Source organism: Paraburkholderia sp. RL17-373-BIF-A, from assembly GCF_046030175.1.
In the GTDB taxonomy this organism is placed as follows: domain Bacteria; phylum Pseudomonadota; class Gammaproteobacteria; order Burkholderiales; family Burkholderiaceae; genus Paraburkholderia.
This window is the reverse complement of sequence record NZ_JARESO010000032.1, coordinates 1-102,118: the sequence shown is the minus strand read 5'-3', so window position 1 is coordinate 102,118 and position 102,118 is coordinate 1. Positions and strand designations below refer to the sequence as shown.

The window sequence follows — 102,118 nt, the reverse complement described above, 5'->3', positions numbered from 1 at the left end:
AACGCTAATGGACCACTATGAATTCAAGGAAAGGCCAACACCCCAAAGACCATGGGCAAAAAAAACAGCCAATAAGCAGGCAAAAAAATCACTTGCTCAACTTGGAATGCCGCCGAGAATAGCCGAAATAGATAACCATCCCAATGAGCAACCAAACCACAAACGCCACCCAGGTAATCCCCTGAAGGTTAACCATTAAAAACAGACAGGAAGCGACCGCCAAAACCGGCACAACTGGTACCCCAGGACACCGAAACGCCCTCGGCAAATCCGGATGCGTTTTCCGCAAAACCAGCACCGCAATCGACACCATCGAAAACGCGGCCAACGTACCGATATTGATCAACTCAGCCAACACATTCAACGGCACGAGCGCCCCGATCAACCCAAAGAAAATCCCAACGAGCCAGGTCGTAAAAAACGGCGTAGCAAACCGCGGATGCACCTTCGAAAGCCGAGCAGGCAACAACCCATCCCGCGACATCGCAAAAATCACCCGCGTCTGCCCATAAGCCATCACCAGAATCACCGTCAGCATGCCCAGCACGGCGCCGAGGTCGATAAAACCCGCCACCCACTTTTGCCCCGCCACCTGCAACGCATAGGACACCGGGTGCGAAATATTCGCGAACTGCGCCGACGGCACGATGCCGGTGACCACGGCAGCCACTGCCACGTACAACACCGCGCAAACGCCCAGCGACGCAATGATCCCGATCGGCAGATCGCGCTTCGGATCCTTCACCTCTTCCGCCGCGGACGACACCGAATCGAAGCCGATGAACGCGAAGAACATCACCGCCGCCGCACCGAACACGCCGTTCCAGCCGTTCGGCATGAACGGATGCCAGTTGGCCGGCGTCACGTGAAACACGCCCACGCCGATCACCAGCAACACCACGACGACCTTGATCGCGACCATGATGTTGTTGATCCGCGCCGACTCGCGCACGCCGACCGACAACAGCGCGGTGATCGCCATCATCACGAGGAAGGCGGGCAGGTTAAAGAGCGTGTCATGGCCTGGCAACGCGCCCGGCGCGGCCGTCAGCGCGACCGGCAAGGACACGCCGAAGCCCGACAGCAAGGATTGCAGATAACCCGACCAGCCCACCGACACCGCCGAGGTGGCCAGCCCATACTCGAGCATCAAGTCCCAACCGATAATCCACGCGGCCAGTTCGCCAAGCGTCGCATACGAGTAGGTGTAGATCGACCCGGCCACCGGAATCGTCGAGGCGAATTCGGCGTAGGCGAGCGCAGCGAAGCCGCAGGCGACAGCGGCGATCAGGAACGAGATCATCAGCGCCGGGCCGGCCTGCACGGCGCCCGTACCGGTCAGCACAAAAATGCCGGTGCCGATAATGGCGCCTACACCTAGGAAGGTCAGATCGAGCGCACCGAGCGCTTTCTTCAAGCCGGCGTTCTGAGCACTCGCGGCGATCATGTGCTCGACGCTCTTTTTGCGAAACAGGGACATTGGCGGGGTCTCCAGTAGTGCACGCGTGTTGCGCGCCGAATGTCGGGAAACCCGCGATTTTAGCGGATGCATGACCTTGCACCATTTTGGGACGTGCTTTTCAGGGCCGATGCGCCGGGCTGAAAATCCCCGGCAGAGACGATTCCAGCGGCACCTTTGTCCGCCGGACAGGCAATGGCCGCAAGGCTTTAGCTTGATGCGTGGCCAACCGGACGGGAATCGCTCTCTTGCAAATGAGTCGCGGCAAGGCCGAGCTATGCAGCGACACAGAGTCGCGCTGGCGTCGAAGGGACGTCAGCCCGCCATCGCCGGATTCAGATCGATGAGCCGGTTGCTCATCACATAGAACGTCAGCTCGGCGTTATTGCGCAGCTTCATTTTCTCGAGCAGCCGAGTGCGGTAGACGCTGACCGTCTTCACCGACAGCGAGAGCGCCACGGCGATATCCGTCAGCCGCTTGCCCGAGGCGAGCATGCACAACGTCTGATATTCGCGGTCGGAAAGTTTTTCGTGCGGCAACTGTTCGCCGTCGAAGGAAACGTAGTCGGCGAGCGCTTCGGCCATCGCCGGGCTCACGTATTTGCGGCCCGCCGCGACCTGCTTGATCGCGCCGATCATCTGCGCAGCGTCGACGGTTTTCGACAGGTAGCCGGCGGCGCCGGCCTTCAATGCGCGCACGGCGTACTGGTCCTCGCGGTACATCGAGAACATCAGCACGGCCACGCGCGGCGCCTTGCGCTTCAGACGTTTGAGCACTTCGACGCCGTTCATGTCGGGCAGCGAAATGTCCAGCAGCACCACGTCGTAGCTGTGGCGGCCGGCGGCGTCGAGCGCCTCGGCGCCGCTTTGCGCTTCGGTGACTTCGCGCGCCACGCCGCGGTCGAGCAGCAATTGGCGGACGCCCTGGCGAACCACCGCGTGGTCGTCGGCGAGCAGAATGCGCAGACTCATGATGGCGTACTCACGATTGCAGCGCGTGCCGAGCAGCGCGCGGCGCGTGCGCTAGCATCGCGTCCCAGGCAAAGCGCGCGCGCACGAGGGTTCCGCGCGACGCGTTGCCGCTCTCGCCGCGCTCCTGACCGGCGCGCCGTGCGCTCACGCGCAGCGTGCCGTCGAACGCCGCGCAGCGCGCCTGCATGCCACTCAGGCCGAAATGGCCAAGGCGGCTGCGGGCGTTGCGCGTGACGCCGACACCGTCGTCGCTGATGATCAGCGTGAGGTGCCGGCGGCTGGTTTCGATGCGCACGTCCGCCGATTCGGCGCGCGCGTGCTTGGCAATATTGTTCAGCGCTTCCTGCGCGACGCGGAATACGGCCAGCGCGGCGTCGGCGGGCAGGCGCGTCAGACGCACGTCGGCGGCGCACACGAAGCTCGTGCGCAGTTGCGTGCGCGCGGCGAAGTCGCCGGTCCAGTGGGCCAGCGCGCCGACAATGCCGGCCTCGAGCGACGGCGCATGCAGTTCCGCGACAGCCTGACGGCTGGCTTCGCAGACGGCGTCGAGCGACCGGTTCGCCACGGCGAGCGCGGCGGCGCACTGCGGCGGCGCGTCGGCGGGCAGCCAGGTTTCGACGCCGGCGAGCGCGAAACGCGTCGCCGTCAGTTCGGCACCCACGCCATCGTGCAGCTCACGCGCCACATGGCGGCACGCGGCTTCCTGCGCCTGAACCAGCTCGGCCGAGAGTTCGCGCATCCGGGCGCGCAGCCGCGCGAGTTCCCGTTCGGCCGACGAAGCGAGCGCAACGGGCTCGGCCGAGACGGATGCGTCGAATCCGTCACGTGCCGGTGACGATGGAAGCGGGGCGGTGAACGGGACGACAGTCGACGTATCCATGACTTTCCCTCTCAGGAAGCGCTGTGGACAGCGAAGCGGATGCGCATCGGCGGCGCGAAGACGAAAGAACGCATGTGGGTCTCTGGCCTCCAGGTGCAGGCCGTCGCGCTTAGGACGCAACGGCCGAATCGCTACGGTGTGAAGTAACGAAATTTACATTCAGTAACATGGCGGGTGTGCCACGACAGGCGTGTCAATTCGACTGATGATGCGCCGCGATGATATCTCATAAAAAGAAAAAATGCAGTTCCACCAAGGGTTAGCGCCTACATTTCACGCAATGGTTGATGATTTGCAACGCCCGCTTTGTAGGAAGAATACCGACGCACAATGTCAGTCCGGGGACGCCAAATTGTAACTGCGAAAAAAAAGGAGCCCGAAGGCTCCTTTTGCTGATTTCGCGGCGCGGGCCGCGAATTTCGGACCGTGACTTAGCCGACGAAGGCCTTTTCGACCACGTAGTGGCCAGGCGCGTTGTTGCTGCCTTCCTGGAAGCCCGCTTCGTCGAGCAGCTTGCGCGTGTCGCGCAGCATGTGCGGGCTGCCGCAGAGCATGACGCGGTCGTTTTCGAGCGAGAAACCTGGCACGCCGAGGTCGGCGAACAGCTTTTCGGTTTCGATCAGCTCGGTGATACGACCGCGGTTCTGGAACGCTTCGCGCGTGACCGTCGGGTAGTACAGCAGCTTTTCCTGAACCAGCTCGCCCAGATGTTCGTGCGCCGGCAGGTGATCCGTGATGTATTCCTTGTAGGCCAGTTCGTCGACGAAACGACAGGTGTGCGTGAGCACGACGCGCTCGTAGCGGTCGTAGATATCCGGATCTTTGATGATCGACATGAACGGCGCGAGCCCCGTGCCGGTGGACAACAGCCACAGGGTCTTGCCCGGCAGCAGGTTGTCGGCCATCAGCGTGCCGACCGGCTTTTTGCCGATCAGGACTTCGTCGCCGACCTTCAGATGCTGCAAACGCGACGTGAGCGGGCCGTCCTGCACCTTGATGCTCAGGAATTCGAGATGCTCTTCGTAGTTCGCACTCGCGAGGCTGTAGGCGCGGATCAGCGGCTTGCCGTCGACTTCGAGGCCCACCATCGTGAATTGGCCGTTTTCGAAACGGAACGACGGATCGCGCGTGCAGGTGAAGCTGAAAAGCGTATCGGTCCAGTGATGGACGCTCAGGACGGTTTGTGAATTCAGGTTGCTCATGGCTTCTTGGATAGTGCGAAAACAAAGGCGGCCAGTCGTTTTGAGCCGGCCGGCACGGCAAGGGCGATGCTGCGCTAACCCATACGGGAATCACGCGCAATCCGCTATTTTACCGCGCCCGCTGCCTGAGGGCTGCGACGCCGCGGTTGAGCGTGGTGAAGCGGGTTACCGGACCTGGAAGCGTCGGCGCCGGCTGTCTTTGCGATCGGCGCCGCGGAATACGTTGGCGTGGTGCGGCTACGCGCTTCAGCAGGGGTGCGGCGATGGGCGAATGTCGCGCAGGGCGGCTGCCATCGGTTGTCCGGGATGCGCCGGGTAGGCGCGCCGCGCGGGCAACATTTTCAGGATGATACCGAAACCCGCCATGCGCTGCAGCATTGACCCTGCTGATAAAACTGGCAAAAGCGTAATGAACGGTGAGGAAACGGAACGCGGCGAGCTGCGCGGCGTGCGCGCGACGGCGTTTCTATCGGGCCCGTTCTGACCGTGATAGGTTGGTACACAAAGGCATTCGGATGATTGATAAAAACGTCGGAATCCCAGTTTTAGTAAGGATTCTGGCGTTTTCCGCTTTGATTACCTCGATGCTCATGAAAGTGAGCACAAGACCGCCGCGAGCTCTCGCCGCATCGATCGACCGTTCAGCGTGAATCAGCCAGTCACGCCGCAGCCACGACCCGCTTTTTCCCGCGCTGCTTCAGCACGCGAGCCTGCAACACGATCACCAGCAGGAGGAACACGCCTCGAATCACCGACTGCCAATACGCCGACAAGCTGATAAACCCCAGCCCGTTCTCGAAGTTCAGCAGATTGAACACCAGCCCGAGCAACAACACGCCGGCAATCGTCATCGCGATCGAGCCTTCACCGCCCGTAAGCAGCGTGCCGCCAAGCACCACCGCCGAGATCGCGAACAGCTCCCAGCCGACGCCTTCGTTCGGTTGTCCCGCGCCGAACTGCGCGGCGAGGATCACGCCCGCCATGCCGGCGAGCAGGCCGCTCACCGCATAGGCCATCACGAGCGTGCGGTCGACGTTCAGGCCCATCAGCCGCGCGGCTTCCTCGCTGCCGCCGATCGCCAGCGAATGCCGGCCGAAGCGCGTACTGCGCAGCGCGAGCCAGCCGGCTAACGCCGCCACGACAGCGACGAGGCCCGGAATCGGCAGTCCGAACAGATCGCCTTGACCGAAGTTGCCGAAGTTCGAATCGGCGGCAATCGACACCGCATCGTTCTTGCCGAGCAGCAGCGCGACGCCGTGCGCGCAGAGGCTCGTCGCGAGCGTGACGATGAACGGCAGGATTTTCAGGCGCGTGATGATCAATCCGTTCAGCACGCCGACCGCGAGTCCCGCGGCGCATCCTGCCAGCACGGCGACCCAGCCGCCATAGACGCTGGTGAGCGCGGCGACGACACTGGCCAGCGCGGCCACCGTGCCCACCGACAGATCGATGCCGCCCGTGATGATCACGAACGCCATGCCGACCGAGATCAGCGCGAACATCGAGTTGTAGCGCCAGAACGAGGTGATGTTGTACGCCGAGCCGAAATGCTCGTAGCGCACGAGGCCGAATACGACGAGCGCGGCCAGTGCGAGCAGGATAGGAAGATTCTTTTTCATCGCTTCGAGTCCGGAATTTTCTCTGAGGCGCGTGATTTAGCGAGACTTAGCGCGAGCGCCGCTGCACATAAACCGCCGCGACGATGATGCCGGCCTTCACCACCAGCGCCGCCGCGTCGGGAATGCCGTGCGCGAGCAGCGTGTAGCGCAGCAACTGGATGATCAGCGCGCCGATCAGCGTGCCGCCGATATACGCCTTGCCGCCGGTGAGCGCCGTGCCGCCGACGGCGACTGCCGCGATCGCATCGAGCTCGACGCCGAGCCCGACCACGTTCGCATCCGAGGACGAATTCACGGAGATCGAGATCAGCCCCGCCAGCCCCGCGAGCGCAGCGCACAGCGTGTAGGCGATCAGCTTCACCGTGGCCGTCGGCACCCCGCATAGATAGGCGGCCTTTTCGTTGCCGCCGGTGATCAGCAGATACTGGCCGAACAGGGTCTTGCGCACGACCCACACGAATACGGCGACCAGCGCCAGCATCAGCAGCACCTGGAAGGGCACGCCTGCAACCTTGCCCAGCGCGATCCACTGGAACGCGGGCGTGTTGAACGCCTGCAGGCTGCCGTCGGTGACCACTTGCGCGATGCCGCGTCCGGCGATGAACAGCACCAGCGTCGCGACAATCGGCTGCACGGATAACCTCGTCACCAGCAAGCCGTTGAAGACGCCACACAGCGCGGCGGCGAGCACCGGCAGCACGAACGCGAGCGCAATGCCGCCGGGTCCGGCAATGTTCAGGAACAGCATCGGCGCGAGCGCACCGGAGATCGCCATCGACGCGCCCACCGACAGATCGATGCCGCCGGTCGCCACCACCAGCGTCATGCCGATGCCGACGATCACGATCGTCACCACCTGCGTCATGTTGACGTTGAAGGTTTGCAGCGACCAGAAGTGCGGCGTGAAGATCAGATTGAAGAGCACCATCGCGAGCAGGACGATGACTTCCCGCTGCATCGCGAGATGGCGCCATTTACGCACCGTCGTTGCTGGGGCGGCGGGCGGCGCGGCCGTCATCTGCTGGGCGGTTTCGCCGAGCCGCGGCTCGGTATGCAACGATTCCGTGTGCAACTTAAGCGCCATGACGGTCGCCCTCCAACGCGTCTTCGATGTGTGCGGCGTTTGCCGTTTGCGCGGCTTCGGCCAGTTGCGAATGGCCGTCGCTGCCGTAGGCGATGGCGTCCATGATCGCGCTCTCGCTCATGTCGGCGCCGTTCAGTTCGGCGACCGTGCGGCCGTCGCGGATCACCACCGCGCGATCGGCCACGGCGGTCAGCTCCTCCAGTTCGGAGGCGGACAGCAGCACGGCGAGGCCCGCGTCGCGCAACTCGCGCACGATCTTCGCCACATCCGCTTTGGCGCCGACGTCGATGCCGCGCGTCGGTTCGTCGAGCAGCAAGAGCGAAGGCTCGGCTGCGAGCCAACGCGCCAGCAGAACCTTCTGCTGATTGCCGCCCGATAGTTCGCGGATCGGCTGATCGGCGGAACGCAGCTTGATGCCGAGCGACGCAATGAAACGATCGACGATCGCCTGCTGCTTCTTCACGTCGACCACGCCGTTCTTCGCCAGCGTGCGCAGACAGACGAGCGTGAGGTTGTCGCGCACCGAGAGTTCGGGGACGATGCCCTCGGCCTTGCGGTCTTCGGTGAGGTACGCGAGGCCGCGCGCAATTGCGTCCTGTGGCGACTTCAGCGCCACCGTTTCGCCGCCGATCGAGAGCGAGCCTTGCTCCAGCGGATCGGCGCCGAACATCAGCCGCATGGTTTCCGTGCGGCCCGAGCCGAGCAGGCCCGCGAGACCGACTGCTTCGCCCGCATGCACTTCGAGCGAGACGTCGCTCACCTTTGGATGCGCGCTCAGTTGTGTCGCCGCAATCATCTGCTTGCCGCGCCGCGCGAGGTTCGCTTCGCGCGCGTCGGCGTCGTCCTGCACGACGGCGGCGAGCGTGCGGCCGAGCATCGTCGTGACGAGCTGCAGTTTGTCCATGTCTGCCATCGTGCTTTGCGCGACGGTCTGGCCGTCGCGCATCACGGTGACGCGGTCGCACAGCGCATAGAGCTCGTCGAGCCGATGCGACACGAAGATCACCGCGCGGCCGTCGTCGCGCAGCTTGCGCACCACGGTGAAAAGCAACTCCACCTCGCGTTCGTCGAGCGATGAAGTGGACTCGTCCATGATGACCATCTTCGCATCCGACGACACCGCGCGCGCAAGCGCCACCATCTGCTGGATGGCGGTCGAATACCGGCCGACCGGTTTCTTCACATCGATCTGCAAACCGAATGATTCGAGCAGTGCGGCGGCGCGTTGCTGCACCGCGCGCCAGTCGATCAAGCCGAACCGGCGCGGCTCGCGGCCGAGGAAAATGTTCTCCGCCACCGAGCGGAACGGGACCAGATTGATCTCCTGATAGATCGTGCTGATGCCGGCTTCGCGCGCTTGCTTGGGCGTGCGGAAATCGACCTCGCGGCCTTCGAAGCGCACGCTTCCCGAGCCGCGCCGATACGCGCCGGTCAGGATCTTGATCATGGTCGATTTGCCCGCGCCGTTCTGGCCGATCAGCGCATGCACTTCGCCGGCGGCGACGCTCAGATTGGCGGCGCGCAACGCGGGTACGCCGCCGAAGCTGATGCCAATGTCCTGCATCTCGAGCAGCGGCGAACGGGTAAGGGGAGAGTGTGGCGTCTCTTTGCCGGATTCCGTCACGGGTGTCCTCCTGATGCGTGTGCTGCCTGATTTGCCGCGTGCGCGCCATGCATTGCACGTGCGAGCCGGTGCGGCCTTTCGTTCGGGCTCAGATGCGGGCGGTGTCGCCGGACCATGTTACGCCGCATAAAAGCGAAGCGACGGCTCGTGCTGCCACGAACGCGTCGCTCCGAACCCTTCCCGCCGCCCGCCCCCCGAGGAGACAGATTCGGGGCGGGGACGTCCTGCAAAGCAATCCCCGGACCCCCGATGTTTCAAACAGAACTTACTTCGGGCGGGGCGACTTCCTTCTTCGGGGCGCCGCCGGAGCGCGTGGACGCTCTGCTACAGCGCAGCGCTCAAACTTCAAGACCGCGCATACAGCGGCGCTTAGCCATCAATAGCCGTACTGCATGTTCTGCTGCACGTTGCTCTTGTCGTAGAACTTGTCGGACACCTTGACCCACGTCGGGATCTTTTCGCCCTTCGCGTAACGCTGTGCGACGTCGCAGGCGAGCGGGCCGAAGAACGGGCTCGACTGCACGCTCGCGCCGAGTTCGCCGGCCGCGATCGCGTCCATGCCGCCCTTGGTGCCGTCGATCGTGACGATCTGGATGTCCTTGCCCGGCTGCTTGCCGGCAGCCTTGATCGCGGCGATCGCGCCGAGCGCCATTTCGTCGTTGTGCGCGTAGACGGCGGTCACGTCCGGATGCGCCTGCAGCAGCGTTTCCATGACCTGGCGGCCCTTGTCGCGCGCGAAGTCGCCGCTTTGCGACGCGATGATCGTCATGCCCGGATTCTTCGCGATGATCTCGTCGAAGCCCTTCTTGCGATCGTTCGCGGCGGACGCGCCGGTGGTGCCTTCGAGTTCGATGATCTTCGCCTTGCCCCCAGTCGCCTTGACGAGCCAGTCAGCGGCGCGATGGCCCTGATCGATGAAGTCCGAACCGATGAAGGTGATGTAGTCGCGGCCCGCCTTGGCGACCGATTGATCGACGTCGCGGTCGACCAGGATGACCGGAATGCCGGCCTTTTTGGCTTGCAGCACGACCGGTGCAAGCGGCTTTTCTTCGCGCGGCGGGAACACCAGCAGATCGACGTGCTGCGCGATCATGTTCTGGATGTCCGATACCTGCTTGGAGTTCGAGCTGTTGGCGTCGGTCATGACCAACTGCCAGCCGCACTTCGCGGCGATGTCCTTGAAGCTCTTGGTTTCCGCCAGACGCCACGGATTGTTGCTTTCGGTCTGCGCGAAGCCGACCTTCAGCGGAGTCTTGCTGGATAACTTCGGCAGCGCGTCGTCGGCGTGCGCGGCGGCGACACCGAAACCGATTGCCAGAGCCAGCAGCGAACCCGCCAGCGGACGAATCTGCTGCTTGCGCACGTGACTGCGCGACTGCGTGTTGAGCGACGCCATGTCTTCCTCCAGTACCTGGTGAGGTAGGTGTATTTGCTTTTAATTTCTCCTGCCGGCCGGCGTTGATCTGCCCCACCGGACGTGCCGATTATTCCATCCTGAATTATTATCGGTCAATCACTAATAATATTAATTATTGGCTTTTTTGCCTCGGTAATTACCCTGACCGAACCGCGTTCGACGAGCGGACCGTCGAGTTTGACCATGCGATGCCGAACCGGCGCGCCGGCGGCACGGTTGTGTTCTTCCTGCAGCAAGGTCTCAACGGCCCAGCGCCCCAATTCGTAGTTCGGCAGCACGACCGTCGAGAGTGGCGGATGCGTGTGGCGGGCAATTTCCTGGTCGTCGTAGCCGAGCACCGAGACGTCTTCGGGCACGCGCAGGCCGAGTTGCTTCAGCGCTTCGATCGCGCCGATGGCGGTGAGGTCGTTCGCGCAGAAAATCGCGGTCGGCGGATTGGGTTCGCGCATCAGCGAGAGCGTCAGTTCGAAGCCGAGACCCGAGCTCCAGTCGCCGTCGCGCACCATTTCCGGCGCGTAGGGCAGGTCGGCGGTCGCGAGCGCGGTGCGGTAGCCTTTGAGGCGATCCTTCGAGGCATCCTGCCAGGGCTCGCCGTTGATATAGCCGATCCGCCGATGTCCGGCTTGCAGCAGATAGTCGGTCGCCAGATGGCCGCCGGCCACTTCGGCGGGCACCACCGAAGAAAACCCGCCTTCGCCCGTATAGCAGTTCAGCAGCACGGTCGGCACCTGTGACAGCGCCGTCGGCGGCGTCACCTTGCGCGTATAGACGGTCGCGTAAATCACGCCGAACACATGCGGATTCGACAGCGTGGTGTCCAGCACCTGCTTCTCGATGTCGGCGTTGCCGTGCGTCGAATAGACCGCCAGCATCTTGCCGCTTGCGTAGGCCGCATCGCGTGCGCCGTCGATGTTTACGACCGGATGCGGACTGGTGGAAATTTCGTCGGCGAGATAGACGATCAGATTGCGTTCATCGGCCGAGGCCGACACCGGCTCGCGCAGCGACAGCCGGTAGCCGAGGTCGTGCGCGGCCTTCAGCACCTTGTTGCGGGTAGTCTCCGAGAACTTCGCGCCGGTCGCGTTGTTCAGCACCAGCGAGACAGTCGATTGCGACACGCCAGTGAGCTTGGCGATGTCGGTCATGGTCGGACGGCGTTGAGTCGATTTTTTCATTGTGCGGGCCGCTGCAGCGGCGCTAAAGCTGGGGCATGCCGTGGGCATCTCGGTGCTTGACGGTACCACTAATAATATGCGCGCGGCAACGCGCGCTAACCCGTCATTTGGGAGAGCTTCATCGCCGTTTGCACGACCTCAGGCCTGCAATTTATTACTAATAATATTGACGACTGCGCTTTGGCGTGCGATTCTCGGTCGCGCGGATTCTGACAGTCCGCCGGCCACGCGTTGTGCGCGGCACGTCATAGGAGACACCGATGCGCGTTCATGCCGCCATCCGCCTGAGGCCCCGACTTTTCTGACCATGCGCGACGTTTCCTTGAATTCGATCCGCCCGCTCGCGACCGGGCTCATGTGGCTCGATGATCCCGCGGTCGTGGCCACGGTCGTCACGCTCTCGGCCGGCGCGCTGCGTGCCGTGATTGCGCCCGAAGTGGGCGGCGCGCTGGCGGCGTTCTACGAGACGACGCCCAACGGCCCGCTGCATTGGCTGCGGCCGGCCGTGCCGGCGGCCTTCGCTGAACGCGATCCGCTGCGCATGGCGAGCTTTCCGCTCTTTCCCTACTGCAACCGGATTCGCGACGCGCGTTTCGACTTCGACGGCCGCACGATCGATCTCGCCGGCAGCGACACGCGTTTCGGCCATGCGCTGCATGGGAATGCGTGGCGGCATCCCTGGCAAGTCGGGGCACGCACGGAAAGCTCGGTCGAACTGCACTTCGAACATGAACCGGATTCGCGCGTACCCGGCGACTGGCCGTTTCGCTATTGCGCGCGGCAGCGTATCGAGTTGAGCGGCGGCGCATTGCACATTACGCTGTCGGCGCAAAACCTGGCCGGGCAGCCGATGCCGTTCGGCATGGGGCATCACCCGTACTATCCGCGCACTGCGCAGACTCGCGTGTACGCCGACGTGGCAGCCATGTGGCACGCCGACGCCGAGGTATTGCCGACGCATCTCGGCCCGCATCCCGCTGTGACCGCGTTGCGCGAAGGCATGTCGCCGGACGCTTTCGATCTCGATAACAACTTTGCGAACTGGTCGCGCGAGGCGACCATTGCGTGGCCCGACGAACACCGTCGACTGACGATGACCGCCGATGCGCCGTTCGATCACATGGTGATATTCGCGCCGGCCAACGATGCGCAACTGTGCGTGGAACCGGTGACGAACACCACCGATTGTTTCAACGCGGTCGGCATGCGTGAGCACGTGGGCGGCTGCGTGTTGCAGCCGGGCGAGGAGATCGCCGCGACGCTGAAATGGACGCCGCACAAGGACTAATATGCGGCGCCTGTGGTTTGCTCTGCGTCTATTCGACCCGCAAGCGAGCCATGTACGGTAGGTGATCCGAGAGCCACGCGGTTTCTTGCGTCGGCTGGATCCATTCGATCGGCTTCATGCCGCGCACGAACATCTTGTCGAGCGCGAGTGCGGGTGAGAAAGCCGGAAAGGTGCGGCCGGACTCGCCGAGCAGCGTGGCCACTTCTTGCAAACCATGCTCGCCGAACAGCGGCACGGAATCGTTGCGCCAGTCGTTGAAGTCGCCGGCCAGCACCAGCGGACCTTCAGGCGCTTCCTTTGCGATCCAGTGCGCGATCCAGTTCATCTGACGCAAGCGGGCCGAACGCGTGAGCGCAAGATGCGCGCACAGCAGCGTGACCGAGTGACCGCCGAAGGTGGCTCGCGCCACCAGCAAACCGCGCTTTTCGAAGCGATGCGCGGAGATGTCCCAGCGTCCGCCGAGATCGAGCGGATGCGGCGACAGGATCGCATTGCCATGCCGCCACGACGGTTTGAAAACATTCGGTCCGAGCGCGATTTCGAGTTCGAGCGCGCGCGCGATTTCGGTGGCCTGACAATGCCAGACGTCGCTCAACGGATCGGAGAGCGGCGCGCCGAAACTGCTTGCCAGCACCGGCGACGGCATGCGCCGCGCCATCGCTTCCTGTAAAAAATAGGCGTCCGCGTGGGTCGATTGCACCCAGCGTTGCATGGCTTGCCAGGCCTGAAAGCCGAGCGGTGTACGGCCTTTATGCAGGTTCCAGCTCACCGCAACGAAATCCTTGGGCGCTACGCTCTCGCGGATCAATTCTTCGGGGTTTCGCATGCCGCGTTGTCCACGTGTTCTGGTTGGGGGCGTCGGTTAGTCGCGTGCTGTTTGCGCATTCTCTTGCGTGTTCTTTGCATCGGTTCGATCAGTTTGCTGTGTTTGCGCTGTCCGCGAGACTCGCACGCACGCGGTAGACCAGGTTTGGGTCCTTGTCGACGATGGTCCAACTGGCCCATTGCCCCGTCGCCACCTTCAGACCCGGATGGCTCGCGCTCACCTGGCGCGGTTGCGGCGGCAGTTTGCAGCCGGTGTCGGTTTGCCGCGCGGCGTTTTCCTCGAACGTTTCCTGCGCTTCGATCGACAGTGTGACGCCGCTTGCATCCGCCTGCAGCGGCGAGACGGTCAGCGTGCGCGCCAGATCGATACTGCCGGCGGGCTGATCCTTGCAGCCGACGTTATGTTGCACGATCTTGTGATGCGTGTCCGTGCGCGCCTGGCCGACGGTAGTGGTACCGTCGAACGCGTCGATTTGCTGGCCGTCGCGCATGACTTGCAACTGCCATTGCACGACCTGCTGCGCCGGCCGTTGTTGCGCGCTTTGTTGTGCGCTTTGTTGTGCATTCGCAAGCAACGACGTGCCGAGCAATACGGCCGCGATACTGGTTTTCCACATAGAAGAAGTCTCCGGTCACGAGATCCGGCAGCGTAGCCAGAGGGCCATCTTACCCCTGATGGGCGCAACGCCTTTCTGACACTTCAAACGGGGCCGGGTTCAGCAACAATCCATTTCAGATAAGGCTGGGAATCCCCAAAAACAACCCGCTGTTAGCAGCAGAGCGGCACGACTGCTGGCTTGCACGCCAATATGGCCTCGTTACACTGGACCTGAAACGGTGCCCACCAGGCGCCGCAACAGCAAGACCAGCCAGACGGGGTGAGCGATGACAACAGCAATGGTCAAACAGGAAATCGCCGTGGCGTCTTTCAGCAGGGTGTACGACCTCGATCAGGTCGAGACCGCGCTGAACGATCTCGGTGAAGGCGCGAACGAGGCACTGCGCGCGACATACGAAAAGATGCTGAAAACCGGCAATATGCGCTTTTGCGTGAAGCCAAACCGCATGCCGTCGATCGACGATCTGATCGACGCGCTGCCCAACTTTTCCGCGCCGCTCGACGACATCCGCAAGCAGGTCGCCTTGTGTCTGGAAACAGAAGACAGGCTCGAACTGATGCCGATCCTCCTGCTCGGCGACCCCGGTATCGGCAAGACTCACTTCGCCAAGCAGTTGGCGCGCCTGCTCGGCACCGCGTATCAATACGTGGCGATGAGTTCGTTGACGGCGGGCTGGATTCTCTCGGGCGCCTCGTCGCAGTGGAAGAACGCAAAACCGGGCAAGGTGTTCGATGCGCTCGTGAACGGCAGCTACGCGAACCCGGTGATCGCGGTCGACGAAATCGACAAGGCCACTGGCGATTCGCAATACGATCCGCTCGGCGCGCTGTATGCGCTGCTCGAGCACGACACGGCGCAGACCTTCATCGACGAGTTCGCCGAGATTCCGATCAATGCCGGCCACGTGATCTGGATCGCGACCGCGAACGACGAACGCTCGATTCCCGAGCCGATCCTGAACCGGATGAACGTGTATGAGATCCCGCCGCCGGATCACGACGGCGCGCGCCGTATCGCGCAGGCGATCTACGACGAGATCCGCTGCGCGCACAACTGGGGACTGCGCTTTCCCGACGTGCTCGGCGACGCCGCACTCGATGCGCTAATGCGGGCATCGCCGCGGGAAATGCGCCGCGCGATTCTCAACGGCTTCGGCGCGGCGCGAATCGATGGGCGGGATCATGTCGAAGCCGGCGACATTCGCCTCGACCACGGAAACCGGCGAAAACCTATTGGTTTTTGAGCATTTTTGCCACTTTTTCGTAGAAAAGCCGCCGCTGGGCGGCTTTTTTATGGCCGAAGCCGGGAATCCGTGCCCGAAACGCGGTGAATGCCGTGGCAATTGTTGCTATTAATGCGATGCTAAGTTGTAGTCAATCGATCTAGCTTTTCGATAGTCAGGGAATAAACTGAGCCCCCAACGAGATGACATCCGCGCGACACGCCAGACGTTACTCAGCAACGTACAGAACCCCAATTCAACGACTATTGGAAACCACCATGATGCGAACGGCTTCCCTCGCTTTGCTTTTCTCCTCCACTATCGCCGCACCGGCCTTCGCGAGCGGCTACGGACCGGCGGCGTCGTATCGTCCCGAAGTCGCCACGTACACGCAACCGAGCGGCGTGACCCGCGCGCAAGTGCAAGCCGAGGTCGCGCAAGCTCGCGCAGCCGGCGAGTTGAACCAGAATCCGTACGCGCCGATTTCAGCCGATAGCGTGAGCGCGACGCCCGACAACGGTCCGAAGACCCGTGCCCAGGTGAAGGCTGAGTTGGCCGAAGCTCGCGCCAACGGTCAATTGAGCCTGAATCCGAACGCGCCGGCTTATCAGCAGGAACTCGCGGTCGGCGGCTACACCGTGCCGCGCGCGCAAAAGACCCATGTGGCGGAAGCTGCGCATCGAGGCGTCAGCACGCAGGACTAAGCGCCGGCCGTCCCGCAAGCACCGCGGCCCGACCGGGCCGCGTGTCAATTCACCGGCCACGCGAAGAAGCGAGCGCGGCGACCCTCGACGGCGTACACTAATTAGTCCGGCCGCTACGTTTGAGACCCGCTCAAGACCGCATGCCCGCAGTCATTGCCGACTGCGGGCATTTGTGTCTGTACGGCGTCGTACAATTTTACGTAGCGGTTGCGAATGGACAGGAGCGTTCGGCAGCGAGCGGTGGACGGCACGCGACAGCCGCACCCTGTCTTCATCTTGATCGGGTGAACGAGGTAGCGCGCGGCGAGGTTGGCCGCGTCAAGGGACATGGACCAAATCGAATGTGTAGTGATCGGCGCCGGCGTGATCGGTCTCGCGGTGGCGCGCGCACTGGCGGCGCGAGGCCGCGACGTCATCGTGCTGGAGGCGGCCGAAGCAATCGGCGTGGGCACCAGCTCGCGCAACAGCGAGGTGATTCACGCGGGCATCTACTATCCGCGTGGCTCGCTCAAAGCCGGGCTTTGCGTGCGCGGCCGCGAGATGCTCTACGACTACTGTGTCGAGCGTAACGTGCCGCATTCACGCTGCGGCAAATTGCTGGTGGCCACTTCGCGCAACCAGATTCCTCAGCTCGAAAGCATCATGGCCAAAGGCCGCGACAACGGTGTGCTCGACCTGATGCGAATCACCGGCGACCAGGCGCAAGCACTCGAACCCGCGCTCGAATGTGTCGAAGCGGTGTTCTCGCCGCAGACGGGCATCGTCGATAGTCATCAGTTCATGCTGGCGCTGCAGGGCGACGCCGAACGCGACGGCGCGGTGTGCGCGTTTCACTCGCCGGTCCAGGCGATCGAAGCGAGCAATGGCCGCTTCATCATCAAGGTGGGCGGCGATGCGCCGACCACGATCAGCGCAGCGTGCGTGATCAACAGCGCCGGTTTGCAGGCGAACGCACTGGCGCGCAAGATCCGCGGACTCGACGCGCGGCATGTGCCGCCGCTCTATCTCGCGCGCGGCAACTACTTCAGCATCTCGGGGCGCGCGCCATTCAGCCGCCTGATTTATCCGATGCCGAACGAGGCGGGCCTCGGCGTGCATCTAACCATCGACCTCGGCGGCCAGGCGCGTTTCGGTCCTGATGTCGAATGGGTCGATGCGATCAATTACGACGTCGATCCGCGTCGCGCGGAATCGTTTTACGCGGCGATTCGCGCCTATTGGCCGGCGCTTCCGGACGATGCATTGCAGCCCGCGTATGCAGGGATTCGTCCGAAGCTTTCCGGCCCCGGCGAACCCGCTGCCGACTTCGTGATTCAAGGTCCGGCCGCGCATGGTGTGCGTGGACTCGTCAATCTGTTCGGTATCGAGTCGCCGGGATTGACGGCGTCGCTTGCGATCGCGCAGCGAGTGTGCGAGTTGAGCGGACGCGCGTGATTCACGCGGTTCGCGCCAACGGTTTCGCTGCGAGCGCCTCGACTCGCGCGCGGTTTGCGCATCGCGTGTTTCATCGCAAAGTGCTCACCTCGCATGCGATCGATTCGCATTCCGCGCGACATTCAGCCGCGCGGCCGTACCAATTCGGTTATCTCTATCATTTGGACCGTCACGCGCGACGGCTTCATTGCTATCCTTGAGAACCGCTGTCACTAGAACGGCGATCAGTTCAATAGAAATGGAGTGAGTCCCCATGAAACCTTCCCGTCGTACGTTTTTGATCACCAGCATTGGTGTGGCGTCCACCTTTGCGTTGTCGCGCCAGGCATTTGCCGACGCACCGAAAGTCGCCGAATCCGATCCGACCGCGCAAGCACTCGGCTACAAGGAAGACGCCACGAAAGTCGACAAGGCGAAATTCGCCAAGTACGCACCGGGCCAGGACTGCGGCAACTGCAGCTTCTACCAGGCCAAGCCGACCGACCCCTACGGCGGCTGTCCGATGTTCGCCGGCAAGCAGGTTGCGAGCAAGGGTTGGTGCAGCGCATATAACAAGAAGGCCTGATTAGCCATCAGCCGCACACGCACTCAGTGTTGCGCGAAATGCGCCGCAACATGGCGGTGCGCATTCGAGGCCCAGTCATTCAGGCGTCTGCCACCCCGCGCGGCAGACGCCTTTTTGCTGCTTGAAAACCGCTTGTGCGCTCTTTACACTCCAAGGCGACCTCTACGGCTCGCGCTCTTTTTTCTCGCTCGCGCTAATACGGCATTGCACTAAAACGACGCACCACAGGATACTTTTGGCAGGCTGGAGAGTCGAATGAAACCAGCGTCAAGGAGCCTTCATACGCGAGCCGTCGTCGCGGCTGTGATCGGCAATGCACTCGAGTGGTACGACTTCACCGTGTTCGGTTTTCTGACGGTGGTGATCGCGCAGTTGTTCTTCCCGGCCGGCAACGACTATGCGTCGCTGCTCCTCGCCACCGCGACGTTCGGCGTCGCTTTCGTCATGCGGCCGATCGGCGGCATCGTACTCGGACTCTACGCGGATCGCGCGGGACGCAAAGCGGCGTTGTCGCTCGTCATCGCGCTGATGACGCTCGGCATCCTGCTGCTGGCGATCGCACCGCCGTACTCGGCGATCGGCATCGGCGCGCCGTTGATGATCGTAGTCGGACGCTCGCTGCAAGGCTTTTCCGCCGGCGGTGAATTTGGCAGTTCGACGGCGTTGCTGATCGAAGCGGCGCCGTTTTCGAAGCGCGGCGTCTACGGCAGTTGGCAGATGGCGAGCCAGGCGGCGGCGCTGCTGCTCGGCGCACTGGTGGGCGCATTGATCACGCGCGGACTGTCGCCCGAGGCGCTGAAATCCTGGGGCTGGCGCGTGCCCTTCATTCTGGGTTTGATCATCGGGCCGATCGGCTTTTATATCCGCCGGCATCTCGCGGATTCGGAAGCGTTTCTACTCGCGCAAAAAACCGCGCGGCGCGCGACGCTCGGCGAAGTTTTCAGAACTCACACCCGTGACGTGCTCTGCGGCCTCGGCTCGGTGATCGCGCTCACGGTGACGATCTACGTCCTGATCAGCTATCTGCCGACCTTCGCGGTCAATCAACTCAAGCTGCCTTACGCGCAATCGTTTTACGCGGTGATCGTCGGCAATCTGCTGTTGACGGTGCTGTCACCATTGACCGGCGCATGGTCGGACAGGATCGGGCGCAAGGGGCTGTCGTTGTGGTCGCTGGTGATTACGCTCGTGATCATCTATCCGCTGTTCGCGTGGCTCGCGGCGGAGCCGAGCGTGTCGAAACTGATTCTCGTGCAGGCGTTGCTGTCGATCACGCTCTCCGGTTATTACGGACCGTTCGGCGCGCTGATCGCAGAGTTGTTTCCGGCGAACGTGCGCTCGACCGGCTTATCGCTCGCCTACAACATCGCGGTGATGGTGTTCGGCGGCTTCGGGCCATTCGTCGTGACATGGCTCATCAACACCACCGGCTCGCCGCTCGCGCCGATTTACTACGTGATGGGCGGACTGGCGCTGTCGATCGTCGCGGTGGCCTGTATTCCAGGCAAGCGCCACGCGGATCTCGACGCGCATCGCAAGCCCGCTTGAACGGCGCCTGAGTTTCAATCAGGTTTTGCTGCCGGCAGCAGACCATTTCCGCTACTTCGCTGCGACACCCTCTCCTAAACCGCTCGTCTAGTTGCGTGCCTGTATCAAAGGCGGCCGCTTGTCGAACCACGGCCGTGCCGTTTCGAGCTGCGCGGCCAGACGCAGAAGCGTCGCCTCGCCGCCGTCGCGCGCGGCAAATTGCACGCCGATCGGCAGCCCGCGCGCATTCCAGTAGAGCGGCACCGACATCGCCGGCTGGCCGCTCAGGTTGAACAGTTCCGTGCAACCGGCCCACGTGAACGCCTTGTTCGACGCTTCCATCAGCACCTTCTTCATCAGCGCTTCGAGAGGCATGGTGGTGACGGCGCGCATCTGCATGCGTTCCGCCGACGTGGGCTGCATCTCGCCGATCTTGATCGGCGGCGCGGCGAGCGTGGCGCACAGAATCACGTCGTAGCGATTCAGCAGATCGGTGAGCAGCCCGGTGATGCGGCGTTGTTCTTCGAGCGCGGCGGGCAGGCCGCGCTCGCCGAGTTTGCGGCCCACATGCGCCATCGCCCACGTCGAAATTTCGAATTCGGCGCGCAGCGGTTTGCGGCCGCTGATGCGCTCGGCATTCAGCACCAGATCTTCCGCCGTCACGGACCAGAGCGTGAGGAATGCGTGGCGAACCGCCGCGAAGTCTATGCCGAGCGACACCGGTTCGATGTTGTGGCCGAGCGAGCTGGCGAGTTGCGCGGCGTCTTCGAGCGCGGCGCGCGCGTCGGCGGAAAGCGACGGTGCGAGCATCGGCTCGGTGACGTACGCGATATTCAGCGGTTTGCACGGCTCGCGGCTCGCGCTCAGAAACGTGCCCGGCGCGCCGAGCGGCCGGTCGGCATTGCCGCCAAGCAGATCGAGCAGCAGCGCACTGTCGCGCACACTGCGCGACACCGCATGATCGACGCCGAGTTCACCGGCCTCAGCCTCCGCGGTCGCACGCGGCACACGTCCGCGTGAAGGTTTGAGGCCGAAGAGTCCACAGCATGACGCCGGAATGCGGATCGAGCCGCCGCCGTCCGATGCATGCGCGAGCGGCACGATGCCGGCGGCAACCGCCGCCGCCGCGCCGCCGCTCGAACCCCCCGGCGTATGGTCGAGATTCCACGGATTGCGGCACGCGCCGAACAGTTCGGGCTCCGTATAAGGCATCTGGCCGAGTTCGGACGTGCTGGTCTTGGCGAAGATGTTGAGGCGGGCCGCTTTCGCCAGCGCGACCACCGGGGCGTCTTCGGTGGGAATGAAGTGGCGGTAGTGGCGGCTGCCCATGGCCATGCGCAGTCCGGCGACCGGCGCGCCGAGGTCCTTGATCAGATAGGGCACGCCGGCCAGCGCTGTTTGCGCGCTGACGCCATCGGCGTTGTTTGCGCCGTTCGCACGGCTCGCGTCGTCGCGTGAAGCGCGTTGACGGGCTGCGTCGTAGTCCTTCAGGACAATCGCATTGATCGCGGGATTGACGGCTTCGGTGCGTGAAATCGCAATGTCGAGCAACTCGCGCGCACTTGCTTCGCGCTTGCGTATCAATTCGGCGAGGCCGGTGGCGTCATGAGCGAGATAGTCTGAATGCACGACGGATGAGCCCTCGCTATCGAGTGTTGAACCGGCCGGCGGTCCATGCGCGCGCTGAACCGCGCCGCGAGGTTTCGTCGCCCGGATTGATTGCCGCACATGGAAAAGACGGCGTGCCACAGACACGCCGTCTTTGAGAGAGTAACTGAGTTATGCGCGCGAGTTACTGACGCACATGAAAAGCGCCAACAAAAAAGCGCAATTGACGCGCGCTGATAAGCGTCGCGAACAGCGGCAGCAATCAGCGCGCCAACTAAAACCGCGCGTTACAGACGTTCGCCGAGGAAGGTCAGCGTGCGGCCATGTGCCAACGCGGCGGCGCGCTGGTTGTACGACGCGCGGTCCGAACAGTTGAAACCGTGATCGGCATTCGGATAGATGTGGAATTCGGCGTCGGTGCGCCCAGCGAAGCGTTCCTGAATCTGACCGACGGCCGACAGCGGGATATGCGCGTCGAGTTCGCCGTAGTGAAATTGCATCGGCACTTTGACCTTTGCGGCTTCGTCGAGCTGGTTCTGGATGCCGCCGCCGTAGTAGGCGACCGCGCCGTCGAGCGTGCCTTGCGCCGCGGCCAGATACGCGAGCCGGCCGCCGAAGCAAAAGCCGATTGCCGCCACCTTGCCGGTCACTTCCGGCATGGCGCGCAGTGCGGCTGCGGCTGCGCCGATATCGGCCACGGCTTCATCGACCTTGAGTTTCTGCATCAGTTCGATGCCCTTCTCGCGATCGGCGCCGTCGTACGTCAATTCCACGCGCGGTTGCACGCGCCAGAACACGTCCGGTGCGAGCGCGACGTAGCCGTCTTGCGCGTACTGATCCGCGACCGAACGGATATGGCTGTTCACGCCGAAGATTTCCTGAATGATGATGACCGCCGGTCCCTTGCCGCCTTTGGGCAACGCCAGGTAGCCGCCGAAACTGTCGTTACCGGCGGGAATGTCGATCCATCGGGAAGTGGTGCTCATGTTGCTCTCCATTGACTCGCGCGCGGCTGCGCGAGGTCGGTCTGAATGAATACCAGAGGCTTCAATACCTGAAGCGGGGCGGTCAGTTTGCCATCAAAAGAAACGCCCTGCAGCGTGGCCCCGCGAAGCGGAAATCTCGTAAGGCGATTGAAACGTTCTCGATAATTCATTTTTCCCGTGCGGGCCGCCTCGGTACATTGAAGCGTATCGGCTCGCTAATGTCGCGAGCGCATTGACGGGAAAGGAAATCATCATGAGTGAAGGCAGTTTTGTGACGCCGTTTGCGGAGCGTTTCGGGTTGCGCGTGCCGGTCGTGCAGGCGCCGATGGCGGGCGGCGCAACGACGCCGGCGATGGTCGCCGCGGTATCGAACGCGGGCGGTCTCGGTTTTCTGGCGGGCGCGGCGCTCTCGCCCGAGAAGATCGCAAGCGAAGTCGCGGCGATTCGCGCGCTGACGGATCGTCCGTTCGGCGTGAATCTGTTCGTGCTCGAGCCGGCCACGCCGGACGATGCGACGGTGCGTAGCGCGCTCGAAACCATCGATCCGTTGCGCCACGACCTCGGTTTGCCGCCGGGCGCACCGCTCGCACGCTACGCGCCGGACTTCCGCGCGCAACTGGACATGTTGATCGAATTGCGCGTGCCGCTGGCGAGCTTCACATTCGGATTGCTGCCAGCCGGCGACGTCGCCCGGCTGCACGCCAACGGTCTATATGTAATAGGCACGGCGACGCATGCCGCCGAAGGTGTGGCCTGGCGCGACGCGGGCGCCGATGCGATTGCCGCGCAAGGCGCGGAGGCCGGCGCGCATCGCGGCACATTCATCGGTGCATTCGAAGACGCGCAGGTCGGCACGATGGCGCTCGTGCCGCAGCTCGTCGACGCAACCGGGCTGCCGGTGCTCGCCGCCGGCGGCATCATGGACGGACGCGGCATCGTCGCCGCGCTCGCGCTCGGCGCGCAAGCCGCGGTGATGGGCACCGCGTTTCTCACCTGTCACGAGAGCGCGATCCCGCAGGCATGGAAAACCCGAGTGCGCTCCACGTCCGACACGTCGACTTCGGTCACGCGCGCGATTACCGGCCGCCATGCGCGCGGCATACGCAATCCGCTGATGCAGCGGTTGAGCGAAGCGGCGCAGAAGATCGCGCCGTATCCAGTGCAAAACGCGTTGACGCAGGAGCTGCGGCAAACCGCGAGCCGTGCGGAAAACGGCGACTATCTCTCGCTCTGGTCAGGCCAGGGCGCGCCTATGGGCCGCGCCCGCCGCGAAGGTCTCGGCGCCGCCGAACTGATGGGCCAACTCGAACACGAATGGCGCGAGGCGACGGCGCGCATCGCCGCGTTCAAACGCTGATTCAGCACGATCCGGACGGGGTCCGGACGTGCCTCCTTTTCAAGCACGAAGCCTATTCGGATGATTAACGGTTTAACACGCTAAAAGCTTTAGGCCGTGCTGTTAGACGAAAGCCTCACATAGCGGAAACCCGCATGGGCTGGTGCTTTCCAGTCTCTCTTTCCAGCCGGAATCAGCGCCTGTTGGATAAACGCTATTAGTGTTCATCCCACTTCCTCAAAAAAGCCCCACAAATTAATTTGATGGCCTACACTTGCGCGCAAGTACGGTTTGCCGCCTGCCACAAACAGTCCGGCGAGCGTGCTGGCCAAGTGCATGAACGATGCAACCGGCGTGGTCGTCCACGGGACTGAGCGACACGTGTTGGGGAAGCGGGGGCACAGGGCGATTACGTTGTTTTTGGGACCGAAACTGGAGACTTACATGAACATCAAGATTCAAAAGCTGTTGCCGATCAGCGCTGCGGCGATGCTGTTCGCGACGTTGGCAACTTCGGCTGCAGCCGACACGGTCGTCAAGATCGGTCACGTTGCACCGCTGACCGGCGGTATCGCTCACCTGGGTAAAGACAACGAAAACGGCGCGCGCCTGGCAGTTGAAGAAATCAACGCCAAGGGCCTGACGATCGGTGGCCAGAAAATCACGCTGCAACTCGATCCGCAAGACGACGCAGCCGACCCGCGTACGGCAACTCAAGTCGCACAGAAACTGGTCGACGATAAGGTCGTCGCGGTGGTTGGCCACTTGAATTCGGGCACGTCGATCCCGGCTTCGAAGATCTATAGCGATGCTGGCATCGTGCAGATCTCGCCGTCGGCAACGAACCCGGCCTACACGCAACAAGGTTTCAAGACGACGTACCGCGTCGTCGCGACCGACGCGCAACAAGGTCCGGCACTGGCTAACTACGCAGCGAAGGGTCTGAAAGTGAAGAGCGTCGCGATCGTCGACGACTCGACCGCTTACGGCCAGGGTCTCGCAAACGAATTCGAAAAGACCGCCAAGTCGCTGGGCCTGAACGTGATGTCGCACGACGCGACGAACGACAAGGCTGTCGACTTCCGCGCGATTCTGACGAAGATCAAGGGCGAAAACCCGGACGCGATCATGTACGGCGGCATGGACGCCACCGGCGGCCCGTTCGCCAAGCAAGCCAAGCAGCTCGGCTTGCGCGCGAAGGTGCTGGCAGGCGACGGCGTGTGTACCGACAAGCTGTCGGACCTGGCTGGCGACGCAACCGACAACATCGTCTGTTCGGAAGCCGGTATGGCGCTCGAAAAGATGGCTGGCGGCTCGGCGTTCCTCGCCAAGTATCAGAAGCGTTTCGGTCAGCCGATCCAGATCTACGCTCCGTTCACGTATGACGCTGTGTACATCATCGTCGACGCTATGAAGCGTTCTAACTCGACCGATCCGGCGAAGATCCTGGCAGCGATGCCGAGCACGGATTACAAGGGTGTGATCGGTGAAACCACGTTCGACTCGAAGGGCGACCTTCAGCACGGCGTGATCTCGCTGTACAACTACAAGGCAGGCAAGAAGACGCTGCTCGACGTAGTGAAGATGTAAAAATCGCGTGACCGAAGGCAGCGTGTTGTCTGTCTTCGGTTGCATGAGAAAAGAGGCACGCGCGCCGCGAGGTTCGCGTGCCTTTTGTTTTGCGGATTCTTTTTGCCGATCCGCATTGCTCGGAGAGACTGCCGTGACCACCGTGACCCGTTCGTTCGACGATGCGTGGCGCCGCTGGATCGCCGAGAATCTGCTGCTCGACGCACCATCGTCCGCGTTGCATGGCGCGCTGGTCGGCCATGGTTTCGACGCGGCGGATGCCACGCGAGAAATCGATGCAGCGCTCGCGAGTCCTTATTTTCACGGTGCAACACGTCTGCGCAATCGTTTGCGTAAGCGCGAATGGATATTGTCGGTGTATGGCGAGCTCAATCGCATGCGCGCGGCGAGCGGTGTAATCGAACGGCGCGAACGTTTATCGCGCGACGCGTTCTTCGAGCAGTACTACTTTCAGAACCGGCCGGTGATCATCACCGGCGCATTCGATTTCTGGCCTGCGCGTTCGCGATGGAACTGGGATTACCTTCGCGAACGGTGCGGCGATTGTGAAGTGGAAGTGCAGTTCGGCCGCGAAACGGACGCGAATTACGAAATCAATCAGCTCAGGCTCAGACGCATGATGCGCTTTGCCGATTATGTCGATCTCGTCGAGCGGAGCGGGCGGACTAACGATTTCTACATGACCGCCAATAACACCTCGCACAATCGCGCGGCACTCGCGGCGTTATGGTCCGATGTACCGCCAATCGACGAATATCTCAACGCCGCGTCTCCCGACACCGGTTTCTTCTGGATGGGACCGGCCGGAACAAAGACGCCGTTTCACCACGACCTGACCAATAACTTCATGGCGCAGGTGATCGGCCGCAAACAGATCAAACTCGTGCCGCTGTCTGACACGCCATATATGGCAAACCATCTGCATTGCTATTCGCAAGTGGACGGTGGCGCGATCGACTACGACAGTTTCCCGTCCATGCGGCAAGCGCAGTTGATCGAATGCACTCTCGCGCCCGGTGAATTGCTGTTTCTGCCGATTGGCTGGTGGCATTACGTGGAAGGACTGGATGCGTCGGTGACGATGACGTTCACCAATTTTCTCCGCAGTAACGACTTCTCGCGTCACTACGATACGTATCACGAACTGTGACACGCGGATAAAAGGGCGCTGCTTTCACGCGGCGCCGGCGGAATGTGATGCTGGCGGCGATTGCGCGGATAAAAAACAGCGAGCCGGTTGCCGGGCTCACCGCCCCTTCGAGGCTTGTTTTTCCGCGCCGTTACGGTCAGCGGTGCGCCGAGACCGGTTGTGTCGCCCACGGTTTGGGTCGTCTGCGCGAGCGTGCTGGTGATCGGCGTGATCGCGGTGTCGACGTAACGTAAAGCGAGCGCGTTTCGCTTGGCGCCGCACGCACCGAAGCAGCAGCGGCGCGCTTTCGCATCATCAGATCTTCAAACGCCGCAGCACCTTCGGACCGACGAGCGCGATCAACGCGGAACAGATGGCCACCACCGACAACCCGATCGGCAAACTGGTCACCTGCGTCACCGCGCCGATGATCACCGGCCCGAGCAGCAGCCCGAAGTACGCCAACCCGGCAACATGTGCGAGTCCTTCCGCCGCATGAATGCCTTTGACGTTCGCCGCCGCCGCGAACAGCACAGGCATCATGTTCGCCAGACCGAGGCCCATCAGCGTAAAGCCGATCAGCGCGACAACCGCATTCGGCAGCAACAGCGCGCCGACCATCCCGACGCAGGCGAGCGTCGCGCTTGCCATCACCAGTTGCGGCGCGCCGAAGCGGGCGCGCACCGCGTCGCCGGCAAAGCGCGCGGCCGCCATGCCGCCCGAGAATGCCGCGTAGGCCGCGCTCGCGAGCGCGGGCGTGGCCAGCACGACGTCGCGCATATAGACGGTGGCCCAGTCGTACATCGCGCCTTCCGCGATCAGTGCGACCAGCGCCATCGCGCCGAGCGCCCACAACGCCGGCGAGCGCCAGCGATTGGCGCGCGGCGTGGCGGAGTCGGGGTGATCGGCGTGCGGCACGTGCGGCAGCACGGAAGGGCAGGCGGCGATCAGCACGAGCGCACTGACCGCGGCAGCCAGCACGAGATGCACCGCCGGCGCCATGCCGCGCGACAGCAGCGCGCCGCCGACCGCCGCACCGAACATTCCGCCGACGCTGAACATGCCGTGCAACGACGACATGATCGGCTTGCCGAGCGCTTTCTCGACGGCGCTGGCCTCGGCGTTCATTGCGACATCGAGCGTGGCCATGCCCGCGCCGAAGGTGGCCAGCACGACCAGCAGCAGCCAGTAAGTGGGCACGACCAGAATCAGCGCCGCGCATACCGCCATCACCAGCCCGCCGGTGAGGCAGGCGCGGCGCGTGCCGACCCGCGCGATCCACGAGGCATTGGCCGCCATCGCGCCGATCGAGCCGCCCGCCACGGCCAGCAGCGCAACGGAGAGCAGCGCCGCGTTCAGGTGGAAACGGTCGCGCACCGTCGGTACGTGCACCCCCCACGACGCGTACATCATGCCGGCGATGAAGAACACCGCCATCGTGGCGATACGGGCTCGCTGCCGGGCGGTATCGGACAGGTCGCGGTGAGCGGCGGGAAGGGTGGCGAGTTCGGAGGAGCGGTCTGACACGGAAATCTCGAGGAGCGCTGACGCGGGGAAAGCGCGTTGAAAGCGAATTTCCGATTCTAACGAAGCGTGCTGTCTTATGCTTGGAAGGCGGAATCCGCATTTTTGCGATTGTTTGGCCCGGACGTGACAGGCGTTGGGCGTGTGTTGGGCATTGTGGTCCGCTGGCCGGTCTTTTTGTGATTCGCCGCACATCTATCGAGGAACGCGCACTTGAATATTCCCGCTCACGCTCCGCTGCATCTGCTGCACACGGCCGCTGTCGGCACGCTCGCCACTCACGCGCGCCAGCCGGAAGGTTTTCCCTATCCGTCCGTGCTGCCGTTCGCACCGGACCCGCAACATCGTCCGACGATCCTCGTGAGTCGGCTGGCCGAGCACACTCATAACCTGCACGCCGACCCGCGCGCCGGTTTTCTGGCCGTCGACGCTCCCGACGGCGACGTGCTGAGCGGCCAGCGTGTCACCTTGCTAGGCACCTTCGAGCCGGTCGACTCGACGCCCGAGGTGGTGCAGCGCTATCTGCGCTATCACCCGGACGCGGAGCGCTACCTCGTGCTTGGCGATTTCACGTTCTGGGCGATGAGGCTCGAGCGGCTGCGTTATATCGGTGGCTTCGGCGCGATGGGATGGCTCGCCGGGGCCGAACTCGATCCATTGCCGCCACTCGGTTTCGATGAAGAGAACGCGCTGATCGCGCAATTCGCTAGCCATTCCGGCAGCAAGGGCGAATTTCAACTGCTCGGTGTCGATCGATATGGCGCCGATGTGAAACTGAACGGTGCGCGCAGCCGTTTTGTCTTTGACGACGCGAAACTCGAAACCGAAACCTTGCACGCGGCGCTCGAAGATTGCATGCAGCGCTAACATGAATTAGATTTTTTTACCGCCGTTTGGGGAAAACACTCATGCGTAATAACAGCGCAGAACGGCTGTCGCAATATGTTACGAAGTTTCATGTTAAAGCTCTCATGGCGTGAAATGTTGGTGCCAAATCACTATCTTAATTTTCATCTTTTGATAGTTAATCCCATAATTACTCATGCCAACTGCGTTTTTCAGCAAAATGCGAAATCAGCTATTTGAAAGGGAGTGGTGTAACGCGGTGGCGGACGGAAATTTTTTGAAACGAATTGGGATTAATTTAACGCGCGCGCTTTTGTAATCTTTCTATTTTGTGTTAATCTCGCCGTCAAATTCCGAGGCATGATCCACCTTCAAAGGGCAAGCTGGCTTAAGACTGGCAGTCATTTATCCAAACCACAAAGGGAACCTATGTCTTCCTACAAGGAACTACTCGCTCAGCGCGAGAAGCTCGAAAAGCAGATCGAAGAAGCGAAGTCGCGCGAATACGCGGAAGTGTTGAATGAGATCAAGCAGAAAATGACCGACTACGGCATTTCTCTGACAGAACTCGGTGGTGGTCGTGCCGCCAAGGGGGCTAAAGCCGCGCGTCCGCGCGCAGGTGTCGCACCGAAGTATCGCGACCCGGATAGCGGCAGCACGTGGTCTGGCCGTGGCAAGCCGCCCCGCTGGATCGCAGGTCTGGATCGCGAGAAGTTTCTGATCCAGAAGTAATGCTTCTGGCAAGCCGCTTTTGCCGGCCCCTTTGCCAGCAACTAATGCCTCTGGCCGTTAAGTAATACGAATAGCTTCAATCAGATGCACCTATCGCGTCTGCCGTTGCAAGAGAGAACCGCGTACCGTCGAGGGCGCGGTTTTTTATTGCCGCGTCCAATGCCGTGGGTTTTTATCGCGTGAACTTCATCCAACTTGAACGCGAATGCTTTTCGTTTAGATAAGCGGCTGATTTAAAAGGAATTTTTTAGGTATCTCCAGCGCGTTTCGAGATGCGCCGAGTAGAATGTAGGGATTGAACTTTTCATTCCGCTTCAGAGATGCCTGCCGCCGCCGCTGCCCAATCCGCCGAAAAACATCGCGTTGCGCGCAAAAGTACCTTTGTCAGTATTGCGCTCAATACAGTGTTGATGACGCTGCAAATCGTCATCGGCGTGTTTGCTCACTCGCAGGCATTGGTCGCCGACGGTGTCCATTCGCTCGCCGATCTGATTTCCGATTTTGTCGTGCTGTTTGCCAATCGGCACAGTGGCGCAAAGCCCGACGCGGATCACAATTACGGGCATAGCCGGTACGAAACCGTGGCGTCGTTATTTCTGGGCGCGCTTCTGATCGCGGTAGGTGTCGGCATGTTATGGCGGGCCGGAACGCGTCTCGCCGATTTGCAAAGCATCCCCGCCGTCCATATGAGCGCGCTCGCGGTCGCGGTGCTAGTTCTGTTTTCCAAAGAGGGTCTGTTTCGCTACATGCTGCGCGAAGCGCAACGCGTGCGATCCGCCATGTTGATCGCCAATGCGTGGCACGCGCGCTCGGATGCGGCGTCGTCGCTGGTGGTCGCGATCGGTATTGTCGGCAGCCTTGCCGGCGTGCGGCTGCTCGATCCGATTGCCGCGGCGATCGTCGGCTTCATGGTGGCGCGCATGGGCTGGATGTTCGGCTGGGACGCGCTGCAGGATCTCTCCGACCGCGCGCTCGACAACGCCGCCTCCGCCGACATGCGCGCGCTGCTGCTCTCGACGCCCGGCGTACGCGACGTGCACGAAATGCGCACGCGCAAGATGGGCGACTTCGCGCTCGTCGACGCGCATATTCTGGTCGATCCGCTGATCTCGGTATCGGAGGGGCATTACATTGCCGAGTCGGCGCGTTTGCGCGTGCTGACGGACAACCGCGTGCTCGACGCTTTGATTCATGTCGATCCCGAGAACGATGCGCTTGCGCGTCCGCCCTTCGATCTGCCTACGCGCGAGCGGGTCATCGCGGAAGTGAACGCCGCCTTGGCGCCTCACGGCGTAAAAGCGGCGGCGGTGAATATCCACTACCTGAGCACGGGACTGGATGTCGAAGTGGCGCTGCCGGCCGCGTTGTCGTCGCGCGCGCTGGACAGCGAAACGCAACGCGCTGGGCGAGTGGATCTGGCGGCGCTGAAGGCACGCCTGGGCGCGCGCAAAGTGGACCTGCTACTGGAATTGGACGCGCTGTCCGCGGACGCCGATCCGGCGACGCTCGACCCAAAGGCCGGCGGGGCTCTTGAGGAGCGCGCGAAGGCGACCGAACCGCACAGCGCCACCTGACGCCCGCGGCGCCACTCGAGCATGCTGCGGCGTGGTGCCGTTAAGCCATCAACGGATCACAGCGGCAATTGCGTGTCGAACTTGATTTCGCGCAGCACGACGCTCGTACGAACCTGGGCGACGGCGGGAATCTTGAAGATGCGTTCGTGCAGGAAGCTGTCGTATGCCTTGATATCCGGGGCGACGATCTTGAGAATGTAGTCGGATTCGCCGGTCGTGCTATAGCACTCGGTGACTTCCGGGCAGGTGGCGATTTCCCGCTCGAACTGTTCCACGCCGCCTTCGGTGTGCCGCGTGAGGTGAATATGCGCGAGGGCGCACACGTGCAGCCCGAGCTTTTCCCGATCCAGCAGCGCCGTGTAGCGCTGGATGACCCCCGACTGTTCCATGTCCTTAATGCGCCGCCAGCATGGCGTGCTCGACAGGCCGACCTGGTCGGAAATTTCTTGCACCGAGCGGCGTGCGTCGAGCTGCAATAGGCGCAGGATTTTTTGAGAGAACGTATCGAGTGTCAACTGCGCCTCCGTTTGCGTCGCCGTATCAACGCATGGTAGAGGGCGCGAAAACGAAACGCAATGTAAAACGGGTTCGACGAGGGAGATTACCTAATTTGCCGGTTCCTCAGCGGCGTTTTGTCCTGTGCCGTCCCCATCTCTACCCGCTGCGAGCGTGATCGCCTGACTTGCGCGCAGATCCTTCAACATGTTGCAGAAAAGCGCGCCTTGTTCGATCGCGTCGTCCAGCGCGACATGCGTGTGCGGATGTTCGTCGAACCAGTGCTTGGGAAAGCGCGGCTTGATGTTCTTGCGGTACGGCAGCCCGGTCATGGCGAAGGCCAGTGTCTTGATGTCGAGCGCCGACCACGAAAACGGACAGCGGCCGACAAACCGCATCATGTACCAGAACATATAAGTGAAGTCGAAGCCGGCCGGCATTGCCACGAACACCGGTTTGCCCGGTAAGGCTTCGACCCAGTCGACATACGCCGTCAATGCGGCCAACGGTGTCTGCAACTCCTTGCGGCAGGCTTCCCACGCTTCGGGCTGCGTCTTCCACCACGCTTCCTGCACGGGATGCGCCTTGGCTCCCTCGAGCAACTCGAGATTCGCCGAGAAGGTGGCGATCAGTTGCTTGTCTTCGGTATAAGCAGCGGAGGCGAAACTGAGCATGGAATGCGGACCGGGAATCGGGCCGTCCGCTTCGACATCGGTGCTCACGTAGATTTCGCTGCTCATGCCTCGACTCCGTCGGCGACGTACGGATTGGTGCGGCGCTCAGCGCCGAACGTCGAAGTGGGACCGTGGCCCGGAACGAAGGTGATGTCGTCGCCGAGCGGCCAAAGCTTTTCGCGGATCGAGCGCACCAGATCCGCATGATTGCCACGCGGAAAATCCGTGCGCCCGATCGAGCCGGCGAACAGCACGTCGCCCACCAGCGCGAGCCGATGCGGGCGGCTGACGAACACCACGTGGCCCGGCGTATGGCCCGGGCAGTGATACACATCCAGCGTTTCGTCGCCGAACTGCACGGTCTCGCCGTTCTGCAACCAGCGATCCGGTTCAAACGCTTCGGCGGCCGGAAAGCCGAAGCGCGTGCTTTGATCCGGCAGTTTGTCGAGCCAGAAGCGTTCGTCGGGATGCGGGCCTTCGATCGGCACGCCGTAGTGCGTGGCCAGCGTCTTCGCGCCCGCGCAGTGATCGATGTGGCCGTGCGTCAGGAAAACTTTTTCGACCGTCACGTTCTGCCGCGCGATTTCGCCCTGGATGATGTCGAGGTCGCCGCCCGGATCGACGACGGCCGCGCGTCCGGTTGCCTCGCAAACGAGCAGCGAACTGTTTTGCTGGAACGGCGTGACGGGGATCAAGGTGACTTTCATGGATGACGGCGCCGCTGGAAAAACGTTGATTGTACCGGCCTCTCGCCCACGTTCGCCGAGGCCGCCGAAGCCCCGGCGCAGCGGGCTTTGCGCTGCTCATTTTTGCAGCAAGAGTGAAAATTCATCAAGGTTTTCAGTCGCTTGTCATCCCGAAATTCTGTTTTAGGTATAATGCACTCCATGCACAGGGAATTGTGCTGCCACAGGGCGATGCGTCCCCATCAAAAATGGGCACGCGGATTGCCACTCAAGTATGGGCTGTCGCACTTTTGGACGGCCATCAAGTATCGATGCATTCGATGCACACGTCTTGCCCAGCCAGGCGCCGCGCGCCTGCTACGGACTTAACTGCCGTGACGCTGGGTGGGGCCTACGCCGCCGTTCCTGCACGCTGAGTTTCGCGCGCAAGAACGTGTTTGCCACGTTCGATGGCGGCATGTGGGGTCTGGTCAGGCTGCCGGGGACAGGTTGCGCCAGACGTGAAAATTAACCGTGCGGTAGCGGCTGAGTGAGCCGCATCCGGGCTTTGACGTTCTGCGCTCGTCTGCGCGGCGCGTTGTCGTCCATTGCCGCCGGAGTCGCAGGCAACACGCTCAACTTTGCGTGATGCGGCTCGACAATGTGATTGCACGTCTTATGAAAACTCGGTTATCCCGTGGTCTGGGGACTCTTTTTGCCTTTTTTGTGCTGGCGGGTTGCGCCACGCCTCCGGGCGCTAGCAACACGTCGGAAAGCGGCGCGCCGCAGAGCACGAAATTGACGCAAGCGGGCTCCTTCGGACCGCAAGCTTACGGTAGCGCGCCGGCCTCCGACGCGACCGCCAAGGGCTCCTCGCTGGCCGACGCAAAGCCTCTTACGGATGATGGTTCCGGCATTTCGGACTTTCATCAGACCGGCCGCGCTTCGTGGTACGGCCGCGGCTTCCATGGCCGCCGTACCGCCAACGGCGAACGCTACGACATGCACGCGCTGACCGCGGCTCATCGTACGTTGCCGCTCGGCTCCTATGTGCGCGTGACCAATCCGGCCACGTCGCGCTCGGTCGTCGTGCGTATCAACGACCGTGGTCCGTATGCGCGTGGCCGCGTGATCGATCTGTCCATGGCCGCTGCCTCCGTGCTCGACATGCGCCACGCCGGCACGGCGCGGGTGCAGATCGAAGGGCTCACGCAGCAGGAAGCACGCGACGCGCGTAATGAAATGCTGGCATCGAACTCGGATTCGAGCGCCCAGAAGTGATGTAACGGCGGCGAGCGCGGTCAGGCGCGCTCCTCGTAGCGCCGCGCAGCACGGCGGCCGCTTGGGGTTGTGTCCGCAGAAAAACGAAGGGCCGCATTGCGCGGCCCTTTTCATTTGTCTGTCAGGCTTTACTCTTCGTCTTTCTTCAACGCCAAGGCGCGCGTGTACAGCGCGTTGCGCGACGCTCCGGTGATGGCTGCCGCTACTTTGGCCGCGCTGCTCACCGTCAACTCCTCCAGCAGAATGCCCAGCAGCGCGTCGTGATCGTGTTCGCCGGCGGCTTCCGGCTGCGCGCCTTCCACCACCAGCACGAATTCGCCGCGTTGCCGGTTCGGATCGGCGGCGAGCCACGTTGGCCCTTCGGCCAGGGTGCCGCGGTGCAGCGCTTCATGTAACTTCGTCAATTCCCGTGCGATGAGCAGCTTGCGCTCGCCGCCGAATGCGTCGGCCAGTGCCTGCACCGTTTCGACGATCCGATGCGGTGCTTCGTAGAACACCATCGCGTGAGGATGGGTCGCGAGCGGCTGTAGCGTCGCGGCGCGGGCCTTTGCTTTCGGCGGCAGGAAGCCGAGGAACGAGAACGTTGCGACCCAGTCGCCGGCCGCGCTCAACGCGGTCGCGAGCGCGCTTGCGCCGGGTAGGGGAATAACTGGAAATCCGGCTTCACGGACCGCGTCGACGAGTTTCGCGCCGGGGTCCGAGATGCCCGGCGTACCCGCGTCGGACACATAGGCCACGCGTTCGCCTGCTTGTAGATGCTCGATCAGGCGCAGCGCCGCGGCCCGTTCATTGTGCTGATGCACGGCGACGAGCGGCTTCGAGATGCCGTAGCGCGCGAGCAACTGACCGGTGTTGCGGGTGTCTTCGGCGGCGATACGGTCCACCAGTCCGAGCACGTGCAACGCGCGCAGCGTGACGTCGGCGATGTTGCCGATCGGCGTGGCCACCACATACAGCGCGGAGGTGGGGTACTGCTGCCCTTGCGCGAGTTCGGAGAGAGGAGTCATGAGGCAGAAGACGCAAACAGACGGAACGAGGCCGCCATTGTGCCACGCAGTGTCACGCGGCCTGCGAGGCCCGCGCGGCGGACCGGCCATGAGCGCGACGGCGCCGATCGGTGCCTTCGCCACGTCGCACAACTTTTCGGGACGCGCCGGGTCCAAACTCGTCGGTGCGGCTTTCGAGGCGCGTGCGCAGGAATTTTTGCAGCGCCAGCGTTTGCGGTTCGTCGCGCGCAATGTGTCGTGCCGCGGCGGCGAGATCGATCTGGTGATGCGCGAGCGTGACGGCGCGCTCGTGTTCGTCGAAGTCCGCGCGCGTGCGCAACGCCGATATGGTGGCGCTGCGGCGAGTATCGGGTGGCAGAAGAAGCAGCGCATCGTACGCGCCGCGCAGCATTTTCTGGTGACCCGTGTCTCGCACTTGCGGGATCAACCCGCGTGCCGGTTCGACGTGATTGCGTTCGAAGCCGGCCGGCTCGTGTGGTTGCGCGATGCGTTCCGTGCCGACGAAGTCTGACGCCATGCGCGGAGAACGCGCGTGAGTGCGATAAACTTGCGCTCGCGTGCAGGCCACGGGGCAGCGTCGACAACGCAGGAAGCAGCGCAATAAGCGATGGTTTGCGCGCTTGCATCGCGTTGCTGGCCAGGTTCATCGGAGCGGCACGACTTCACATACGACTTCACAACACGACCGCGCAGTGCGGTCCATTCGCGGTAGAAGATAGAGACTCGATGTCAGTCGAACGCATTCAACAACACTTCCGCGACAGCGCGGCAGTCAAACTCGAAGCCCTCGAAACCCTGTCGATGCCGATCGCCGCCGCGATCGACACGATGTTCGCCGCGCTGGCCAACGGCAATCGCATTCTCTCGTGTGGCAACGGCGGCTCGGCGGCCGACGCGCAACACTTCGCCGCCGAGCTAATCGGCCGCTTCGAACGTGAGCGGCCGGGCTTGCCCGCGATCGCGCTGACCACCGACACGTCGGTGTTGACCGCCATCGCCAACGACTATTCGTTCGAGCAGATTTTCTCGAAGCAGGTCTGGGCACTCGGCCAGCCGGGCGACGTACTGCTGGCGATCACCACGTCCGGCAATTCCGCCAACGTGCTCGCCGCGATCGAGGCCGCGCACGAGCGCGAAATGATCGTGGTCGCGCTGACCGGCAAGGGCGGCGGACGCATGCAGGAAGTATTGAGCGATACCGATATCCATGTGTGCGTGCCGTCGGATCGCACCGCGCGTATTCAGGAAGTGCATTTGCTGACCATCCATTGTCTGTGCGACGGCATCGATGCCATGTTGCTGGGCGAAGACTGAGACTGATTCCGAAGGAGAGCTAGTTGATGAGCGTATTCCGCGTCAAGAAGACACTGGTGAGAACCGTGCTGGTGGTTGGGTTCGCGGCGGGGCTGTCCGCAACGTTGCAGGGTTGCTTTCTCGCCGTTGCCGGCGCGGCGGGCGGCAGCGCGCTGGTGGCGACAGACCGGCGCACGCTCGGCGCGCAGACCGAGGATCGCGAGTTGCAGGTGAAGGCGCTCTCGCAGATCAGCCAGAACTTGCCCGACAACGCGCACGTCAACGTGGCCGTGTTCAACCGCCGCGTGCTGCTGACGGGAGAAGTGGCGGGGGACGTGTCGAAGCAACGCGCGGAGACCATCGTGCGTGGCTTGAACAACGTCAGCACGATCGTCAACGAACTGACGATCATGCCGGCCAGCTCGTTCTCGTCGCGCACGAATGACACATACCTCGAGACGCGTGTGAAGACCGCGCTGATCGCCGAGAAGAACATTTCGGCGAACAACTTCAAGGTGGTGGCCGAGCGTGGCTCGGTGTATCTGATGGGCCTCGTCACCATGGACGAAGGCAATCGCGGCGCCGACGTCGCGAGCCGTGTGCCGGGCGTGGTGCAGGTCGTGAAGGTGTTCCAGTATATCCAGCCGGCGGAAGCCGCGGCGGCAGCCGCCGCCGCGGGGACGGCGCCTGTGGCGGCTTCGCAACCGGACGCGAACGCGGCGACCGTCGGCGCGATTCCTGATTCGTCGGTGAGTTCGCGGCCGCTCGAACAGCAGGCGCCCGCGCCGGTCACTAATTCGAACGCCGTGCATCCAGGTAATCCGAAGGCGACGACGCCATGATGCGCGGTGTTGCCGTTGCAGTCAGTGCGCTGATGCTTGGCGCGCTGGCGGGAGTTGTCGCGCCGGCTGCGCGTGCCGCCGATGCGTCGAGTGGTCAACGGGTCGCCAACGCGAATGCCTGCATGGGATGTCACGCGGTGGATCGCAAACTCGTCGGGCCGTCGTTTCAGCAGATCGCCTCGAAGTACAAGGGCGATGCGCAAGCGCCGGCGAAATTGTCACGCAAGGTGAAGGACGGCGGCTCCGGCGTGTGGGGCATGATTCCGATGCCCGCGCATCAATCGATGAGCGATGCGGATATTCGTGCGGTGGTGGATTGGGTGCTTGCGGGTGCGCCTTCCAAATGATGGTTTTTCGTCGGGTTGCCAGGGGTTGGAGGCTTGGCAAAACGGAAAATGCTTGTGCTAGAATTGTTTGCACGTCGGGGGGGTAGCTCAGCTGGGAGAGCGTCGCGTTCGCAATGCGAAGGTCGGGAGTTCGATCCTCCTCCTCTCCACCAAGTTTTTCTTTATAAACAACGCACTACGTCTTGCGATGTAGTGCGTTGTTCTGCTTTCCGACGCACGTTTTTGCAATGTGGGTGTGGCGCATTTGTGGCAAATGCCTTGGGCGCACGCTATTCGAACTGAGCTCCCAACGCGTGACATTGCGCAGCATTGCAGTTAGACTATTTCTCGTCAGATGGATCCGGGTTCGCGGATTCTCTCGATTCTTTTCCCCCAAAGGCCGGGCATTCGCCAAGGTCAATACCGACAGGATGCCGTTGGCAACCTGCTCGACGCGCTCGCGGTTCGCATTTCTGCGACCACCGCATCCAGACATCGTGATTTCACAAGCAAATGGCCGGGCATCGGTGTCGCCAAGGTCAAATACCAGTAGACATCCGGCGCATCTACTTGATGACCCTAGCCGCTTTACCGGGTTGTCGCATGAAAAGTTCAACTATCCAAAACCTGCTTGTCCCTCATCATCGTACGGGTTCGGTCCTAGCGCTTACCTCGCCCCTTCGCAGTCTCGCACTTGACGCAGCGGCCACCGGCATCTTGAGCGGCCACGTGATCAAGCTCAAGGAGGCGAACTGGTGAAAAACCTCCTCACGGTCGATCAACTCGCTGAGTGTCTTCACAAATCGGTCGCTAGCGTACGTAGCGACGCGACTCGCAACCCTCGATCGCTCCCACCGATATGCCGCTTGCCTGGCACGAAGCGCTTACTGTGGCGTACTGAAGATGTCGAGCGATGGCTGGCAGAGCATGTTCACGGGCTGACAATCGTCGCTGCATCCACCATGAACGAGTGCAATCAAGCTCGACGCGGCCGACCAAGTAAAGCCGAATCGATTGCACGGCAGCGGCAGCTCGCTAGAACCGCGGAGACGGCTTGATGGGACGACAAAGAACTATCGACGACGCGGCATTCTGGCGGTCGCCGAAAATGGCTGGCAGAACGCATGAAGATCGGGCCATGCTTGCGTATCTTCTTACGTGCCCATTTAGCAACATCATCGGTGTCTATGAATTTGTGCCGAGAATCGCAGCCTCGGAAATGGGTTGGGATTCAGACTCACAGCTCATGCCTGTGCTCCGAAGGCTCACCGAATGTCGCTTCGTAAAACTGGACGAAGATCTGAGTTACCTATGGGTGCGAATTTGGTGGGAACACAATTCACCAACAATGGCCGTCGGAGGTACTTTGCGTCAGCGCACGCTTGATCAGATCGCAGCCGTCCCACCGCAATGGCGTGATGAATTTATTGATGACTTCATCGCAAGACTTCCAAGCGAAAGCAAGAAAGTCGGGAATTTGCAAGTTGTGGTTGAAGCAGCGCTTCGGCCACTGCGTGTCGCGGATAGGGTATCGATACCCTATACATACGCCATAGATACCCGGCGGGGTAACACTAACGATAACTCTATTATTAACACTACTACTACCCCACTGAGGTACCCAGAGATGTTGACGCACGAGCAGCGGCGCACTGCTGAAAAAGCCGTTTTGCCATTTGGTCTGGTCTGCGCGCAACAACTACTTGATGAACTTTCTCTGCGGTTGGACAACGGCGATGTTAAACATGGGCCGTTGCCGTACCTTGCCGGACTAATCCGAGCGGCTGAGAGTGGCGAGTTCACTGCTACCGCATCTCCGCCGTCTACTTTTCGACCGGCTTCAACCAGCTCCTCGCTTCCGTCGTCGAAAGCCCGAGCGATGGCCGAACTCGCGCGAATCAATGGTGTGCTTACTGCCGAGCGTTTAAAAAAGGAGAAGGTCAATGGAAGAAACTAGCCTCTCGCAAAGAATCGCTGCCCGAGTCTTGGCAGAGCCGGCTAACTCGCCTGGGCTAGCAAACCGCGCCACGTTTCTTGGAATTCGAAGTGAGGTTCAACGGGCAATCGAAGAGGGCTGGTCACTGCTTGCGATTCATAGTGCCCTTCACGAGGAGGGCGTCATCACTTTCGGCTATCAGGCGTTTCGTCGCTATGTGAATACATTGATTCCGGATAAGAAGTGGCCCGTTTCAAGATTAGCTCAGGATAAATCCGGTCAATAGCTGATCATACTTGAAGTGATCAAGACGAAAGCGATCGAAAACCGGATAGTTCGAGTTTGATGCAGATTGTTCGGCTTTCTAAGCCAACTTCTTGATGGCTCTCTTTGAAACGTAGCGGGGGAAAGCCGGGCAAGACAGGTGATGTAGGCCTACGCGCAAGCGCGCAGTCCTTCATCACTTTCCCCTTACTCGCACTTCGCGCTCCACGGCGGATCTTGCTCTGCGAGGCCCGTCTGCTACCGCCGACAACGAACCAAAATGAACTGCAAGATGGACGAAAAAATACCGCGTAGACAGCACCAGCCGATTCGAGTCTGGTGTCTGCCGGAAGAAAAGGCACAGATTGAAGCGAACGCTCGCGATGCGGGGTTGAGCACATCGAGATATCTGCGGAACGTCGGTATGGGCTACAAGATCAAGGGCGTGATTGACGCTACTCTCGTTCGAGACCTTGCGAAAATCAACGGGGATCAGGGGCGCCTGGGGGGCTTGCTAAAGCTGTGGTTGACTAACAGCGAGAAGCTCGGAAATGAGGACCCTGATCACATGCGCCGTGTCATTCGCGGCGTCCTCGACCGGATCAATACAACGCAGAGCGCGATGCTCGAGCTTGCGCGCAAAGCTTGAAGAAGAATTTAGCCGCTAAAGTTTTTTTTGAAAACGGGGGGTGCGTCGGTCACAAAGGAGAAAGCAAAGCAGACGAGGCTTCTTGTAGAGCATGTCGCGAGTTCGAGGGAAACCGTTGCATTCAAGACAAACGCAGGATGGGCGCGAGCAAGAACCGCTGAATTTCCGTGCTATCAGGGTGAAAACGGCGTTTCTGCGATCAATTCGATCATCTCGCATCGTTAGACACAGGTGTCTTTGCTTTTTCGTGGGGGCGAGATTAAATTTTTCTCGGGAACAAGCCGGGCAAGATAGGTGATGCAGGCCTACGCGCATGCGCGCAGTCCTGCATCACTTCCCTTCGTTCGCGCTTCGCGCTCAGCTACGGGTCTTGCTCTGCGAGGCCAGTCGGCTACCGCCGATAACAATCAAAAATGGACGTCCACGATGGAGGGCGTACTGCGTCGAAACCACCAACCGATTTGCCGCTGGTTCCTGCTGGAGGAGAAGTCGGGGATTGCGGCGACCGCTCGCGATGCTGGCTAGAGCGTGTCTCGGCTTCTGCGTAACGTCGGTATGGGCTACAAGATCGATGCCATGCCGGAACTCGGAAGGAAGTGAAGATCAGGAATTTAGCCGCTAAACGCTAGCGAGCGACGGTGAAATTTAGCCGCTAAATTTTTTCAAGCGCGCAAGGTGTTCAGCACCAACGAGGAAGCAATGGAGAAGCAGCTTTTTGAGGAGCTGGTAGCAAGTTTGCGGCAAGCGGTCGGCGTCGCCCGCGCAAGCAATCGCAACCGGCGAACTCGTCGACGATTAGCCGAGCGTATCCGTGAAGAACGACAGGCGCTGCAGATGATCGGTCCTCGGGCCTTCTTAAAGAAACGGCCGCGGTCGAAGCACGTTAGTGTTCGTGTCCCGCCAAAGCGGGTTGTCATTCGAAGAAAGGTCTTGAAGAGGTAGCGCTTTGTGACGGACGCGCGAACCGGGTGCGGAACGCCCGCAGGCGACCGTCTACGCCAAGGTCCAGTGTCGCGCAGCCGCGGCCGGCATCGTGACGAAGCTCGTCAACCACACGTTCCGCACGACCGACATCACCGCGTACCCGGCGAAGGTCAACCACGCGTCGACGCGCACCACTCAACTTTCGACCGGCATCACGAGGGCATCAGCCTTGACGAGGTGGAGCGGATTTCATGCGTAGCAGTGATGGTGTCCTGTGAAACGATAAATTGGTTCATGATGGCTTTTGCGAGATACGCCAATCGCGTCTGGAGCTGAGGTCCTGGGTATCATTTGGTGGACGGCAGACTTCGGATGCGAGAAAGCGTTGTTCGCAACTCTTAAATCAGGACGCGATTTCCCATCGCGAGCCGCGCGCAAAAGACCCATGATGAATCCCGAACTGGCCGCCGAGTTGGCTGACGAGGCACAGTTGAAGACCGCTATACGCGAGTTGCGCAGGCTCCGAAAAGAAAGCGAGCCCCTTAATCGTGCATGGTCCGATACGCGGGTCGCCAGACAGAGGTACGAGCGGGAATACGCGTTCGCGGTCAAGCAACTACTGGAACGGGAGGGCCAAATCATGGATGAGCTATGGCCCTATCTCGCTAAGATCGGGGAGCTAGAGAAGCAGGTGAGGCAGCTGGACCGCAAGATACGGAAAGCGCGTTCCAGCTTGAAGGCTCATCCGGCCAAACGGCGGCGAACATGATGGTCCTCGCTTTCCTGTCGCATGTCCCAGACAAGCCGATCGGGGGCAACCCTTGGCGGAGTGCAAAAGAAGATCATCGACCAACTGCGATTTGCTTGTCACCTCAATTCGCTCCCGCCGGACGATCCGACGGGTAGCAAACTACGTGAGGCAACAGGTCAGCACGAGTTGCAATTCTGATGAGTCAATACGGCCGGCCATTAGACGCGAACCCAGCCGTCCGGCGTCGCGCGTCCGTCGTCCAGAAAGACCTTCATAATTCAGTCGGTCAGGCGCAAACGACGCCTTGCAGCCGGCGCGCAACTTTTTACTGCGCACTGATCCGGTCGAGGATCTTCTGCCCGTCAGGCGCGCCCGACATCGTTCTCAGAAAAACGACGTTGCGGCCCAGAATCTTCCGGATCTCCGCAGCCGGCAGGGGTGACTCGAGCCGCACAAAGTCTGAGAGCTTCTGGTAATGGCACTCATCGACGTCGCCCTGATGATCGGTCTTGAGCGTCTTTCCCGTTCCCTTGCCGAACGCCACGATGCCCTTGCCATTCTCGTAAAGGAACACGACGTCGTTCTTCTGGATGCGGTCGATATTGAACTTCCACGGGTCATAGAATGCTGCGGCGACGCCTTCGCTGAGCATGCGCTCATGATCCTCGATGTGATGACGCTTGTTGGTATTGAGGATGTGGAAGTGGCTCACAGCCTCTGCGTCCGGCTCAACCGTGTCGAGCTTCATCAGTCTTGTCGCCTCACTGATGCCAGCCTTGATCAGCTGTTGCATCAGGTCCTGCCGGGTGACAGCAAGCTGCTCGGCCAGTTCTTCAATAAACGAATGTTCCTCGGGGGCCAGACGCACCGTGCTGGCGATCATTTCTTTTTTGGCGGTCTGTGCCCGCTGGATCATGCCTGCGAGTTCGCTCATGGGTTTTCCTCCTGTCGTTGATGTGAACGCATTTTGCATTAGAATCAGATTGGATGCAAACGAAATTCACAAACGATTCCGCAAAGAAGTTATTTGGCATCTCCACTTGGTTCGCGGGTTGGCAGATCCATGTGCTGTTTTATATATAGGATAATGTCCTTTATCACACATAAAAGGAGACCTCATGGCCGCTCGCCGTACCGCTACCGAACAACTCACTGCCCCCAAGCTGCAGCTATCACCCGCTGCGATTCAACGCGGCATCGAGCGTCTTGGCCAGCGTATCGATGAACTGCGCACATTTGATGTTGCTACCGTACCAAGGGGTGATTCACCGGAACTGACGGCGCTCTCCGCAGCCATCAAGGACACCATTGAGCGGTGTTTCGGCGAGAACAGCTCGGCTTTCAGGCGATTTGAAGATGCAGCATCGTTGTCGTGGTATCCGATGGTTATGTCTCTGGATTACGACACCCCGGCGCATGAGTATCGGGCTGGGGTCACGAGAAGAATTGAGCGCTCTATAGCCCTTCTGCAGGAAGCGCAACGCGCGCTGAATGAGGATCTTGCGGATGCGCAGCACGAAGTCACGGCCTTGCCAGTCCCCACTATTCCGAAAGCGACGTCTCTGTCCCAACGCGTGTTCATCGTCCATGGCCACGACGGAGAAGCGCGCGAGCTGGTCGCCGGCTTCCTTCGGAAATTAGGTTTTGATCCGGTTATCCTGCACGAGCAGGCAAACCGGGGTGGAACCGTCATCGAGAAGATCGAGGTGAACCGCGATGTTGGGTTTGCTGTGGTATTGCTCACACCCGACGATGAGGGCCGCAGTGTCAAAGAGGCAGAGCTCAAACCGCGGGCGCGACAGAACGTGCTGCTCGAATTGGGCTACTTCATATGCCATTTGGGACGTGACAAGGTGTGTGCGCTCAAGCGCGGCAACGTTGATATCCCAAGCGATTTTGCTGGGGTAGTCTGGGAAAACATGGATGATGGGGGCGGGTGGAGGCTGGCTTTGGCTCGCGAACTCAAGGCTGCAGGCCACGAAGTCGATTTGAATCTAGCTTTCTAGCCCTGAGAGCACATACGAGAAGAGCTCTGTGATGAACGATCACTCTGCCCCGTCATTGCTGCTACCCGCTCGGATCGAGCAACGCATCCGAGAGCTTGACGGACACCTTAATGAGCTGCGGGAAATCGACGTCGGAACATATTCGGACAACGACAAGCAAATCCTAGTCGCTCTGCAGGCGAGGATTCGTGACACACTCGAACGATCTTTTGGTTACAACACCCCGCGCTACAACCGCTTTGATGGCGCGGGACGTCTCTATGAACCAATGCGGCCCGTGGGTATTTTCCGCCGCCGGAGCGCACTAGAAGCCCTGCTGCGAGAGGAAGTCAGAGAAAACATTGTGCGAGCCCTTGGACTTCTTCAATCAGCACAGGCTTCGTTGCGAGCCGATTTGGCTGATGCCATGCATCAGCGTCCGTTACCTAGCAGCGGGAAACCTCTCTCACGTCGCGTATTTGTTGCCCATGGTCGTGACGGCGATGCGCGTGAGAGGGTTGCGAGTTTTTTGAGAAAACTCAGCTTCGAGCCCATTATCTTGCATGAACAGGCCGATCTCGGCCGAACCGTCATCGAAAAAGTGGAGGCTTATGGAGACGTGGATTTTGCCGTCGTATTGCTAACTCCTGATGATCAAGGCTGCACTAAAGGCGAAAAGCTTGAGCCACGGGCGCGGCAGAACGTGCTGCTCGAGCTCGGATATTTTCTTGGTCATCTTGGCAGGCATAGAGTGTGCGCGTTAAAGCGTGGCGAGCTCCAGATCCCGAGTGATTTCGCCGGCGTGGTCTGGAAAAACATGGATGATGGAAATGGTTGGCATCTGGAGTTAGCCCGTGAACTTAAAGCGGCTGGTCACGAAGTCGATGTGAACAAGGCTCTCTAGCGACTAATCATGCCCCACCTCGTCAAACTCGATGGCATTACGACGCCCCCCCTTGTGATCGCGGCTGGCGAACGAGCCGGCATCCGCTTTCTCGAATTCTTCGCGTCGGCCATCCGGAATCCACATACACGTCGTGCTTACTTGCGTGCGGCTGATGACTTCCTGCATTGGTGTGTCGGTGCTGGTGTGTCCTCCATCACTGCAGTCCAGCCCCTGCACGTTGCAGCCTGGATCGAGCTGCAGATGCGTACCTTGTCGGCACCGACGTGCAAACAACGCCTCGCCGCCATCCGGCACCTCTTCGATTGGCTTGTCACCGGGCAGATCGTGCCATACAACCCGGCTGCGTCGGTGCGAGGGCCCGCGTATAGCGCTCGCAAGGGCCGCACACCAGCGCTCGATGCAACCGAAGCACGGCACCTGCTTGACAGCATTGATGTCGCAATACCCATTGGTCTTCGGGACCGCGCATTGATTGCGCTGATGGTATTTTCGTTCGCACGAATCGGCGCGGCGGTTGCGATGCGAGTCGACGACGTCTACGTGCAGAACAGGCGATTATGGGTGCGACTGCGCGAAAAGGGCGGCAAGCTTCACGCGATGCCGTGCCACCACACTCTTGAGGCGTATTTGCACGCGTACGTCGACGGCACTGGAATCGAAGGCGATCCGAAAGGTCCACTTTTTCGTACGATCCGGCGCGGTACCGGGCAGCTAAGCGAAACGCCGCTACCGCAGGCGAACGCTTACGCGATGGTACGTCGGCGCGCACTCGCGGCCGGCATTTTTACAGCGGTCGGCAACCATACTTTCCGTGCGACCGGGATCACGGCCTATCTGAAGAACGGTGGCACGCTCGAGAATGCCGCATCGATGGCCAACCATGCCTCGATCCGCACCACGCAACTATATGACCGGCGTCGCGATGACATAAACCTAGACGAGGTTGAGCGCATTCGCGTCTAAGAGTATTCGCCGCTTTCGGGTAACAGACATACTGCAACGACATAAGGACGGTACGGTAACGGCGACAGTCTGGGAGAATCGTGATGGCCCTTGGGCATTACTCACGGCGATTGCGCCAGAGGTAACCGCAGAAGGTCAGAACCCGGATGAACGGTATCCCCTTAGACGACGCACTCGCCTACAGCAAACGGACAAAAAACGTGAGATTCACGCTTCGCACCACTTCAGTAAATAGCCAGCATAGCAGCCGTTCGGGACCTGGTTGCCGCGCGTTTGAAGTTGCAGGCCCAACTACTGAATTGGTGCGCACGCTGCGTGTTGCAACTCAGCTGGAAGCCTATTCGTCCTTAAGTAAGAGGCCATAGTTGTAGACATCTGGACGCAGCTTTTCACCTAGTGCGGCGTATGCCTGCTGAAACCCGACGAGGTTGACCGGTGGGTAGTCGCCACTTTCATTGCGAAGCTTTAGGACATTGCGTACTTGATACCAACCGACATCTGGACGGTCGAGGCGCCATTCGGCTCGCACCTTATGATTGTCGGTGTGTTCGAAGTACTTTGACCACAGCTTGCGTCCTTCTTCCAGCGTGGCCAGTGCCTCTATCGACAACGTCTTGGTGGCAAGGTGTTGCACCATAAAATCGCTGTCAAAACGGTCGGGGCTTCCGACATCATCCTCAGTAAAAGGGATGAAGTGGTTCACCAAATCCCACTTTCGGCCGTTCCACTGTAGATCTGCGGCGCTAGCCGTGTAGTTGCGGATGTTGAACAGAGTCCAAATTAGACAGTCCGTAACGAACTCTTCCGGCAGCGGTCCGGTCGGCGCTAAGAACTGGTCCCGGTCATTAATCCAAGTATGCTTGGTGGCTCGCCGGGCAGCAAATACGACGGCTACTTGGTCGATGTTCTGCCGGGTAATGTAGAACCCTCCGGCACTGCAGTACGGTGATGACAGTAAGGCAGTCGAATCAGATGCGTTCTGCATGTCGGAGCCCTTGCAGATCATGCCGCCGATCGCGTCATCCGCCCATTTTGTGCCTCGGACATCCTTCGTGCTTTTAGTCGGCCAGAAAGCGTGTGCCAGAGGTAACGCATCCTCATTGTTAGGCTTGGGGCGTTGAATCCACTCACCAAGCAGGTGTGCCGAGGCCAGTGCGTGGAAGGTTTTCGTGCCGATAGGCTGCGCGTTGCGGTCAAGCACGTTGGTCGAAATCTGCTCGAGCTTGATGCCTTTTTTGGCCTTTTGCTCCAGCTTCCAGACCAGAAATCCTATGGGAAAATCCCCTTTCAAACCTTCGAATGCACGGCTATGCACGATGAAGCCGCCCATATACCGCGCTGGCCAGAGTTGGCGAAATTTCTGAAAGTTTGGAGCGTTGACATGTTTCAGTTTTGAGAAACAAGCGACTGTTGCGTTAGGGATCTCCCGGGCAATGCGGACAAGGAACTGGATGTAGAGCTCGCGAGCCGCATAGCCGTAGTCGCCCATGCTTCGGCCCATCATCGTGCTGGCCACGGCCGCCTTGGAGTCGCCTCCGCCCTCGCCAAGCGTGTTATCGGCATTAGTGGACTCAGCGTACGGCGGATTGATGAGCGCAAGAATTTTCTTGCCGTTCGCGATGGCGTCGCGCAATGCCTTTGGCAGCTTGTTGGTGCGGGTGTAGTCGATTGAGCCGTCTTCGGCCAAGTCGTCAGTTAGATAGTCGTACTGAAACCGGGTTGCCGCAGCGCAGGTTTTCGTCGATTGCATCATTTTCAGGTCCGCGTCATCAAGCGTACTCATGAAAATGTTGCGTGGATTTGCGTGCTTCACTTCAAGATTACCGACGCCGCAACACATGTCCCAGACGATGTAATCCTTCTGCCAATTCGGCCCGAGCAGTTCGTTGAGCTGATCGTAGGCGCGGTCTACCACTGCCAAAGGCGTGTAGTAGGCGCCCTTGTACATACGCTCGTCCAAAGGGATGAGGCTATCACGCCGCTCTAGCAGGTAGTCACGGTATTCCGCTTTAGGTGGGCGGTGATATATGGCCCAGAATTGACGGTAGCCCTCCCGGTTGCCAAGCTCGTAGAGCTGGCCGTGGAGGATAAACGCGGGCGCATTATTAACCTGAGCGAGCCGCGCTGGCAGGTTCTGGTAGCTTTCCACTTGCCCATCGTGCATGACGTCTGCGTAAAACAGCAGCGTGTAGTCGTCCTCTTTGGCCCCCTTTATCTCGCGTCCGATCATCGACACCCATTTGTCGTAAACCTGCTTGAGGTTAGCGGGGGTGATCTGCGTTCGAATAATATCGCCAGATTTAATGGCAGTTTTAAGAGTTTGGATAAACTCCGATTCGTTGGTCGCCAGACGGAATGAGACAAAGTGCGTTCCGATGTGGGCTGAAATACCCTCAAGCGCCTCCTGAGTGTACTTGGACGCGCTTTTTCCCCATTTAATCGTTTTCTTTGCCAAAAATGGAATAACGTCAGCGGACCGCATGATGGCGGCTTTCTCTGTGTCAATGACCGCGAGAAATGGCGGAATATATTCGCCGGCATCAAGAGCAACTTGGACGTAATGGAGTAGCTGGGTGAACTGAGCATATGTGCTGTGCTTTCCCGTATCCTTGGCTTCAAACCAAACCTCCTTCGTCTGTATATCGATAAGTCCCTTGGTGAAGCTTTTTAGACCCAACGCCTTGATATAAACGTCTTTGACGTCTTCTTCGCTATTCACACTCTTTAGGGATTCATACAGACTGGTCACAAGTACTTTCTCCATTTCTTTATGGATGTTACGGGCTGTTTTTGTCGGCAGAACCCGATTCTCTCTGTTTTTGCGCTGCGAAGTCTTGCCGCCTTAGTTATAAGCGACAGAATCAGCTTTCAACAAGCGGCGGCTCTGCGATTTCAGCGAGTGAGGAGCTTGCCCTGTGCCTTCGCTGTCGCAATGACGTTCTGATTCGCGGTAAAAAGACGAATGTCGGGTACGGTCGCGAAGTCCCCATCATCTGTAATTACTTGGACAATGCCGTGAGCTTTCATGGATTCAAGAATGAAAAGGTCATATCCATCAACAGCATTCTTTGAAAAACGGTCGAGGATTGAATTTGAAAGTGTTTCGTCAATTGTAATTTCAAGCGGGTCGGCGAGAGCGGTAACCTGAATGCACGCGGCCTCTACCTCTGAGCATACATTGGCGCGCTCAATGGGAAAATTATGCCGAAATTCCTTTGGGGTGACGCTTGGGTTAGAAACCGCAAAAATATCGCGCTCGGCCTTCTCGATTAGATGCGAGAGTTCTGCAAGACTCAGACCCGATTGATAGATCGTAGACCGAGCATTTAGCGCATTGTTTGTGTATGCGGGATAGCTGTTAATTTGATATGCCCGTGCTCCTGATGTGCTTGCCTTCGTGTACGTCATCCAATACCAGACATTTGTGTCAACAAAGAAAACATCTTCTGCCGTCGGAACGTCGTTCGAAATATCGACCACTTCGGCTGCGCTAATCAAATTAGCGGGCATCCGCGTCTCCCTTCGCTTGTCGTTCTAGTATATCGTCGACTATTTTTTTGTAGTCTTCATTCCCTTGATACTTTGATGCATTTGCAATAACCCTCTCGACGACCAACCGCCCTACGTCGTTCAGATTTTCGAGGTGCAAAAGATTGCGCAAAGTCTCTTCTGAGACGTCACTTAGCAGTTGGCCAACGGAAAAATTGAAAAATGGCGATGCAAACTGTCGCACATTTTCGAAATCAAGGAATACGTTTTCGCCGTCCTTCAAGGCGCCGATGATTAAATCGTGAATCCTTTGGCCATCCTCGGCTACGATGCAGCGGGAGCCGACTTCCGCTTGAATATTTAGTTTCATCGCACACTCCAGCATTATGAGTTCGTTTCGCTTTTGAATCGATAGAAACGCTCATCGCATTTCAGTTTGATCTGAACCATTGTTCCACTGAAACCTATAGGCAGATCGGCAAAATATGCGCCCGATCTATTAATCAGCGCGTGACCATTCTCGCTGTATACTTCGAGAGATCCGTCGTTCAGGCACACGAATTCCCGCAGTAGGTCCAAGCCAAGGCCACGCGCAACCGCTCGCGCAGCGGTGCTGTTCCCTCGTTGAAATGCCCAATTCAAGCACGCACCAGGCCGAAGGCTTTTAGAACGGGGGTCCTCGCGCAAAAATTGGCGGACCTTGGTTGGGATACCTGCGCCAAAGTCCGCGACGGAAAGGATCAATTCATTGCCGTTTTTAAAATGCTGCCCACACGAGAAAACTCCCACGGGAGACTGGCCATGCTCAAACGAATTTGCATACACTTCCCAGACCGTACCAACGATCGCATCTCGCAACATCTCGCTTATGTTTAGCCAGCCACGACCTAACCATTGATCGGTAAGATAGTCAAGAATAGGGTCGGAAGCTGACGTTCTGTCTTCGCGATAGGGAATTGAGTGCCCGCCCCAGCCCGGCACCAGATGACCGAACGCTTTCGCGAAACCGCTTTGGCATAAGTTGACTAGAACGGGAGGAGCGACGCTATCCCACTGAAAGTTAGCCGGCCTTCCCGACTGCTGCGACACTCGCGCAATTCCTCCTAGAAACGCGACAGCGTTGGGACGAAGGAAGGTACAGTTCGAGAAATCGAAAATCGCGCCCGTGCGGCTATATTGGACCTGTTGCCATAAACGGAACAAATTCTGAAAGTCCGACGGACTGTCGTTGATTGTCGGAACGTAAATCCTTACTTGATCCGACGCCGCCTCGTTTAACGTCGGAACATAGATCGTTTGCAAAGCGTCCTCCGTTCGCCAAGTGTCAGTAACCGGTCGCCGGTGACCACTGCGAGTCGCATTGTAACAGTGAGCACCGATGTAAGGCGTCGTTAGAACATGGTCTGCCTGGATCCAAATGGACTCCGGCGCTCATTGGAAATGTCTAGGTTGGCGGCATATCAAGTTGGACGTTTAGCCTAACCAGTGTTCCTTTATGGCTACTGGTTTCGGCCGAAGTGCCCGACTGGACCGTCGGCCACTACTCGACGTAGGCCGAACGATCGTCGACACAGAACTATGCTAGACGCTTCGCCAAATCCTCAGCTCGCGGGTGGTAATACCGCATGAGCATGCGGGGGTCTCTATGTCCAGTGATCTTCGTCAGTTCGTGCATCGGAAAAATCGATGCCAGGCGCGAGGTTGCCTCGTGCCGTAGGTCGTGAAAGCGAAGATCAATGAGAAATTTTCCATCGGGCCGTTGCGATGCGGCTTCGCACTCGTTGATGTAGACCTTGCGAGCTCGCGCTACGGCGCGCTCAAAGGCACGCGTTACGGCGTCACCGCGGATCTCAAATACACGCCCAACTTCGGTTACTACGACTTCCTCGGATCCGTCCTCGACGTGACGGATGCCTTCTTTCAGCGATTGAAGCACCGCCACGGCGCGCGACGACAGTGGTATGTCGCGGGCACTGCCGTTTTTTGTGGCAGGGAGATGTGCTACCCGGCGCTTGAGATCAACATGCTCCCATCGCATGAGTACGATCTCGCCTCGACGCATCGCTGTCTCGACTGCTAGCCAGATAATGGCCGGCAGCAACTCAGAAGCGCTAGCTGCGACAACCCGTTCAAGCTCGCCATCCTGCATGGCACGATCGGTCGTCTGTGCGCCGTCTGCTGCCGACGCGTCGTAGCAGGAATCGCTCGCTGCAATGCGCCGCGTTCTCGCATTGTTTGGTTGCGGTTTGCGCACCAGTTCCACGGGATTTGATAGGCTTTCCATGCCCCATTCTTTACGGGCTATGCTGAATACATGGGACAAAACAGCCAAGCGACGAAGAACGGTCGCTGGCTTGTAAATTTTGAGCCATTTATCTCGCAATCGCGCAATGTCTGCGCTGCGGATCGCCGCCAGCGAACGTTTGGCAAGGTCCTCCGATTTGCAGGAGCGTAGGACGGACGCTTCTTGGGCAGCTCCTTTCTTGGCAGGCACTACGTCAGCTTCGTACCGAACCAAAGCTTCGTAAAGCGTTGTCGCCTCGGCCTCGCCACGACTCACCCACACGCCCCGCGACATTTCGGATTCAATCATATTGGCCCACGCTTCGGCCTGGGCCTTGGTCTCAAAAGTTTTGCTTTGCGCCGGATAGCCGCGTCGGCGTATCTGCGCTTCCCATTGATAGGGACCCCGCTTCCGAAAAGTTGCCATATTGAGCTCGTTGTAGAGGTAGTGTGGCAATATTGTGGCAAATAAGCTTCGGCCAAGCTAGATGCGCTGAATTCATTGGGGTGGTTTTTACGTTCGCAATGCGAAGGTCGGGAGTTCGATCCTCCTCCTCCCACCAAGTTTTTCTTTAGAAACAACGCACCTGCTACACGCCGGTTTTCGCGCTTCTGGCCCAGGCTTTTCACTTAAGCCGCTTGGCTCCCCGAGCCAAGCCATGTCCTGCGAGAGCGCCACCCGCAAACAACCACGGCGCTCAAGCAGAAATACACGTTCAAAACTTATCCCACCCATCATCCGCACCGACCGCCGCCGTCGCCAACACGGCAACCGGCGTCGCAACCGGCGCAGCTGTCGCACGCACAACCCGCCGCACAGGCGCACCAGCCACCTCCCGCCGCACCGTCCCCTCACGCAAAGGCGCAGCAGAAACAAAACCGGCCCCGCCACCACCCAAAATCTGAAAAAACGCCACAGCCTCATTCAACTGCTGCCCCTGATCTTCCATCGACCGCGAAGCCGCCGCCGCTTCTTCCACCAAAGCGGCATTCTGTTGTGTGACGTTATCCATCTGCGTGATCGCAAGATTGACCTGCTCGATGCCACGGCTTTGTTCACTCGATGCCGCCGCGATCTCCGACATGATGTCCGTCACCCGCGCCACCGCCTGGGTGACTTCGGCCATCGTCTTGCCCGCTTCGCCGGCGAGCGCCGAGCCGTCGCGGATCTTGTCCACGGAGGTGGCAATCAGATCCTTGATCTCCTTCGCCGCGCTCGATGAGCGCTGCGCCAGGCTTCTGACTTCGCTCGCCACCACCGCGAAACCGCGGCCCTGTTCACCGGCGCGCGCGGCTTCGACGGCCGCGTTGAGCGCGAGAATGTTCGTCTGAAACGCAATGCCTTCGATGATGCCCGTGATATCCGCGATCTTGGTCGAGCTCTCGCTGATATCGTGCATCGTGTTCACCACTTGGCCGACTACCTCGCTGCCTTTCTGCGCAACCGACGAAGCATTCGCGGCCAGCATGCTGCCTTGCTGCGCGTTGTCGGCGTTCTGCTTCACCGTCGAAGTGAGTTCCTCCATGCTCGACGCCGTTTCCTGCAGGGAGGCTGCCTGCTGTTCGGTGCGCTGGCTCAGATCCATATTGCCCGCAGCAATCTCGCGCGCTGCGCCGGCGATGCTCGTGCTGCTGTCGCGCACGCGTCCGACGATGGTCGTCAGCCGCTCGTTCATTTCGCGCAATGCGCCCAGCAGCTTGCTGGTCTCATCGTTACCGTCGACGGTGATGCGCGTGCGCAGATCGCCTTCCGATACGGTGCGCGCGACGTCGATCGCCTGGCGCAGCGGTCCGGTCACCGCGCGCGTGATCAGCACGCATGCGCCGATCGCTAGCGCCACCGCGATCAGGCTGATCGCGATCAGCAGATTGCGCTGGTTCTCGTAATGCGCCGCGTACTCGTTGATCATCTGTTCCTGGCGCGTATGCGTGTAGTCGGCATACGCGTTGGTCGCGCGAATTAGCGCGGCGAGCAACGGCCGGCATTGATCGTCCATCTTGACGATCGCTTCGTCGCGTTTATTGGTCAGCGCGAGATTGACGATGTCGGTGGCGACCGGTCCATACGACGCCTCGACCCGGTTGATCTCGGCGACGAGACTGCGCGCTTTTTCCGACGTGTCGGTAGCGGTCGCGATCATGGCATTGAGCTTCTTCAGATCGGTCTGCACATCTTCGTGCGCGCGCAGCACATCGGCTTTCTCTATGTCGAGATCCTGAGGTTTGGTCACGAGCACGAGGTTACGCGCGGCGATTGCCCGGCGATCGACCGCGGTTCGCACCTGCACCGCCATGTCCGCGCGTGCGTTGATGCCGTGCACGAAGCTGGAAAATCCATCGATCGAGTCGCTGAGCGCTTTCAGGGAGAGCCCGGAAACCGCAACGACGATAAGAGACAGCATGCCAAAACCGGCAATGAGTTTTGCTTTGATGGTGAGGTGCTTCAGTGTCACGATTTTTTTCTCCAATAACGAAACGTGGATGCGTTCGCAATGGACTCTCAGGTCCGGGTATGGGAGCGTCTAGATCGCCGCCGCGTACCGCGGCGGGTTTGCGCGGTCTATCCCTACGGTGTCTCACGTCGATACATCAGTGAAAGCGCATCGCCGTGAGACAGAAAATGGGTATCCCATCTACCGGATATCGGTTCGCATACTCGAGTACTGAAGGCAGATCGGGTATATCTCTAAAAGGCTTGCACACGATGACCGAGGAAAATGGATTTCGTGCCAAATGAATATATTTAGGCGTGTGATGAAAGCATCCCGTTGAGCAAGATGTCGAAAACCGCTTGAACGATTTGCCGTTCGTGTATATGATTGAGCAATCACTCATTTATTGATTGCAGCAAAACCGAATCCGCATGGCCCGTCCCAAGAGCGAAGACAAACGTAACGCCATCCTTGCTGCTGCAGCCGAGGTCATCGCCGAGCAAGGGCTTGGCGCGCCCACGTCGCGCATCGCCAAAGTGGCGGGTGTGGCGGAAGGCACGCTGTTCACGTACTTCGACAACAAAGACGACCTGCTGAACGTCCTGTATCTCGACATCAAGGCCGAACTGCGCGAAGTGATGGTGTCCGGTTATCCGAAGCACGCCACCGTGCGCGAGCGGGCGCAACACGTGTGGAACAAGTTCGTCGACTGGGGTGTCGCGCAACCAAACAAGCGCCGCGCCGTGGCGCAACTGGCCGTGTCGGAGCGCTTGACCGACCACACGCGGGCGAAGGGCATGCAGTCGTTCGCCGACATCAACGACATGATTCAGGCAAGCGTGGCGAGTGGCGCGTTGCGGGATCATCCGCCGGCTTTTCTGTCGGCGATCATGGGCGCTTTGGCGGAAACGACTATGGACTTCATCGCTCGGGAACCGGCTGAGGCCGAGCGTTATCGCCGCGCTGGCTTCGACGCGTTCTGGAACGCGATCGCCCGTCACTAAGTTTTTTTGTCTTATTAATGAGTGATTACTTGCTCAATTAACTTCAAGGAGTGCAATATGGCTAAGGTCTGGTTGGTTACCGGTAGCGCCCGTGGACTTGGGCGCGAGATTGTCGAGGCAGCTTTGCAGGCAGGCGAACAGGTTGTCGCGACCGCGCGTGACCCGCGTCAGTTGGCTGATCTGTCGGCGCGTTATGGCGAACGGGTCCGCGCGGTCGCGCTCGACGTCACGGATCCGCAGGCGGCGCGCCAAGCCGTGCAAGCCGCCGTCGACGCGTTCGGCCGGCTGGACGTGGTGGTCAACAATGCGGGCTTCGGTCACCTGGTTCCGTTCGAGCAAAGCTCCGAGGACGACTTCCGCGCGCAGATCGACACCAACTTCTATGGCGTCGTCAACGTGACGCGCGCGGCCTTGCCGGTGCTGCGACAGCAGCGCGCCGGGCACATCATCCAGATTTCGTCGGTGGGCGGGCGCGTGGGGATTGCCGGCTTGAGCGCCTATCAGGCTGCCAAGTGGGCCGTGGGCGGCTTCACTGAAGTGATTCGCCAGGAACTCGCGCCGTTCGGCGTTCACGTCACCGCGCTCGAACCGGGCGGCATGAAAACGGAATGGGGCAACGAGGCGGCTGGCGCCACGCCGGAATTGTGGCCGGATTACGTGCCGTCGGTGGGTGCCGTCATCGATATGCTGTCTCAGTACATCGGCCACGAAGCCAGCGATCCGGCGAAGGTCGCGCAAGTGGTGCTCAAGCTGGCTTATCACGATGCTTTGCCGGCGCATCTTTTGCTGGGCACCGACGCATTGCACTACTGTGGAGAAGGCGAGAAGGCACGCGCGGCCGACGCGCAAGCGTGGCGTGCCGTCAGTGAGTCGACGGATTTCTCCGCGCCGTCGCCGCTGCCGGCATTCCCGGCCGCATCGCCGAAAGCTTGAGCGCTGAGCCGAGCCTGGCAAGCAGGTCAAGGGCCGAAACCGACCGAAGGCAACCATGAGAACCATGAACATGGCGAACTGGACCTCCGCGGACATTCCGCCTCGGAGCGGCCGCCCCGCGGTGATCACCGGCGCGACCGGAGGGCTGGGTTTCGAGACGGCGCTTGTGCTGGCCGGCGCGGGCGCGGACGTCGTGCTCACCGGACGCAAGGAGCAGAAAGCGCAAACCGCGGTCGCCGCCCGTTTGTGGGCGATTTCCGAAGCACTGACTAACGCGCGCTGGCCCAGCGCGACCATGGAGCATGCATCATGAAGGTTCTCATTTTTGGCGCGACCGGCATGGTCGGGCAGGGCGTGTTGCGCGAGTGTTTGCGCGCGCCGGACGTCGAAGTGGTCCAGACAGTCGGCCGCACTCGCACCGGCCAGCTCGATCCACGGCTCATCGAAGTGGTTCAGCCGGACCTGATGGACTATCGCGCGGCGGAAGCATCGCTCAAGGGTTTCGACGCATGTTTCTTCTGCCTTGGCGTGTCGTCGGTGGGAATGCAGGAGGCGGAGTATGCGCGCCTCACCTATGACCTCACGTTGGCGGCGGCGCAGACGCTCGCCCGTCTCAATCCGCAGATGACCTTCGTCTACGTGTCCGGTGCAAGCACCGACGGCACGGAGCAAGGCCGCAGCATGTGGGCGCGCGTCAAGGGCAAGACCGAGAACGCGTTGCAGCGGCTGCCGTTCAAGGGCGTCTACCTGTTCCGTCCGGGCGTGATTCAACCGCTGAACGGCGCGCGCTCCAAGACCCGCTCGTACCAGTTGTTCTACACGCTGGCCCGGCCTTTCCTGTCGACGCTGCGCGCGCTTTTCCCCAACCAGATTCTGAGCACCGAAGACATCGGTCTCGCCATGCTGGCGGTTGCCCGTCACGGCGCCGACAAGGCGGTGCTCGAGACCGCCGACATCCGCGCGTTGAGCCGGTCGGCATCCGGGCCCATGCTCGATCTGCATACCGGCTGAGCACGGGCGAGCAACGTCAAGCTCGCCCGACCCGGCGAAAACCGCTCTTTTCCATGATTCGGCACGGCACATCGTCTGGTACGCTACCGGTTCACGGTACGCGCCGGTCCGGACGCGGCCCTCTTCTTCACGCGCGTAGGTCAGCGCATGTTCGAAAGAAACGCCCATGGTGACGCGCCGACCGAACATCGTGATTGCGATCAGTATCGTGCTGGCCAGTGCGATTCTTGCGATCGCCGTGTGGGTGCTGGCGCAGATGCGCGACGACGCTTTGCGGCGCGCCCAGGACTCGGTCTTCAACGTGTCGTTGCTGGTCGAGCGCGACGTGTCGCGCAATCTGGAGATTTACGATCTCTCGCTGCGCGCGGTGATCGACGGCCTGAAACAGCCCGGCGTGCTGGACCTGAAGCCGGCCATCCGCCAGATGGTGTTGTTCGACGGCTCGGCGAGCGCCAAAGACATGGGCTCGATCCTCGTGACCGACGAGACCGGCAACGTCAAGTTCGACTCGCAAGCCTCTCCGCCGCGCCACGTCAATCTCGCCGACCGCGACTACTTCAAGGTGCAGCGAGACTCGCCCAATGTCGGCCTGTACATCAGCCATCCGTTCATGCCGAAGATCAGCGGCAAGGAAGTCAGCATCGCGCTGAGCCGGCGCATTACGCGACCGGACGGCAGTTTCGGCGGTGTGGTGGCCGGCACCATGCGCCTCACCTATTTCCGCAGCCTGTTCGCCGGCATGAATCTCGGCGCCGGCGGCTCGATGGCGCTGATGCTGAGCGACGGCACGATGCTGATGCGGCGTCCTTACGACCCGAAAATCATCGGTATCAATCTGACCGGCACCGCCAATTACTCGCGTTTCACCCAGCAGCCGAGCGGGGACTTCTTCGGTACGGCGGCGATCGACGGCGTCGAGCGCTGGTATGCGTTCCGCCATATCGACATGTATCCGCTGATCCTCGACGTCGCGCTATCCACGCACGATATCTACGTGGAGTGGCGGCGGCGCGCGTGGATCATCGGTTCGCTGATCGCCGCGCTCGACGTCACGATCATCGCGCTGGCTGTTCTGTTCTCGCATCAGTTGCGGCATCGCCGCGCGGCCGAAGAAGAGTTGCGCGTGCTGGCGCGCACCGACGGGCTGACCGGCCTGAACAATCGCCGCACTTTCGAGGAACACGCGGAAGAAGAATGGCGCCGCGCGCAGCGCAACGCGTGGCCGCTGTCGATGCTGTTGATCGACGTCGACAGTTTCAAGGGCTTCAACGACCTGTACGGCCATTCCGCGGGCGACGACGCGCTCACCGGCGTGGCACGCTGCATCGCGCAGAGCGTGCGGCGTCCGGGCGACACGGCGGCGCGCTACGGCGGCGAAGAGTTCGCTGTGCTGCTGCCGGACACCGACGAAACCGGCGCCACCTTCATCGCCGAGAAGATTCGCACCGCGGTTCAGGCGCTCCAGCTTCGCCACGTGGCGAGTTCGCATCATGTGCTGACGGTCAGCATCGGCATCGCCACCACGCGAGGCCAGGCATTCGCAACGAGCCGCGCCCTCCTGAATGCCGCCGACGACGCCCTATACGAAGCCAAGGATGCGGGCCGCAATCGCGTGCTGTGCTATCGCACCGTGACGCACGCGTCGCACGGCGGCGCCGCCACGATGGCGCCCGGAACCGAAGCGCGGAACTCTGTCTGAGAGATGTCGCATAAATCTACCCGGGTAATATGTTGCATTTGAATTTAACCCGGATATAATTCGGCAAATTCTTTTCTTGGAGTTTGTCATGACCGCCCGTTCCCAAACCTGCACCGCGTTCGAAGGTCATCGCCGCATCGCGTCAGGCGCTTTGCCCGACGTAGCGCTCGCGGTAAGAGCAGTGCTCGCGCGCGGCGAACAGGCGCCGGTGCTGGTCTTCGACGACATCACCGGCCGGCCGGTCGAATTCGATCTGCGCGGCACGCCCGAGCAGATCGTCGCGCGACTCGCAAGCCAGAATGACGAAGCCGAAACCGCTCACGCCGCCGTCGACGCAGCGGAGGACGCTCCGCGTGGTCGTGGCCGGCCCAAGCTCGGCGTGGTGGCGAGAGAAGTCACGTTGTTGCCGCGTCATTGGGATTGGCTGAACGGGCAGTCGGGCGGCGCTTCGGTCGCGCTACGCAAACTGGTCGATGCGGCGCGCGCTGCCGGCGAGGACAAGGACCGCCGGCGCGCGGCGCAGGAAGCCGTGTATCGCTTCATGACCGCGCTGGCGGGCAATCTGCCGCGCTATGAAGATGCCTCCCGCGCGCTGTACGCGGACGATCGCCCGCGTTTCGAAGAGATCGTCGCGACATGGCCGGACGACGTGCGCGACTACACCTTGCAACTCGCAGACGCCGCTTTCGCAACGCACGCGTAAAGCAGGCGCATCGCAGCATCTTCGCGAGCGCAAACAACGGATCGCACAGACGAAAAAAAACCGCTCACACCGGGGAAGCGTGAGCGGGAAAGTCGGAGAGTTACAACAACATTGCGTGCGTTTACTCATGGGGTCAACGCAGCAGAAACAAGTCTAAGAGCCTGCCCCGCCCCTATACATCAGACGAATCCCAAACATATCGCCAATACGCCGCCCGCAATGGCTTCTCGCGATCCGGCCTCGTGCGCTAAGCATTGCTTACAACATCCTGTCCCGGTTATTCCTGACATTTCCCTTATCAACTCTCGGTGATGGCCGCCGTAAATGAGGTGGGAGCGCCGCTACGTATCCGATAGATCGCGAAGGTTTCGCGACGGCGTGGCGGCGCCGACGTCCCGTCGTGACTCATGAAGGATGGTGAAATGAAGTGGTTCGACCGCATGCCCGTGTTCAGGAAACTGCTGCTGGCGTTTGCCGTGGTGGTTGGTTTTTGCGTCGTGATCGGCGCGACGTCGCTGAGTACGCTGTCGGCGATGCACGGCATTACCGACGCGATCGGCGATAAACACATGGACGGCTTGTACTGGATGGAAGAGGCGAACCGGCACAAGATCGATTCGGATCTGGCCGCCGCGAATCTCGGCTATGCCGCCGACGACGCCGGCCGTCAAAAGTTGAAGAACAACATAGTCGGCTCACTCAAGGAGATGCACGCCGCCTACGATCAGTATCGCGCGACGATCGAGACGAGCCAAGGCCAGGAAATGTTCGATGACGTGCTGCGCAAGTCTGCGGTGTGGGAAGGCATCGTGCATCAGCAGATCGGTCTCGAACCGATTCCGGCGGGCGTCGACAACAACGAACTCGTGCGCCGCGCGATTGCGTCGAGCGAGGCGCTGCGCGATCGCATCACGGCGCTGATCGACTATCGCCGCCAACAAGCCAACGACGCGCAACTGGAAGCGTCCACCGGCTATCAGCACATGCGCATCGTCATGAGCGCGCTGGTGCTGGGCGCGATCGTCGCGGGCATGCTGCTCGCCACCGTGATCGCGCGTCGTCTGTCGGGGCAGCTCGGCGGCGAACCGGATTACGCGATGCAGATCGCCAACCGCATCGCTGGCGGCGACCTCAGCGTGCGCGTCGAAACCCGCGCGGGTGACTCTCACAGCTTGCTGTTCGCGCTGCGCAACATGCGCGAGCGGCTGGCGGGCATCGTGTCGGGCATCAGCGAATCGAGCGAATCGATCCTGATGGCGTCGGGCGAAATCGCGCAAGGCAATACCGATCTGTCGCAACGCACGGAAGAGCAAGCCGCCGCGTTGCAGGAAACCGCGTCGAGCATGCAGGAACTGACGTCGACGGTGAAGATGAACGCCGAGAACGCGCAGCAGGCGGGCGGCGTGGCGCACGGCGCGTCGGAAGTCGCGGCGCGCGGCAGCCATCTCGTCGGCGATGTGGTCGAAACGATGCGTGAGCTGGCGGCGGGCTCGAAGCGCATGACGGACATCATCGCGGTGATCGAAGGGATCGCGTTCCAGACCAACATCCTCGCGCTGAACGCGGCGGTCGAAGCGGCGCGCGCCGGCGAACAAGGTCGCGGCTTCGCGGTGGTGGCAGGCGAAGTGCGCTCGCTCGCGCAGCGCAGCGCAGTGTCGGCGAAGGAGATCAAGGAGCTGATCGAAAGCTCGACGGCACGCGTAGGCAGCGGCGCTGAACTCGCCGAGCGGGCCGGGCAGACGATGGCCGAAGTCACCCACGCGGTGAAACGCGTGACCGACATCATGGGCGAGATTTCGTCGGCGTCGCAGGAACAAAGCACCGGCATCGAAGAAGTCAATCGCGCGGTCGCGCAGATGGACGACGTGACCCAGCAGAACGCGGCGTTGGTCGAGCAGGCGGCTGCCGCGGCGGCGTCGATGGCGGATCAGGCGAGGCAGTTGCAGGCGGCTGTGACGGTGTTTTCGCTGGAAGCGCAGCACGGCTGAGCGCCGCGCATTTCCCCGAGCTTGCCAGGCCCAATGGCACTCCGTACACTCGCGCCTAATTCCTGGGCGGCGCCTTTGTGCTGGCGCCGCGCCACCATAAATAGCGCCGAACAGAGGAGAACCCCCGCCATGGCCGATTCCTACTTCCCCCGCTGGCGCGCCCAGTCCGCGGCTGCCGAGGGCCGCATCGTCGGCACCGACGAGCGGCTCGCGTGGCCGCAGATGTTCGCGATGGGCGTGCAACACGTGGTCGCGATGTTCGGCTCGACGGTGCTCGCGCCGTTGCTGATGGGCTTCGATCCGAACCTGTGCATCTTCATGTCGGGCATCGGCACGTTGTTGTTCTTCGTGCTGGTGGGCGGCCGCGTGCCGAGCTATCTCGGCTCGAGCTTCGCGTTCATCGGGCTCGTGATCGCGGTCACGGGGTACGGCGGCCACGGCCCGAACATGAACATTCCGGTCGCGCTGGGCGGGATCATCGCGTGCGGGGTGGTGTACGCGCTCATCGGCCTGATCGTGTCGGCGGTCGGCACCACATGGATCGAGACGTTGATGCCGCCGGTGGTGACGGGCGCGATTGTCTGCGTGATCGGTTTGAATCTGGCGCCGATCGCGGTGCGTGGCGTGAGCGGCAGCAACTTCGATTCGTGGATGGCGCTCGTCACCGTGTTGTGTGTGGGCGCGGTCGCGGTGTTCGCGCGCGGCATGCTGCAGCGTCTGCTGATTCTGGTTGGCCTGCTGATGGCGTACGTGATTTACGCGATCGTCACCAACGGTCTCGGCATGGGCAAGCCGATCGATTTCGCCATCGTCGCGAATGCCGCGTGGTTCGGCATGCCGCATTTCACGGCGCCGGTGTTCAACATGCAGGCGATGACCTTGCTCGCGCCGATCGCGGTGATTCTGGTGGCGGAGAACCTCGGGCATATCAAGGCGGTGAGCGCGATGACGGGCCAGAATCTGGACCGCTACGTCGGCCGTGCATTTCTCGGTGACGGACTCGCGACGATCGTGTCGGGCTTCGCCGGCGGCACCGGTGTCACGACGTATGCCGAGAACATCGGCGTGATGGCCGTCACCAAGATCTATTCGACGCTGGTGTTCGTGATCGCCGCGTTGATCGCGCTGGTGCTGGGTTTTTCGCCGAAGTTCGGCGCGGTGATCCGGACCATTCCGGGTCCGGTGCTGGGCGGCGTGTCGATCGTCGTGTTCGGCCTGATCGCCGTGACCGGCGCGCGGATCTGGGTCGTCAACAAGGTGGACTTCTCCGACAACCGCAATCTCATCGTGGCCGCGGTCACGCTCGTACTCGGCGCCGGCGATTTCTCGCTGAAGCTCGGCGGCTTCGGTCTGGGCGGTATCGGCACCGCGACCTTCGGCGCGATCATTCTCTACGCTCTCCTGAGAAGGAAACCGGCGCAAGGTCCGGTGGCGTGATTTTTCTCGCGCACTGAACCACTCGTTTCCACAGGTTCGTCGGCGGCGCAGGCTTTTCTCTTACGCACGTTGTTTCGATCGAAGAAAAAGCCCTCGCCGCTGGAATCGCAACTACTCAGTGCGAGCGCCCGTTACTTCCTTCGCGCCGTCAGCGCAGTCTCCGACAAATCCACTTCGCGCATCAGCTTGTTCAACGTCTCGTCGTTGATCTCCTGACTGCTGCGCAGTTCAAGCAGCGTCTTGCGCTCGGCTCTCATGGCCGCGAGTTTCATTCTGAACTCCAGCGCATCGGCGCGGCGCGCCAGTTCGCGCGGTTCGCGTTCTTCATCGAGCGTGGCGAGGCGGCGCTGATAGAGGTCCATCACTCGTGCGGTGACATCCGCCGCATACGCCGAAGCCGACTCATCGAGATTCGCGCACTCCCTGTCGTGCACCTCGTCAACAGCGCGAATCGCGGCTTGCGCGGCCATGGTCCGTGCGAGCGCCTCCTCGGCCGCATGCGGATCCTTGCCGCGGCGCCAGCCGCTCAGCAACAGTGGCAACGCCACCACCGCCACGATCAGCGAGACCAGGATCACGCCGGATGCGATGAAGATCGCGAGATCGCGGCCCGGCAACGCGGCGCCACCCGGCAACACCTCTGGCAACGACAGCACGCCCGCGAGCGTCACGGCCCCGCGCACACCGGCCACCGTCGTCACTGCGGCGGTGCGCAAGCCCGGAACGGCATTCGCCACGCCTTGCTTCGCGGCGCTGCGGCTCGCGAAATAGCGCAGCAGCCACACCCACACGAAGCGCATTGCGTACAGGGCGCCCGCCACTGCGGCGACGTAGCCGACCAGCCGCCAGACCTGCGCGTTACTGGTCTCGTGCGCGTCGAGCAGTGCCCGGCCGAGAATGTGCGGAAACTGCAGCCCCAGCAGAATGAACACCATGCCGTTGAAGACGAACTCGATCATCGTCCACGTGCTGCTGGCGCGCACTCGCGATGACGCCGGCCCGGCGGTCACAATGGTCGTGTAGTTCATCATCATGCCGGCGGCGACCGCGGCCAGAATACCCGACAACTCGAAACGCTCGGCGACCAGGTAAGCGGCGAATGGAATCAGCAGAGTCATCACGACGCCGGGTGCCGGGTCGCCTTCTTCGGTGAGATTCAGAAAGTGGGCCGACACAAAGCCGAACAGCCAGCTCACTGCCGCGCCCGTCGCGAGGCCGCCCGCGGCGATGATCACGAAACTGATCGACGCGTCGCGCAACGAAAACACGCCGGTCAGCGCCGCGGCAATCGCGAACTTCAACGCGACCAGTCCCGACGCGTCGTTCATCAACGCCTCGCCTTCGAGGATATGCATGAGCCGCCCCGGAATCTTGTCCTTGCCGGCGATGCCGGACAGCGCCACCGCATCCGTCGGCGACAACACTGCAGCGAGCGCGAATGCAACTGGCAGCGAGATCGACGGCACCAGCGCATGCACGAAATAACCGACCACCAGCACCGTCATGAAGACGAGGCCGAGCGCGAGCATCAGGATCGAGCGTCGCGCCATGAAGAACTCGCGCTTGGGAATGCGCCATCCGTCCGCGAACAGCAGCGGCGGAATGAACAGCATCATGAAAATGTCCGGATCGAACGTGACGTGCAGCCCGAGCCTGGGCCATGCGAGCAACGCGCCGATCACGATCTGCACGAGCGGCAGCGGCAAGGCGATCGGCAGGATGCGGATGACGACGCCCGACGCGGCGACGGCGAGCAAAAGAATCAATACGGTAAAGACAATGTCCATCGGTCTATTTCTGGGGATATAACGGTGTTACTTCGGTGATCTTCGACGATGCGGCCACGCGATGCTGACGAAGCGTAAGGCCGAAGTTTAGCCCGACGACGTGTTGCGCCACGCCCAGGCCGACATGGACCGCCGCCGACCCGGCGCGGGCGTGTCTTCGCGACCCGGCGCACCTTAACGGTGCGAGTCACGCCCACACGCGGCGCATGCTCCCTTACACGGGTGCAATCTTTCGGACAAATTTCATCGGAATGTGCGTCAGCGTGCGCATAGAGCTTGCTTAAGGTATATCGATGACGCACATTTGAGAAACGGTGCCGAAGTTGTTCGCTTCCGCGTTCGGACCGGCCCGGCTCTCGCGTGAGAGGACTGCATGACGATTGCGCAACAGGAAAGGACGGCCAGCGCGCCACATGGCTTCGGCGTCGAGATGACGTCGGGGCTCGAACGTTTCACGGTGCAGCATGGCGAACTCACGCTGAGCAGCGTGTTTCAACCGATTTTCAGCCTGTCGCATATGCGGGCGGTCGGTTACGAAGGGCTGCTGCGCGCGCACGATGCGCTCGACCGGCCCGTGTCGCCGCTCGACGTATTCGGCGAGGCCGCGCGCCTCGGCGATGTGCTGCAGGTCGACAAGCTGGCCCAGACCCTGCATCTGGAAAATTTCAAGGTGCTCGGCGCCGAGCGCGAGTGGCTGTTCCTGAACGTGCATCCCGGCGCGCTCACCGATCCGTATCTCGCCGCTGCCTTGCTGGCCACGCTGAAGCGGCTCGATTTGCCGCCGCGGCGCATCGTGCTCGAAGTGCTCGAGCATCGAGCCGAAGATCTGGAACGTCTCGCCGACGCCGTGCGTCAGTTCCGCGAGCGTGGCTTCCTGATCGCGCTCGACGATTTCGGCGCGGGACACTCGAACGTCGAACGGATCTGGCAATTGAATCCCGACATCGTGAAGCTCGATCGCATCATGCTGTCGCACGCCGCGCATCGCGCCGACATGGCGACGATTCTGCCGGGCCTCGTGGCGCTGCTGCACGAAGCGGGCAAGCTCGTGCTCGTCGAAGGCGTGGAAACCGAGCATGAGGCGCAGATGGCGCTTGCCTGCAATGCGGACTTCGTGCAGGGCTTTTTTTTCGGCCGTCCGAACCCGGGCGCGGCCGATGCGTTGCACGCGACGACGTGTATCAGCGAACTCACCGAGCGTTATCGCGATCAGGCCGACGCGCGCGAGCGCCGCAATGCCAGCCGGATCGCGCCGTACTTGCGGGCTTTCGAGCGGGCGGCGGAACGGCTCGCGGCAGGCGAACCGCTCGAGGAAGTGTGCTGGAATTTTCTCGCGCTCGACCATGCCGCGCGCTGCTTCCTGCTCGACGCGAAGGGCAAGCAGGCGGGCCGCAACGTCGTGCTGCGCGCCGATCGCGCGGCGCATGAAACGCGCTTTCTGCCGCTCGCTGATGCGCAAGGGGCGAACTGGCTGCGTCGTCCGTATTTCCGCGATGCGATCAATGCGCCGGAGCGTGTGCATGTGACGCGGCCGTATCTGTCGATCAACGAGGCGTTGCCGTGCGTGACGCTTTCGGTGGCGACCCGTGTCGGCGAGCAGACTTGCGTGCTGTGCGGCGATATCGACTGGGTGGACGAAGAGCAGTTCTGAGATCATGTCGTTTTCAACGATATTTAACGACACTCTCCCGCGCTTATGGCCGTCCTCCTCGAAGTCATTGCCACAACTGTTGCCGACGCGCGTCTCGCCGCGCAAGCCGGCGCTGACCGTCTCGAACTTGTCACCGGGATGGGCGAGGGTGGCCTGACGCCGAGCCTCGGCTTGATCGAAGCGGTGGTGGCGGCGGTCGAGATTCCCGTGAACGTGATCGTGCGGCCGCACAGCCGTTCGTTCGTCTACGACGCCGACGACTATGCAGTGATGCTGCGCGACGTGCGGGCCGTGAAAGCGACGGGCGCGAATGGCGTGGTGATCGGCATGCTGAACGCCGCTGGCGAGATCGACCGCGAAGGCCTCGCGCGTGCGATCGATGCGGCGGATGGACTGGCTGTCACCTTCCATCGTGCGTTCGATGAAGCGCGTGATTTGCGCCAATCGCTCGATGTACTGCTCGGTTTCGAGGCCGTGACGAATGTGCTGACCTCGGGTGGACAACCTTCAGTGCTGCACGCGGAGGCCACCATTCGCGAGCTGGTGCAGCAAGCGGCCGGTTCGCAGTGCACAGTGCTGGCCGGCGCGGGTTTGACAGTCGACGCCATCGCCGGTTTTGTGAGCAGGACGCAAGTTGAAGCGGTGCATTTTGGTTCAGGCGTTCGCGTGAACAGCAACGGCCTCGCGCCGGTCGATGCAGACAAAGTTGCCAAGGTCAGAGCACTGCTGAACGCATGACCAAGTAGTTGAACCAACGAAGCAAAGAAAAATGCCGCGTCGAGATCGCTCTCGAAACGGCATTTCTTCATCTGCGTCTACGTGCCCAAGAAAAACTACTTCGCTACGACCACCGGAATCCCGCGCAACTGCCCCGCGCCCTTCACCTCTTCCAGCGATTTCCGCACGGACTCACCCGTCGCCGCATCGATCTGCAAACGTGCGGCCAGATCGCGCTCACCACGCTTCACGCCCGCCAGATTCGCGAGTTTCACGTGACCATAACCGCGCGCACGAGCGTGCAGGTCGGCCAGCTTCGCCACGTCTTCCAGATTGCCGGCATTGAGCTTGGCGAGCGCACGCTGCAAGGTGGTTTCGTAATCGCCCGCGAGTTCGCGTTCCATCTTGCGCTCCAGCGTGCGGCCAAACGGATCGAGCATCGTGCCGCGCAGACTGCTGAATTTTGCCAGCGTGCCGAGCACCGGCCACATCCACTGACCGAAGGTTTTCTTGGTTGGATTCTTGCCGGATTCAGGACGCGTGAGCGTCGGCGGCGCGAGATTGAACTTGATGCCGAAATCCTTGCCGGCCACGCCTTCGAATTGCGCTTCCAGCGCCTCACGGAATGCAGCATCCGTGTGCAGACGCGCCACTTCGTATTCGTCCTTCACCGCAAGCAAACGATAGAACGTGGTCGCCACCGCGCGCGTCAAGCGTTCGCTCTTCGCGTCCACTGCGAATTCCGCGCGGCGTGCGGCGTCGACCAGCGCGCGATAACGCTTCACATAGCTCGCGCCGCCGTAAGTCTGCAGACGGCCTTCGCGATGCGCGATCAGTTCATCGAGCGTATCGACGCGCACGCTTTGCTTCGCCAGATGCCGCGCTTGCCACAGCGATTCGAGCGCGGCTGGATCTTCGGCGGCGAGGCGCCCGATCGAAAACGCCAACTGATTCATCTGCACCGCGACGTTGTTCAATTCGATCGCGCGCATCATCGCGCCGAACGACACGGGCACGAGACCCAGTTGCCAGGCATAACCGAGCATCAGAATGTTCGCGCCGATGGTGTCGCCGAGAAACCGCGTCGCGAGCGCCTGCGCGTCGCACGTCGACATACGCTCCGGGCCGGCCGCGTGACGCATCTTGTCGAGCAGCGCGTCGGCGTGCAGCGTTGCGTCCGGATTCGTCACGAACGTGGCGTTTGGAATCGCATGCGTATTCACGACAATGCGCGTGCGGCCATGACGCACCGTTTGCAGCGCATCGGCGCTTGCGCCCACCACCATATCGCAGGCGAGCAGCACGTCAGCCTGTTGCGTGTCGATGCGTACCTGATTGAGCCACTCGTCGCGCGCGGCGAAGCGCACGAACGACAGCACCGAGCCGCCCTTTTGCGCGAAACCCATGAAGTCGAGCACCGACGCGCTCTTGCCTTCCAGATGCGCGGCCATGCTGATCAATGCGCCGACCGTCACGACGCCCGTGCCGCCGACACCCGTCACCAGAATGTCGTACGGCGCGGCATCGAGATGCGTGGCAGGAATCGGCAACGCGTCGACGCGCGCAGCTAGCGCTTGCGGATCGAATGCGGCGCCCGCGGCTTTCTTCAGCTTGCCGCCTTCCACCGTGACGAAGCTCGGGCAGAAGCCGTTCACGCACGAGTAGTCTTTGTTGCACGACGATTGATCGATGCGACGCTTGCGGCCCAATGCCGTTTCAACCGGTTCCACGGATAGGCAATTCGACTGCACGCCGCAATCGCCGCAACCTTCGCAGACTTCCTCGTTGATGAAGAGGCGCTTGTCCGGATCGGGGAATTCGCCCTTTTTCCGGCGCCGGCGTTTTTCCGCCGCGCAGGTCTGGTCGTAGATCAGCACGGTCACGCCATCGGTGTCGCGCAATTGACGCTGCACGGTGTCCATCTCGCTGCGATGGTGAAACGTGGTGCCCTTCGGAAACTGATCGTGATGGCCGTCGTATTTCTCCGGCTCGTCGCTGACCACGACGAAGCGCGACACGCCTTCGGCTTCCACCTGACGCGCGATCTGCGGCACCGAGATGCTGCCGTCCACTGGTTGGCCGCCCGTCATTGCGACGGCGTCGTTATAGAGAATCTTGTACGTGATGGTGGCCTTCGCGGCTACGGCCTGGCGGATCGCCAGAATGCCCGAGTGGAAGTAGGTGCCGTCGCCGAGATTCTGGAACACGTGGCGCGTTTTCGTGAACATCGAATGCGACGCCCAGTCGACGCCTTCACCGCCCATCTGGATGAGACCGGTCGTGTCGCGTTCCATCCACGACGCCATGAAGTGGCAGCCGATCCCCGCATGCGCGATCGATCCTTCCGGCACTTTGGTCGAGGTATTGTGAGGGCAACCCGAGCAGAAGTACGGCGTGCGCTTCACGCTGTCCGCGGCGTTCGAGAGAATTTGCGGCGCGACCAGATCGACCACGCGTTCGCGGCGATCGAGTGCGGGCTTGTGCTTCGCGAGCCAGTTGGCGAACACCGGCAGAATGCGCGACGGCCGCAATTCGCCGAGCGACGACAGCAGCAGCGTGCCGTCTTCGGCGTTCTTGCCGACGACGATCGGCCGCGTGCCTTGCGTGCGGTTGTACAGATAGTCCTTGATCTGCTGTTCGATGACCGGGCCTTTCTCTTCGATCACCAGCACTTCGGACAAGCCGGAGACGAACGCGTCGATACGCGTCATCTCCAGCGGAAACGACAGGCCGACCTTGTAGATCCGTACGCCGGCCGCTTCCAGATCGGCGACCGTCAGATCGAGGCGGCGCAGCGTTTCCATCAGGTCCAGATGCGCCTTGCCGCAGGTCACGATCCCCACGTTCGCATGCGGGCTCGGCGCGATCCATTTGTCGATGCTGTTCACGCGCGCGAAGTGGCGCACCGCGTCGAGCTTCGCGTGCATCCGCGATTCGATCGTCAGGCTGGGCAGATCGGGCCAGCGGTTGTGCAGGCCGCCTGCCGGTGCTTCGAAATCCCGCGGCGCGGCCCAGTCTGTGCGCAGCGCGTCGAGATCGACCGTCGAGCCCGATTCGACCGTTTCGGAGATCGCCTTGTAGCCGACCCACGCGCCCGAGAAGCGCGACAACTCCCAGCCGTACAAGCCGAACTCGAGCATGTCGGCGATGTTCGACGGATTCACGACCGGCATGTGCCACGCCATCATCGCGAAGTCGCTCTGATGCGGCATCGACGACGACACGCAGCCGTGGTCGTCGCCCGCCACCACCAGCACGCCGCCGTGCGGCGACGACCCGTAGGCGTTGCCGTGCTTGAGCGCGTCGCCGGCGCGGTCCACGCCCGGGCCTTTGCCGTACCACATCGCGAACACGCCTTCGACGGTGCGCTCCGGGTCCGATTCCACCCGCTGCGTGCCGAGCACGGCGGTGCCGCCGAGTTCTTCGTTGATGGCGGGCAAGAAGCGAATATCACTCGCCGTGAGCAGTTTTTGCGCTTTCCACAACTGCTGATCGACCATGCCGAGCGGCGAGCCGCGATAGCCGCTGATGAAGCCGGCGGTGTTCATGCCGCGCGCCTTATCGGCGGCGCGCTGCATGAGCGCGAGGCGCACCAGCGCCTGAGTGCCGGTCAGGAAGATTCGGCCGCGCGTCGCGGTGAGGTTGTCGGAAAGCTTGTAATCGGCCAGTGCGGGCGTGCCGTCGATGGGCAGGCGAGCGGTCATGGGTGAGTCTCCTGTTTTGCATCCGCGCGCAGTGGTGGGGACCACGAAGGTGGCGCAGCGAAAGAGACTCTATTTTTTAGCGCCAATGGGAGAGAATTTTTTCTACTTTGACCGGCCGCTCGCGAATAGGCGCGACGAGCCACGCGTTTTAGTGGCGTTTTGAGATGGATCTCCCACGCAACGGCCGGATTCGGGTATGCCCTGGTGCGTTTTTCGAACGGCTTACGGTGCCGGCGCCGTTGCCTTGGCGGCCGCGAGGGTCGTATCGTCGAGCGGCACGATTTCGTCGAACAGCGCGTAATCGATATGACTCACGCCGTCTCGCTCGCTCATGATGTCCACGAAACGGTGATGCCAGTAGATCTGATCGCACGACCACATATGGCGCGCCTGCATGGTTTGCGAAGTCGATTCGTCGACGCCTTCCAGGGTGAGAATCAATGAGGTGTCGAGGCGCTTGAGCGTTTCGGCGGTTTCGCCGAACAGCGGGCTGTTTTCGTCGACGATGTGCATCACCGTCCAGCCCAGTTTGAACACCGGGTGTTGATCGCGCACCAGCGTGAGGTCGTACAGTTTGCGCAGCGTATAACCTTCGGCCGTGGTTCCTGGCGCAGAATGCGCAGCCTTGCGCGGGCCTCGGCGATCACGTTCTGACGCGCGTTGGCCGAGCGCACCATCAGCGTCATGCGGCCGTCGAGCGGCCGGATCACCGCGTAACGCGTGAACATGATTTTGGCGTGCGGGCGCGAAAAGCGCGCGAAGATCAGCCCCGTCGCCAACGCGATGCCGGACATGCCGACGAAAATTTCCAGCGTGGCGATCCAGTGCGCGTAGACGGTTTGCGGATGCATGTCGCCGTATCCGACCGTCGCGAGCGTTTCGACGCTGAAGAAAAACGCGCCGCCGAAACCGGCTGGAAACTGGTTGGCGATCGGCGCATTGCCGAGCATATAGAGCTCGGCGAACGTCGTGTTGAGCAACACGAACAGGACTGCGAGCGAGACGAAAAACGTCGGCCACCGAACCACCAGAGCGCGGTGATAGAGATCCTGCCAGAGCGGCGTCGGCATGCCGTGCGCGATGATCACGCGATCGTCCAGACGCAACTCGCGGCTGCCGCGTGAGCGGCGCGCCGGTGCGCGTGCTTCGGCGTCGCCGAAGCCGGAAGGACGGTCTGACGGTTCAGTCGCCATCGCAGGCTCGTGGAAATGAAAACGGCCAAAGCGTAGCACGCCGCTTCGTCCGCGGAAGGTGATTTTCGGCGTGGTGCGCGGCGCGTGAAAGCGCGCCGCTGCCGTGTGCTCGCCGTGCATGCACGGCGTTTCAGCGAGGCATATCAACACGGCCTTACGGTGCGCTTGTACCGCGCACTGAAGCAATCACGCAATCAAGCACGCGCGCCACAGCGTGCGCGCGCTTCGGACTTACGGGAAGGCTCGCGGCTTGGGAATGCCAGCGCCGTGTTCGATATCATCGACGGCTTGCTGATGAGCTGCCGCGACAGCTTCGGTTTCGTCGCCGTAGCCGTTGTCGCCGCCCACCGTCGTCCACGATTTGACGGCTTTCTCGCGATGGCGGATTTCGTATTCCGCGTCCCAGCGCGCGCCGTTGAGTTCGAGTGGGCGGACGTGAATCGAATACACGCCGTAGAGGAAGAGCTGTTCAGCCATGACCGCCTCCGGCCGGTTAGTTCAGGGTGGCGCAACGCAAACGTTCGGCGCCGGTTTTCTACCTAGAGTTCGATTTCCCCAAGGATGCGGTGAGCGAGCGCTTTGGCTTCCTCGAGCGCTTCTTCCGGCGTCGACGAAGTGGCTTCGACTTCGTAGAGCGTGGTTTCCTGATCTTCCGTGGCGTCGCCTTCGTCGCGCGAGAGGGTGACTACGCCTTGCCAGGTATCTTTTTCTATTTCTCTAGTCGAGGCCGTGGCCGTGTAGATGCCTTTGGTGTAGGTGATGTCGTCCATGGCGTCTCTCCGTCTTCCAAAGGTTTCGGTTTTTTCATCCTAGCACGATGACGGAGCTTCGGTTCTCCGCCCTGGCGGCGCACCATGCCGGTGACAATGCGCGCCGCACAAGGCAACAGAATTACAGCAGCGCGACGACTTCATCGAGCGACGGCGCGTGCGCGCCGGCATGGCGGCAAGCGGCCGCGCCGGCGGCCAGCGCGAACGCCAGGTGCTCCGGCCACGCCCGCTGCGGCGCAGTCATCAGGCTGAATAGCAGGCCGCCGATCGACGCGTCGCCCGCACCGACCGTATCGACCACCTCGACGCGCGGCGGCCGCGCTTCGCTCACCATAGCGCCGTCGATCAGCACGGCGGTCTCCGGTCCGCGCGTCACCAGCACGGTGGCGGCCGGATTCATGGCTCGCAACTGCGCAAGTGCGCCGGCCTCGTCGTCGGTCTTGAACAGCAGGCGCAAGTCCTCGTCCGACACCTTGATCAGATCGGAGAGCGCGGCCATTTTCCGCAACGTGGGTTCGTAGCCGTGCTCCATCAGATTCCGATAGTTCGGATCGAAGCTGATCTTCACGCCTTGCGAACGCAACTCGGCCGCCAAAGTGGCAAGCGTGTTGCCGATGGGTTGGCGAACGAGGCTGATGCAGCCGAAGTGCGCCCACTTCACCTGACCGATCCAACCCGCCGGCAGGCGGGCCGGATCGAAGGCCAGATCGGCGCTGTTCTCGCCCATGAAGAAGTACGCGGGCGGATGCGTCTGATGCACGATCGCCAGCAAGGGCGGCTGCTCGACGCGCTGCATGAAGCGCATGTCGAGCCCGGCCGCGACGCTCGCGTTCCACAACTCATCGGAGAAGTTATCGACGCCCAGCGAGCCGGCGCACGCGGTCGGCAGACCGAGCCGCGCCACGCAGCGCGCCACGTTCCAGCCGGCGCCGCCGGGGCGCGAGAGCCATTGCGAAGTGCCGGTGCGCACGAGATCGGTGAGGATGTCGCCGGCTGAGACGAAGAAGGGAAATTCGTGGTTCGCGCTGGGATTGCTCATTTTGTTTGCTCCGCGGATTCGGGCGCAGCGGCCGCCCCGTCGGGCAGCGCGTGGGCCAGTACTTCGTAGCACGCGCCCATGGTGTGATAGTCGGTCTTGCCGGCCGGACTCTTTTCGTCGCTGTACTTGCGGTTGTCGCACGTGAGGATGCGGTACCACGCACCATACTTGTGATCGACGAAATGCGCCCAGCTATAGCGCCAGATCTCGTCGTACCAGTCCCAGAAGCGTTCGTTGCCGGTGCGCTTGCCGAGCAGCGCTGCCGTGGCGAAGGTTTCCGCCTGGACCCAGAAATACTTGTCATGGTCGCACACGGTGCCGTCGGGGCCGAAGCCGTAATAGAGGCCGCCGTGGTCTTCGTCCCATGCGTGCGTCATGGCGGCGTCGAACAGTTCGATGGCGCGCGGCAGCAGCCACGGCAATGGACGGAAGCGCTCGAGAATCAGCAGCAGCTTCGCCCATTCCGTCTGGTGTCCCGGCTGGAAGCCCCACGGGCGGAAGATGTTCGAGCTGTCCTCCTCGTTATAGTGCCAGTCGACCGACCAGTCCGCGTGAAAGTGCTCCCACACCAGACCCTGCGACAGCTTCGCCTGACGCAGCGTGATATTCGACGCCACCCGTTCCGCGCGATCCAGATAGACGAGATGGCCGGTCGCTTCATGCGCGGCGAGCAGGGCCTCCGTGGTATGCATGTTCGCGTTTTGCCCACGGTACGAACTGACCCGCCACTCGGGCGACGCTTCGTCGGCGTAGAGGCCCGCGGCGGCGTCCCAGAAGCGATGTTCCATCAGTTCGAAGGTCGCGCCGATCATCGGCTTCGCTTCCTCGATGCCGGCCATCGCCGCATGCGAATAGGCGAGCAGCACGAACGCGAGGCCGTAGCAGTGGCGCGTCGCGTCGAGCGTGCGCTTCTTGCCGTCGTGCCATTCGAGCTCCCAGTCGTAGCCTTCGTGCTGGGCGTCCCAATGCGCTTCGCGCAGGAACTGCAAGCCGTGGCGCGCGTATTCGAGATGCTGCGGGTCGCCGAACTGGCGATACGCCATCGCGTAGTTGAACACGTAGCGGCAACTGCTCACCAGATGCCGTGTGGTTTTGTCGTAGACCGAACCGTCGTCGCGGAAGAAATGGAAAAAGCCGCCGCTCGGATCGAACACGTTCGGTGCGTAAAAGCGCAGCGTGTCCTCCACATGCGCGAGCAGAAAGTCGCGTGTGCGGAAGCTCTCGACGGGCGGCGCCGGGGTGGCACCGTTGGCAGGGTGAAGCGGATCGGATTGCGTCATGGCATTTTCACCAAAGTACTGGCACGGGCAATGAGATGGACGGGCAAACGGACTTCCAGTTCAGCAGGGGCGTCTTCGAGCAGAAGCTCGACGCCGCGCCGGCCGAGCGCTTCCTTGTCGACCGAAATGGTCGACAGCGGCGGCGTGGCATGGGCGGCGGCGGGAATGTCGTCGAAACCGATGATGGCAATGTCCTCGGGCACGCGCAGTCCGCGTGCGAGGCACGCGCGCAGCGCGGCGAGCGCGGCGGCGTCGTTATAGGCAAACACGGCGTCGGGGCGCGTGCCCGGTGCATCGAGCAACTGATGCATCGCACGCGCGGCGCCGCTGTCGGGGTCGAGGCCGGCATCTATCGTCACTTCCAGCGACGGGTCGAACAGCAAGCCCGCTTCGAAGAACGCGCGCCGGTAGCCGAGCGCGCGCTGCGCGATGCTGAAGTGCGCGAGCGAGCCGCCGATGAACGCGACACGCTTGCGCTGCTGCTCGAACAGATGCCGCATGGCGAGCGTGGCGCCCGCGGCGTTGTCGAGATTCACCGAGCGCATGCCGGGCGCCCACAGGTCGATCAGCACGAGTGGGCGCTGCATCGCCACCAGCGTGGTTAGCGTTTCCGGTTCGACGAAACCGGCAATTGCCACCGCGTCGGGCGCGTGCAGGCGCATCTGCTGGATCACGTCTTCGGTGGGGCCGGCGGTCAGCACGGACGGCACGATGCCGCGTTCGCGGCAGGCGTCTTCCACACCGTGCAGCACGTGCGAAAAGAACGGGCTGACGGCGAAATTGTTGTGCTGACGGTGCAGCAGGAACGTGAGACGGCGAATGCGCGGGCGCAGTTGGGCGGCGTCATAGCCGAGCTTGCGCGCCGCTTCGACGACGCGCTCGCGGGTGGCCTCGGAAAGGCCCGGCTGGTTCTTCAATGCGCGTGAGACGGTGCCGATCGACACGCTGGCCGCGCGGGCGACGTCGCGGATGGTGGTGGCCATCGAATGAAGCGGACGCGCAAGGGCGGCCGCACGGTGTTTGGGTTCGGGCGATTGTATAGTAAAACCGTGCTAAAACCGCCCGAAAAACACTCGCTCGACACAGGGAAATACCCGTAGGCGTTGGAGTTGGCCCGGAATATGCTGTTTAGTAAAATTAGCTAAACAATGTCCGGTGCTTAGTCTCGACGACGCGCGTTCACTCCAGCGAAACGTGAGCGGCTTCGGCCTGTCCGCGCAGCAAGGCCACGCTTTCGTCGGCGCCGATCAGCACGAAACCGCTTGTCTCATGCTTCGCGCGCCGCTTGGCCAGCGCCGCGACGGACGCAATTTCCTCGCTGCTATAGAGCGATGGGCCATCGGCGGGCTCGACGCGCACGCAGCCGATCGCCATCGTCACGAAACCGAAGAAGGTCGGATTGCCGCGCCGGTCCTCACCGTGGATGCCGCCGGCGAGGCGGTCGGTCGGCGCATAAAACCGCTGCGCGCCCTCGTTGAACACGTGGATCGCGCGCAGCACGCGATCGCGCCAGTCGTCGCTCTGGAACAGGATCAGGAAGTCGTCGCCGCCCACGTGGCCGAGGAAGTCACGGGTCGGGTCGCACACGTCGGCGAGTACGACGGCGGCGAATTTCAGTACTTCGTCACCTTGCCAGTAGCCGTACTGGTCGTTGAACGGCTTGAAGTGGTTCAGGTCGACGTAGCACGCGTAGAAACCGGCGTCGTTGCCGAGCAGCCGGGCAATGTGCGAACTGATCGGAATGTTGCCCGGCAGGAAGGTCAGCGGGTTCGCGTAGCGCGCGGCTTCGATGCGCACCTCGGTCACCGCGCGCACGAGCTTCTCGCCGGTGCCGAGGCCGACGTATTTGCCGTTGTCGGTGATGACGAAGCCGTCGGCGAGATAACGCTGGTCGTCGCTCGCGAGGAGCTTGGCCATCTGCTCGACCGTCATCGATTTCTCGATGATGACCGGCGACGCATTGGCGAACAGCAGGCAAGGGCGCTTGCCGAACAGCTCGCGGTGATACGGCAGTGCGTAGCGGTCCATGAAGCTGCGGCGGTTGATCAGCGCGACCGGCTCGTCCTGCTCGACCACTGCGACCGCATGCAGGTCGGGCAAGCGGTTGAACAGTTCGAGCACGTCGTTGTTGGTCGCGTGGCGCGGCAGCGCGGGCGCGTGCACCAGCATCTTTTCTGACGCCATGCCGCCCGAAGGCGACGCACTGCTCACCGCACGCGTGGTCTCCGGGAACACAGCGATGTGGCCGGCGCGCAGTGCGTCGCGGGCGTCGTCGGTCACCTGGCGAGCCGGCTGCGCGTGCGGACGGCCGAAGAAAAAGCCCTGTCCGCAGCCGATCCCCATGTCGCGCACCACGATCAGATCGGCTTCGTTTTCGATGCCCTCGGCCACGAGCCGCGCGCCGCTTGCGCTGGCGAAGTGCTGCATCGCGCGCACGGCCTCGAACTTGAGCGGATCGCAGGCAATGTCGTGAATGAAAAAGCGGTCGATCTTCACGACGTCCGGTTGCAGCCGCACCCACAAGTTCATGCTGGCGTTCGCGGTGCCGTAGTCGTCGAGCGCGAATTGCGCGCCGGCCGTGCGCAGAGTCGAGAGCACCGGCAGGAAACTGCCTACATCCAGAATCGTGCTTTGCTCGGTCAACTCGATCACGATCCGCTGCGGATCGACGCCGCGATGACGCAGCAGCGCGAGTGTGTCGTCGCGCGCCTCGGCCAACTGGCGCATCGCGTCCGCGCTGAAATTGAGGAACAGCTTGCCGTCGAAGTCGAGCTGCGCGAACGCTTCGATGCAAGTGCGCGCGGCGGCGCGTTCGAGCTCGATCGTGCAGCCCTCGGCGAGCGCTTGCGAAAACAGGGCGAACGGCGCTTCGAGCGACGTGCCGGCCGGGCCGCGGATCAGACCTTCGTAGCCGAGGATCGCACCGTCTTCGAAATCGATGATCGGCTGGAACACAGCGGACAGATCACGCCGGGCGATCAACTCCTCGATGCGCGGCGCGGCGGATCGGGAGGGCGAGCGAGGGTGCATGGCAGGTAGGCGTAGCGATCGACCTTCGACATATCGGCCCGGGTTGCCTGGAGTTAAGTGACTTTTAGTGAATCGTTGCACTGGGATGGTGCGCTCGCTTGTGTTCGGCCGAGTCATTCTGAAGGCGGGATCCGGTTTGCCAGGAATTGGCCTATGCCATCCGGCCGAGGCGACAGCGGCGGCGTTTGCGCGTGAAATAACAAAAAAGCCGCGCGAGGCGGCTTTCTTCAAATGACGCTCAGGGAGGGCGCTTATGAATGTCCTGTTTGCATTGCGCGCGTATTCACCGGCGCGCGACGGCGGCGGCGGTCCGCTCGCGCGAGGCGGCGTGAGTCTCGCCACTGATGTCGCGCGCGCCCCAGCGCTGCGCGAGCGCGGCGCACACCATCAGCTGGATCTGGTGGAACAGCATCAGCGGCAAGACTACGGCGCCCACCGCATGCGAGGCGAAAATCACCTTGGCCATCGGCACGCCGGCGGCAAGGCTCTTCTTCGAACCGCAGAAGATGATGGTGATTTGATCCGCACGGCTAAAGCCGAGCCGCTTGCTGACGAACATCGTCACGGCCAGGGCCAGGGCGAGCAGCACGACGCACAGCAGCAGCAGGCCGCCGAGCGCGGAGAGCGGAATCTGGTGCCACAGCCCTTCATTGACGGCCTCGCTGAACGCGCCGTACACCACCAGCAGGATCGAGCCTTGGTCGACGAACTTGAGCACGCCGCGATTGCGCTCGATCCACTTGCCGATCAACGGCCGCAGCAACTGCCCGGCCACGAACGGCACCAGCAGTTGCAGCACGATGTTGCCCACCGTATGCCACGGCGAAGCGCCGCCGCCAGCCGCCTGATTGGTGACGACGAAGCTGACGAGCGCGGGCGTGATGAAGATGCCGAGCAGGCTCGAGGCGGACGCGCTGCACACCGCAGCCGGCACGTTGCCTTTGGCGATGGACGTAAACGCGATCGACGACTGAACCGTAGACGGCAGCGTGCAGAGGAAGAGGACCCCCGCATAGAGCGCCGGCGTGACAAGTGGCGAAAGGAGCGGTTTAAGCGCGAGGCCGAGCAGCGGAAAGAGCGCGAACGTGCTGAGAAGCACCACCAGATGCAGGCGCCAATGCGTCGCGCCCGCAATGATCGCTTCGCGTGAGAGCTTGGCGCCGTGCAGGAAAAACAGCAGGCCGACCGCCACGTTGGTCACCCAGTTGAATCCGGCAGCGGCCTGCCCATGAACCGGCAGCAAGCTGGCAAGGATCACGGTGCTGACGAGGCATAAGGTGAAGTTGTCGGGAAGCAGTTTCGGGCGAGCCATGTCGGAATCTCGATTCGGTAATGCGGAAAAGCGCGCGGGACGCGCGCCTGAAGGCGCCGTCCCAGCCTATGGGAAAGAGCTATTGTTGATGATTTTTGATTAAATATGCAAATTCATTTACCGAATCGATTAATGAGGGCTGCGCATCGAAAGACGCGTCCCGGAAAATTTGGACGGCGCGGCGACCCTAGTTTTCAGTATTGGCGACGTGATCTGTTTGGTCCATGCAGTTTTGACATTTGAGGTGAAAATGCGGCTGCGATTCGTCATACGCAAGAGCTCGTAAGTTGTCTCTCCAAGTCCTTGAAAGCAAGCGGTTTCAGGGTTTTCGCGCAAGGACTCTGTCGTAGAAAAACGTCGCAGTAACAAGGTGTTACATCCGCGTCCGAGGCCTAACACTTTTTGGCTCGACACCCTTTGCCGGCACCCATAAATTACGGTTCAAAGGCCATCGGGATGCCCCGCGCCGCGATATCGTCGCAGCGCTCGTGCCAGTCCCAAAACAAGTCCACCGCAGCTCGAACGGTGGTCTTCAGGCAAGTCTTCGGGCATGTGAGTCACTGGGTGGACGGGTTGTCGAGAACGAGGCACTGGGCGTTGGGCGCGGTCATCGCTGCGCTGTGCTCGTTCGCCTATGCGAAAGCGCCAGGCATGCCGCACGGCGGTGGTGGCGGCTATTCGCATGCCGGAGCGAATCACGCTATGCGTGGCGAAATGCATAACGGTGACCGCTCCTACAGCGCAGCAGCAGCACCGGCCCGCAATACGATGGTCGATCGCAGCGCGCGCCCGGCGCGTGGCGGAGCGAATTTCGCAGGCGGAAGTTACGCCGACGGCTATGACGTCTACAAGCCGGGCATGCGACGTGTCACCGGACCGGCTGGATACGCCGGCGACGGCCGCGGCGGCATGCAGTACGCCGGCGCTATTACGCCGGTCAGTGCCGAGTCGCGCACGGTGCCTCGGCCACCGGCCAATGCGCCGGTTCGCGCCGGCTCGATTCGCGCCGACGTCGCCCGCTACAACGAGGAGCGCGGTTCGTCGCGCGGCATACAGCGTCAGTCCGATGATCCGCGTCAGCCGGAAGGCTCGCCTTACCGGAACTAGGCGTTCGTGCTTCGTGGACTATGCGTTGCGTTCGTTGCGTGAGCAACCAATGTTTGCCGTTTAGTCTGTGTCCAGACAGCGCACGTACACATCTACTTCTGTCTCCCTTCGCTGACTTCCCCGTGCCGCTTCGACATTGTTCGAGTGCCGGCCATTCGGGTATCTGACTCCGCCTTCACGCCTGCATCATCCCGAACCGGGTCCGCGGCATCTCTGCCATTTCGTCCTCCCAAATTCTCAACGCTCCGTTTCGCTCGATCGCTGCTCCTGCCTTTCAAACCGCTTGACAGCGGCCTTCCGCCATAACGTCGTCCCAAAGCCCGCTATCAATGTGACGTTTCGACGCCACACTTTTTTGAAAACACTCGGCAGCAGACCCTCTCCCATCGTCAAATTTGGTCGTTTCTGCGGCGGTGCGTCATCCGCGTGTCATTTAAGGCGTTATCAACCCGTCGGCCGCAATGTGAGTAACGCTTTGCGCGGTGCCGCAAAATTTGCGGCGGCACGGCGAGCCCGCTGTCGGCCAAGGGTTTATCAGGCCGATAAGCGACAAAACTAATCAGACCGATATACCCGCAATAACCCACGATATTTTTGTTTATAAAAATGGTCCGCAAAGATGGTCCCGCCCAGATTGGCTCGATGATCGAACGGACAACAACAATGATTCGCGCGAGCTCCCCCTTTCGCACAGCCACACCCTTTTTGACAAAGACAGGAGAACCCATGAAAACAAGCATCAGCAGTGCGCTGAAGACCACCCTCAAGGCAACCGCGTGTGCCGCTTTGCTGGCCAGTGCATCGTCTGCTTTTGCGCAATCGAGCGTGCAACTCTACGGTCAGGTCGACGAATGGGTCGGTGCGCAGAAATTCCCGGGCGGCAAGACTGCGGTGCAGGTCGCGGGCGGCGGCATGTCGACTTCGTACTGGGGCTTGAAAGGGGCGGAGGATCTGGGCAACGGCTACAGGGCGATCTTCGCGCTGGAAGGGTTCTTCCTGGCGCAAAACGGCCAGTACGGCCGCTTCACGGGCGACACGATGTTTTCGCGTAACGCGTACGTCGGTATCGAATCGCCCTACGGCACGGTGACGGCAGGCCGTCTGACGACGCCGCTGTTCGTGTCGACGATTCTGTTCAACCCGTTCGTCGACTCGTACCAGTTCTCGCCGATGGTCTGGCACACGTACCTCGGCCTCGGCACGTTCCCGACCTACTCGACGGATCAGGGTGTGACGGGCGACTCCGGTTGGAGCAACGCGGTGTCGTACTCGTCGCCGAACTTCAACGGCCTGTCGGCGACGGCCATGTACGCGCTCGGCAACACGACCGAGAACGGCGCGAAGAAGTGGAGCGGCCAGGTGCTGTACTTCCACGGCCCGTTCGCGGCCACGGCGGTGTATCAGTACGTGAACTTCAACAACGTGCCGAGCGACCTCGGCAGCTTCAGCACGTCGGGCGTGCCCGGCCTGAAGAGCCAGAGCGTCGCGCAACTCGGCGTGTCGTACGACCTGAAGTTCGTGAAGTTCTTCGGCCAGTACATGTACACGTACAACGACCAGCAGGTCACGAGTTGGCACGTGAACACGGCGCAAGGCGGCGCGACGGTGCCGTTCGGCCCGGGCTCGGTGATGGCGTCGTACGCCTACTCGCGCGACGGCGGCGGGTTCGACCAAACCCGTCAGACGGCTTCGGTCGGCTACGACTATCCGCTGTCCAAGCGCACGGACATCTACGCGGCCTACATGTACGACCACATTTCCAGCATGTCGAGCGGCAACACCTACGGCGTCGGCCTGCGCGCCAAGTTCTAAGCGTCCCGGCCGCGCCGCGCGACGCCTGCTCGCAGGCTTCGCGCACTGGCCGCATCAGGTTGATCTCCAAGCCCGCTTTCTTCGGAAGGCGGGTTTTTTTGCTTTTGCGCCGCTGTATTCATTCGTTGGGAAGCGTTTTGCCGACCAGTCTTTGATAAACACGGCAAAATGACGCCGATTGATTCCTGAAGCGAGCGATTGAGATGGATACCCTCGTCAGCATGAAAGTGTTCCGCCACGTGGTCGAAGTCGGCAGCTTTGTCGGCGCGGCCGAACGGATGGAGATGTCGGCGGCCATGGCGAGCAAGCACGTGATGCACCTCGAACAGCAACTCGGCGCGCGTCTGTTGAACCGCACCACGCGGCGGGTCGCGCCGACCGAGGCGGGCCGCGAGTACTACGAGCGTCTGAGCCAGGTGCTCACCGAACTCGAGGAGGCCGAGCAGGTGGTCGGCGCGGCGAGCGTCGTGCCACAGGGACGCTTGCGGGTGTCGTCGCTGTCGGCGTTCGGCCTGAGCCACGTGATGGCCGCGGTGGCCGACTACGCCGCGCAATATCCGCAGGTCACCGTCGATATGACCTTGTCGGACCGCGTGGTCGAACTGATCGACGAGGGTTTCGATGTCGCGATCCGCGCTTCACCGAGCGGGCTGAAGTCTTCTTCATTGATCGCGCGGCAGATCGCGACCGCGCACCTGGTGCTGTGCGCGTCGCCGGCGTATTTGAAGCGGCACGGCACGCCGAAGACCGTCGCCGATCTGGCGCGCCACAACTATCTGCAATACGCGGGCGTGTCGGCGCTCGAAATCGCGCCCGCGACCGGCGACGCCTCGCCACGCGTGCGTCTGACGGGCAATCTGATCGTCAATCATCTGGAAGCGCAGCGCGTGATCGTGCTGCAAGGCGCGGGCATCGCGATGCTCGGCACCGAGGTGATCGGCGACGATCTGGCCGCGGGGCGTCTCGTGCCGCTGCTGGTGGACGACGTGCCGCCGCGCGAACTGCCCATTCACGTGGTCTATGCGAGCCGCCGGCATCTGTCGGCCAAGGTGCGCTCGTTTGTCGACTTTCTCGCCGAGCGGTTCGCGAACGAGTCGCTGTGGCCGTCGCTCGAACAGATCAAGGCGTTGGCGGTGCGCTAGGCCGCCCACGCCACCGAGGCGTCTCGACCCGTTTCGCTATACTGGTTGGCAACACCCATACGCGAACGATCTGGGGGAGACATGACCGATCTGTCCACGCCGCAGCGCGCCGGCAGCCACAAGCTGCCCGCGGGCCGGCGCCTGCGCTTTGTCACGGCGGCCGCTTTGTTCGATGGCCACGATGCGTCGATCAACATCATGCGGCGCATTCTGCAGGCGAGCGGCGTCGAGGTGATCCACCTCGGCCACAACCGCTCCGTCGATGAAGTCGCCACCGCCGCGCTGCACGAGGACGCCGATGGCGTCGCCGTGTCCAGCTACCAGGGCGGCCATAACGAATACTTCCGCTATCTGGTCGACTTGCTGCGGACGCGTGGCGGCGAGCGCATCAAGGTGTTCGGTGGAGGCGGTGGGGTGATCGTCCCTGAGGAAATTGCAGAACTCGAGCGTTACGGCGTCGAGAAGATCTATTCGCCGCAGGACGGGCAACGGCTTGGTCTGCAAGGCATGATCGACGATATGATCGCGCGCTGCGCCGAAGGCGCGCGCGTCAGCGCCGCCGATGTCGCCAACGCGCCCACCATTGCCGACACGGCTAACGCGGCCGACCCAGCATCCCTCACCTTCCGCCGCCTCGCGCAACTCATCAGCGCATTCGAAGCAGGCGCTATCGACGCATCCGCCCGCGAAAAACTGTCCGCGCAGGCCAAAGCAGCCACAACCCCCATCCTTGGCATCACCGGAACCGGCGGCGCCGGCAAATCCTCGCTCACCGACGAACTGATCCGGCGCTTTCGCCTCGACTACGGCGACGCTCTCACCATCGCCGTGCTCGCCATTGACCCATCGCGCCGCAAGTCCGGCGGCGCGCTGCTGGGCGACCGCATCCGCATGAACGCCATCGGCGACTGGGGCGGCGGCGCGCGCGTGTATATGCGTTCGATGGCGACGCGCGAGGCATCGAGCGAAATCTCCGACTCGCTGCCCGACGCGCTGATGCTGTGCAAGGCGGCGGGCTTCGATCTGATCGTCGTCGAAACATCCGGCATCGGCCAGGGCAATGCGGCGATCGTGCCGTTCGTCGACGAATCGCTGTATGTGATGACGCCGGAGTTCGGCGCAGCGAGCCAGTTGGAGAAGATCGACATGCTCGACTTCGCCGGCTTCGTCGCGATCAACAAGTTCGATCGCAAGGGCGCGCCGGACGCGTTGCGCGACGTCGCCAAGCAGGTGCAGCGCAATCGCGGCGACTTCGCGAAGTCGCCGGAAGCGATGCCGGTGTTCGGCACGATCGCCTCGCGCTTTAACGACGACGGCGTGACCGCGCTCTACCGGCACGTCGCCGAGGCGCTGCGCAAGCACGGCTTGCGCGCTGGCGGCGACCGGCTGGCCGCGCCCGAAGGTCTGCGCTTTTCGAGCGACCGCAACGCCATCGTGCCGCCGGCGCGAGTGCGCTATCTGGCGGATGTCGCGCAGACAGTTCACGCTTATCGCGAGCGAGCCGACGCGCAAGCGCGCGTGGCGCGTGAGCGTTGGCAACTTGTCGAGGCGCGTCGGATGATGGGCGAGGTGGATGCGGCTGCAAGGGCGGTTGCGAACCCGGACGCCGGCGCAAACACGTCGGCGAACTCAATTGCAGGTTCAGTGGCAAACACAGAAGGCGTTGGCGCCAATCCGTCGCTTCAGCAACTCGACGCTCTCATCACCCAACGCACCACCTCTCTCGGCGAACGCGAGCGCGCCCTGCTGGACGCCTGGCCACAAACCGTCGCTGCCTACTCAGGCGCCGAACACATCGTCCGAATCCGCGACCGCGAGATCCACACCGCGCTCACCGTCACGACGCTGTCCGGCTCCGAGGTCCGCAAAGTCTCCCTGCCGAAGTTCGTCGATCACGGCGAGATTCTGCGCTGGCTGATGCTCGACAATCTGCCCGGCTACTTTCCCTTCACCGCGGGCGTGTTCCCATTCCGCCGCGAAAACGAAGACCCGACGCGGATGTTCGCCGGCGAAGGCGATCCGCAACGCACCAACCGCCGCTTCAAGCTGCTCTCAGAAGGCATGCCGGCCAAACGTCTGTCGACCGCCTTCGACTCGGTCACGCTCTACGGCGAAGAACCGGACGAGCGCCCCGACATCTACGGCAAGGTGGGCAATTCGGGCGTCTCAGTAGCGACGCTCGACGACATGAAGACGCTTTACGACGGCTTCGACCTCTGCGCGCCGGAAACCTCGGTCTCGATGACGATCAACGGGCCCGCGCCGACCATCCTCGCGATGTTCTTCAACGTCGCGATCGATCAGCAGATTGCGCGCATGACGCAGCAGCAAGGCCGCCCGCTCACGGACGACGAACTCGCCGCGACGCGCCGCACGGCGCTGGAAAACGTGCGCGGCACCGTGCAGGCCGACATCCTCAAGGAAGACCAAGGCCAGAACACGTGCATCTTCTCGACCGAATTCAGCCTGAAAGTGATGGGCGATATTCAGGCGTACTTCGTCGAGCACGGCGTGCGCAATTTCTATTCGGTGTCGATCTCCGGCTATCACATTGCCGAAGCCGGCGCGAACCCGATCTCGCAACTTGCCTACACGCTCGCGAATGGCTTCACCTATGTCGAGGCCTATCTGGCCCGCGGCATGTCGATCGACGACTTCGCACCGAATCTGTCGTTCTTCTTTTCGAACGGCATGGACCCGGAGTACGCGGTGCTGGGCCGCGTCGCGCGACGCATCTGGGCCGTTGCCATGCGTGAGCGCTACGGCGCGAACGAACGCAGCCAGAAGCTCAAGTATCACGTGCAGACTTCGGGCCGCAGCCTGCACGCGCAGGAGATCGACTTCAACGATATCCGCACCACGTTGCAGGCGCTGATTGCGATCTACGACAACTGCAACTCGCTGCACACGAACGCCTTCGACGAAGCGATCACCACGCCCACCGAGGATTCGGTGCGCCGCGCAGTGGCGATCCAGTTGATCATCAACCGTGAATGGGGGCTTGCGAAGAATCAGAATCCGAACCAGGGCAGCTTCGTGATCGAGGAACTGACCGATTTGGTGGAAGCGGCGGTGCTCGCCGAATTCGACCGGCTGACCGAGCGCGGCGGCGTGCTCGGCGCGATGGAAACCGGCTATCAGCGCGGGCGCATCCAGGACGAGTCGATGCTGTACGAGCATCGCAAGCATGACGGCTCGTATCCGATCGTCGGCGTGAATACGTTTTTGAGCGCGCATCCGCACGAGGCGCCGCAGCCGATCGCGCTGGCCCGTTCCACCGACGATGAAAAGCAAGGTCAGTTGCAACGTCTGCGCGCGTTCCAGGCGCAGCATTGCGACGCGGCGCCCGCCGCGCTCGAACGCCTGAAGCGCGCGGTGATCGACGATGAAAACGTGTTCGCGGTGCTGATGGACGTCGTGCGTGTCTGCTCGCTCGGGCAGATCACGCACGCGTTGTTTGAAGTGGGCGGGCAGTACCGCCGCAATATGTAAGCCCTGCTGCGTGGCGATCGCTGCTGCGGCTTGGCGTGAAGCCAAGCCGCAGCATACGAAACCGCTTAACGCCGGCACCTCACCCGAGGCGCTCCAACATGATGCTCAGCGCGCGATGCCCAGCCGCGCCTTCGCATCGTCATATTCCTTCGTCAAACGCCGCACCAGCTCGCTCACGCTCGGCACGTCGTCCATCAGGCCGACGCCTTGGCCTGCGCCCCAGATGTCTTTCCACGCCTTCGCCTTGTCGCTGCCGAAGTTCATCTTGGTCTTGTCCGATTCCGGCAGCGCGTCCGGGTCCAGCCCCGCGTTCAGGATACTTTCGCGAATGTAGTTGCCATGCACGCCGGTGAACAGGTTCGTGTAGATGATGTCCGACGCCGTGGAGTTGACGATCGCCTGTTTGTAGCTGTCGACAGCGTGAGCTTCCTTGGTCGCGATGAAGCGCGTGCCCATATAGGCGAGGTCCGCGCCCATGGCCTGCGCCGCGAGAATCGAGCCGCCGTTGGCGATCGAGCCCGACAGCACGATCGGGCCGTCGAACATGCGCCGCACTTCGCCGACCAGCGCGAAGGGCGAGGTCGTGCCGGCATGGCCGCCCGCACCGGACGCCACCAGGATCAGTCCGTCGACGCCTGCTTCCAGCGCCTTTTGCGCATGGCGCAGATTGATCACGTCATGCAGCACGATGCCGCCGTAGCTATGCACCGCATCGACGATTTCCCGCGCCGGCGCCCGCAGGCTCGTGATGAAAATCGGCACCTTGTGTTCGACGCACACGCGCACGTCGTGTTCGAGCCGCGTATTCGACTGATGGACGATCTGGTTGACGGCGATCGGCCCGATGACCGCCTCGGGGTTGGCCGCCTTGTGCTCCGCGAGCTGCGCCTGAATCTGCGTGAGCCATTCATCGAGCAGTTCGGCCGGGCGGGCATTCAGCGCGGGGAACGAGCCGACGATCCCAGCCTTACATTGAGCCAACACGAGCTCTGGGTAACTGACGATGAACATCGGCGAAGCGACGACGGGCAGCGCAAGTTTTTGCAGGACGGCGGGCAATGCCATAGTGCGAGTCTCCTGATTTAAGCGAGCCGGTGCGTCGTTGCGCGCCGGCGATGACTGAGTTTAGCGGCACATGGCTTGCGGCGCTTTTGCCAGCCGCAGCCATCCGAAAATTTAAGAACGATCGTTCGATTATAGGCGAAGCGCGGCGTACGCGTTCGGTTGGGTCGTTTGGAACAGTTGGAAGGAGTGTTCAGGTTCTATGTTTGCGTGGGCTATCCCACCTCGCGTGGACACATTGGGCTTTTACAATGCAGGGACTCCAAAATCACGAGAGAGACGTCATGGCCTTCGAGGATTTCACGCCCTTTCGCGTCGCCGTGGGCGATGTCGATATTTTCGGAGTGAAGGGCGGGGCGGGGCCGCCTCTTCTGTTGCTGCACGGTCATCCGCAGTCGCATCTGATCTGGCAAGAGTGCGCCGCGCAACTGGCGCAGCATTTCACGGTGATCGCCACTGACTTGCGCGGCTACGGCGCATCGGGCAAGCCGCCGAGCGACGCCGCGCACACGCCGTATTCCAAGCGCGTGATGGCGGCCGATCAGGTCGCCGTGATGCGCCATTTCGGCTTCGAACGTTTTCTCGTGTGCGCGCACGATCGCGGCGCGCGCGTCGCGCATCGCATGGCGCTCGATCATGCCGATGCCGTCGAGCGTCTGATGCTGCTCGACATCGCGCCGACGCTCGCCATGTACGAGGCCACCGACCGCACCTTTGCGACGCACTACTTCCACTGGTTCTTCCTGATCCAGCCGGAGCCGCTGCCCGAAACGCTGATCGGCGCGAATCCGGCGGCATATGTCGACGCGGTGATGGGCAGCCGTCACGCGGGCCTGGCGCCGTTCGAGCCCGCCGCGCTCGACGCCTATCGCTCGGCCCTCGCGCAACCGGGCGCGGTGCACGCGATGTGCGAGGACTACCGCGCGTCGGCGAGCATCGACCTGGAACACGATCGTGCCGACATCGAGCGCGGTCACAAGATCGGCTGTCCGCTGCGCGTGCTGTGGGGCGACAAGGGCGTGATCGAGAAGTGCTTCGACGCGCTGGCGGAATGGCGTCACGTGGCGCGTGACGTGAGTGGCCGCGCGCTGTCTTGCGGCCACTACATACCTGAAGAAGCGTCGGACGAACTGGTCGCCGAAATGCTGTCTTTCTTTGAAGCGGTCGAACAGTAGGCCTTTCCGTCCGTTCCGGTTTGCTCATACGCGAAGCCGCGCCCGCGCGTAGCTCAACCGAGCGGCGGCAAGCGGCGCGCGACCGGCGTCGACTTGACGATCGCGGTGCTGGTTTCCGCGCGCTCGGTGACTTTCGACAGAATTGCGTCGAGCTGTTCGATCGAATGGAGATACAGGCGGCAGATGAAGCAATCGTCGCCCGTCACCTTGTCGCATTCGACGAACTCCGGAATCCGCCGGATCACCTCTTCCACCAGATGCAACTGACCGGGCAACGGCTTCACGCGCACGATGGCCTGCAGCGTGTAGCCGAGCGCGCGCGGATCGATCTGCACCGTGAAGCGCTCGATCACGCCTTGCGCTTCGAGCCTGCGCACGCGCTCCGCCGTGCTCGGCGCCGACAGGCCGACCTGACGCGCCAGTTCGCTGACCGGCTGACGCGCGTCTTCCGCGAGCGCGGCGAGGAGCGCCCGGTCCGTATCGTCGAGCAGGGCGGGTGTTGGAGGAGTAAGGCGTTTGGTCATGACGGCCTTCGATTATTAGACTGCATCGCGTGAATACTTAAGTTTAGCCATGTATTCGGACGATCGGATTAATTACACTGCTCGTCATGCAGGGATCAATCGAGGATCGAATCATGGCGTCAAATGAAATCCGCCGCGGAGCCGCGGAAATGACCATGGCGATGCTGATGTCCGGCACCATCGGCTGGCTGGTGGTGTCGTCGCAGCAAAGCCCGTTCAATGTGGTGTTCTTCCGCTGCATTTTCGGCGGAGCGACGCTCGCGCTCGTGTGCGCCGTGCTGGGGCTGTTCCGGCGCCGGCTCTTCTCGTGGAAGATGCTCGGCCTCGCGTTGCTCGGCGGCGCGGCGATCGTCATCAACTGGGTGTTGCTGTTCGCCGCGTATTCGCGCGCGTCGATCTCGATGGCGACGGCCGTCTACAACACACAGCCGTTCATGCTGGTGGCGCTGGGCGCGTTGGTGTTCCGCGAGCGCATCAGCGCGTCGACGGTGGCCTGGCTGGTGGTCGCGTTCATCGGTCTCGTGTTCGTCGTGAAGGTCGAGCCGGCGGTGTTGGCGGTGCCGGGGCAATATCTGGTCGGCGTCGCGTACGCGGTGGGCGCGGCGGCGATGTATGCGGTGTCGTCGATCATTACGAAGCGGCTCAAGGGCACGCCGCCGCATCTGATCGCGTTGATCCAGGTGTCGCTCGGCGTGCTGATGCTCGCGCCGTTCGTGCGCTTTGACGCGTTGCCCACAACCGGCGTGCAATGGCTCGAACTGATCGTGCTCGGCATCGTCAATACCGGCCTCATGTACGTGCTGCTGTACGGCGCGATCCAGAAGCTGCCGACTTCGATGACAGGCGTGCTCTCGTTCATCTATCCGGTGGTGGCGATCATCGTCGACCGGGTTGCGTTCGGACAAACGCTCGCGTGGATTCAGGTGCTCGGCGCAGTGCTGATTCTGGTGGCCGCGGCCGGCGTCAATCTCGGCTGGCGGATCGTGCCGCAAAAGCGCCTGTCGTCGACCTGACGGGCGTCGCGCCGTTGCGATCAATCACAATGCTACGGATTCCAGAGTAACCGGATGCGCAGATTGTTCATATCCGCGGACTAATGATTCGAAAGATACGCGACTGCGGGGCCTCGTCACGTGACGTGTATGCAGCTTTAAAAGCAGGCGTCAAACTTCTGTAGGGAAATCACCGATGCGGTCAAAAAACAGGCACGCGTATCATGCGTCTTGACGCTGATCACGTCCGACAGAATTTCCGCCGCTCGCCTGTATTGGTCGAGCGGCTTTCTTTTTGTAGCGACGGTATCTAGCGTGCCTGTGTCAGCGGCGGCGCGTCAGGCCGCACGCGCGACGATGCGCGCTCCATCCACTTCCAGCGGTCCATTCTTCCCCGCCAGCTCTTCGACGATCCCTCGCACCAGCGCGGGCCACTCGCCGCGCGGCTTGAGCATCGACGCGGCGGCGCGCATCACACTGGCGTCGTCGAGCATTTGCAGTAACGTGTCGAAGCCCATTGCACGGACTTCGAGCAGCTTGAACACGATCAGCACCTTCAGCGCATTCTTTGCATTGCGTGCCGGATCGGCGCGCAGCCACGCAACACGCGAAAACGCGCGTTCAAGCGCCTGTTCGACATTCGTGAAGGGTGAGCCATGGCCGGGGATCACGAGGCGCACGTCGAGCCTCGCAATGGCTTCCAGCACGGCTTGCTCCTCGGCGAAACCGCTTTCGCCTTCCAGCTCGGGAAAGATCACGCCGAAACCGTTTTCCCAGAGCGCGTCCGCGCTGATCAGGATGCGTTCGCTCGCGCAGTACAGCATCAGCGAATGCGGATCGTGGCCGGGTGCGCCGAGCACGTCCCAGTTGAGCGCGCCGAGCCGCAACTGCGCGCCGGGCGCGATCGTCCCGGTGAAGGTGAAGCGCTCGCAGGTCTGGCCGGTGGCGCGAAACGTCAGGCGCGCTTCGTCCCAATCCTGCACGGCGCCGGCTTCCGAGGCCGGAATGACGGTGCGGCACGGCCACGTCGCCTGCAAAAGCGCGTTGCCGCCGCAGTGATCCGAATGCAGATGCGTGTTGACGATCAGATCGAGCGGCCGCGCGCCGAGTGCTTGCCGCACCAAGGCGAGCGTTTGCGGCGCGTGCGTGGCATAGCCGGTATCGACGAGCGCGGCGCAGGCGTCGCCCACCAGCAGCACGTTGTTCGACGAGAGCCAGCCGCGCTCGAAAACCCGAATCGATTCCGGCAGCGCGATCATGGCGAGTTGGGCGCTGCGTTAGCCTCAGCGTCCGCATTCGCGGACGCTTCGGGTTTCGGCATCACGAGAATCGTCGACGATCCGACCAGCATGGTCTCGCCACGCTGATTCACGACCGAGCCTTCGAGATGCGTCAGATCGCCGTTCAGGCTCGGCTTCCAGTAAGCATGCTTCACGCGCCAGGTGATCGTGAGCGTGTCGTTCGCATGGACGGCTTTCTTCAGCTTGATATCGAACTCCAGACCGAGCGGTTGCGCGTAGGTCGAGTAATGCGTCGCGAGCAGCGCCATGAAATGTGCGGTCGGTTGCGTGCCGGACGCGATCAGGCCGCCGAAGCGGCTTTGCGCGGCATACGCTTCATCGTGATGCAGCGGGTTGTAGTCGTTGACGAGCGCAGCGAACGATTTCACCGACTCCGCCGATAGCGCCAACGTCGAACTGAACGTTTCGCCAACCGTGACGATGCGTGGCGCGGCGTTCATCGCCGCACCTTCGGCTGGCTCGCGACGAACTCCGCGTGGCGCGCCTCGATTGCGTCCCAGACCGCGCGCTTCGCGTCGTCGTCGAACAAAGACCAGCCGGCGATTTCGTCGATGGTGCGCAGGCATCCTTCGCACCAGCCGGTCGACGCGTCCATCCTGCATACGTTGATGCATGGCGACGGCACGGCGTGGTCGTCTTCGTTATTGGGACCTGCTGTCATCATCGTCATCGCGTCACGCCGTCTCGCGCAGCGCCACGTCGATCACCGGCGCGCCCGTCAGCGCGATCAGTTCCTGCGCCGTCAGATTGAACACCGCATGCGGATGACCCGCGGCAGCCCACAGACTGTCTAGTTCGAGCAGATCCGCGTCGATCAGCGTGACCGGCTCGGTCGCATGACCGATCGGGCAAACGCCGCCGATCGCATAGCCGGTTTTTTCGCGGACGAACTTCGCGTCCGCCCGGCCGATGTCGCCGACCTGCGCGGCGACCTTCTTTTCGTCGACGCGATTCGCGCCGCTCGCGATCACTAATACCGGCACGTCGTCTTCACGGCGGCGAAACAGGATCGACTTGGCGATCTGCGCGACCGAGCAGCCGAGGCCTGCCGCGGCTTCGGCGGAGGTCTTGCCGGTTTCCGGCAGCATCACGATCCGGCCCGCGTGACCGCGTTCGCGCAATAGCAGCGCGACTCGGCGTGCCGAGTCGGGCAGCGCGGTGAGATCGTCGGATTCGAGAGAAGCGTGGTCCGTCATCGTTTCAGGTCCTGATTGATTGCATGAGTGTTCAGCCAACGCGTCGAGCCAACGTCAGACGCAGTTGGCCGCTTCGCTGCGCGCTTTGGCGAGCAGCGCTTTACCGGCGCGCGAGACATTGGGCTTACCGATCGACGTCGAGATGAAATCGCCGATCGCCACGACTTGCGCGAGGTCGATGCCGGTCTCGATGCCGAGGCCGTTCATCAGATACAGCACGTCTTCGGTCGCAACGTTGCCGGTCGCGCCCTTCGCATACGGACAGCCGCCGAGGCCCGCCACCGACGCGTGATAAATCTCGATGCCTTCCTGCAACGCCGCGTAGATGTTGGCGAGCGCCTGACCATAAGTGTCGTGGAAGTGGCCGGATAGACGCTCGCGCGGAAATACCTGGGTGACCGCCTCGAACACTTCGCGCGTGCGCTTCGGCGTGCCGACGCCGATCGTGTCGGCGATATCGATCTCGTCGCAGCCGAGCGCCGCGAAACGCTGGACCACATCCACTACTGACGCGACCGGCACTTCGCCCTGATACGGACAGCCCAACGCGCACGACACGCTGCCGCGAATCCGCAGGCCGTGTTCCTTCGCCGCCTGCGCGACAGGCGCGAACCGGTCGATGCTTTCCGCGATGCTGCAGTTGATGTTCTTCTGCGAAAACGCTTCGCTGGCCGCGCCGAAGATCACGATCTCGTCGGCACGCGCGGCGAGCGCGCCCTCGAAACCGCGCAGGTTCGGTGTCAGCACCGAGTAGATCGTGCCGGGACGCCGTTCGATGCCGGCCATCACGTCGGCGCCGTCGGCCATCTGCGGCACCCATTTCGGCGACACGAACGAAGCGGCCTCGACGTTGCGGAAGCCCGCGGCCGACAAACGGTTGATCAACTCGATCTTGGTCGCGGTAGGGACGAACTCTTTTTCGTTCTGCAGTCCGTCACGCGGACCGACTTCGACGATTTTCACTTGCTGGGGTAGGGCCATGATGTGTCTCCTATGTCGACGCCGCGCGTGGCGGCGCTCCTTCAATGGGATTCGATGGGTTCAGTATCCACGTTCGATATTCACCACGCCGCTGACCGTGTCGCCGCGCACGAGCGCGGTGATCTTCCGCGCGACCTGGGCGACGCTTTCTTCGCGCAACGTCAGCGCGGACACGTGCGGCGTGATCGTGATGCGCGGCTCCTGCCAGAACAGATGATCCGGTGGCAATGGTTCCTCGCGGAACACGTCGAGCGTGGCGGCGGTGAGCTGCCCGCTCGCGAGCGCGTCGAGCAAATCCTGTTCGACCAGATGGCCGCCGCGCGCCACGTTGATCAGATACGCGCCGTGCGCGAGCTTCGCGAAGGTGCGCGCGTTCAGCACATCGCTCGTCTCCGGAGTATGCGGCAGCAGATTGACCAGCACTTTCACGCCGTCGAGAAACGCGTCGAATTGGGCTTCGCCGGCGAACGTCGTGATGCCGTCGATCTGCCGCGGGCTGCGGCTGTAGCCGCGCACCGGCATACCGAACGCCGCGAGCGCTTGTGCGACATGCGCGCCGAGCACGCCGAGTCCCAGCACGCCGACCGTGAAGGTGTCGCGCGGGTGCGGTTCGAGCACTTCCCAGCGGCGCTCGTTCTGCAGCGTCTGATACTCGTCGAAACGGCGCAGGTAGCGCAGCACCGCGTGCGTCACATACTCGGCCATTTGCAGCGCCATGCCGGTGTCTTCGAGACGGATCAACTGCGCGTTGCACGGCAACGTGCCGGGCTGTTCGTGTTCGAGCGCGAGGATCGCATCGACGCCCGCGCCGAGATTGAAGATCGCGCGCAGATCGTCGCGGCCGGCCAGCATCTCACGCGGGGGACGCCACACGACCGCGAAGTCGGCCGGCGCGCTGTCGCCAGGCTGCCATTCACGCAGATCGGCGTCCGGCAGGGCGCGGGCGAAGTCGTGCAGCCACACTGCGGCGTCGGCATGCGGCATGTAGAAGAGGATTTTCATACGGTGCGGAAGGCGCCTGCGAGTTCGGGTCGAGTGACGAAGAAGCCACGGCATGACCGGCGCGACGGCTGCGGCGTTGCGGACGACGCTTGCGGCATGAGGCCTCCTCCTTTTATGGATAGGCTTCATTCTACTTTTTCAACGCGAATCGCGCGCGTTTGCGTACGGGCGTGCGGTTCGGTGGTGAGTTTTCCGCCGCGCGGCCCATAGGTGGCGGCGCCTTTGCCTGCGCATTTATCCTCGCATTTGCTCGCTCATTTGCCCGATAACCAAAGCACAAAAACTTGGTTCGTCCGCGCGGCGCCCGGCGGGACAATCATTACCCGGATTCCCGCAGCGAGGCACACACATGCTTTCATGCACCAAATCGACATGGCCGCCGCGGCTCGTCACCGTTCCCGGTTTGCACGGCAGCGAGGGCGCGCACTGGCAGAGCTGGCTGGAGCGGCAGTTCGCGCGCTCGCTGCGCGTCGAGCAAGCCGACTGGGACGCGCCGGACCTCGCGCTGTGGTCGAAATCGCTGCGCGATCTGCTGGCGCGCGAACGCGGGCCATTCGTGCTGGCCGCGCATAGCTTCGGTTGCCTCGCGACTGCGCATGCGTTGCAGCAGGCCTCATATGCGAACGACGTGGTCGGCGTGCTGTTCGTCGCGCCCGCGAGTCCGCAGAAATTCGCCTTCGCGGGACCGTTCGACGCGCGGCGTCTCGGCGTGCCCTCGATTATGATCGGCAGCGAAACCGATCCGTGGATGCCGCTCGCCGGTTCGCGCGATCTCGCGCAGCGTTTCGGCAGCGCGTTCGTCAATCTCGGCGACGCGGGGCATATCAACACCGCGGCCGGTTTCGGTCCGTGGCCGCGCGCCAAGTATTTCGTCGATACGCTGGTGCACTGCGCGGCGCCGCTGCGTTTTCGCGAGGAGCCGTTCGAGGCCGCACAGCACGCGTTCGTGTGAGTGATTGGGCCGCGGCGTTCGCGCATCGAGTCACGCGCGAACGGACGGCTGGCCAAGTAAGCGATCCGTTAGAATCCCGCTTCACGCTGCACGTTCGTGCGGCCACTGGTTTTCATCATCGATAGGCGGGGACAAGATGGCAGGCAAGACGGGGACATCGCGCTGGCTGGCAGCCGGCATGACGGCAATCACGCTCGCGCTGGCGGGCATGTCGACGGCGCACGCGGATACATCGCTGCTCAACGTGTCGTACGACGTGACGCGCGAGCTGTACAAGGACATCAACGCCGGCTTCATCGCGGCGTATAAGCAGAAGAGCGGCGAGAACGTGTCGATCCGCCAGTCGCACGGCGCATCGAGCGCGCAGGCGCTGTCGGTGCTGCAAGGCCTGCAGGCCGACGTGGTGACGATGAACCAGCCGAACGACATCGACCTGCTCGCCGAGAAAGGCCAACTGGTGCCGGCCAACTGGCGCGCGCGTCTGCCGGACGACAGCGCGCCGTACACCACGACGATGGTGTTCCTGGTACGCAAGGGCAATCCGAAGCATATCAAGGACTGGGACGATCTCGCCAAGCCGGGCGTGCAGGTGATCATCGCGAATCCGAAGACATCGGGCAACGGACGCTACTCGTATCTCGCCGCATGGGGTTATCGCAAGCAGCATGGCGGCACCGACGCGCAGGCGCTCGATTTCGAAAAAGAGATCTTCAAGAACGTGCCGGTGCTCGACACGGGCGGCCGCGGCGCGACGACCACGTTCACGCAACGCGGCATCGGCGACGTGCTGGTGACTTTCGAAAACGAAGTGGCGCTGATGGACACGGGCGTGGGCGGGGGCAATTTCGAGGCGGTGTATCCGTCGGTGAGCTTGCTGGCGGCGCCGCCGGTGTCGATCGTCGACAAGGTGGTCGACAAGCGCGGAACGCGCAAGGAAGCGCAGGCGTATCTCGACTATCTGTGGTCGCCGGCCGCGCAGGACATCATCGCGCAGCATCATCTGCGTCCGCGTGACAAGACCGTGCTCGCGAAGCATGCGGCGGAGTTCAAGCCGATCAAGACGTTCACGGTGGAAGAGATGTTCGGTAGCTGGCAGAAAGCGCAGCAAACGCATTTCTCCGATGGCGGGACGTTTGATCAGATTATCGTCGACAAGAAGTAAAGCTTTAGTCGTGTAGTAAGTAAAAAGGCTGCCTCAAAAACGAGGCAGCCTTTTTTATTGCGCGTGCTTTATCTCACGCGATACAAACGCTCAGTTCGGCGCAGCGTGTTTATCGCAGCCATGCTCGCAGCCGCTTTGATCGAGTGGCATCTGTTGCGCGGCCTCGGCGCGAATGCCAAGACGTTCGAGCAGCTTGCGGTCCGCTTCTGCTTGCGGGTTGCTGGTGGTCAGCAACTGATCGCCGTAAAAAATCGAATTCGCGCCAGCGAGGAAGCACAATGCCTGCAGCGCTTCGTCCATCTGCTCGCGTCCGGCCGACAAACGCACCATCGCGCGCGGCATGGTGATGCGCGCAACCGCGATCGTGCGCACGAATTCAAACGGGTCGATCGCTTCGGTGCCGGTCAGCGGCGTGCCTTCCACCTGCACCAGATTATTGATAGGCACCGATTCCGGATACGGCTCCATGTTCGCCAGTTGCGCGATCAGGCCGGCGCGCTCACGGCGCGATTCACCCAGGCCGACAATCCCGCCGCAGCACACGTTGATGCCTGCATCGCGCACGCGTTCGAGCGTGTCGAGGCGATCCTGATACGTGCGCGTCGAAATGATCTGCCCGTAGAATTCCGGCGACGTATCGAGGTTGTGGTTGTAGTAGTCGAGGCCCGCTTCGCGCAGTCCTTGCGCCTGATGCGTTTCGAGCATGCCGAGCGTCACGCAGGTTTCCAGACCCATGGCCTTTACGCCGCGAATCATGTCCTTGATCGGTTCGAGGTGACGGTCTTTCGGATTGCGCCACGCGGCGCCCATGCAGAAGCGCGTCGCGCCGTTTTCCTTGGCGACTTTCGCGGCGGCGAGCACTTCGTCGACCGGCATCAGCTTATCGGCTTGCAGGCCCGTGTCGTGATGCACCGACTGCGGACAGTACGCGCAATCTTCTTCGCAGCCGCCGGTCTTGATCGACAGCAGCGTCGACAGTTGCACGGTGTTCGCATCGAAATGCTCGCGATGGGTTTGCTGTGCCTTGAACATCAGATCGTTGAACGGCAGTTCGTACAACGCGACGATGTCGGCGACGCGCCAGCGCGCGACCTGCTTGGTTGCCGCGGCGTTGGCATTGTTGTTTGCCACTGCCGTGTCGGCAGCCGTGGGAGCGATGTTCAGTTGTGTCATGTCGTCAATCCTCATGGATGGATGTGTGAGTTTTTCAGCGCTGCGTGTGCCGCAGCGTCTGCAAAAGCCGGTTGATGTCGAGTTGCGCCGCTGCGAGTTCGGACGAAGCCGGACTCAGATGCGGCACGATGCCGAGCAGCGGCGCGTCGTATTCGCGGGCGAGATGCTCGCGGATCGACGCGATGTTTTCATCAGGGAACGTCATGTCCGGATCGATGCGGTTCGCGACCCAGCCGGCGAGCGTGAGCCCGCGCGCGGCGATTGCTTCGGCGGTGAGCAACGCATGGCTGATGCAGCCGAGCCGCATGCCGACCACCAGCACGACCGGTAGCTTCAAGGCAACGGCTAGATCGGCGGTGTCCTGAGTGGCCGTCAACGGCACACGAAAGCCGCCGACGCCTTCCACCACGACGATCTCCGCGCGCTTGAGAGCTTGCGCATGACAGTCGACGATATGGTCGAGATCGAATGTCACGTTTTCCAGCGCGGCCGCGATATGCGGCGCGGCCGGTTCCTTCAGCAGATAGGGCGTGCGCATTTCGGGCGGCAGCAGGACGTTCGACGCGGCATCGAGTTGATCCGCGTCTTCGTTGTGCAGCACGCCGTTCAGTTCGAATGCGCCGGCGGCGATCGGCTTCATCGCGGCGGCTTGCAGGCCTTCGCGGACGAAGCCGCGCAACAACGCCGACGAGACGAACGTCTTGCCGATTTCCGTATCGGTGCCAGTGACGAATAAGGACAGTGCGTTTTGACTCGAGCCACTCATGCCGCTTTCGCTCCGAGTTGCTGCAAGCCTGCTTCGAGCCGGTCGAGGTCCGCTTGCGAGTGCGCGGCCGATAGCGAGATACGCAAACGCGACGTGCCGCTGGGCACGGTCGGCGGACGGATCGCCGGCACCCACAGACCCGCGCGATCGAGCGTGGCCGCGATGTCGAGCGTGGCTTCGTTCGCGCCGATGATGAGCGGTTGCACGGCCGTATGCGAGTCGACCGGCAGCCACGGCGTCGCCTTCAGCATGGCCCGCGTGCGTTCGATCAATTGCTGAAGATGCGCGCGCCGCGCGTCGCCTTCCTCGCCACCGATGATGCGCAGGCTCGCCGACACCGCGTGCGCCGCGGCCGGCACCGATGCCGTGGTGAAGATGTACGGGCGCGCGCGCTGCACGAGCCACTCGATCACCGTCTCATGCGCCGTGACGAACGCGCCGGAGACGCCGGCCGCCTTGCCGAGCGTACCGATCGAAATGAGGTTTGGCGAGCGCAGCGCGGCTTGCGCGATCGCGCCGCGGCCTTGCGGGCCGAGCACGCCGAAACCGTGCGCGTCGTCGACGATCAGCCACGCGCCGTGTTGCTCCGCGAGTTCGAGCAGGCGCGGCAGTGGCGCGATATCGCCGTCCATGCTGAAGACGGTATCGGAGACGATCACCTTGACGTCGGCGTCCGAGGCTTCCAGCATCGCACTCAGCGCTTCTGTATCGCAGTGCGGGTAGATCTGCACGTCGGCGCGTGACAGACGCGCGCCGTCGATCAGCGACGCGTGATTCAGCGCATCGGAGAAGAGCGTCGTGCCGCGGCCCGCGAGCGCGGTGAGCGTGGCGAGATTCGCCATATAGCCGGTGCTGAAGTAGAGCGCGCGCGCGTTGTCGACGAAGCCGCCCGCGAATTCCGCGAGATCGTCTTCGAGTTGCGCATGCGCGCGCGAGTGGCCGCCGAGCAGATGCGAGCCGCCGCTACCCGCGCCATAACGTTGCGCGCCTTCCGCGATCGCCGCGATGAGCTGCGGATGCGCGGCGAGGCCCAGATAGTCGTTGCTGGCGAAGCCGATGATTTCGCGGCCGTCCACGGTCATGTGCGCGGCGCACGGTGTGTCGGCGGTGCGGCGGCGACGGCGCAGGCCGCGCGCGTCGATTTCCTTCAGGCCTTCGGTGAGCGTGTCGAGCAGGTGCATCAGCGGGTCTCCGCGAGCGTGGCTTCGAAGGTTTCGCGCGTGCGCGAGGCGAGCAGCGCGAGTTCTTCGTCGTCGAGGATATAAGGAGGCATCAGATACACCGTGGTCGAAATCGGGCGCAGAAGCAGTTCGCGCTGCAACGCGTTTTTGAAGAAGCGGCGCGAGAATGTTTTGGCTTGCTGAGCATCGTCGATCACGGCGTCGAACGCCAAGATCGTGCCGCACTGACGCAAATTGCGGACTTGCTTGTGCTCGGCGAGCGGCGCGAGCGCGGCCTTCAGCTTCGCGGATTTTTGCGCGTTGACGGCGAGCACGTTGTCGCTCGCGAACAGATCGAGCGTGGCGAGCGCCGCACGGCAGGCGAGCGGGTTGCCGGTGTACGAATGCGAGTGCAGGAAACCGCGCGCGGTGTCGTCGTGATAGAAGGCTTCGAAAATTTCATCACGGGACAGCACGATCGAGAGCGGCAGATAGCCGCCGCTGATGCCTTTCGACAGACAGAGAGAGTCCGGCCAGATGCCGGCCTGTTCGCATGCGAAGAAGGTGCCGGTGCGTCCGCAGCCGACGGCGATTTCATCGGCGATCAGATGCACGCCGTATTGATCGCACAAGGCGCGCAATCCCGCGATATACGACGCGTCGTGCATGGCCATGCCGGCCGCGCACTGCACCAGCGGCTCGACGATCAGCGCGGCGATTTTCGTGGCGCGTGCGTCGAACAGCGAGCGAACGTGATCGAGCGCACGGCGTGCGACATCGGCGGCGGTTTCGTCGGCTTGCGCGAGGCGCGCGTCGGGTGATGCCACGACGTGCGCGTGGCGGATCAACGGATCGTAGGCGTCCTTGAAGAGCGCGACATCGGTGACGCCGAGCGCGCCGATGGTTTCGCCGTGATAGCTGTTGGCGACGCACACGAATTCCTGCTTATCGGCGAAACCGCGATTGCGCCACGAGTGGAAGCTCATCTTCAGGGCGATTTCGACGGCGGACGCGCCATCCGACGCGAAGAATGCGTGGCCCAGCGTGTTGTTCGTGAGCGCGCTGAGCCGCTCCGCGAGTTCGATGGCCGGTTCGTGCGTGCAGCCGGCGAGCATGGCGTGTTCGAGCGTGTCGAGTTGGTCTTTCAGTGCCGCGTTGATGCGCGGATTGGCGTGACCGAACAGGTTGACCCACCAGGAGCTGATGGCATCCAGATAACGATGACCGGCGCGATCGTAGAGCCACGCGCCTTGACCGCGCGCGACGGGCACCAGCGGCAGGCGTTCGTGGTGCTTCATCTGCGTGCAGGGGTGCCAGACGGCTCGGAGGCTGCGGGCGATCCAATCTTCGGGGGCTGGCGATGGTGGTGCTGGGTTTTCCAAAGGGTACTCCACGGGGTGCTTTTTTGCCGCTGCGCGGCGTGGCTTTTTTAGGGCCTTTTCGAGCCTCATGCGCACTTTTTTCTGCGCTGGGCGCGGCCCTTGGCGGGCTTGCGGGGTCGAGATTAGCGGTTTATTTCGTGCTCTGCACTAGGGGTGAGAGCGCGGTTTTTGCCCGCGGGGCTGGGGTTTGGCGATGTTCGGAGCAGGTGGTTTCTGTTTCTGCGTGAAGGTGAATGATCGGCGGAGTTGACGACGGCAAAGTAGTTGCAAGTTACTGGCGGGGATTTGGGGTTTGTGCCTGCTCGGCGGGTGTTTTTTTGTCTGTGTTCTCTGAGGTGTTGGCCTTTCCTTGAATTCACGGTGGTCTATTG

At 62.0% G+C, this 102,118-nt stretch carries 89 protein-coding genes, 1 tRNA gene and 1 pseudogene; 43 read left to right on the top strand and 48 right to left on the bottom strand.

Translation table 11 applies throughout. The features are described 5' to 3' along the window. Positions 1 to 88 precede the first annotated feature (88 nt). From bcaP to P0D80_RS31595, 9 genes are all read right to left on the bottom strand, one after another. Positions 89 to 1,480 carry a branched-chain amino acid transporter BcaP gene (gene bcaP, locus P0D80_RS31635; protein WP_408289784.1) on the bottom strand — a complete coding sequence of 464 codons (1,392 nt, stop codon included), beginning with the start codon at positions 1,478 to 1,480 and terminating at the stop codon, positions 89 to 91. A gap of 294 nt (positions 1,481 to 1,774) precedes the next feature. Further along, on the bottom strand, positions 1,775 to 2,431 hold the full coding sequence (rqpR, locus tag P0D80_RS31630; RefSeq protein ID WP_408180392.1) for a response regulator transcription factor RqpR: 657 nt from the start codon (positions 2,429 to 2,431) through the stop codon (positions 1,775 to 1,777). Between the two features lie 10 nt (positions 2,432 to 2,441). Continuing rightward, positions 2,442 to 3,311, bottom strand: coding sequence for a sensor histidine kinase (locus P0D80_RS31625; RefSeq protein ID WP_408289782.1), 870 nt, complete (start codon positions 3,309 to 3,311; stop codon positions 2,442 to 2,444). Between the two features lie 431 nt (positions 3,312 to 3,742). After that, the gene (locus P0D80_RS31620; RefSeq protein ID WP_408180394.1) at positions 3,743 to 4,513 is read right to left on the bottom strand and encodes a ferredoxin--NADP reductase; all 771 of its coding nucleotides are present in this window, start codon (positions 4,511 to 4,513) and stop codon (positions 3,743 to 3,745) included. 659 nt (positions 4,514 to 5,172) lie between these two features. Continuing rightward, positions 5,173 to 6,132 (bottom strand): ABC transporter permease, encoded by a 960-nt coding sequence (locus tag P0D80_RS31615; RefSeq protein ID WP_408289779.1) that lies wholly within the window; start codon positions 6,130 to 6,132, stop codon positions 5,173 to 5,175. A 46-nt stretch (positions 6,133 to 6,178) separates the two neighbouring features. Further along, entirely contained in the window at positions 6,179 to 7,216 is a 1,038-nt protein-coding gene (locus P0D80_RS31610) for an ABC transporter permease (RefSeq protein WP_408248592.1), read from the bottom strand. Next, positions 7,206 to 8,780, bottom strand: coding sequence for a sugar ABC transporter ATP-binding protein (locus tag P0D80_RS31605; protein ID WP_408180462.1), 1,575 nt, complete (start codon positions 8,778 to 8,780; stop codon positions 7,206 to 7,208). Before P0D80_RS31605 ends, P0D80_RS31610 begins: the two co-directional genes overlap by 11 nt. Before the next feature lie 436 nt (positions 8,781 to 9,216). After that, positions 9,217 to 10,236 carry an ABC transporter substrate-binding protein gene (locus P0D80_RS31600; RefSeq protein WP_132376360.1) on the bottom strand — a complete coding sequence of 340 codons (1,020 nt, stop codon included), beginning with the start codon at positions 10,234 to 10,236 and terminating at the stop codon, positions 9,217 to 9,219. Between the two features lie 113 nt (positions 10,237 to 10,349). Next, positions 10,350 to 11,402, bottom strand: a complete 1,053-nt coding sequence (locus P0D80_RS31595; protein WP_132377006.1) for a LacI family DNA-binding transcriptional regulator — start codon at positions 11,400 to 11,402, stop codon at positions 10,350 to 10,352. Between the two features lie 337 nt (positions 11,403 to 11,739). Between P0D80_RS31595 and P0D80_RS31590 the strand changes: the two genes are divergently transcribed. Then, positions 11,740 to 12,720, top strand: a complete 981-nt coding sequence (locus tag P0D80_RS31590) for an aldose 1-epimerase (RefSeq protein WP_408289776.1) — start codon at positions 11,740 to 11,742, stop codon at positions 12,718 to 12,720. A gap of 28 nt (positions 12,721 to 12,748) precedes the next feature. Here P0D80_RS31590 and P0D80_RS31585 read toward each other — a convergent pair whose 3' ends face one another. Continuing rightward, a complete protein-coding gene (locus P0D80_RS31585) occupies positions 12,749 to 13,546 on the bottom strand; it encodes an endonuclease/exonuclease/phosphatase family protein (RefSeq protein ID WP_408180397.1) in 798 nt (265 codons plus the stop codon). Between the two features lie 88 nt (positions 13,547 to 13,634). Then, complete coding sequence (locus P0D80_RS31580; protein ID WP_132376357.1) at positions 13,635 to 14,162, bottom strand: hypothetical protein; 528 nt, start codon at positions 14,160 to 14,162, stop codon at positions 13,635 to 13,637. 268 nt (positions 14,163 to 14,430) lie between these two features. On the opposite strand from P0D80_RS31580, the gene P0D80_RS31575 reads away from it, so the two are divergent. The 5 genes from P0D80_RS31575 (at position 14,431) to P0D80_RS31555 (ending at position 19,638) form a co-directional block, all read left to right on the top strand. Next, positions 14,431 to 15,408 carry an AAA family ATPase gene (locus P0D80_RS31575; protein ID WP_132376356.1) on the top strand — a complete coding sequence of 326 codons (978 nt, stop codon included), beginning with the start codon at positions 14,431 to 14,433 and terminating at the stop codon, positions 15,406 to 15,408. Positions 15,409 to 15,665: 257 nt separating this feature from the next. Next, entirely contained in the window at positions 15,666 to 16,091 is a 426-nt protein-coding gene (locus P0D80_RS31570) for a DUF4148 domain-containing protein (protein ID WP_408289773.1), read from the top strand. Between the two features lie 327 nt (positions 16,092 to 16,418). Continuing rightward, complete coding sequence (locus P0D80_RS31565) at positions 16,419 to 17,525, top strand: NAD(P)/FAD-dependent oxidoreductase (protein ID WP_132376354.1); 1,107 nt, start codon at positions 16,419 to 16,421, stop codon at positions 17,523 to 17,525. A 253-nt stretch (positions 17,526 to 17,778) separates the two neighbouring features. After that, positions 17,779 to 18,090 (top strand): high-potential iron-sulfur protein, encoded by a 312-nt coding sequence (locus P0D80_RS31560; RefSeq protein WP_132376353.1) that lies wholly within the window; start codon positions 17,779 to 17,781, stop codon positions 18,088 to 18,090. Between the two features lie 255 nt (positions 18,091 to 18,345). After that, positions 18,346 to 19,638, top strand: coding sequence for an MFS transporter (locus tag P0D80_RS31555; RefSeq protein WP_408180400.1), 1,293 nt, complete (start codon positions 18,346 to 18,348; stop codon positions 19,636 to 19,638). Between the two features lie 87 nt (positions 19,639 to 19,725). Here the strand turns inward: P0D80_RS31555 and P0D80_RS31550 are convergent, their stop codons facing one another. Together P0D80_RS31550 and P0D80_RS31545 are read right to left on the bottom strand one after the other, a co-directional pair. Next, positions 19,726 to 21,246, bottom strand: a complete 1,521-nt coding sequence (locus P0D80_RS31550) for an amidase (protein WP_408180401.1) — start codon at positions 21,244 to 21,246, stop codon at positions 19,726 to 19,728. A gap of 266 nt (positions 21,247 to 21,512) precedes the next feature. After that, a complete protein-coding gene (locus P0D80_RS31545) occupies positions 21,513 to 22,211 on the bottom strand; it encodes a dienelactone hydrolase family protein (RefSeq protein ID WP_132376350.1) in 699 nt (232 codons plus the stop codon). Between the two features lie 253 nt (positions 22,212 to 22,464). Between P0D80_RS31545 and P0D80_RS31540 the strand changes: the two genes are divergently transcribed. From P0D80_RS31540 to P0D80_RS31530, 3 genes are all read left to right on the top strand, one after another. Continuing rightward, positions 22,465 to 23,568 (top strand): NAD(P)H-dependent flavin oxidoreductase, encoded by a 1,104-nt coding sequence (locus P0D80_RS31540; protein WP_408289769.1) that lies wholly within the window; start codon positions 22,465 to 22,467, stop codon positions 23,566 to 23,568. 423 nt (positions 23,569 to 23,991) lie between these two features. Beyond that, the gene (locus P0D80_RS31535) at positions 23,992 to 25,137 is read left to right on the top strand and encodes a branched-chain amino acid ABC transporter substrate-binding protein (RefSeq protein ID WP_132376348.1); all 1,146 of its coding nucleotides are present in this window, start codon (positions 23,992 to 23,994) and stop codon (positions 25,135 to 25,137) included. Positions 25,138 to 25,270: 133 nt separating this feature from the next. Continuing rightward, a complete protein-coding gene (locus P0D80_RS31530) occupies positions 25,271 to 26,287 on the top strand; it encodes a cupin-like domain-containing protein (RefSeq protein WP_408289766.1) in 1,017 nt (338 codons plus the stop codon). A gap of 294 nt (positions 26,288 to 26,581) precedes the next feature. On the opposite strand, the gene P0D80_RS31525 is transcribed toward P0D80_RS31530, so the two are convergent. Further along, positions 26,582 to 27,793 carry an MFS transporter gene (locus P0D80_RS31525; protein WP_408180405.1) on the bottom strand — a complete coding sequence of 404 codons (1,212 nt, stop codon included), beginning with the start codon at positions 27,791 to 27,793 and terminating at the stop codon, positions 26,582 to 26,584. A gap of 210 nt (positions 27,794 to 28,003) precedes the next feature. Here P0D80_RS31525 and P0D80_RS31520 point away from each other — a divergent pair, with 210 nt between their 5' ends. The 3 genes from P0D80_RS31520 (at position 28,004) to P0D80_RS31510 (ending at position 30,942) form a co-directional block, all read left to right on the top strand. Next, positions 28,004 to 28,657, top strand: a complete 654-nt coding sequence (locus P0D80_RS31520; protein WP_408289764.1) for a HugZ family pyridoxamine 5'-phosphate oxidase — start codon at positions 28,004 to 28,006, stop codon at positions 28,655 to 28,657. A 408-nt stretch (positions 28,658 to 29,065) separates the two neighbouring features. Further along, positions 29,066 to 29,368, top strand: a complete 303-nt coding sequence (locus P0D80_RS31515) for an H-NS histone family protein (protein ID WP_132376344.1) — start codon at positions 29,066 to 29,068, stop codon at positions 29,366 to 29,368. Between the two features lie 320 nt (positions 29,369 to 29,688). After that, positions 29,689 to 30,942 carry a cation diffusion facilitator family transporter gene (locus P0D80_RS31510; RefSeq protein ID WP_408180407.1) on the top strand — a complete coding sequence of 418 codons (1,254 nt, stop codon included), beginning with the start codon at positions 29,689 to 29,691 and terminating at the stop codon, positions 30,940 to 30,942. Positions 30,943 to 30,998: 56 nt separating this feature from the next. Here the strand turns inward: P0D80_RS31510 and P0D80_RS31505 are convergent, their stop codons facing one another. The 3 genes from P0D80_RS31505 to P0D80_RS31495 all read right to left on the bottom strand — a co-directional run bounded on the left by P0D80_RS31505 (position 30,999) and on the right by P0D80_RS31495 (position 32,818). After that, positions 30,999 to 31,457, bottom strand: coding sequence for an Lrp/AsnC family transcriptional regulator (locus tag P0D80_RS31505; RefSeq protein WP_012431468.1), 459 nt, complete (start codon positions 31,455 to 31,457; stop codon positions 30,999 to 31,001). A gap of 90 nt (positions 31,458 to 31,547) precedes the next feature. Beyond that, positions 31,548 to 32,177 carry a 3'-5' exonuclease family protein gene (locus tag P0D80_RS31500; protein WP_408289761.1) on the bottom strand — a complete coding sequence of 210 codons (630 nt, stop codon included), beginning with the start codon at positions 32,175 to 32,177 and terminating at the stop codon, positions 31,548 to 31,550. Next, positions 32,174 to 32,818: an MBL fold metallo-hydrolase gene (locus P0D80_RS31495; RefSeq protein WP_408289759.1), complete on the bottom strand. Its 645-nt coding sequence runs from the start codon at positions 32,816 to 32,818 to the stop codon at positions 32,174 to 32,176. The genes P0D80_RS31500 and P0D80_RS31495 overlap by 4 nt, the downstream gene beginning before the upstream one ends. A 636-nt stretch (positions 32,819 to 33,454) precedes the next feature. Here P0D80_RS31495 and P0D80_RS31490 point away from each other — a divergent pair. After that, positions 33,455 to 34,057 (top strand): septal ring lytic transglycosylase RlpA family protein, encoded by a 603-nt coding sequence (locus P0D80_RS31490; RefSeq protein WP_408289757.1) that lies wholly within the window; start codon positions 33,455 to 33,457, stop codon positions 34,055 to 34,057. 128 nt (positions 34,058 to 34,185) lie between these two features. Here P0D80_RS31490 and rsmI read toward each other — a convergent pair whose 3' ends face one another. Then, positions 34,186 to 35,064, bottom strand: coding sequence for a 16S rRNA (cytidine(1402)-2'-O)-methyltransferase (rsmI, locus tag P0D80_RS31485; protein ID WP_132376338.1), 879 nt, complete (start codon positions 35,062 to 35,064; stop codon positions 34,186 to 34,188). A gap of 88 nt (positions 35,065 to 35,152) precedes the next feature. On the opposite strand from rsmI, the gene P0D80_RS31480 reads away from it, so the two are divergent. From P0D80_RS31480 to P0D80_RS31440, 9 genes are all read left to right on the top strand, one after another. After that, positions 35,153 to 35,575 carry a YraN family protein gene (locus P0D80_RS31480; protein ID WP_408180410.1) on the top strand — a complete coding sequence of 141 codons (423 nt, stop codon included), beginning with the start codon at positions 35,153 to 35,155 and terminating at the stop codon, positions 35,573 to 35,575. A 215-nt stretch (positions 35,576 to 35,790) separates the two neighbouring features. Then, the gene (locus P0D80_RS31475; RefSeq protein WP_408180411.1) at positions 35,791 to 36,378 is read left to right on the top strand and encodes a phosphoheptose isomerase; all 588 of its coding nucleotides are present in this window, start codon (positions 35,791 to 35,793) and stop codon (positions 36,376 to 36,378) included. A gap of 26 nt (positions 36,379 to 36,404) precedes the next feature. Next, entirely contained in the window at positions 36,405 to 37,199 is a 795-nt protein-coding gene (locus tag P0D80_RS31470) for a BON domain-containing protein (RefSeq protein ID WP_408289754.1), read from the top strand. Further along, entirely contained in the window at positions 37,196 to 37,546 is a 351-nt protein-coding gene (locus tag P0D80_RS31465) for a c-type cytochrome (protein WP_408289752.1), read from the top strand. The genes P0D80_RS31470 and P0D80_RS31465 overlap by 4 nt, the downstream gene beginning before the upstream one ends. A gap of 76 nt (positions 37,547 to 37,622) precedes the next feature. Next, a tRNA-Ala gene (locus P0D80_RS31460) sits at positions 37,623 to 37,698 on the top strand. Between the two features lie 884 nt (positions 37,699 to 38,582). Beyond that, on the top strand, positions 38,583 to 39,482 hold the full coding sequence (locus tag P0D80_RS31455) for a hypothetical protein (protein WP_408289750.1): 900 nt from the start codon (positions 38,583 to 38,585) through the stop codon (positions 39,480 to 39,482). After that, positions 39,469 to 39,747 carry a TraK family protein gene (locus P0D80_RS31450; protein WP_171800173.1) on the top strand — a complete coding sequence of 93 codons (279 nt, stop codon included), beginning with the start codon at positions 39,469 to 39,471 and terminating at the stop codon, positions 39,745 to 39,747. Before P0D80_RS31455 ends, P0D80_RS31450 begins: the two co-directional genes overlap by 14 nt. A 258-nt stretch (positions 39,748 to 40,005) precedes the next feature. Beyond that, positions 40,006 to 40,374: a conjugal transfer transcriptional regulator TraJ gene (gene traJ, locus P0D80_RS31445; RefSeq protein WP_408289747.1), complete on the top strand. Its 369-nt coding sequence runs from the start codon at positions 40,006 to 40,008 to the stop codon at positions 40,372 to 40,374. A gap of 1,369 nt (positions 40,375 to 41,743) precedes the next feature. Next, the gene (locus P0D80_RS31440) at positions 41,744 to 42,067 is read left to right on the top strand and encodes a hypothetical protein (protein ID WP_408289745.1); all 324 of its coding nucleotides are present in this window, start codon (positions 41,744 to 41,746) and stop codon (positions 42,065 to 42,067) included. A gap of 307 nt (positions 42,068 to 42,374) precedes the next feature. On the opposite strand, the gene P0D80_RS31435 is transcribed toward P0D80_RS31440, so the two are convergent. Continuing rightward, positions 42,375 to 42,983 (bottom strand): hypothetical protein, encoded by a 609-nt coding sequence (locus P0D80_RS31435; RefSeq protein WP_408289743.1) that lies wholly within the window; start codon positions 42,981 to 42,983, stop codon positions 42,375 to 42,377. Positions 42,984 to 43,167: 184 nt separating this feature from the next. On the opposite strand from P0D80_RS31435, the gene P0D80_RS31430 reads away from it, so the two are divergent. The 3 genes from P0D80_RS31430 to P0D80_RS31420 are packed head-to-tail and all read left to right on the top strand — an operon-like array spanning position 43,168 to position 45,904. Continuing rightward, entirely contained in the window at positions 43,168 to 44,055 is an 888-nt protein-coding gene (locus tag P0D80_RS31430; protein ID WP_408289741.1) for a TIR domain-containing protein, read from the top strand. A 31-nt stretch (positions 44,056 to 44,086) separates the two neighbouring features. Then, positions 44,087 to 44,938, top strand: a complete 852-nt coding sequence (locus tag P0D80_RS31425) for a TIR domain-containing protein (RefSeq protein WP_408289739.1) — start codon at positions 44,087 to 44,089, stop codon at positions 44,936 to 44,938. Between the two features lie 9 nt (positions 44,939 to 44,947). Beyond that, a complete protein-coding gene (locus tag P0D80_RS31420) occupies positions 44,948 to 45,904 on the top strand; it encodes a tyrosine-type recombinase/integrase (RefSeq protein WP_408289737.1) in 957 nt (318 codons plus the stop codon). 337 nt (positions 45,905 to 46,241) lie between these two features. Here the strand turns inward: P0D80_RS31420 and P0D80_RS31415 are convergent, their stop codons facing one another. The 6 genes from P0D80_RS31415 to P0D80_RS31390 form a co-directional block, all read right to left on the bottom strand. Next, the gene (locus P0D80_RS31415; RefSeq protein WP_408289735.1) at positions 46,242 to 48,653 is read right to left on the bottom strand and encodes a hypothetical protein; all 2,412 of its coding nucleotides are present in this window, start codon (positions 48,651 to 48,653) and stop codon (positions 46,242 to 46,244) included. Positions 48,654 to 48,796: 143 nt separating this feature from the next. Continuing rightward, positions 48,797 to 49,414: a PIN domain-containing protein gene (locus P0D80_RS31410; protein WP_408289733.1), complete on the bottom strand. Its 618-nt coding sequence runs from the start codon at positions 49,412 to 49,414 to the stop codon at positions 48,797 to 48,799. Continuing rightward, positions 49,404 to 49,763: an STAS-like domain-containing protein gene (locus P0D80_RS31405; protein ID WP_408289731.1), complete on the bottom strand. Its 360-nt coding sequence runs from the start codon at positions 49,761 to 49,763 to the stop codon at positions 49,404 to 49,406. The genes P0D80_RS31410 and P0D80_RS31405 overlap by 11 nt, the downstream gene beginning before the upstream one ends. A gap of 14 nt (positions 49,764 to 49,777) precedes the next feature. After that, entirely contained in the window at positions 49,778 to 50,695 is a 918-nt protein-coding gene (locus P0D80_RS31400; RefSeq protein WP_408289729.1) for an ATP-binding protein, read from the bottom strand. Between the two features lie 274 nt (positions 50,696 to 50,969). Beyond that, the gene (locus P0D80_RS31395; RefSeq protein ID WP_408289727.1) at positions 50,970 to 52,103 is read right to left on the bottom strand and encodes an integrase; all 1,134 of its coding nucleotides are present in this window, start codon (positions 52,101 to 52,103) and stop codon (positions 50,970 to 50,972) included. 289 nt (positions 52,104 to 52,392) lie between these two features. After that, on the bottom strand, positions 52,393 to 54,078 hold the full coding sequence (locus tag P0D80_RS31390; RefSeq protein ID WP_408289789.1) for a methyl-accepting chemotaxis protein: 1,686 nt from the start codon (positions 54,076 to 54,078) through the stop codon (positions 52,393 to 52,395). Between the two features lie 461 nt (positions 54,079 to 54,539). Here P0D80_RS31390 and P0D80_RS31385 point away from each other — a divergent pair, with 461 nt between their 5' ends. The 8 genes from P0D80_RS31385 to P0D80_RS31350 all read left to right on the top strand — a co-directional run bounded on the left by P0D80_RS31385 (position 54,540) and on the right by P0D80_RS31350 (position 62,883). Continuing rightward, a complete protein-coding gene (locus P0D80_RS31385) occupies positions 54,540 to 55,112 on the top strand; it encodes a TetR/AcrR family transcriptional regulator (RefSeq protein WP_408180429.1) in 573 nt (190 codons plus the stop codon). 57 nt (positions 55,113 to 55,169) lie between these two features. Beyond that, positions 55,170 to 56,045, top strand: a complete 876-nt coding sequence (locus P0D80_RS31380) for an SDR family NAD(P)-dependent oxidoreductase (protein WP_408289724.1) — start codon at positions 55,170 to 55,172, stop codon at positions 56,043 to 56,045. A 55-nt stretch (positions 56,046 to 56,100) separates the two neighbouring features. Next, on the top strand, positions 56,101 to 56,358 hold the full coding sequence (locus P0D80_RS31375) for an SDR family NAD(P)-dependent oxidoreductase (RefSeq protein WP_408289722.1): 258 nt from the start codon (positions 56,101 to 56,103) through the stop codon (positions 56,356 to 56,358). After that, positions 56,355 to 57,056 (top strand): NAD-dependent epimerase/dehydratase family protein, encoded by a 702-nt coding sequence (locus tag P0D80_RS31370; RefSeq protein ID WP_408180432.1) that lies wholly within the window; start codon positions 56,355 to 56,357, stop codon positions 57,054 to 57,056. Before P0D80_RS31375 ends, P0D80_RS31370 begins: the two co-directional genes overlap by 4 nt. A gap of 166 nt (positions 57,057 to 57,222) precedes the next feature. Then, the gene (locus P0D80_RS31365; protein ID WP_408289719.1) at positions 57,223 to 58,755 is read left to right on the top strand and encodes a sensor domain-containing diguanylate cyclase; all 1,533 of its coding nucleotides are present in this window, start codon (positions 57,223 to 57,225) and stop codon (positions 58,753 to 58,755) included. Positions 58,756 to 58,843: 88 nt separating this feature from the next. Then, positions 58,844 to 59,458: a DUF2239 family protein gene (locus tag P0D80_RS31360; RefSeq protein ID WP_408289717.1), complete on the top strand. Its 615-nt coding sequence runs from the start codon at positions 58,844 to 58,846 to the stop codon at positions 59,456 to 59,458. A gap of 422 nt (positions 59,459 to 59,880) precedes the next feature. Then, the gene (locus P0D80_RS31355; protein ID WP_408289715.1) at positions 59,881 to 61,446 is read left to right on the top strand and encodes a methyl-accepting chemotaxis protein; all 1,566 of its coding nucleotides are present in this window, start codon (positions 59,881 to 59,883) and stop codon (positions 61,444 to 61,446) included. A 129-nt stretch (positions 61,447 to 61,575) separates the two neighbouring features. Then, positions 61,576 to 62,883, top strand: a complete 1,308-nt coding sequence (locus tag P0D80_RS31350; RefSeq protein ID WP_408289713.1) for a solute carrier family 23 protein — start codon at positions 61,576 to 61,578, stop codon at positions 62,881 to 62,883. Positions 62,884 to 63,014: 131 nt separating this feature from the next. Here the strand turns inward: P0D80_RS31350 and P0D80_RS31345 are convergent, their stop codons facing one another. Then, entirely contained in the window at positions 63,015 to 64,670 is a 1,656-nt protein-coding gene (locus P0D80_RS31345; RefSeq protein ID WP_408289711.1) for a Na+/H+ antiporter, read from the bottom strand. Positions 64,671 to 65,043: 373 nt separating this feature from the next. Here P0D80_RS31345 and P0D80_RS31340 point away from each other — a divergent pair, with 373 nt between their 5' ends. Beyond that, complete coding sequence (locus P0D80_RS31340; protein ID WP_132376297.1) at positions 65,044 to 66,321, top strand: sensor domain-containing phosphodiesterase; 1,278 nt, start codon at positions 65,044 to 65,046, stop codon at positions 66,319 to 66,321. 45 nt (positions 66,322 to 66,366) lie between these two features. Then, positions 66,367 to 67,059 carry a copper homeostasis protein CutC gene (locus P0D80_RS31335; RefSeq protein WP_408289709.1) on the top strand — a complete coding sequence of 231 codons (693 nt, stop codon included), beginning with the start codon at positions 66,367 to 66,369 and terminating at the stop codon, positions 67,057 to 67,059. Positions 67,060 to 67,154: 95 nt separating this feature from the next. Here the strand turns inward: P0D80_RS31335 and P0D80_RS31330 are convergent, their stop codons facing one another. The 9 genes and pseudogenes from P0D80_RS31330 to P0D80_RS31290 all read right to left on the bottom strand — a co-directional run bounded on the left by P0D80_RS31330 (position 67,155) and on the right by P0D80_RS31290 (position 79,366). Beyond that, positions 67,155 to 70,742, bottom strand: coding sequence for an indolepyruvate ferredoxin oxidoreductase family protein (locus tag P0D80_RS31330; RefSeq protein WP_408289707.1), 3,588 nt, complete (start codon positions 70,740 to 70,742; stop codon positions 67,155 to 67,157). Positions 70,743 to 70,964: 222 nt separating this feature from the next. Continuing rightward, positions 70,965 to 71,935 (bottom strand): annotated as a pseudogene (locus P0D80_RS31325) (ion channel). 231 nt (positions 71,936 to 72,166) lie between these two features. Continuing rightward, positions 72,167 to 72,412: a hypothetical protein gene (locus P0D80_RS31320; protein WP_012431489.1), complete on the bottom strand. Its 246-nt coding sequence runs from the start codon at positions 72,410 to 72,412 to the stop codon at positions 72,167 to 72,169. Positions 72,413 to 72,474: 62 nt separating this feature from the next. Further along, complete coding sequence (locus tag P0D80_RS31315) at positions 72,475 to 72,705, bottom strand: hypothetical protein (RefSeq protein ID WP_132376293.1); 231 nt, start codon at positions 72,703 to 72,705, stop codon at positions 72,475 to 72,477. 121 nt (positions 72,706 to 72,826) lie between these two features. Beyond that, positions 72,827 to 73,744, bottom strand: coding sequence for a carbohydrate kinase family protein (locus P0D80_RS31310; RefSeq protein WP_408289704.1), 918 nt, complete (start codon positions 73,742 to 73,744; stop codon positions 72,827 to 72,829). Further along, positions 73,741 to 75,024: an AGE family epimerase/isomerase gene (locus P0D80_RS31305; protein WP_408180442.1), complete on the bottom strand. Its 1,284-nt coding sequence runs from the start codon at positions 75,022 to 75,024 to the stop codon at positions 73,741 to 73,743. Before P0D80_RS31305 ends, P0D80_RS31310 begins: the two co-directional genes overlap by 4 nt. Then, on the bottom strand, positions 75,021 to 76,007 hold the full coding sequence (locus tag P0D80_RS31300) for a LacI family DNA-binding transcriptional regulator (protein ID WP_408180443.1): 987 nt from the start codon (positions 76,005 to 76,007) through the stop codon (positions 75,021 to 75,023). Before P0D80_RS31300 ends, P0D80_RS31305 begins: the two co-directional genes overlap by 4 nt. Before the next feature lie 196 nt (positions 76,008 to 76,203). After that, a complete protein-coding gene (locus P0D80_RS31295; protein ID WP_408289700.1) occupies positions 76,204 to 78,054 on the bottom strand; it encodes an EAL domain-containing protein in 1,851 nt (616 codons plus the stop codon). A 283-nt stretch (positions 78,055 to 78,337) separates the two neighbouring features. After that, positions 78,338 to 79,366, bottom strand: coding sequence for a bile acid:sodium symporter family protein (locus P0D80_RS31290; protein ID WP_408180445.1), 1,029 nt, complete (start codon positions 79,364 to 79,366; stop codon positions 78,338 to 78,340). A 564-nt stretch (positions 79,367 to 79,930) separates the two neighbouring features. On the opposite strand from P0D80_RS31290, the gene P0D80_RS31285 reads away from it, so the two are divergent. Next, positions 79,931 to 80,473 (top strand): hypothetical protein, encoded by a 543-nt coding sequence (locus tag P0D80_RS31285; protein ID WP_408289787.1) that lies wholly within the window; start codon positions 79,931 to 79,933, stop codon positions 80,471 to 80,473. Between the two features lie 389 nt (positions 80,474 to 80,862). Here P0D80_RS31285 and P0D80_RS31280 read toward each other — a convergent pair whose 3' ends face one another. Then, on the bottom strand, positions 80,863 to 81,201 hold the full coding sequence (locus P0D80_RS31280; RefSeq protein WP_408289696.1) for a hypothetical protein: 339 nt from the start codon (positions 81,199 to 81,201) through the stop codon (positions 80,863 to 80,865). Between P0D80_RS31280 and P0D80_RS31275 the strand changes: the two genes are divergently transcribed. The 3 genes from P0D80_RS31275 (at position 81,200) to P0D80_RS31265 (ending at position 86,919) form a co-directional block, all read left to right on the top strand. Then, positions 81,200 to 82,285: a porin gene (locus P0D80_RS31275; RefSeq protein ID WP_408289693.1), complete on the top strand. Its 1,086-nt coding sequence runs from the start codon at positions 81,200 to 81,202 to the stop codon at positions 82,283 to 82,285. The two genes, P0D80_RS31280 and P0D80_RS31275, sit on opposite strands and share 2 nt — an antisense overlap. Positions 82,286 to 82,488: 203 nt before the next feature. Further along, positions 82,489 to 83,427: a LysR family transcriptional regulator gene (locus tag P0D80_RS31270; RefSeq protein WP_116143216.1), complete on the top strand. Its 939-nt coding sequence runs from the start codon at positions 82,489 to 82,491 to the stop codon at positions 83,425 to 83,427. A gap of 81 nt (positions 83,428 to 83,508) precedes the next feature. Then, a complete protein-coding gene (locus P0D80_RS31265) occupies positions 83,509 to 86,919 on the top strand; it encodes a methylmalonyl-CoA mutase family protein (RefSeq protein ID WP_408289690.1) in 3,411 nt (1,136 codons plus the stop codon). 105 nt (positions 86,920 to 87,024) lie between these two features. Here the strand turns inward: P0D80_RS31265 and P0D80_RS31260 are convergent, their stop codons facing one another. After that, positions 87,025 to 87,984: an NAD(P)H-dependent flavin oxidoreductase gene (locus tag P0D80_RS31260; RefSeq protein WP_132376282.1), complete on the bottom strand. Its 960-nt coding sequence runs from the start codon at positions 87,982 to 87,984 to the stop codon at positions 87,025 to 87,027. 281 nt (positions 87,985 to 88,265) lie between these two features. Between P0D80_RS31260 and P0D80_RS31255 the strand changes: the two genes are divergently transcribed. After that, positions 88,266 to 89,156, top strand: coding sequence for an alpha/beta fold hydrolase (locus P0D80_RS31255; protein WP_408289686.1), 891 nt, complete (start codon positions 88,266 to 88,268; stop codon positions 89,154 to 89,156). 53 nt (positions 89,157 to 89,209) lie between these two features. Here the strand turns inward: P0D80_RS31255 and P0D80_RS31250 are convergent, their stop codons facing one another. Further along, a complete protein-coding gene (locus P0D80_RS31250) occupies positions 89,210 to 89,680 on the bottom strand; it encodes an Lrp/AsnC family transcriptional regulator (RefSeq protein WP_408289683.1) in 471 nt (156 codons plus the stop codon). Between the two features lie 113 nt (positions 89,681 to 89,793). Here P0D80_RS31250 and P0D80_RS31245 point away from each other — a divergent pair, with 113 nt between their 5' ends. Then, positions 89,794 to 90,693 carry a DMT family transporter gene (locus tag P0D80_RS31245; RefSeq protein ID WP_408289681.1) on the top strand — a complete coding sequence of 300 codons (900 nt, stop codon included), beginning with the start codon at positions 89,794 to 89,796 and terminating at the stop codon, positions 90,691 to 90,693. Between the two features lie 317 nt (positions 90,694 to 91,010). Here P0D80_RS31245 and P0D80_RS31240 read toward each other — a convergent pair whose 3' ends face one another. Genes P0D80_RS31240 through P0D80_RS31215 form a run of 6 tightly spaced genes read right to left on the bottom strand, consistent with a single transcriptional unit; the run spans position 91,011 to position 95,152 of the window. Continuing rightward, the gene (locus tag P0D80_RS31240) at positions 91,011 to 91,931 is read right to left on the bottom strand and encodes an MBL fold metallo-hydrolase (protein WP_408289679.1); all 921 of its coding nucleotides are present in this window, start codon (positions 91,929 to 91,931) and stop codon (positions 91,011 to 91,013) included. Then, complete coding sequence (locus P0D80_RS31235; protein WP_132376277.1) at positions 91,928 to 92,413, bottom strand: MaoC family dehydratase; 486 nt, start codon at positions 92,411 to 92,413, stop codon at positions 91,928 to 91,930. Before P0D80_RS31235 ends, P0D80_RS31240 begins: the two co-directional genes overlap by 4 nt. Then, positions 92,410 to 92,634: a DUF1289 domain-containing protein gene (locus P0D80_RS31230; protein WP_408180465.1), complete on the bottom strand. Its 225-nt coding sequence runs from the start codon at positions 92,632 to 92,634 to the stop codon at positions 92,410 to 92,412. Before P0D80_RS31230 ends, P0D80_RS31235 begins: the two co-directional genes overlap by 4 nt. 13 nt (positions 92,635 to 92,647) lie before the next feature. Further along, positions 92,648 to 93,169, bottom strand: coding sequence for a YbaK/EbsC family protein (locus P0D80_RS31225; protein WP_132376276.1), 522 nt, complete (start codon positions 93,167 to 93,169; stop codon positions 92,648 to 92,650). Positions 93,170 to 93,223: 54 nt separating this feature from the next. Then, positions 93,224 to 94,150 (bottom strand): hydroxymethylglutaryl-CoA lyase, encoded by a 927-nt coding sequence (locus P0D80_RS31220; RefSeq protein WP_408180454.1) that lies wholly within the window; start codon positions 94,148 to 94,150, stop codon positions 93,224 to 93,226. 60 nt (positions 94,151 to 94,210) lie between these two features. Then, entirely contained in the window at positions 94,211 to 95,152 is a 942-nt protein-coding gene (locus tag P0D80_RS31215; protein ID WP_408180455.1) for a 2-hydroxyacid dehydrogenase, read from the bottom strand. Between the two features lie 349 nt (positions 95,153 to 95,501). Here P0D80_RS31215 and P0D80_RS31210 point away from each other — a divergent pair, with 349 nt between their 5' ends. Both P0D80_RS31210 and P0D80_RS31205 read left to right on the top strand, forming a co-directional pair. Beyond that, positions 95,502 to 96,104, top strand: a complete 603-nt coding sequence (locus P0D80_RS31210) for an RBBP9/YdeN family alpha/beta hydrolase (protein ID WP_408180456.1) — start codon at positions 95,502 to 95,504, stop codon at positions 96,102 to 96,104. Between the two features lie 136 nt (positions 96,105 to 96,240). Next, positions 96,241 to 97,266 carry a sulfate ABC transporter substrate-binding protein gene (locus P0D80_RS31205; protein ID WP_408180457.1) on the top strand — a complete coding sequence of 342 codons (1,026 nt, stop codon included), beginning with the start codon at positions 96,241 to 96,243 and terminating at the stop codon, positions 97,264 to 97,266. A 90-nt stretch (positions 97,267 to 97,356) separates the two neighbouring features. Here P0D80_RS31205 and bioB read toward each other — a convergent pair whose 3' ends face one another. Genes bioB through bioA form a run of 4 tightly spaced genes read right to left on the bottom strand, consistent with a single transcriptional unit; the run spans position 97,357 to position 101,747 of the window. Then, positions 97,357 to 98,439, bottom strand: a complete 1,083-nt coding sequence (gene bioB / locus P0D80_RS31200) for a biotin synthase BioB (protein WP_408180458.1) — start codon at positions 98,437 to 98,439, stop codon at positions 97,357 to 97,359. A gap of 34 nt (positions 98,440 to 98,473) precedes the next feature. Further along, entirely contained in the window at positions 98,474 to 99,205 is a 732-nt protein-coding gene (bioD, locus tag P0D80_RS31195) for a dethiobiotin synthase (protein WP_408180459.1), read from the bottom strand. Next, on the bottom strand, positions 99,202 to 100,386 hold the full coding sequence (bioF, locus tag P0D80_RS31190) for an 8-amino-7-oxononanoate synthase (protein WP_408180460.1): 1,185 nt from the start codon (positions 100,384 to 100,386) through the stop codon (positions 99,202 to 99,204). The genes bioD and bioF overlap by 4 nt, the downstream gene beginning before the upstream one ends. Further along, positions 100,386 to 101,747, bottom strand: a complete 1,362-nt coding sequence (gene bioA / locus P0D80_RS31185; RefSeq protein WP_408289670.1) for an adenosylmethionine--8-amino-7-oxononanoate transaminase — start codon at positions 101,745 to 101,747, stop codon at positions 100,386 to 100,388. Before bioA ends, bioF begins: the two co-directional genes overlap by 1 nt. Between the last annotated feature and the right edge of the window lie 371 nt (positions 101,748 to 102,118).

What these genes read in the sequence shown, in the direction of transcription:
- bcaP (WP_408289784.1), bottom strand. Translation starts at nt 1,480, where the DNA reads ATGTCCCTGTTTCGCAAAAAGAGCGTCGAGCACATGATCGCCGCGAGT.
- rqpR (WP_408180392.1), bottom strand. Translation starts at nt 2,431, where the DNA reads ATGAGTCTGCGCATTCTGCTCGCCGACGACCACGCGGTGGTTCGCCAG.
- P0D80_RS31625 (WP_408289782.1), bottom strand. Translation starts at nt 3,311, where the DNA reads ATGGATACGTCGACTGTCGTCCCGTTCACCGCCCCGCTTCCATCGTCA.
- P0D80_RS31620 (WP_408180394.1), bottom strand. Translation starts at nt 4,513, where the DNA reads ATGAGCAACCTGAATTCACAAACCGTCCTGAGCGTCCATCACTGGACC.
- P0D80_RS31615 (WP_408289779.1), bottom strand. Translation starts at nt 6,132, where the DNA reads ATGAAAAAGAATCTTCCTATCCTGCTCGCACTGGCCGCGCTCGTCGTA.
- P0D80_RS31610 (WP_408248592.1), bottom strand. Translation starts at nt 7,216, where the DNA reads ATGGCGCTTAAGTTGCACACGGAATCGTTGCATACCGAGCCGCGGCTC.
- P0D80_RS31605 (WP_408180462.1), bottom strand. Translation starts at nt 8,780, where the DNA reads ATGCAGGACATTGGCATCAGCTTCGGCGGCGTACCCGCGTTGCGCGCC.
- P0D80_RS31600 (WP_132376360.1), bottom strand. Translation starts at nt 10,236, where the DNA reads ATGGCGTCGCTCAACACGCAGTCGCGCAGTCACGTGCGCAAGCAGCAG.
- P0D80_RS31595 (WP_132377006.1), bottom strand. Translation starts at nt 11,402, where the DNA reads ATGACCGACATCGCCAAGCTCACTGGCGTGTCGCAATCGACTGTCTCG.
- P0D80_RS31590 (WP_408289776.1), top strand. Translation starts at nt 11,740, where the DNA reads ATGCGCGACGTTTCCTTGAATTCGATCCGCCCGCTCGCGACCGGGCTC.
- P0D80_RS31585 (WP_408180397.1), bottom strand. Translation starts at nt 13,546, where the DNA reads ATGCGAAACCCCGAAGAATTGATCCGCGAGAGCGTAGCGCCCAAGGAT.
- P0D80_RS31580 (WP_132376357.1), bottom strand. Translation starts at nt 14,162, where the DNA reads ATGTGGAAAACCAGTATCGCGGCCGTATTGCTCGGCACGTCGTTGCTT.
- P0D80_RS31575 (WP_132376356.1), top strand. Translation starts at nt 14,431, where the DNA reads ATGACAACAGCAATGGTCAAACAGGAAATCGCCGTGGCGTCTTTCAGC.
- P0D80_RS31570 (WP_408289773.1), top strand. Translation starts at nt 15,666, where the DNA reads ATGATGCGAACGGCTTCCCTCGCTTTGCTTTTCTCCTCCACTATCGCC.
- P0D80_RS31565 (WP_132376354.1), top strand. Translation starts at nt 16,419, where the DNA reads ATGGACCAAATCGAATGTGTAGTGATCGGCGCCGGCGTGATCGGTCTC.
- P0D80_RS31560 (WP_132376353.1), top strand. Translation starts at nt 17,779, where the DNA reads ATGAAACCTTCCCGTCGTACGTTTTTGATCACCAGCATTGGTGTGGCG.
- P0D80_RS31555 (WP_408180400.1), top strand. Translation starts at nt 18,346, where the DNA reads ATGAAACCAGCGTCAAGGAGCCTTCATACGCGAGCCGTCGTCGCGGCT.
- P0D80_RS31545 (WP_132376350.1), bottom strand. Translation starts at nt 22,211, where the DNA reads ATGAGCACCACTTCCCGATGGATCGACATTCCCGCCGGTAACGACAGT.
- P0D80_RS31540 (WP_408289769.1), top strand. Translation starts at nt 22,465, where the DNA reads ATGAGTGAAGGCAGTTTTGTGACGCCGTTTGCGGAGCGTTTCGGGTTG.
- P0D80_RS31535 (WP_132376348.1), top strand. Translation starts at nt 23,992, where the DNA reads ATGAACATCAAGATTCAAAAGCTGTTGCCGATCAGCGCTGCGGCGATG.
- P0D80_RS31515 (WP_132376344.1), top strand. Translation starts at nt 29,066, where the DNA reads ATGTCTTCCTACAAGGAACTACTCGCTCAGCGCGAGAAGCTCGAAAAG.
- P0D80_RS31510 (WP_408180407.1), top strand. Translation starts at nt 29,689, where the DNA reads ATGCCTGCCGCCGCCGCTGCCCAATCCGCCGAAAAACATCGCGTTGCG.
- P0D80_RS31500 (WP_408289761.1), bottom strand. Translation starts at nt 32,177, where the DNA reads ATGAGCAGCGAAATCTACGTGAGCACCGATGTCGAAGCGGACGGCCCG.
- P0D80_RS31495 (WP_408289759.1), bottom strand. Translation starts at nt 32,818, where the DNA reads ATGAAAGTCACCTTGATCCCCGTCACGCCGTTCCAGCAAAACAGTTCG.
- P0D80_RS31490 (WP_408289757.1), top strand. Translation starts at nt 33,455, where the DNA reads ATGAAAACTCGGTTATCCCGTGGTCTGGGGACTCTTTTTGCCTTTTTT.
- rsmI (WP_132376338.1), bottom strand. Translation starts at nt 35,064, where the DNA reads ATGACTCCTCTCTCCGAACTCGCGCAAGGGCAGCAGTACCCCACCTCC.
- P0D80_RS31480 (WP_408180410.1), top strand. Translation starts at nt 35,153, where the DNA reads ATGAGCGCGACGGCGCCGATCGGTGCCTTCGCCACGTCGCACAACTTT.
- P0D80_RS31475 (WP_408180411.1), top strand. Translation starts at nt 35,791, where the DNA reads ATGTCAGTCGAACGCATTCAACAACACTTCCGCGACAGCGCGGCAGTC.
- P0D80_RS31470 (WP_408289754.1), top strand. Translation starts at nt 36,405, where the DNA reads ATGAGCGTATTCCGCGTCAAGAAGACACTGGTGAGAACCGTGCTGGTG.
- P0D80_RS31465 (WP_408289752.1), top strand. Translation starts at nt 37,196, where the DNA reads ATGATGCGCGGTGTTGCCGTTGCAGTCAGTGCGCTGATGCTTGGCGCG.
- P0D80_RS31455 (WP_408289750.1), top strand. Translation starts at nt 38,583, where the DNA reads ATGGGACGACAAAGAACTATCGACGACGCGGCATTCTGGCGGTCGCCG.
- P0D80_RS31450 (WP_171800173.1), top strand. Translation starts at nt 39,469, where the DNA reads ATGGAAGAAACTAGCCTCTCGCAAAGAATCGCTGCCCGAGTCTTGGCA.
- traJ (WP_408289747.1), top strand. Translation starts at nt 40,006, where the DNA reads ATGAACTGCAAGATGGACGAAAAAATACCGCGTAGACAGCACCAGCCG.
- P0D80_RS31440 (WP_408289745.1), top strand. Translation starts at nt 41,744, where the DNA reads ATGATGAATCCCGAACTGGCCGCCGAGTTGGCTGACGAGGCACAGTTG.
- P0D80_RS31435 (WP_408289743.1), bottom strand. Translation starts at nt 42,983, where the DNA reads ATGAGCGAACTCGCAGGCATGATCCAGCGGGCACAGACCGCCAAAAAA.
- P0D80_RS31430 (WP_408289741.1), top strand. Translation starts at nt 43,168, where the DNA reads ATGGCCGCTCGCCGTACCGCTACCGAACAACTCACTGCCCCCAAGCTG.
- P0D80_RS31425 (WP_408289739.1), top strand. Translation starts at nt 44,087, where the DNA reads ATGAACGATCACTCTGCCCCGTCATTGCTGCTACCCGCTCGGATCGAG.
- P0D80_RS31420 (WP_408289737.1), top strand. Translation starts at nt 44,948, where the DNA reads ATGCCCCACCTCGTCAAACTCGATGGCATTACGACGCCCCCCCTTGTG.
- P0D80_RS31410 (WP_408289733.1), bottom strand. Translation starts at nt 49,414, where the DNA reads ATGCCCGCTAATTTGATTAGCGCAGCCGAAGTGGTCGATATTTCGAAC.
- P0D80_RS31405 (WP_408289731.1), bottom strand. Translation starts at nt 49,763, where the DNA reads ATGAAACTAAATATTCAAGCGGAAGTCGGCTCCCGCTGCATCGTAGCC.
- P0D80_RS31395 (WP_408289727.1), bottom strand. Translation starts at nt 52,103, where the DNA reads ATGGCAACTTTTCGGAAGCGGGGTCCCTATCAATGGGAAGCGCAGATA.
- P0D80_RS31390 (WP_408289789.1), bottom strand. Translation starts at nt 54,078, where the DNA reads ATGCTGTCTCTTATCGTCGTTGCGGTTTCCGGGCTCTCCCTGAAAGCG.
- P0D80_RS31385 (WP_408180429.1), top strand. Translation starts at nt 54,540, where the DNA reads ATGGCCCGTCCCAAGAGCGAAGACAAACGTAACGCCATCCTTGCTGCT.
- P0D80_RS31380 (WP_408289724.1), top strand. Translation starts at nt 55,170, where the DNA reads ATGGCTAAGGTCTGGTTGGTTACCGGTAGCGCCCGTGGACTTGGGCGC.
- P0D80_RS31375 (WP_408289722.1), top strand. Translation starts at nt 56,101, where the DNA reads ATGAGAACCATGAACATGGCGAACTGGACCTCCGCGGACATTCCGCCT.
- P0D80_RS31370 (WP_408180432.1), top strand. Translation starts at nt 56,355, where the DNA reads ATGAAGGTTCTCATTTTTGGCGCGACCGGCATGGTCGGGCAGGGCGTG.
- P0D80_RS31365 (WP_408289719.1), top strand. Translation starts at nt 57,223, where the DNA reads ATGGTGACGCGCCGACCGAACATCGTGATTGCGATCAGTATCGTGCTG.
- P0D80_RS31360 (WP_408289717.1), top strand. Translation starts at nt 58,844, where the DNA reads ATGACCGCCCGTTCCCAAACCTGCACCGCGTTCGAAGGTCATCGCCGC.
- P0D80_RS31355 (WP_408289715.1), top strand. Translation starts at nt 59,881, where the DNA reads ATGAAGTGGTTCGACCGCATGCCCGTGTTCAGGAAACTGCTGCTGGCG.
- P0D80_RS31350 (WP_408289713.1), top strand. Translation starts at nt 61,576, where the DNA reads ATGGCCGATTCCTACTTCCCCCGCTGGCGCGCCCAGTCCGCGGCTGCC.
- P0D80_RS31345 (WP_408289711.1), bottom strand. Translation starts at nt 64,670, where the DNA reads ATGGACATTGTCTTTACCGTATTGATTCTTTTGCTCGCCGTCGCCGCG.
- P0D80_RS31340 (WP_132376297.1), top strand. Translation starts at nt 65,044, where the DNA reads ATGACGATTGCGCAACAGGAAAGGACGGCCAGCGCGCCACATGGCTTC.
- P0D80_RS31335 (WP_408289709.1), top strand. Translation starts at nt 66,367, where the DNA reads ATGGCCGTCCTCCTCGAAGTCATTGCCACAACTGTTGCCGACGCGCGT.
- P0D80_RS31330 (WP_408289707.1), bottom strand. Translation starts at nt 70,742, where the DNA reads ATGACCGCTCGCCTGCCCATCGACGGCACGCCCGCACTGGCCGATTAC.
- P0D80_RS31320 (WP_012431489.1), bottom strand. Translation starts at nt 72,412, where the DNA reads ATGGCTGAACAGCTCTTCCTCTACGGCGTGTATTCGATTCACGTCCGC.
- P0D80_RS31315 (WP_132376293.1), bottom strand. Translation starts at nt 72,705, where the DNA reads ATGGACGACATCACCTACACCAAAGGCATCTACACGGCCACGGCCTCG.
- P0D80_RS31310 (WP_408289704.1), bottom strand. Translation starts at nt 73,744, where the DNA reads ATGAGCAATCCCAGCGCGAACCACGAATTTCCCTTCTTCGTCTCAGCC.
- P0D80_RS31305 (WP_408180442.1), bottom strand. Translation starts at nt 75,024, where the DNA reads ATGACGCAATCCGATCCGCTTCACCCTGCCAACGGTGCCACCCCGGCG.
- P0D80_RS31300 (WP_408180443.1), bottom strand. Translation starts at nt 76,007, where the DNA reads ATGGCCACCACCATCCGCGACGTCGCCCGCGCGGCCAGCGTGTCGATC.
- P0D80_RS31295 (WP_408289700.1), bottom strand. Translation starts at nt 78,054, where the DNA reads ATGCACCCTCGCTCGCCCTCCCGATCCGCCGCGCCGCGCATCGAGGAG.
- P0D80_RS31290 (WP_408180445.1), bottom strand. Translation starts at nt 79,366, where the DNA reads ATGGCTCGCCCGAAACTGCTTCCCGACAACTTCACCTTATGCCTCGTC.
- P0D80_RS31275 (WP_408289693.1), top strand. Translation starts at nt 81,200, where the DNA reads ATGAAAACAAGCATCAGCAGTGCGCTGAAGACCACCCTCAAGGCAACC.
- P0D80_RS31280 (WP_408289696.1), bottom strand. Translation starts at nt 81,201, where the DNA reads ATGGGTTCTCCTGTCTTTGTCAAAAAGGGTGTGGCTGTGCGAAAGGGG.
- P0D80_RS31270 (WP_116143216.1), top strand. Translation starts at nt 82,489, where the DNA reads ATGGATACCCTCGTCAGCATGAAAGTGTTCCGCCACGTGGTCGAAGTC.
- P0D80_RS31265 (WP_408289690.1), top strand. Translation starts at nt 83,509, where the DNA reads ATGACCGATCTGTCCACGCCGCAGCGCGCCGGCAGCCACAAGCTGCCC.
- P0D80_RS31260 (WP_132376282.1), bottom strand. Translation starts at nt 87,984, where the DNA reads ATGGCATTGCCCGCCGTCCTGCAAAAACTTGCGCTGCCCGTCGTCGCT.
- P0D80_RS31255 (WP_408289686.1), top strand. Translation starts at nt 88,266, where the DNA reads ATGGCCTTCGAGGATTTCACGCCCTTTCGCGTCGCCGTGGGCGATGTC.
- P0D80_RS31250 (WP_408289683.1), bottom strand. Translation starts at nt 89,680, where the DNA reads ATGACCAAACGCCTTACTCCTCCAACACCCGCCCTGCTCGACGATACG.
- P0D80_RS31245 (WP_408289681.1), top strand. Translation starts at nt 89,794, where the DNA reads ATGGCGTCAAATGAAATCCGCCGCGGAGCCGCGGAAATGACCATGGCG.
- P0D80_RS31240 (WP_408289679.1), bottom strand. Translation starts at nt 91,931, where the DNA reads ATGATCGCGCTGCCGGAATCGATTCGGGTTTTCGAGCGCGGCTGGCTC.
- P0D80_RS31235 (WP_132376277.1), bottom strand. Translation starts at nt 92,413, where the DNA reads ATGAACGCCGCGCCACGCATCGTCACGGTTGGCGAAACGTTCAGTTCG.
- P0D80_RS31230 (WP_408180465.1), bottom strand. Translation starts at nt 92,634, where the DNA reads ATGACAGCAGGTCCCAATAACGAAGACGACCACGCCGTGCCGTCGCCA.
- P0D80_RS31225 (WP_132376276.1), bottom strand. Translation starts at nt 93,169, where the DNA reads ATGACGGACCACGCTTCTCTCGAATCCGACGATCTCACCGCGCTGCCC.
- P0D80_RS31220 (WP_408180454.1), bottom strand. Translation starts at nt 94,150, where the DNA reads ATGGCCCTACCCCAGCAAGTGAAAATCGTCGAAGTCGGTCCGCGTGAC.
- P0D80_RS31215 (WP_408180455.1), bottom strand. Translation starts at nt 95,152, where the DNA reads ATGAAAATCCTCTTCTACATGCCGCATGCCGACGCCGCAGTGTGGCTG.
- P0D80_RS31210 (WP_408180456.1), top strand. Translation starts at nt 95,502, where the DNA reads ATGCTTTCATGCACCAAATCGACATGGCCGCCGCGGCTCGTCACCGTT.
- P0D80_RS31205 (WP_408180457.1), top strand. Translation starts at nt 96,241, where the DNA reads ATGGCAGGCAAGACGGGGACATCGCGCTGGCTGGCAGCCGGCATGACG.
- bioB (WP_408180458.1), bottom strand. Translation starts at nt 98,439, where the DNA reads ATGACACAACTGAACATCGCTCCCACGGCTGCCGACACGGCAGTGGCA.
- bioD (WP_408180459.1), bottom strand. Translation starts at nt 99,205, where the DNA reads ATGAGTGGCTCGAGTCAAAACGCACTGTCCTTATTCGTCACTGGCACC.
- bioF (WP_408180460.1), bottom strand. Translation starts at nt 100,386, where the DNA reads ATGCACCTGCTCGACACGCTCACCGAAGGCCTGAAGGAAATCGACGCG.